The 115,343-nt window shown below is 35.7% G+C and carries 110 protein-coding genes and 1 tRNA gene (2 of these 111 running past the window's edge); 52 read left to right on the plus strand and 59 right to left on the minus strand.

From position 1 onward, the window contains the following. The 3 genes from DDD_RS06040 to DDD_RS06050 all read left to right on the plus strand — a co-directional run. Window positions 1-204, plus strand: partial view of an NAD-dependent epimerase/dehydratase family protein gene (locus DDD_RS06040; protein ID WP_015361903.1) — the 3' end only. The gene continues 471 nt to the left of window position 1, outside the view; 204 of the gene's 675 nt are visible here — the last part of the coding sequence; its start codon lies beyond the left edge, outside the window; its stop codon occupies window positions 202-204. 476 nt (window positions 205-680) lie between these two features. Further along, window positions 681-1,142, plus strand: a complete 462-nt coding sequence (locus DDD_RS06045; RefSeq protein ID WP_041566980.1) for a CYTH domain-containing protein — start codon at window positions 681-683, stop codon at window positions 1,140-1,142. Then, window positions 1,139-1,621 carry a YciI family protein gene (locus DDD_RS06050; protein WP_015361905.1) on the plus strand — a complete coding sequence of 161 codons (483 nt, stop codon included), beginning with the start codon at window positions 1,139-1,141 and terminating at the stop codon, window positions 1,619-1,621. The genes DDD_RS06045 and DDD_RS06050 overlap by 4 nt, the downstream gene beginning before the upstream one ends. Before the next feature lie 118 nt (window positions 1,622-1,739). Here DDD_RS06050 and DDD_RS17255 read toward each other — a convergent pair whose 3' ends face one another. The 5 genes from DDD_RS17255 to DDD_RS06075 form a co-directional block, all read right to left on the minus strand. Further along, on the minus strand, window positions 1,740-2,303 hold the full coding sequence (locus DDD_RS17255) for a porin family protein (protein ID WP_015361906.1): 564 nt from the start codon (window positions 2,301-2,303) through the stop codon (window positions 1,740-1,742). Between the two features lie 15 nt (window positions 2,304-2,318). Beyond that, the gene (locus DDD_RS06060) at window positions 2,319-3,020 is read right to left on the minus strand and encodes a hypothetical protein (RefSeq protein ID WP_015361907.1); all 702 of its coding nucleotides are present in this window, start codon (window positions 3,018-3,020) and stop codon (window positions 2,319-2,321) included. A 133-nt stretch (window positions 3,021-3,153) separates the two neighbouring features. Next, complete coding sequence (gene pbpC, locus DDD_RS06065) at window positions 3,154-5,523, minus strand: penicillin-binding protein 1C (protein WP_015361908.1); 2,370 nt, start codon at window positions 5,521-5,523, stop codon at window positions 3,154-3,156. A gap of 658 nt (window positions 5,524-6,181) precedes the next feature. Then, window positions 6,182-6,964: an NAD(P)H-binding protein gene (locus tag DDD_RS06070; RefSeq protein WP_015361909.1), complete on the minus strand. Its 783-nt coding sequence runs from the start codon at window positions 6,962-6,964 to the stop codon at window positions 6,182-6,184. After that, window positions 6,954-9,371 (minus strand): M28 family peptidase, encoded by a 2,418-nt coding sequence (locus tag DDD_RS06075; RefSeq protein WP_015361910.1) that lies wholly within the window; start codon window positions 9,369-9,371, stop codon window positions 6,954-6,956. Before DDD_RS06075 ends, DDD_RS06070 begins: the two co-directional genes overlap by 11 nt. A 318-nt stretch (window positions 9,372-9,689) precedes the next feature. On the opposite strand from DDD_RS06075, the gene DDD_RS06080 reads away from it, so the two are divergent. The 5 genes from DDD_RS06080 to aat all read left to right on the plus strand — a co-directional run bounded on the left by DDD_RS06080 (window position 9,690) and on the right by aat (window position 13,200). Next, on the plus strand, window positions 9,690-10,541 hold the full coding sequence (locus DDD_RS06080; protein WP_015361911.1) for a flavin reductase family protein: 852 nt from the start codon (window positions 9,690-9,692) through the stop codon (window positions 10,539-10,541). 3 nt (window positions 10,542-10,544) lie between these two features. Then, the gene (locus DDD_RS06085) at window positions 10,545-10,919 is read left to right on the plus strand and encodes a DUF3127 domain-containing protein (RefSeq protein WP_015361912.1); all 375 of its coding nucleotides are present in this window, start codon (window positions 10,545-10,547) and stop codon (window positions 10,917-10,919) included. 427 nt (window positions 10,920-11,346) lie between these two features. Then, window positions 11,347-11,889: a hypothetical protein gene (locus DDD_RS06090; protein WP_015361913.1), complete on the plus strand. Its 543-nt coding sequence runs from the start codon at window positions 11,347-11,349 to the stop codon at window positions 11,887-11,889. After that, window positions 11,886-12,335, plus strand: coding sequence for a GNAT family N-acetyltransferase (locus DDD_RS06095; protein WP_015361914.1), 450 nt, complete (start codon window positions 11,886-11,888; stop codon window positions 12,333-12,335). The genes DDD_RS06090 and DDD_RS06095 overlap by 4 nt, the downstream gene beginning before the upstream one ends. Before the next feature lie 217 nt (window positions 12,336-12,552). Beyond that, complete coding sequence (gene aat, locus DDD_RS06100; RefSeq protein ID WP_015361915.1) at window positions 12,553-13,200, plus strand: leucyl/phenylalanyl-tRNA--protein transferase; 648 nt, start codon at window positions 12,553-12,555, stop codon at window positions 13,198-13,200. Window positions 13,201-13,261: 61 nt separating this feature from the next. On the opposite strand, the gene DDD_RS06105 is transcribed toward aat, so the two are convergent. The 3 genes from DDD_RS06105 to DDD_RS06115 all read right to left on the minus strand — a co-directional run bounded on the left by DDD_RS06105 (window position 13,262) and on the right by DDD_RS06115 (window position 16,871). Beyond that, window positions 13,262-13,335, minus strand: a tRNA-Asn gene (locus DDD_RS06105). 107 nt (window positions 13,336-13,442) lie between these two features. Next, window positions 13,443-14,783 carry an RIP metalloprotease RseP gene (rseP, locus tag DDD_RS06110; RefSeq protein ID WP_015361916.1) on the minus strand — a complete coding sequence of 447 codons (1,341 nt, stop codon included), beginning with the start codon at window positions 14,781-14,783 and terminating at the stop codon, window positions 13,443-13,445. 102 nt (window positions 14,784-14,885) lie between these two features. Further along, a complete protein-coding gene (locus tag DDD_RS06115) occupies window positions 14,886-16,871 on the minus strand; it encodes a M1 family aminopeptidase (protein WP_015361917.1) in 1,986 nt (661 codons plus the stop codon). Between the two features lie 94 nt (window positions 16,872-16,965). On the opposite strand from DDD_RS06115, the gene DDD_RS06120 reads away from it, so the two are divergent. The 3 genes from DDD_RS06120 (at window position 16,966) to DDD_RS06130 (ending at window position 19,030) form a co-directional block, all read left to right on the plus strand. Further along, the gene (locus tag DDD_RS06120; RefSeq protein WP_015361918.1) at window positions 16,966-17,652 is read left to right on the plus strand and encodes an SCO family protein; all 687 of its coding nucleotides are present in this window, start codon (window positions 16,966-16,968) and stop codon (window positions 17,650-17,652) included. Between the two features lie 100 nt (window positions 17,653-17,752). Continuing rightward, window positions 17,753-18,685 carry a DUF3078 domain-containing protein gene (locus DDD_RS06125; protein ID WP_015361919.1) on the plus strand — a complete coding sequence of 311 codons (933 nt, stop codon included), beginning with the start codon at window positions 17,753-17,755 and terminating at the stop codon, window positions 18,683-18,685. Between the two features lie 132 nt (window positions 18,686-18,817). Beyond that, window positions 18,818-19,030 (plus strand): hypothetical protein, encoded by a 213-nt coding sequence (locus DDD_RS06130; protein ID WP_015361920.1) that lies wholly within the window; start codon window positions 18,818-18,820, stop codon window positions 19,028-19,030. A 333-nt stretch (window positions 19,031-19,363) separates the two neighbouring features. On the opposite strand, the gene DDD_RS06135 is transcribed toward DDD_RS06130, so the two are convergent. Continuing rightward, a complete protein-coding gene (locus DDD_RS06135; protein ID WP_015361921.1) occupies window positions 19,364-21,775 on the minus strand; it encodes an outer membrane beta-barrel family protein in 2,412 nt (803 codons plus the stop codon). Between the two features lie 91 nt (window positions 21,776-21,866). Between DDD_RS06135 and lepA the strand changes: the two genes are divergently transcribed. Further along, on the plus strand, window positions 21,867-23,666 hold the full coding sequence (gene lepA / locus DDD_RS06140; protein WP_015361922.1) for a translation elongation factor 4: 1,800 nt from the start codon (window positions 21,867-21,869) through the stop codon (window positions 23,664-23,666). Here lepA and DDD_RS06145 read toward each other — a convergent pair whose 3' ends face one another. The 8 genes from DDD_RS06145 to DDD_RS06180 form a co-directional block, all read right to left on the minus strand. Next, complete coding sequence (locus tag DDD_RS06145; RefSeq protein ID WP_015361923.1) at window positions 23,667-24,500, minus strand: alpha/beta hydrolase family protein; 834 nt, start codon at window positions 24,498-24,500, stop codon at window positions 23,667-23,669. Next, window positions 24,497-27,223, minus strand: coding sequence for a PD-(D/E)XK nuclease family protein (locus DDD_RS06150; protein ID WP_015361924.1), 2,727 nt, complete (start codon window positions 27,221-27,223; stop codon window positions 24,497-24,499). The genes DDD_RS06145 and DDD_RS06150 overlap by 4 nt, the downstream gene beginning before the upstream one ends. Window positions 27,224-27,344: 121 nt before the next feature. Continuing rightward, window positions 27,345-29,213 (minus strand): OmpA family protein, encoded by a 1,869-nt coding sequence (locus tag DDD_RS06155; RefSeq protein ID WP_041566982.1) that lies wholly within the window; start codon window positions 29,211-29,213, stop codon window positions 27,345-27,347. Window positions 29,214-29,239: 26 nt separating this feature from the next. Then, the gene (locus tag DDD_RS06160) at window positions 29,240-30,154 is read right to left on the minus strand and encodes a PorP/SprF family type IX secretion system membrane protein (protein WP_041566983.1); all 915 of its coding nucleotides are present in this window, start codon (window positions 30,152-30,154) and stop codon (window positions 29,240-29,242) included. A 244-nt stretch (window positions 30,155-30,398) separates the two neighbouring features. Beyond that, a complete protein-coding gene (locus tag DDD_RS06165) occupies window positions 30,399-31,391 on the minus strand; it encodes an endonuclease/exonuclease/phosphatase family protein (RefSeq protein WP_015361928.1) in 993 nt (330 codons plus the stop codon). 85 nt (window positions 31,392-31,476) lie between these two features. Beyond that, window positions 31,477-32,301 carry an alpha/beta fold hydrolase gene (locus tag DDD_RS06170; RefSeq protein WP_015361929.1) on the minus strand — a complete coding sequence of 275 codons (825 nt, stop codon included), beginning with the start codon at window positions 32,299-32,301 and terminating at the stop codon, window positions 31,477-31,479. A 42-nt stretch (window positions 32,302-32,343) separates the two neighbouring features. Next, window positions 32,344-32,934: a TetR/AcrR family transcriptional regulator gene (locus tag DDD_RS06175; RefSeq protein ID WP_015361930.1), complete on the minus strand. Its 591-nt coding sequence runs from the start codon at window positions 32,932-32,934 to the stop codon at window positions 32,344-32,346. Between the two features lie 61 nt (window positions 32,935-32,995). Then, on the minus strand, window positions 32,996-34,348 hold the full coding sequence (locus DDD_RS06180) for a cytochrome-c peroxidase (RefSeq protein ID WP_041566984.1): 1,353 nt from the start codon (window positions 34,346-34,348) through the stop codon (window positions 32,996-32,998). A gap of 84 nt (window positions 34,349-34,432) precedes the next feature. Here DDD_RS06180 and DDD_RS06185 point away from each other — a divergent pair, with 84 nt between their 5' ends. Both DDD_RS06185 and DDD_RS17840 read left to right on the plus strand, forming a co-directional pair. Continuing rightward, window positions 34,433-35,188: an alpha/beta fold hydrolase gene (locus tag DDD_RS06185; protein ID WP_041566985.1), complete on the plus strand. Its 756-nt coding sequence runs from the start codon at window positions 34,433-34,435 to the stop codon at window positions 35,186-35,188. A gap of 89 nt (window positions 35,189-35,277) precedes the next feature. Continuing rightward, complete coding sequence (locus DDD_RS17840; protein WP_111474644.1) at window positions 35,278-35,517, plus strand: hypothetical protein; 240 nt, start codon at window positions 35,278-35,280, stop codon at window positions 35,515-35,517. Window positions 35,518-35,527: 10 nt separating this feature from the next. Here DDD_RS17840 and thiL read toward each other — a convergent pair whose 3' ends face one another. Beyond that, window positions 35,528-36,574: a thiamine-phosphate kinase gene (gene thiL, locus DDD_RS06190; RefSeq protein WP_015361934.1), complete on the minus strand. Its 1,047-nt coding sequence runs from the start codon at window positions 36,572-36,574 to the stop codon at window positions 35,528-35,530. A 185-nt stretch (window positions 36,575-36,759) separates the two neighbouring features. On the opposite strand from thiL, the gene DDD_RS06195 reads away from it, so the two are divergent. From DDD_RS06195 to sufD, 5 genes are all read left to right on the plus strand, one after another. Next, on the plus strand, window positions 36,760-37,089 hold the full coding sequence (locus DDD_RS06195; RefSeq protein ID WP_015361935.1) for a HesB/IscA family protein: 330 nt from the start codon (window positions 36,760-36,762) through the stop codon (window positions 37,087-37,089). Between the two features lie 48 nt (window positions 37,090-37,137). Continuing rightward, on the plus strand, window positions 37,138-38,586 hold the full coding sequence (gene sufB / locus DDD_RS06200; protein ID WP_015361936.1) for a Fe-S cluster assembly protein SufB: 1,449 nt from the start codon (window positions 37,138-37,140) through the stop codon (window positions 38,584-38,586). A 30-nt stretch (window positions 38,587-38,616) separates the two neighbouring features. Then, on the plus strand, window positions 38,617-39,057 hold the full coding sequence (locus DDD_RS06205; RefSeq protein WP_015361937.1) for a hypothetical protein: 441 nt from the start codon (window positions 38,617-38,619) through the stop codon (window positions 39,055-39,057). 5 nt (window positions 39,058-39,062) lie between these two features. Next, a complete protein-coding gene (gene sufC / locus DDD_RS06210) occupies window positions 39,063-39,815 on the plus strand; it encodes a Fe-S cluster assembly ATPase SufC (RefSeq protein WP_015361938.1) in 753 nt (250 codons plus the stop codon). 89 nt (window positions 39,816-39,904) lie between these two features. After that, entirely contained in the window at window positions 39,905-41,218 is a 1,314-nt protein-coding gene (gene sufD, locus DDD_RS06215; protein ID WP_015361939.1) for a Fe-S cluster assembly protein SufD, read from the plus strand. Between the two features lie 154 nt (window positions 41,219-41,372). Here sufD and DDD_RS06220 read toward each other — a convergent pair whose 3' ends face one another. Then, a complete protein-coding gene (locus tag DDD_RS06220) occupies window positions 41,373-43,832 on the minus strand; it encodes an O-antigen ligase family protein (protein WP_158441678.1) in 2,460 nt (819 codons plus the stop codon). Window positions 43,833-44,040: 208 nt separating this feature from the next. Between DDD_RS06220 and DDD_RS06225 the strand changes: the two genes are divergently transcribed. The 9 genes from DDD_RS06225 to truB all read left to right on the plus strand — a co-directional run bounded on the left by DDD_RS06225 (window position 44,041) and on the right by truB (window position 49,191). Continuing rightward, on the plus strand, window positions 44,041-45,255 hold the full coding sequence (locus DDD_RS06225) for an aminotransferase class V-fold PLP-dependent enzyme (protein ID WP_041567355.1): 1,215 nt from the start codon (window positions 44,041-44,043) through the stop codon (window positions 45,253-45,255). A 25-nt stretch (window positions 45,256-45,280) separates the two neighbouring features. Further along, a complete protein-coding gene (locus tag DDD_RS06230; RefSeq protein WP_015361942.1) occupies window positions 45,281-45,721 on the plus strand; it encodes an META domain-containing protein in 441 nt (146 codons plus the stop codon). A 2-nt stretch (window positions 45,722-45,723) separates the two neighbouring features. Next, complete coding sequence (locus DDD_RS06235) at window positions 45,724-46,149, plus strand: SufE family protein (protein ID WP_015361943.1); 426 nt, start codon at window positions 45,724-45,726, stop codon at window positions 46,147-46,149. 1 nt (window position 46,150) lies between these two features. Next, window positions 46,151-46,471 carry an iron-sulfur cluster assembly protein gene (locus DDD_RS06240; protein WP_015361944.1) on the plus strand — a complete coding sequence of 107 codons (321 nt, stop codon included), beginning with the start codon at window positions 46,151-46,153 and terminating at the stop codon, window positions 46,469-46,471. A 2-nt stretch (window positions 46,472-46,473) separates the two neighbouring features. Next, complete coding sequence (locus tag DDD_RS06245; RefSeq protein ID WP_015361945.1) at window positions 46,474-46,992, plus strand: DUF2480 family protein; 519 nt, start codon at window positions 46,474-46,476, stop codon at window positions 46,990-46,992. Window positions 46,993-47,093: 101 nt separating this feature from the next. Beyond that, a complete protein-coding gene (locus tag DDD_RS06250; RefSeq protein ID WP_015361946.1) occupies window positions 47,094-47,810 on the plus strand; it encodes a molecular chaperone DjiA in 717 nt (238 codons plus the stop codon). A 50-nt stretch (window positions 47,811-47,860) separates the two neighbouring features. Further along, window positions 47,861-48,148, plus strand: a complete 288-nt coding sequence (locus DDD_RS06255; protein WP_015361947.1) for a nucleotidyltransferase family protein — start codon at window positions 47,861-47,863, stop codon at window positions 48,146-48,148. Beyond that, entirely contained in the window at window positions 48,141-48,488 is a 348-nt protein-coding gene (locus DDD_RS06260; RefSeq protein WP_015361948.1) for a HepT-like ribonuclease domain-containing protein, read from the plus strand. The genes DDD_RS06255 and DDD_RS06260 overlap by 8 nt, the downstream gene beginning before the upstream one ends. After that, entirely contained in the window at window positions 48,475-49,191 is a 717-nt protein-coding gene (gene truB, locus DDD_RS06265) for a tRNA pseudouridine(55) synthase TruB (RefSeq protein ID WP_015361949.1), read from the plus strand. Before DDD_RS06260 ends, truB begins: the two co-directional genes overlap by 14 nt. Window positions 49,192-49,196: 5 nt before the next feature. Here truB and DDD_RS06270 read toward each other — a convergent pair whose 3' ends face one another. The 8 genes from DDD_RS06270 to DDD_RS06305 all read right to left on the minus strand — a co-directional run bounded on the left by DDD_RS06270 (window position 49,197) and on the right by DDD_RS06305 (window position 57,728). Further along, complete coding sequence (locus DDD_RS06270) at window positions 49,197-49,670, minus strand: LEA type 2 family protein (RefSeq protein WP_015361950.1); 474 nt, start codon at window positions 49,668-49,670, stop codon at window positions 49,197-49,199. 34 nt (window positions 49,671-49,704) lie between these two features. Beyond that, a complete protein-coding gene (locus DDD_RS06275; RefSeq protein ID WP_015361951.1) occupies window positions 49,705-50,634 on the minus strand; it encodes an ABC transporter ATP-binding protein in 930 nt (309 codons plus the stop codon). A 111-nt stretch (window positions 50,635-50,745) separates the two neighbouring features. Next, the gene (locus tag DDD_RS06280; protein ID WP_015361952.1) at window positions 50,746-52,908 is read right to left on the minus strand and encodes a prolyl oligopeptidase family serine peptidase; all 2,163 of its coding nucleotides are present in this window, start codon (window positions 52,906-52,908) and stop codon (window positions 50,746-50,748) included. A gap of 2 nt (window positions 52,909-52,910) precedes the next feature. Then, window positions 52,911-54,215 (minus strand): T9SS type A sorting domain-containing protein, encoded by a 1,305-nt coding sequence (locus DDD_RS06285; protein ID WP_015361953.1) that lies wholly within the window; start codon window positions 54,213-54,215, stop codon window positions 52,911-52,913. Window positions 54,216-54,277: 62 nt separating this feature from the next. After that, window positions 54,278-55,267 (minus strand): aspartate-semialdehyde dehydrogenase, encoded by a 990-nt coding sequence (locus tag DDD_RS06290; protein WP_015361954.1) that lies wholly within the window; start codon window positions 55,265-55,267, stop codon window positions 54,278-54,280. A gap of 182 nt (window positions 55,268-55,449) precedes the next feature. Beyond that, complete coding sequence (mscL, locus tag DDD_RS06295) at window positions 55,450-55,860, minus strand: large conductance mechanosensitive channel protein MscL (RefSeq protein ID WP_015361955.1); 411 nt, start codon at window positions 55,858-55,860, stop codon at window positions 55,450-55,452. Between the two features lie 112 nt (window positions 55,861-55,972). Next, window positions 55,973-57,091: an alanine racemase gene (gene alr / locus DDD_RS06300; protein ID WP_015361956.1), complete on the minus strand. Its 1,119-nt coding sequence runs from the start codon at window positions 57,089-57,091 to the stop codon at window positions 55,973-55,975. Window position 57,092: 1 nt separating this feature from the next. Continuing rightward, window positions 57,093-57,728 carry a thymidine kinase gene (locus DDD_RS06305; protein WP_015361957.1) on the minus strand — a complete coding sequence of 212 codons (636 nt, stop codon included), beginning with the start codon at window positions 57,726-57,728 and terminating at the stop codon, window positions 57,093-57,095. Between the two features lie 88 nt (window positions 57,729-57,816). Between DDD_RS06305 and DDD_RS06310 the strand changes: the two genes are divergently transcribed. Beyond that, window positions 57,817-58,713 carry a hypothetical protein gene (locus tag DDD_RS06310; RefSeq protein WP_015361958.1) on the plus strand — a complete coding sequence of 299 codons (897 nt, stop codon included), beginning with the start codon at window positions 57,817-57,819 and terminating at the stop codon, window positions 58,711-58,713. Between the two features lie 85 nt (window positions 58,714-58,798). Here the strand turns inward: DDD_RS06310 and DDD_RS06315 are convergent, their stop codons facing one another. From DDD_RS06315 to porW, 16 genes are all read right to left on the minus strand, one after another. Then, window positions 58,799-59,326: a hypothetical protein gene (locus DDD_RS06315; protein WP_015361959.1), complete on the minus strand. Its 528-nt coding sequence runs from the start codon at window positions 59,324-59,326 to the stop codon at window positions 58,799-58,801. Window positions 59,327-59,333: 7 nt separating this feature from the next. Continuing rightward, window positions 59,334-59,918 (minus strand): DUF6252 family protein, encoded by a 585-nt coding sequence (locus DDD_RS06320; protein ID WP_015361960.1) that lies wholly within the window; start codon window positions 59,916-59,918, stop codon window positions 59,334-59,336. 139 nt (window positions 59,919-60,057) lie between these two features. Continuing rightward, the gene (locus DDD_RS06325; protein ID WP_015361961.1) at window positions 60,058-60,621 is read right to left on the minus strand and encodes a hypothetical protein; all 564 of its coding nucleotides are present in this window, start codon (window positions 60,619-60,621) and stop codon (window positions 60,058-60,060) included. Beyond that, window positions 60,608-61,111 (minus strand): RNA polymerase sigma factor, encoded by a 504-nt coding sequence (locus tag DDD_RS06330; protein ID WP_015361962.1) that lies wholly within the window; start codon window positions 61,109-61,111, stop codon window positions 60,608-60,610. Before DDD_RS06330 ends, DDD_RS06325 begins: the two co-directional genes overlap by 14 nt. Continuing rightward, complete coding sequence (locus tag DDD_RS06335; RefSeq protein ID WP_041566987.1) at window positions 61,108-61,953, minus strand: alpha/beta fold hydrolase; 846 nt, start codon at window positions 61,951-61,953, stop codon at window positions 61,108-61,110. The genes DDD_RS06330 and DDD_RS06335 overlap by 4 nt, the downstream gene beginning before the upstream one ends. Before the next feature lie 124 nt (window positions 61,954-62,077). After that, complete coding sequence (locus DDD_RS06340; protein WP_083892381.1) at window positions 62,078-66,289, minus strand: T9SS type A sorting domain-containing protein; 4,212 nt, start codon at window positions 66,287-66,289, stop codon at window positions 62,078-62,080. A 570-nt stretch (window positions 66,290-66,859) separates the two neighbouring features. Then, window positions 66,860-67,735, minus strand: a complete 876-nt coding sequence (atpG, locus tag DDD_RS06345; RefSeq protein WP_041566988.1) for an ATP synthase F1 subunit gamma — start codon at window positions 67,733-67,735, stop codon at window positions 66,860-66,862. A gap of 45 nt (window positions 67,736-67,780) precedes the next feature. Then, window positions 67,781-68,116, minus strand: a complete 336-nt coding sequence (locus tag DDD_RS06350) for a four helix bundle protein (protein ID WP_015361967.1) — start codon at window positions 68,114-68,116, stop codon at window positions 67,781-67,783. 72 nt (window positions 68,117-68,188) lie between these two features. After that, the gene (gene atpA / locus DDD_RS06355; RefSeq protein WP_015361968.1) at window positions 68,189-69,763 is read right to left on the minus strand and encodes a F0F1 ATP synthase subunit alpha; all 1,575 of its coding nucleotides are present in this window, start codon (window positions 69,761-69,763) and stop codon (window positions 68,189-68,191) included. A 97-nt stretch (window positions 69,764-69,860) separates the two neighbouring features. Next, a complete protein-coding gene (gene atpH, locus DDD_RS06360; protein ID WP_015361970.1) occupies window positions 69,861-70,397 on the minus strand; it encodes an ATP synthase F1 subunit delta in 537 nt (178 codons plus the stop codon). 4 nt (window positions 70,398-70,401) lie between these two features. Continuing rightward, on the minus strand, window positions 70,402-70,899 hold the full coding sequence (locus DDD_RS06365) for a F0F1 ATP synthase subunit B (protein WP_015361971.1): 498 nt from the start codon (window positions 70,897-70,899) through the stop codon (window positions 70,402-70,404). A 100-nt stretch (window positions 70,900-70,999) separates the two neighbouring features. Continuing rightward, window positions 71,000-71,191 carry an ATP synthase F0 subunit C gene (atpE, locus tag DDD_RS06370; RefSeq protein ID WP_015361972.1) on the minus strand — a complete coding sequence of 64 codons (192 nt, stop codon included), beginning with the start codon at window positions 71,189-71,191 and terminating at the stop codon, window positions 71,000-71,002. A gap of 19 nt (window positions 71,192-71,210) precedes the next feature. Continuing rightward, window positions 71,211-72,413: a F0F1 ATP synthase subunit A gene (gene atpB / locus DDD_RS06375; protein ID WP_015361973.1), complete on the minus strand. Its 1,203-nt coding sequence runs from the start codon at window positions 72,411-72,413 to the stop codon at window positions 71,211-71,213. A gap of 103 nt (window positions 72,414-72,516) precedes the next feature. Next, window positions 72,517-72,903 carry a DUF6168 family protein gene (locus DDD_RS06380; RefSeq protein ID WP_015361974.1) on the minus strand — a complete coding sequence of 129 codons (387 nt, stop codon included), beginning with the start codon at window positions 72,901-72,903 and terminating at the stop codon, window positions 72,517-72,519. A 44-nt stretch (window positions 72,904-72,947) separates the two neighbouring features. Then, complete coding sequence (locus tag DDD_RS06385; protein ID WP_041566989.1) at window positions 72,948-73,349, minus strand: bactofilin family protein; 402 nt, start codon at window positions 73,347-73,349, stop codon at window positions 72,948-72,950. Window positions 73,350-73,358: 9 nt separating this feature from the next. After that, on the minus strand, window positions 73,359-75,977 hold the full coding sequence (porW, locus tag DDD_RS06390; protein WP_015361976.1) for a type IX secretion system periplasmic lipoprotein PorW/SprE: 2,619 nt from the start codon (window positions 75,975-75,977) through the stop codon (window positions 73,359-73,361). Between the two features lie 235 nt (window positions 75,978-76,212). Here porW and DDD_RS06395 point away from each other — a divergent pair, with 235 nt between their 5' ends. After that, window positions 76,213-79,671 (plus strand): TraB/GumN family protein, encoded by a 3,459-nt coding sequence (locus tag DDD_RS06395; RefSeq protein ID WP_015361977.1) that lies wholly within the window; start codon window positions 76,213-76,215, stop codon window positions 79,669-79,671. A 117-nt stretch (window positions 79,672-79,788) separates the two neighbouring features. Here the strand turns inward: DDD_RS06395 and DDD_RS06400 are convergent, their stop codons facing one another. The 4 genes from DDD_RS06400 to DDD_RS06415 form a co-directional block, all read right to left on the minus strand. After that, window positions 79,789-80,016: a hypothetical protein gene (locus DDD_RS06400; protein ID WP_015361978.1), complete on the minus strand. Its 228-nt coding sequence runs from the start codon at window positions 80,014-80,016 to the stop codon at window positions 79,789-79,791. Between the two features lie 22 nt (window positions 80,017-80,038). After that, window positions 80,039-80,197 (minus strand): hypothetical protein, encoded by a 159-nt coding sequence (locus DDD_RS17950; protein ID WP_015361979.1) that lies wholly within the window; start codon window positions 80,195-80,197, stop codon window positions 80,039-80,041. A gap of 76 nt (window positions 80,198-80,273) precedes the next feature. Continuing rightward, a complete protein-coding gene (locus tag DDD_RS06410) occupies window positions 80,274-81,011 on the minus strand; it encodes an ABC transporter ATP-binding protein (protein WP_015361981.1) in 738 nt (245 codons plus the stop codon). 137 nt (window positions 81,012-81,148) lie between these two features. After that, window positions 81,149-82,618, minus strand: a complete 1,470-nt coding sequence (locus tag DDD_RS06415) for a DUF5687 family protein (protein ID WP_041566991.1) — start codon at window positions 82,616-82,618, stop codon at window positions 81,149-81,151. Window positions 82,619-82,710: 92 nt separating this feature from the next. On the opposite strand from DDD_RS06415, the gene DDD_RS06420 reads away from it, so the two are divergent. Then, window positions 82,711-83,754 (plus strand): ferredoxin--NADP reductase, encoded by a 1,044-nt coding sequence (locus DDD_RS06420; RefSeq protein ID WP_015361983.1) that lies wholly within the window; start codon window positions 82,711-82,713, stop codon window positions 83,752-83,754. Between the two features lie 170 nt (window positions 83,755-83,924). Here DDD_RS06420 and DDD_RS06425 read toward each other — a convergent pair whose 3' ends face one another. From DDD_RS06425 to DDD_RS06445, 5 genes are all read right to left on the minus strand, one after another. Continuing rightward, complete coding sequence (locus DDD_RS06425) at window positions 83,925-84,287, minus strand: hypothetical protein (protein WP_015361984.1); 363 nt, start codon at window positions 84,285-84,287, stop codon at window positions 83,925-83,927. A 19-nt stretch (window positions 84,288-84,306) separates the two neighbouring features. After that, a complete protein-coding gene (locus DDD_RS06430) occupies window positions 84,307-84,684 on the minus strand; it encodes a hypothetical protein (RefSeq protein WP_041566993.1) in 378 nt (125 codons plus the stop codon). A 348-nt stretch (window positions 84,685-85,032) separates the two neighbouring features. Next, entirely contained in the window at window positions 85,033-85,686 is a 654-nt protein-coding gene (locus DDD_RS06435; RefSeq protein WP_015361986.1) for a CoA transferase subunit B, read from the minus strand. A gap of 45 nt (window positions 85,687-85,731) precedes the next feature. Continuing rightward, on the minus strand, window positions 85,732-86,079 hold the full coding sequence (locus DDD_RS06440) for a four helix bundle protein (protein WP_015361987.1): 348 nt from the start codon (window positions 86,077-86,079) through the stop codon (window positions 85,732-85,734). A gap of 50 nt (window positions 86,080-86,129) precedes the next feature. After that, the gene (locus DDD_RS06445; protein ID WP_015361988.1) at window positions 86,130-86,831 is read right to left on the minus strand and encodes a CoA transferase subunit A; all 702 of its coding nucleotides are present in this window, start codon (window positions 86,829-86,831) and stop codon (window positions 86,130-86,132) included. Between the two features lie 149 nt (window positions 86,832-86,980). Between DDD_RS06445 and DDD_RS06450 the strand changes: the two genes are divergently transcribed. From DDD_RS06450 to DDD_RS06465, 4 genes are all read left to right on the plus strand, one after another. Further along, window positions 86,981-87,616 (plus strand): peptidoglycan DD-metalloendopeptidase family protein, encoded by a 636-nt coding sequence (locus DDD_RS06450; protein WP_041567359.1) that lies wholly within the window; start codon window positions 86,981-86,983, stop codon window positions 87,614-87,616. Between the two features lie 103 nt (window positions 87,617-87,719). After that, window positions 87,720-88,709 carry a UDP-glucuronic acid decarboxylase family protein gene (locus DDD_RS06455; protein ID WP_015361990.1) on the plus strand — a complete coding sequence of 330 codons (990 nt, stop codon included), beginning with the start codon at window positions 87,720-87,722 and terminating at the stop codon, window positions 88,707-88,709. Continuing rightward, window positions 88,672-90,063 carry an exopolysaccharide biosynthesis polyprenyl glycosylphosphotransferase gene (locus DDD_RS06460; protein WP_015361991.1) on the plus strand — a complete coding sequence of 464 codons (1,392 nt, stop codon included), beginning with the start codon at window positions 88,672-88,674 and terminating at the stop codon, window positions 90,061-90,063. Before DDD_RS06455 ends, DDD_RS06460 begins: the two co-directional genes overlap by 38 nt. After that, window positions 90,063-90,836 (plus strand): glycosyltransferase family 2 protein, encoded by a 774-nt coding sequence (locus DDD_RS06465; RefSeq protein WP_015361992.1) that lies wholly within the window; start codon window positions 90,063-90,065, stop codon window positions 90,834-90,836. The genes DDD_RS06460 and DDD_RS06465 overlap by 1 nt, the downstream gene beginning before the upstream one ends. 21 nt (window positions 90,837-90,857) lie before the next feature. On the opposite strand, the gene DDD_RS06470 is transcribed toward DDD_RS06465, so the two are convergent. The 3 genes from DDD_RS06470 to DDD_RS06480 are packed head-to-tail and all read right to left on the minus strand — an operon-like array spanning window position 90,858 to window position 92,623. Beyond that, window positions 90,858-92,147 carry a phenylacetate--CoA ligase family protein gene (locus tag DDD_RS06470; RefSeq protein WP_015361993.1) on the minus strand — a complete coding sequence of 430 codons (1,290 nt, stop codon included), beginning with the start codon at window positions 92,145-92,147 and terminating at the stop codon, window positions 90,858-90,860. A gap of 3 nt (window positions 92,148-92,150) precedes the next feature. Then, window positions 92,151-92,453 carry a type II toxin-antitoxin system RelE/ParE family toxin gene (locus DDD_RS06475; RefSeq protein WP_041566994.1) on the minus strand — a complete coding sequence of 101 codons (303 nt, stop codon included), beginning with the start codon at window positions 92,451-92,453 and terminating at the stop codon, window positions 92,151-92,153. After that, window positions 92,441-92,623, minus strand: coding sequence for a hypothetical protein (locus DDD_RS06480; protein ID WP_041566995.1), 183 nt, complete (start codon window positions 92,621-92,623; stop codon window positions 92,441-92,443). Before DDD_RS06480 ends, DDD_RS06475 begins: the two co-directional genes overlap by 13 nt. 157 nt (window positions 92,624-92,780) lie before the next feature. On the opposite strand from DDD_RS06480, the gene purD reads away from it, so the two are divergent. Further along, window positions 92,781-94,049 (plus strand): phosphoribosylamine--glycine ligase, encoded by a 1,269-nt coding sequence (purD, locus tag DDD_RS06485; protein ID WP_015361996.1) that lies wholly within the window; start codon window positions 92,781-92,783, stop codon window positions 94,047-94,049. 13 nt (window positions 94,050-94,062) lie between these two features. On the opposite strand, the gene DDD_RS06490 is transcribed toward purD, so the two are convergent. Continuing rightward, a complete protein-coding gene (locus DDD_RS06490; protein WP_015361997.1) occupies window positions 94,063-94,284 on the minus strand; it encodes a DUF6341 family protein in 222 nt (73 codons plus the stop codon). Between the two features lie 46 nt (window positions 94,285-94,330). Here DDD_RS06490 and DDD_RS06495 point away from each other — a divergent pair, with 46 nt between their 5' ends. From DDD_RS06495 to DDD_RS06510, 4 genes are all read left to right on the plus strand, one after another. Beyond that, window positions 94,331-95,227 (plus strand): DUF6427 family protein, encoded by an 897-nt coding sequence (locus DDD_RS06495; RefSeq protein WP_015361998.1) that lies wholly within the window; start codon window positions 94,331-94,333, stop codon window positions 95,225-95,227. A 42-nt stretch (window positions 95,228-95,269) separates the two neighbouring features. Beyond that, window positions 95,270-95,878, plus strand: coding sequence for a DUF4254 domain-containing protein (locus DDD_RS06500; protein WP_015361999.1), 609 nt, complete (start codon window positions 95,270-95,272; stop codon window positions 95,876-95,878). Between the two features lie 3 nt (window positions 95,879-95,881). Then, window positions 95,882-96,913, plus strand: coding sequence for a glycosyltransferase family 9 protein (locus tag DDD_RS06505; RefSeq protein WP_015362000.1), 1,032 nt, complete (start codon window positions 95,882-95,884; stop codon window positions 96,911-96,913). Window positions 96,914-97,163: 250 nt separating this feature from the next. Beyond that, window positions 97,164-97,460, plus strand: a complete 297-nt coding sequence (locus DDD_RS06510) for a GIY-YIG nuclease family protein (RefSeq protein ID WP_015362001.1) — start codon at window positions 97,164-97,166, stop codon at window positions 97,458-97,460. A gap of 146 nt (window positions 97,461-97,606) precedes the next feature. Here the strand turns inward: DDD_RS06510 and DDD_RS06515 are convergent, their stop codons facing one another. Further along, window positions 97,607-103,129, minus strand: a complete 5,523-nt coding sequence (locus DDD_RS06515) for an alpha-2-macroglobulin family protein (RefSeq protein ID WP_041566996.1) — start codon at window positions 103,127-103,129, stop codon at window positions 97,607-97,609. A 235-nt stretch (window positions 103,130-103,364) separates the two neighbouring features. Here DDD_RS06515 and DDD_RS06520 point away from each other — a divergent pair, with 235 nt between their 5' ends. Both DDD_RS06520 and DDD_RS06525 read left to right on the plus strand, forming a co-directional pair. Next, the gene (locus DDD_RS06520) at window positions 103,365-104,039 is read left to right on the plus strand and encodes a hypothetical protein (RefSeq protein ID WP_015362004.1); all 675 of its coding nucleotides are present in this window, start codon (window positions 103,365-103,367) and stop codon (window positions 104,037-104,039) included. Window positions 104,040-104,048: 9 nt separating this feature from the next. Continuing rightward, window positions 104,049-104,252 carry a hypothetical protein gene (locus tag DDD_RS06525; protein WP_015362005.1) on the plus strand — a complete coding sequence of 68 codons (204 nt, stop codon included), beginning with the start codon at window positions 104,049-104,051 and terminating at the stop codon, window positions 104,250-104,252. Between the two features lie 288 nt (window positions 104,253-104,540). Here DDD_RS06525 and DDD_RS06530 read toward each other — a convergent pair whose 3' ends face one another. Further along, window positions 104,541-105,158 carry a hypothetical protein gene (locus DDD_RS06530; RefSeq protein ID WP_015362007.1) on the minus strand — a complete coding sequence of 206 codons (618 nt, stop codon included), beginning with the start codon at window positions 105,156-105,158 and terminating at the stop codon, window positions 104,541-104,543. Window positions 105,159-105,260: 102 nt separating this feature from the next. Beyond that, the gene (locus DDD_RS06535) at window positions 105,261-107,405 is read right to left on the minus strand and encodes a TonB-dependent receptor (protein WP_015362008.1); all 2,145 of its coding nucleotides are present in this window, start codon (window positions 107,403-107,405) and stop codon (window positions 105,261-105,263) included. Window positions 107,406-107,578: 173 nt separating this feature from the next. Between DDD_RS06535 and DDD_RS06540 the strand changes: the two genes are divergently transcribed. The 10 genes from DDD_RS06540 to DDD_RS06585 form a co-directional block, all read left to right on the plus strand. After that, window positions 107,579-107,821, plus strand: a complete 243-nt coding sequence (locus DDD_RS06540) for a hypothetical protein (protein ID WP_015362009.1) — start codon at window positions 107,579-107,581, stop codon at window positions 107,819-107,821. Further along, entirely contained in the window at window positions 107,803-108,120 is a 318-nt protein-coding gene (locus tag DDD_RS06545; protein WP_015362010.1) for a type II toxin-antitoxin system RelE/ParE family toxin, read from the plus strand. Before DDD_RS06540 ends, DDD_RS06545 begins: the two co-directional genes overlap by 19 nt. 163 nt (window positions 108,121-108,283) lie before the next feature. Next, the gene (locus tag DDD_RS06550; RefSeq protein WP_015362011.1) at window positions 108,284-110,146 is read left to right on the plus strand and encodes a M1 family metallopeptidase; all 1,863 of its coding nucleotides are present in this window, start codon (window positions 108,284-108,286) and stop codon (window positions 110,144-110,146) included. A 220-nt stretch (window positions 110,147-110,366) separates the two neighbouring features. Further along, window positions 110,367-110,741, plus strand: coding sequence for a ribonuclease P protein component (gene rnpA / locus DDD_RS06555; protein WP_015362013.1), 375 nt, complete (start codon window positions 110,367-110,369; stop codon window positions 110,739-110,741). A 47-nt stretch (window positions 110,742-110,788) separates the two neighbouring features. Next, the gene (locus tag DDD_RS06560) at window positions 110,789-111,256 is read left to right on the plus strand and encodes a hypothetical protein (protein WP_041566997.1); all 468 of its coding nucleotides are present in this window, start codon (window positions 110,789-110,791) and stop codon (window positions 111,254-111,256) included. A 191-nt stretch (window positions 111,257-111,447) separates the two neighbouring features. Then, on the plus strand, window positions 111,448-113,091 hold the full coding sequence (locus DDD_RS06565; RefSeq protein WP_015362015.1) for a S41 family peptidase: 1,644 nt from the start codon (window positions 111,448-111,450) through the stop codon (window positions 113,089-113,091). Continuing rightward, entirely contained in the window at window positions 113,091-114,158 is a 1,068-nt protein-coding gene (locus tag DDD_RS06570) for an OmpA family protein (RefSeq protein ID WP_015362016.1), read from the plus strand. Before DDD_RS06565 ends, DDD_RS06570 begins: the two co-directional genes overlap by 1 nt. 57 nt (window positions 114,159-114,215) lie before the next feature. Next, window positions 114,216-114,548, plus strand: coding sequence for an ArsR/SmtB family transcription factor (locus tag DDD_RS06575; protein WP_015362017.1), 333 nt, complete (start codon window positions 114,216-114,218; stop codon window positions 114,546-114,548). Between the two features lie 49 nt (window positions 114,549-114,597). Beyond that, window positions 114,598-115,065, plus strand: coding sequence for a DUF6428 family protein (locus DDD_RS06580; protein ID WP_015362018.1), 468 nt, complete (start codon window positions 114,598-114,600; stop codon window positions 115,063-115,065). Window positions 115,066-115,076: 11 nt separating this feature from the next. Then, window positions 115,077-115,343: the start of an arsenate-mycothiol transferase ArsC gene (locus tag DDD_RS06585; RefSeq protein WP_015362019.1), read on the plus strand. The gene runs 348 nt beyond the window's last position; only the first 267 of its 615 coding nucleotides appear in the window; the start codon lies at window positions 115,077-115,079; the stop codon falls past the right edge of the window.

Consider the following 115,343-nt stretch of genomic DNA (forward strand, 5'->3'; position numbering starts at 1 on the left):
AAGAGAACCTTTGAAAGTGCTTGGAAAAAATTTCAAAAACTTATCGATCCATTACTAATAGGATTTCTGAAAAAATACCGTACTATAGAGCCAGAAACCATTGCACAAGCGATGATTTATATAGCTGTAAATGGATATGAGAAAGTAAGAATTGAAAGTGATGAGTTAAAAACAGTAGCCAGTCGCAGTTTTAAGTCTCAGTAGTCAGAATTCGTTTTTTGCTGACTCAAAACTTTAGTAGCTAGTTCTTTTAATAGTGCTATTAAAATTTAAAAACTCCTTTCCTTGGCAAAGGAAAGGTGGGCAAAGCGAACGGTAGAGAGCTTTGGTCGGAAAGGATCGGTGTGGTGCTTGAATAATATCAGAATCTTTTTTATAAATAACTTCCCGAACATATTTAAACAATGCCAACACAAATAGTTGGCATGTCAAATCTCAAAAACTTTATCAAATGAAACACTCATAAACTCCTTTCCTTGGCAAAGGAAAGGTGGGCAAAGCGAACGGTAGAGAGCTTTGGTCGGAAAGGATCGATACGATGTTAAAAACAAATCTAATTGACTCAAACATTCGACCAACAGATCCCAGATAAATTTGGAATAAACCGCTTGTACTTATTAAAATTATGAAACGCTAAATTTTCTGAGATGACAATCCATTCAAAATCTTACCTTGCAACCATGACAGAAATAGAACGTAAATTCCTTCTCAAAACAACCGATTTCCTAAAAGACAAAACAGGAAAACGCATCACGCAAGGTTATCTATCTACTGATCCTGAAAGAACCGTTCGCGTACGAGTAAAAGGTGATCAAGGTTTCTTAACCATAAAAGGAAAATCAAACGACAGCGGCCTGTCTCGTTATGAATGGGAAAAAGAAATTACTACTCAAGAAGCTGAGAAACTTCTACAACTCTGTTTACCAGGTGTGATCGATAAAACCAGATATGAAATTCAAATAGGACAACATACTTGGGAAATAGATATTTTTCACGGAGAAAACAACGGCCTTAACCTGGCCGAAATTGAACTACAATCAGAAACAGAAACCTTCTCAAAACCAGATTGGATCGGTCAAGAAGTAACAGGAGATAAACGTTATTATAATTCTTACTTAAGCAAAAACCCTTACGCCTTATGAAACAACTATCTTTAATCTTGCTTTCTTTTTTATTTATTTCTTGTAACAATGAATTAAATAAACCTGTAAAAGATGATACAATTATTACTGAAAAAATAGATATAACAGCACAGGCAGACTCATTGAAACAATTAGGTTATAACGTTTTTGTTTATAGTGAAGACGACACTGAATTTCTAATGCAAGAATATTTTATGGTGCAGCTTTTATCTGGTGATAATGACTCTATTCCTAAAGTAGAACGTGATCGTTTACAAAAGGAACATTTAAAACACCTGTCTAGAATGTATGATGAAGGCTACGCTAGTTTAATTGGCCCCATGAATAATGGCAATGAATGGCGCGGAATAGTAGTCTACAATACTAAAAATATTGCTATTGCAGATAGTCTCGCTAGGTTAGATCCATTTGTAAAAAGTGGTGCTTTGAAAGTAAAAACGACAGGTTGGTGGACACAAAAAGGAGGACAATTGCGATAGATATTTTAATAAAATAAAAAACTGAAATTCTTTTTCCTTTTATTATTTACTTTGATAAGCATTATAATTTCTAATTAGGTTTGTTTATTCCTGAACTGGAACTCAAAACAAAATAAATTTAAAACTTTATTCCTACACCGATTCTCAGTACGTTGCGTTTTGCATTTTCTAGCCCAAAGAAGTTTTCATTGAAATGTTCCGTAAAACCTACACCGTATCTCGCTTCTATAAAAAAGTCTTTTGGTAAATCATATTGTAAACCGAAGTCCAATCCGATTCCAAAGTTCTTGTCAACGGAATCAGCATAATCAAAAACGTACATCAAGTTGGGTCCAGCAAAAGCAGACCATTTTTCACTAAAACGTCTTTTTAAAAGCACTGGTGATTCAACATAAGTATACACATCTGTAAAAGAAAAAGTCAATTCATTTTGAATACTCCATTTACTAGCGATTTTAGTGTCTATAAAAAAGCTACCATAAGGGGCAGTACCAGCATATCCAGAATCTTCTTGTGTTTCGATATCTGTTGCTGGAACATCAGAGAAATTAACTCCAGCTTTAAAACCAAAACGGCTAGAACCAACTTCATTGTTTCTTTCCTTTTTAATTCTCGTTTCGTTGATCTTTTGTTCTTTTTTATTTGGATCTCCATTGTTAAAAGGGAAGAAAGCTACTGACAATCCTGCTCGATGACCTTACATTTCAAAATCACCTCGTTGTGATTCTCCGTTAAAAACATTTTCATATTGATACGTACCACTGTATTGATTTGTTAAACTATAAGAGAAAAAAGCTTGTGCCCTTACTGGTAAATTACCAAACCTAGTTTTATAACTTACAGCGAGTAATGCTGATGGTCTAAAAACTGTATTGTCAAATTCTACCTCGTCGTACCTCAAAACAGAATCTCCTAGTCCAAAACCACCACCTTCAAATACTTTTTGAAAATTAAAATTCAACTCGGGACCAAATGCGACTCCTAACTGACTATTATTTTTATTGACAAGATGATAATTAAATGGCAACGAAATTGTGTACTGTAAATCACTGTTAGAACTAAATTGAGAACCAACACCTACTGTTCTATCAAATCCTGTTGCTGATGGTTCTGCTCTATATTCATTAACACTTCTGATCCAATCCAATTCTAGAGCTGCTTGTAAGGTCCATTTTTCAGAAAACTCAAAGTCCTTTCCTAAACCTACTCTAAAGGTTCCGTTTGTAGGTGTGAAATATTCAAAGCCTGTAACATTTAAATCTGTTTTGTAGCCAAAATTGTTTCCATAACCTACTTTGATGTTTAGATCACTAGTCCAGTGCTTTTCTTCTTGAGAAAAAATAGAAATAGGAGAAATTAAAAAAACAATAAGAGTGAGAAATAATAGGTTCTTTTTCATTTTATAATGAGTTGGTTAGCTATTATAAACATACGATAACTAACCAATAAGAAAATGCATCATTCTATAACTTTAACTATAATTAGTACTAAAAAAAGTTATGTTAACACAATCTGAAAATGGATAAAACAATTCACTCAAAAATCACATAAATCCGCACATCATTACCATCTTCATCAACTGCAGTAATTAATCGTTTTCCTTTTTTACCAGAAATGGCTAGTTCATGAAAATTCTTGGTAGCTCCTAAAAACTCATCATCCATATACCAATAAACTTCTGTATCACTTTTTTTATGAGCGATTTCAAAAATGGCGCTGTTCAACTCGCCTTCCACATTTTTAGTTAAAGTAATTGTAGTATTGTGTTTTGGTTTTATAAAACGCATTACATCATCTGTGTAAGGCACACAATCTGCTCTGTAATCTGGTAATGGTTGGTAACTAGGGTTGGCTCTTGAATAATAGTAGGACATCACTGGCGGCAAAGTAAACCACGACTGTGTAATTATTTGTGATGCTGGCTCGCAGTCGGCATTTACTTGATAGGTTTTTGTAGCGTCTAGATTAATGGCTTTATGGTACGGACACGACGCATATTTCTCACCTACGACAGGAATATATTGGTTGATAGCTTCACATAATGGCGTGGCGAGATAACCAGACTGCTTACAAGTTTGTACTTCTAGCATATCGTCATAAGGTGGCGCAAACCATTGTTGTGCGGGCAATCGATTGAATAAATCAAAAAGTACCGGTGCTGCGCTGTCTATTCCAGTCATTTCTGCACGTCCTTCTCCGTCGGCATTTCCTGTCCAGACGCCTATGATGTATTTTGGTGTAACGCCTATCGCCCATGCATCTCGATTTCCAAAACTCGTTCCTGTTTTCCAGGCGATTTCTCTATCAGGATTAAAGAAGTGCCAGATTTCCTCGCCTTCTGGTCGGTTTACCTTTTTCATCGCTTCAAATGTGTGGTAAATGCTTCCTGCACCATAGATGGATGGTTCTAAAGACCAGCTTATTTCTTTATTGTTTGATGGTTGTTCCGCTTTCGCGAAAGCGAGATCCACACTATTATCGAGATAACTCAACCTATTCATAATCTCCGGATCGTACTGACTGCTGTTGTCTGTGTAAAGTTCTAAGGTTTTAGCCATTCCTAAATAGGCGCGGCTCATGTCCCAAAGGCTGCTCTCGCCACCGCCAATTATCAAACTCAATCCGTAAGTTCCTGCGCCGCGATTAAGATGAGAAAGTTTTAGATCTTGTAACTTATTATAAAATCGTGGTACCGTATGTTCTCGTAGCAGTCGCACCGCAGGAACATTTAAAGACCTGGATAAAGCTTGCGATGCAGGAATTGCTCCTGTGTATTTCTTATCATAATTTTCTGTAGAAAATCCGTCAATTATGGTAGGCGTATCTTTTACAAGACTGTGCGGCAACAATTCTCCATCTTCCAGCATCGCAGCATATAAGAAAGGCTTTAGAACACTGCCTGTAGACCGCGGTGCAGTGATAATATCTACATCTTTACTATGTTCTCTAGTAGTAGGTGCGTTTCCTACGTAAGCGGCAACGGTTTGGGATTCTACGTCCAGAACCAGCATGGCAAGGTTGTTCACACCGTTTTGCTGCAAGATTCTATGATGATTTTTTACAATACGATTCACCGTTTCTTGCATCTCATAATCAATACTGGTGCGTAGTTTTTTGGTACCGTATTCCTTGTTAGCTCTTTGTAATAAATGTGGCGCCAGTTGCGGTACTCTAAAATCTTGAGTCGGCACGTTTTCAGAAATAGCGAGTTCGTAATCCATTTCTGTAATAATGTTTTCTTCTTTTAATTTGAGTAAGACTTGATCACGTTTTTCTTTAAGTAGACTTTCTCGTTTTCCAGGATAGACCAATCCTGGCGCATTAGGTAAAACGGCAAGCGTAGCACTTTCTGCCCAACTTAATTCGTGAGGTTTTCTACCAAAATAACGCCACGCCGCCATATCCAGACCAATAACATTACCACCATAAGGAGCATGACTGGCATAGAGTTCAAGAATCTCTTCTTTAGAAAGCCGAAACTCCAATCGTGTCGCCCAAATCAGCTCTATAAATTTCTCGTAGTATTTACGTTCTTTCTTACGCGCTAGCCGGATCACTTGTTGTGTAATCGTACTTCCACCACGTACTACTTTCCCAGCCGAAATATTATCTGCCAGGGCTTTCCCTATAGAAACTGGATTGAATCCTGGATGACTGTAAAAATGTGCATCTTCATATTGCAACAGACTTTGTTTGTACCGGTAAGGAACAGAGTCTACTGCAGGGAAACGCCACTGTTCATCTCTAGCAATATGTGCATCGAGCAGCCTGCCATCCTTACTTTCTATTACTGTAGAATAAGGAACATCAAATAGTTTTTCTGGTAAACATACCACATACCAAACGAGTAGAACCGTTAAGACGCTGAGTTTGATCTTATGTTTAAAAAGAAATTTTTTCAAAGATTATTTTGAGAACATTGATAGTTTAAAGAACGTGAAAACCTCCAAATATTTCATCATAAGGGGCGGAATTAATTCCGCCACTTATGAAAGAATAGGGTTGATATAAATATCAAGAACAGATTTAGACAATGCCAACACAAATAAAAGAATTTCCCATCAGATGAAGGGAAAGAGATTTGGAAGCGACAGCGACAAACGAAAAGGGTTTTATGCGGTGCAGTTTTTTTATTTCAAGAATCTAGACCAGTTCAATCATCAAGAAAAGATTTAGACAATGCCGTCACAAATAGTTGGCATGTCAAATCTCTATAAAATCAAATAACCAAAGCTCCTTTCCTTACTTTCAAGGAAAGGTGGGCAAATTGGAGCTTGCGGAAGTTGGGTCGGAAAGGTTGCCGTGCTGGTTATTGCTTTGAATTTTTTGTTTTGATCCATTCAATCATCAAGAACAGATTTAGACAATGCCAACACAAATAGTTGGCATGTCAAATCTCTATAAAATCAAACAACTAGAACTCCTTTCCTTATTTTCAAGGAAAGGTCCCTATTTAAAAATAAATACCGTAAACACCCTTTGTCCTGCGGACGTTTCCCTCAAGGGAAAAACAATTTAAAAAGCTTCCTTTATTATAAGAGGCGGAATAAATTCCGCCTCTTATGATGATGAAATAGTTGAAACTATTCTCTTCCCAACACTACTTTCTTCTTTCTTAAAAACCGGCTTTTCTAGCCCAAATTCTTCTGCGGTTTTTTGATAATAAACTTCACGGCTAGCGTGAGGTTCACTGATGGCATGAATCACAGGAGCATCGAGCTCACCAACAATTACTTTAATGATTAAAGAATTCACATGATCTCGAGTAACTAGATTTACCGGAGCGTCTGAGTTTTTGATTCCGCTTTTACCAGCTAGCATTTTAATAGGATGACGATCTTCTCCTATCAAACCGCATGGTCTAACGATCGTGGATTTTTGTGCCATCTTTTGAATTCCTTCTTCGGCTGCGATGATTTTTTTACCACTATTGCTGGTAGCGTTAGGAATAGAATGTTCGTCATAAGATGGAATGTCTTCTCGATCTTCAAAAACAGAAGTGGAAGAAATAAAAATGACATGAGGTATTTCATAAACCTGTACAAATCGCATCAACATTCTCATGCGATAAGCAAAATCACTCTCTGGATTCTTGCGCAATCCTGGTGGGATATCAATAACGAGTTTATCCAGATGTTCTAGAAAACTTTGTAAATCGCCATAGATTTTATCTTCAGTAAGATCTATTTCAAAAGCTTGAATACCATTTTGCCTAAGCTGATCTAATTTTTCTTGGGATCGAGATGTGCCTCTTACCTGATAATTTTGCTCATGTAACTTTAACGCAAGGTCATAACCTAACCAGCCACAACCTAAGATACCGATTGTTTTCTTACTCTGCATTTGGCTCAACTAATTCGTAGGTTACGTCATCATTAGGTTGCTTGAAGTCTCTTGAAAGCTTTACAGTTCGTTTTCTCAATACTGCATCATTTAACACAAAAGGCATCGACATCTGGTCTAGCGGTCGTTGTGACACATTAAATTGTTCTTGTTCTAGTAAATCAAATGACGCTGCATAAATGATAATTTCAGGTTCCGTATCTGCGTTAAAGGTCAGTTCTAGTTCTAATGGTGCATTTTCCTTTACATAATAACTCAAAAATCGGTTGCCCCATCGGTTTGCAAAGGGTTTTTTAGATTTACCGCTAGGCTCGATTTCTAATCCGTTTACCATTGCTTTTTCAAATTGATATTTAGAATCTGCAAAAACTTCGTATCTATGCACATCGCTCACACTGGAGATCTTAAACCTAACTGTACGTAAATCATTTACTGTAGAATCTCCAACTAATTCCAGAGCTACTTCTGGTAAATCTTGATAGATGGTTTTTGCCGCGTAAGTGAATCCTGTTCCGTATTTTGAATCTATGGAGTTGGCATTTAATTCTTTGGCAAGTTGTGGTTTTTCGCCCAGTTTTTCCTTGGTCCAATCTGACAATGCACGATCGTAGGTTGCCCATTGTGCAGTCTGGTTGTCTTGATTTTGAACGTAGATCAAGCTGGTAGGTTTGGGTTGGGTTTGTGAGAATTCCGCTTTCGCGAAAGCGAAACACAAACAAACTATGGTAACCAATAAAGAACCAAAAGCCAGCAATCCTTTCTTGCGGTAATGTCCTAAAATTGGAATCAGTAATCCAAATAAAAGCGTACTTAAAACAGCAGCAACGAAAAGAATACTCATTCCCAAAGCCACTGGAAAAGCTTTAATAAATGGAGCGAAAACAAAAATCGCAGGAACAGCAAGGAGTAATAACAGAATATAACTAGGTCGTTTTTGATAAATATTGAGCCACAACATAATTAATCCAGCAAATAACGGAATCAAAAAGAAACCTGCGCCGCCTAAATAAACATCGGGAATTAAACCGCCATCGCCTACTGGAAAGGCTATCGCCACACTAATGACCCATAACAAGATCAAAGGCGCAACACTCAAACTAGCAATGCGATCGCGATGGTAATATTTATGATATAAGAAAAAACAAATGGTGACAGCTGCAAATGCAGATGCTGCAAGAAGCCAGTAACCGTTATAAGGAAAACCGTGCAGCTGATCTATGTAAAAGCTACCAGACCGGATGCCTTCCCAACCATATTTGCTCAATAAAAAACCGATAACTAAACTACCAAGGAATGGAATAAAACCACCGAATAAATGTTTTGCAGTAATACGTCTTTTACGGATTCCTAAAATGATCAAAAACAAAAGAAATATACCACTAACTATGATCATGGCTGCTAGCCAACTGAATGGAAAACTAACCATTTTTACAATAGGTAACGGAAAGTAAACCAGGTCATCACCTTGAGCTACCATCACACGATCTGTCATGTCAAGATCGCTAAAATGATTCAATAACGGCATTAAATAAGAACCTTGATGTGCAAGCGTATTACGGTCAAGTCTTTCATAAGAATCCAGCTCTGTATGGTAATCAAAATGATCTCCTATAAAAGCAAAGTTGAGACCGTTGATATCACCATCTTCTCTAAAAATAGTTAGGTCGGTATCATTTGGGATCATTTGGTAGATGCTATAAGCGAGCGAATTTGCCACAGGATAATCTGTTCCAGCCGCCATAAACTCTTCCATGATTTTGCGATTACCACCATTAGTTTCTACCAGAACATAACTAGGACCACCGCTACCACGAGCTTCAAAATTGAGTACAAAACCTATGTTTTTTGCCCAAGGGTGTTTATTTACAAAAAGGCTGGCGCCATTTAATCCTAATTCCTCACCATCTGTAATGCAAATAATTATATCGTTTTTTGGAGTTTTGTTTGCAGCAAGAAAAGCTCTTACTCCTTCTAGAATAGTTGCTACACCACTACCTGCATCGCTGGCTCCTTTACTAGAATGTGGATCGCTATCGTAATGAGTCAACAAAATCAATGCTTTATTTCCTGGTTCAGAACCTTTAATGCGAGCGAGAATATTTTCTGGTTGTGACATGTTTGCATTCCAGCTGATGTCGTAGCCTTTTTGAGTGGTGACACTCAATCCCATTTTTTTGAGCTCATCTATGACATAATCTCTTACTTCGTTATGCGCATTGCTTCCTACATAATGAGGTTTTAAAGACATGGCTTTTACATGTTCTAATGCACGAGCAGTAGACCATTCTGTTTCTGGTAAATTATCTTTCACATCAGAAGAAGGTGTCTGACTATGGAATGCGTACCAAATCATTGCTATTAAAACTAGAAAAGAGGCTGCAGAAGAAATGTGAGATTTAGGTCTCATGTTTGGAGGTTTTATGGGAGATGGGAAAGTTAAGGAAAAAAGGAGAAAGTGCTATTTTAATTACATTTAGATTGAACTGGCAAGCCCCATTGTCCTGCGGACATTTCCCCAAAGGGGAAAATTGTCGTGATTCGATTCGCTCTTGATCTGATTGACCATTGTCCAACGGACATATTCTTAAAAGGGAAAACAAGCCTTTTTTAAAAAGTTATAACAGATTCCGCATCGAGTGCGGAATAATCATTCCTTATTTAACAATACCACCATTCTCAACTTCTCAATTAAAATCTTACCTTTGTAACTTACAAAAAAAACGATTTGAAACTCAATCCAAAAGACATAGAAACGGCTCAACTTCATAGTATTATGCTAGGAGCAGTACAGCCGCGTCCTATTGCTTTTGCAAGTACAGTGGACGAGAATGGAAAGGTAAATTTATCGCCATACTCGTTTTTTAATGTGTTTAGTGCAAATCCTCCAGTGATGATATTTTCTCCTGCGCGACGTGTGAGAAACAATACCGTAAAACATACTTTGCTCAATGCAAAAGCTACTGGAGAAGTGGTGATCAATATTGTAAATTACGATATCGTTCAACAAATGTCGTTGTCTAGTACAGAGTATGCTGAAGGTGTGAATGAGTTTGAAAAAGCTGGTCTTACCGCGGTAAAAAGTGATATCGTCGTACCGCCGCGAGTAGGTGAAAGTCCGGTGCAGTTTGAGTGTAAAGTAAAAGAAATTGTAGAACTAGGCCAGGAAGGTGGCGCTGGTAACCTCATCATTTGTGAAGTGGTTATGGTGCATGTAAATGACGACGTTCTTGATGCCGATCATAAGATTGATCCTTTTAAGATCGATACGGTAGCAAGAATGGGTGGCAACTGGTATTGTCGTTCTAAAGATGCAATGTTTGAGGTAGCAAAACCGCTATCTACTTTAGGTGTAGGCGTTGATGCCTTACCAGAACATGCTAGAAATAGCGATATACTTACAGGAAATGATCTTGGTAAACTAGGAAATATTGAAAAGATCCCGGAGAAGGAAGAAGTGTTAGCTTTCGCGAAAGCGGAACAATTATTCAACCTCTCTACAACAGATAAACATAACGGAGCCAAAGAGCTCATCGCAAAGGGAGAAATCCTTAATGCGTGGAATTATTTATTATTATAGACTATGGAAGTACAAGGAAAAATTAAAGTAATCGGTGAAACAAAGTCCTTTGGGGCAAGCGGTTTTCAAAAAAGAGATTTAGTTGTAACGACTGAAGAACAATATCCACAACATTTAAACTTAGAGTTTTTACAAGACAAGGCTAGTTTATTAGATGCTTTTCAAGTAGGTGATTCGGTGAAAGTAGGAATCAACTTAAGAGGTAGAGAATGGACCAGCCCACAAAATGAGGTAAAATATTTCAACTCTATCGTAGGATGGAGAATTGAAAAAGTAGGTGCAATCGCACCAGCTGGTGCTCCAGAAGTACCACCATTTGATGAGTACGAACCAGTTCAAAACTCAAAGAATGAAGATCATGATGATTTGCCTTTTTAGAAGGAGTTGATATTTGAAATCTGAATGTCAGTCTGAGCACTTCGATAAACTCAGCACAAGCCAGTCGAAGACCGTATTTAGAACCTAAATAGCTTGATTCAAGTCGCACTTCGATACTTCGATACTTCGATAAACTTAGTACAAGCAAAGCTCAGTATGACACAAGCAATTGATAAAAGCAGCAGGTTTACTTGCTGCTTTTTATATTTACATCATTCATAGGTACGGACTTAAGTCCGCACCTATGAATGATTAAAAGCATTTTGATATTTTTTTTTAGTAAGCGATTGCGACTTTTGATGGTCACATTGATACTGTAAATTATTTTAAAAAAGCTTATAGATTTGACATGCCAACTATTTTTGTTGGCATTGTCAAAATCTTATCGAAAACTTAATTTTGAAGTTAAAAGTAGTTTTTAAAACCTATGCCTAAAATAATTAAAAGAGCTTTCATCATTATTATTTTTACGCTATTAGCTATAATGACGGCTGCTTTATATGGTGCACTACATGATCAAATTTCATATTCTATCTCTCCTGAGTATTTTACGAAATTAAAATTCCAGCAATTTGGATTAAATGAGTATGGTTTAGGTTCTGATAGGATGAATGCAGCTGTTGTTGGAATTTTATCGACATGGTGGACTGGTTTATTTGGCGGACTTATTCAAGGTTTAGTTGGTCTCATTCAACCTAAAGAGATGTTCTGGAAAAGTGTTTTTGGAGCAATCATTCGAACTTTTATTTTTGCAATTTGTTTAGGTCTTCTAGGTATTGTTTTAGGATGGTTTGTAATATCAGAGTTCAACACTCAATGGCTCATTCCTGAATCAGTAATAGATAGAAAAGCGTTTTTAACGGTAGGCACTATGCATACTTCTAGTTATGCTGGTGGGCTGATAGGTTTAATGATAGGAATAATATATCAAGTAAAACTAAAGATAAAATATAAATCAAACTCTTTGTGATAATTCTCAAACGCACCACATCAAAAAATAATGATTTCCAGCAACTGGTAAAAGATCTCGATGCCTTTCTAGCTGTGACGGATGGTGATGAGCATGATTTCTATAACCAGTTTAATAAAATTGAAGGATTACAGCACGTAATAGTTGCCTATCTAAATGATGTTGCTGTAGGTTGTGGCGCACTACGACCATTTGATAAAGAAACTATGGAAGTGAAACGCATGTTTACTTTAGTTGATTATCGAGGTAAAGGAATAGCATCACAAATTCTTACAGAACTAGAAAGCTGGTCTCAAGAGTTGGGTTATAAAAAGTGTGTTTTAGAAACTGGAATACGCCAAACTGAAGCGATTGCTCTTTACGAGAAAAATAGCTACAAATTGATTCCTTGTTATGGACAGTATTTGAATGTGGAGAATAGCAGGTGTTATGCTAAGGAGTTATAACGTACTTAAAGATGTGGACTTAAGTCCGCACCCTTAAATTACTAAAAATTTGAATCATAAAAAATCCCGACTTTCTCAAGATCGGGATTTTCGTTTTCAATAGGTTGGTCCTCAAACAAACTCAAAAAAAAAGCAATGATGAAATAAATTTAAATTTGAAGACCATTCAAATATTGTTAATTTTGAGGGCTTTTCCAAACATAATTCACTATTTCTCTTGTATTTACTTGACGAGTCTTTATTTTTTCCTGATCCTATTGTTGCTCCAGATCATGGACTTGCTGCAATAGGTGGTGATTTAAGCATAGAACGACTGTTACTTGCTTATCATTCAGGCTATTTCCCTTGGTATAATGATGGCGAGCCTATTTGCTGGTGGAGCCCAGATCCTCGAATGGTTTTTGACTTAAAATCTGAGAGACCTATGCGTATTACGAAGTCTATGAGACAAAGTAAACGCAATCGCGGCTACGAAATAAGAGAAAATACTTGTTTTACTGATGTTATGAAACATTGCGGCACGGTAAAACGCAACGATCAAGATGGTACCTGGATCAATGAAGACATGCTTGATGCCTATTCAAAGCTTCATGAATTAGGTCATGCAAAAAGTGTAGAAGTTTTTAAAGACAATCAATTGGTCGGAGGATTATACGGTATTGATGTTCCTGATAAAAAAATATTTTGCGGAGAAAGCATGTTTTCACTAGCTACAGATGCTAGTAAAATAGCCTTTATGCATCTGGTAGAAAAGCTGCAACAACTCGATTACCATCTTATAGACGCACAAGTTTATAACGATCATCTAGCAAGCTTAGGTGGCGTAGAGATGGATCGAGAGGTGTTTTTGAGTTATTTGAGGTAATGGTTCAATTTAAAACATTATCGAGCATAAAAAATCCCAACCATTACTGATTGGGATTATGCTCCTCTTCTTGGGCTCGAACCAAGGACCCTCTGATTAACAGTCAGATGCTCTAACCAACTGAGCTAAAGAGGACTGTGATATACACAAACTCAAGCTATTTGCTTAAGCGATGGCAAATTTAATACGTTTTTTATTTATGGCAAACTTTTAAGAGAGAAATATTACTTAAAAGCGTGAAATTATCCGAATAGGGCTTTAAATAAGTCGTTACCATTAGCATACAGCATCAGTGATAACAATATTACTATTCCTATAATTTGTGCTCGTTCTAAGAATTTATCTCCTGGTTTACGACCAGTGATTATTTCATATAACAAAAACATAACGTGTCCACCGTCCAAAGCAGGAATAGGCAGGATATTCATAATCGCTAGAATAAAAGAAATAAAAGCCGTCGTTGCCCAGAATGCTGTCCAGTCAAAAGTATCAGGATATAGCTTTGCAATAGTTCCAAAACCACCTAACTGGCTCGCACCTTTTGCTGTAAACACATACTTAAACTGCACAATATAATCGTGCATAGTCCAGTAGCCTCTTGAAATACCTGCAGAAATGCTTTCAGAAAAAGAGTATTGTTTACGAGTAACCTTAGCATATCCTTTTTCAGTAGGTTTTTTGATTATTCCTAAAACCTTAGGCTCGTCCACTTCTTTGGTAAAGAAAAAGAATGTCTTCTTTTCAATAGTAGTAAAAGTAACTTCTTTATTGTAACGCTCGCCGTTGTATTCCCATACCACTTCAAACGGTTCTTCATGCTTCACCTTATGATTCATCGCATAACTGTAGTCTGTATTGAATTCAATAGGATATCCAGCTACAGAGATAATTTTAGAACCATCTTTTATTCCTATTTTATATGCTTTGGAATCTACAACGACAGAATCTACAGTAAATGGTACTCGAGCTTCTAATGAAGTGGAAACTCCAGCCTCAAACATTCTACTACCTATATCTTCTGGAATCGCTACTTCTACTTTCTCACCGTTTCTTAAAACAGTCACAGTTTCAATGTCTCTAAAGATGAGTTTTTGATTTAATGTTGGCGCAAAGTCTATAGTATCTTGATCGATAAGCAATATTTGATCTCCTTTTCTAAAACCTACTTCCTCTAAAGTTTCTGGAAAACCAAAACCGTATTTAAAGTCGGCGCCGCTGGCTTCATTAGTCCCGTTATAGGCAATTAATCCTATGTAAATTACAAAACCTAGAACTACGTTCACAATTACACCACCTAACATAATAATCAAGCGTTGCCATGCTGGCTTAGATCTAAATTCCCATTCTTTAGGCTCTTGAGCCATTTGCTCTTTGTCCATGCTTTCATCGATCATTCCAGAGATCTTTACGTATCCTCCTAACGGTAACCATCCTATACCGTAAACGGTTTCTCCTATTTTCTTTTTGAAAAGAGAGTACTTAATATCAAAGAATAAATAAAACTTTTCTACTCGAGTTTTAAAAAGTCTAGCAGGAATAAAATGGCCCAGCTCATGAAGAACAATAAGCAAGGAAAGACTCATTAAGAAATTTATAATTAGAACAACCGTAGGGTGCATATATTTTTATTTTAAGAGCCGCAAAAATAGGTCATTCACGACAGTTTGCATAATAGGTTTTGAGATTTACAACACGATAAGCTTCTCCGTAAAAATCCCCATGTTAGTACTAAGTTGAATGAGGTATATACCACCCATTTCTGGAGTCGGCAAAATGTGGTCTGGATTATTTTGTAATTCGCTTTTGTAATTCTTAATTATCCTTCCATTTAAATCAAATATTTTGACTTGATTCACCTCTATATTTGAAGTGGTTATTTGAAAATAGTCTCGTGCAGGATTAGGAGCTATTTGAAATTCCGCTTTCGCGAAAGCGTCACTAGTACCCAAAGTAGTATTGTTATTCTTACTTATCGTCTCCACATCTGGATCGATCTCAATGGTTGCAGCAATAAACGGAATGCTCACATTAAAGTTCTCGTTATTATTATCAATAGCCAACATAAAGCGTTGCTCCTGACCGTTAATGCCAGTTATTTTTATGGGAAGTTGGACTTCAAATAAATTCACCGAAGGATGGCTGGTGAACTGCTGGTAAATAATATTCACGCCGTTAGGTTCTTGCCTCCATTCTATTTGATGTTCTGGATATCCTTCTCCATAGATCCAATCGTTAAAAAATTCGGTTAAATTCTCGCCACTTGTACTTTCGGCAATTGCTTTAAAATCGGTAGTTACAGCGTAATCAAATGCCAGTTGCGGATCATCAAGATAGTTTCTTAGTGTTTGATTGAAATTAGTCTCACCTATTTTCTTGCGCAACATATGCAATACCATCGCTCCTTTGTTATAGGAAAGATTGCCGTTAAAAACGCGTCCCACATTCAATGTGTCTTGAGCGGCTACATAAACACTACCGCTAGTAGGAGTTGTTGCCCGATTATTTGCATTTACGCGCCAGTTTTTAAAAGTAGCAGCACCGTCCAAATGTTCTACTGTCATTCCTGTCAGGTAGGTGGCAAAACTCTCATTGAGCCATATGTCTTGCCAGCTACCGCAAGTTACTTTATTTCCAAACCACTGGTGTCCTAACTCGTGAGCGATCAGCCCACGACTAAAACCTCCCATAAAGCTAATAGTCGTATGTTCCATGCCGCCGCCCCAACCGAATTGCGCATGACCATATTTCTCATTTCTAAACGGATAGGGTCCAAAGCTACTTTCAAAGAAATTCATGATAGGAACGGTAACGGCAGTACTTGCCTGCGCGGTAACAAGATCTTCTGGATATACATAATTATCTATAGGCAAGGCCGTTGCGCCACTACCTACGGTGTCTGTATATTTCACATAGTTAGTAACCGCGATAGCGATGAGGTATGCTGGAATAGGGTAATTGTGCATCCATCGGTAACGTTTTCCTGTCGTCGTTGAGGTCTCAGATATTAAAAGACCGTTAGAAACTCCAGTGTTTCCCGCTGGTGTGTTTAAAATGACCTCAGTCACATCAATTTTATCGTTGAGGTCTTGTTTACATGGCCACCAGGCTTTGGCACCATAAGGTTCAGAAAGAGTCCAGATAATTCCTGCATTGTTGTGTGTGGTTTGTGCAAAACTTCCAAAACCGCTCGCTATAGGATTACCACTATATGTAACACTAAGGCTATCTAAGACTCCGCTATTTTGTATTGAGGGAAGATCTATAACCAGCTCGTCATTTCCGTTATTCATGAAATTAAGAGCAACACCTCTTTGTGTTACCTGGCTGACTGTCATATTAGAAGCAAGTTCAAAAATCACCTCATCGATATCGCCTACTGCTTCAAAATGAGAGGTTACTGTTCCTGAGATTTGCGCTACATCAGGATCTGTGTCTAATTCTAAGCGTACGTATTTTAAATCATAGTTTGCAGTAGATTGATTGATGACGCGCATTTCTGGTTGTAGGATACTTGATTTTAATAAACAGGCGTCTACTCCAGGTTGTGTAGGTGGAGACTGTTGTGATTCCGCTCTGGTACCGTGTCGTTGCACAGCATAGACTTCATTGCTAAAAGGGGCAATGAAAGCGAGAACAAAACCCACAAATAATACCCATTTATTATGCTTCATTTAGAACTGATTTTTAGTAAGGAAAGTTACGAAAGCTTCACCAATATAATGTCAACCGATTATTAGGTCGTAATTTTGTAAAAAAGTATCACAAATGCTGCAATTCTTAGATAAAAACAAATGGCGTATTCTGTTCATGGTTATTTTGTGTGGTGGTATTTTGGCATCATTTCAATATGCACTTACACCAGAAAAAACGTTGCCAATAAGACAACCAGATGAATTTGATCCATCGCTGGTAGATGACTCTATGCTTTTTGTAAAAAAGTACCATAAGATCGCTCCATTTGAACTAGTTAATCAAAATGGTGATACCATAACGCAAGATGATTACACAGGTAAAATTTATGTAGCAGATTTCTTTTTTACTACTTGTCCTACTATTTGTCCTGTCATGACAAAGAATATGATGCTGGTTCAAGAAGAGTTTAAAGATGATCCAGAGATCCTGATTCTTTCCCACAGTGTGACTCCAGAAATAGACTCTGTAGAGGTTTTAAAAAAATATGCAGTTAAAAAAGGTGTGCTGGATCACAAATGGAATCTTGTTACCGGCGATCGCAAGCAAATTTATGATCTTGCTCGCAAATCATACCTTGCTGCAAAAGAGAATAAATACGGTGGTGAATACGCTCTAGTGCATACAGAAAATTTTTTATTAGTAGACAAAGAAGGTAGATTGCGCAGCCGCTCCTACGATGGTACAGATGCAGAAGATGTTGAAAAACTGATAGAAGATATCTACATTTTGAAAGATATGTACAAGAGGCAGCGCGATTGATCTTAATAATGGGTTATTGATCGGTATTAGCGCTAACTTTTTATTTCTTTCTTAGATTATAATAGGGTTAATTACCTTTGCTGCATTAATCGATTCTATTATGAAAAAAATATTACTATCTCTTGTGATACTATTCACTGCTAGTATTGCAATGGCACAAACTGAGGCTGAGTTAAAGGCCTTAAAGAAAACTAAAACAGATTCTATTGCACAAATTCAAGCTCGTGCAAACGCTATTCAATCTAAAATTGATGCACTTCCGGGCTGGAAGAAAGGTGCTTTTGGAACTGTAGGTGTCAATTTATCTGAATTTAGTAACTGGTATTCTCAAGGAAGTGCAGATGTTTCTTCCGGTAACATAGCGCTTATTGCAAATGCTTATGCTAATTTAAAGCAACCAAAGTATTTCTGGAGAAACTCTTTAAACATCAATTTAGGATGGGTAAAATTTGACGATAAAAATGACCCAACTGATGATGACAGCTTTCAAGAGGCTACTGATGTTTTCAATATTTCTTCTCTTTATGGTTACCGCTTGAATGAGAAGTTAGCCGTATCAGCTTTAGGAGAATACCGTACAACTCTATTAAACAACTTTAACGATCCTGGTTATCTTGATATAGGAGTCGGTGGTACCTGGACGCCTGACGATTATCTGGTTGTTGTCGTGCATCCATTGAACTACAACTTTGTATTTGCTGAGGACGATACTGTTTTCAATTCTTCTCTAGGAGCAAAGGTAGTTGCAGATTATACACGCAGCATAGGTAAAATCAGTTTTAAGTCCAATCTCTCAATGTTTTACAGCTATGAAAGTAGTGACCTTTCTAACTATACGTGGATCAACTCTTTTGGTTATACGTTATGGAAAAATATCGGTATCGGTTTTGAATTTGGTTTAAGAGGTAACAAGCAAGAAGCGCTTAATTTTGCTAATAACAACCTAGCACCTATGGCAGACCCTTTTACCTTTGAGAATGTAGATAATGAATTGCAGTCCTATTATTTAATAGGTGTGAATTATAAGTTTTAAAAAATACTTTTAGATAAATTTAAAAAAGGCTTCTCTTTATTGGGAAGCCTTTTTTGTTGTTTAATTGAAAAATTTAATTATAGAAAATAAAGATATACATTCACCTAACATTATAATTTAAAATTTGAACATATGAACAATTTAAAAAAGTTTACACTTCCATTATTTTTTGTGTTTGGGATTGCGTTAGCAGCTACAGCAACTCAAACTACTTATGAAAATGCACCTGAATCGACTAGTATTGATAAACATTTAGTTACATGTCAAAATTCAAGTTGTAGTTATAAAGGGCATCCTAGGAATAAAATAAAAGAACTTAAGCCATTTCAGAACATCGTAGAGTAAAAATTAATCGATGTAGAGTTTTAGCAAATCAAGTACTTATTGATTATTAAATTCTTTTAATCTCTAGAATCAATGAGGTTAAAAGAATTTTTTGATTGGTCATTATTGAAGCATCTTTATCTTAATAATTTTATTCATCACAGTAACTTATTCCTATTATGGAAACTAGCTCTTTCTGACCCAACGTTCATTGGAACTTTGATAAGTAGTGAATAAAATAAGTATTCACTTAAAATGATCCGTATTCTTAATTTTTCAAAAAACAGTTTTTTACCTCAGAAATATATGTAGTTGTAAAATGTTGTTCTTTAATTAAATAATTATTTTAAAGTTCTAGAACCCTTTTGTTTTTTTACCAGTACGCTCTTGTTCTTCTGGAGTCTCAGTGCTGCGATTTTCAAGCCTAAAGTTTCCAAATTTATAAGTGAATCCTAAACTGAATAATTGAGTTTCAAGTAAGCTCAACTCTATATTATCTTGATTTTGATACCTAGAAACAAACGGTTGATTTGCAGAAAGGAAAATATCACTATAACTAGCAGTAAACACAGCTCTTTTGTCCCATAAAGTTTTAGAGAACCCTATACGGCTAGTGAATAAGTTCTCGTATTTATAAGTACCGAAAAGTATGCTGGAAAGATAAGTGGCGCTTATCGTCATGTCTAAACTACCATCTTCTGATAAATTAATAAGGTTATTAGTATCAACATAATATCCTGTGGTGTTGGTTTGTTGCACCCTGCTGGCAGACTGTAGTGCATCAACTTCATTCTCCATATAAAATGCTCCAAACGTTGTGCTGGTGAGCCAGCTCTCATTTAAGTAATTATAAAATGTTGCATCTACACTATATTGAAATTCATAATTTAAGTTTATAGACCTTAAAATCAGTGTGTTGGTATCATTATTCTGGAACGATATACTATTTATCATATCATTTGTGTTGATATAATATACATCAACAAATAGCTGGTTTTTATAATTCCAGCCTAAGTTAATTTTGTCAGTAAAAGCAGGAACTAAATCTGGTGCTCCAGTGCTTACAATATTATCGTTTGTAAAATTGTTAAATGGATTCAAATCTCCAGAACCAGGTCTGTCTATGGATCTTTTATAACTTAAGGTCAAATCATTACTATCATTTAAAATATGATTGATAGATAAATTAGGAAAAACACCTAGGTAGTTTTGATTATTTACTAGACCTAAAGACTGACTATCACCTTTAACATCTGTCTGTTCTAATCGCAATCCTGCAATGAATCCCCATTTAGTCCAATCTCTTGAAACCTGCGTATAAGCTGCATAAATACGCTCATCGTACAAATATGTATCAGATAATGATGGGTCTATGATAGCACCCATGTCTGTATCTAAAAAATCTTGATCGCTTTTATTTGATATACTAGTAAACTTTAATCCTGAAACAAAATTATAAGAACCAAACACATCCTCATAATCTATTTTCCCTGTAAAAATATCGGCTTCTTGAATCCCATTAGTTCTAAAGCTGTTTGTTCCAGTAGTCGTTTGAGTGTCATCAAAAAATACACTTGAAAAGTTTTGATTATTGTCGGTATCAGTAAATATATAAGTTCCTTCAACACTTAAAAAGCCACCATTATCATTAAGAATTCTCTGCCAACTTAGGTTCATATGTCCACTTGAGTAATCTTGTTCTGTTTTAGAGTTTGTATCAAAACCACTGAAAGTTGTTGCTCCTTGAGGTAAAATTAATGTATTTACATCGTTATCTATTTTTTTGCCATTGTTTATTCCTAAATACCCCATGAAGGACAAAGTGTTTTTTTCATCGAGTGTAATATCTATAATACTGTTAAAGGCATGAGCATCACTTCTAGACACGGACTCTACATCTGTAAACCAACGAGAGTTTCTAGAACCATCACTATTAAAAAAACCTACCTCGGACTCTTGCAGCGTTAAATCTTTACGTGGATTATAATTGTAATTCGCATAAACATTAATCCAGTCGTTCTTATAGGAATGTCCAGTCCCTAATTGATATTTTGCAAATGTATCTACTGACCAATTACTAGTTACTAAGCCTTTATAACCTAAAGAGATGCTTTTACTTGTTATAATATTAATTACTGCGCCGCCATCTGCATCGTAGCGAGCTGGTGGATTAAAAATTACTTCAACGCTTTTTACATTATCGCCACTATAACCTCTTAGTAATTGTTGCAACTCTTCGTCACTTAAAAAAACTCTCTTATTGTTAATGTAAACCTGAGCGACACTACCTTTTACCATATAAGAGCCATTCATTTCAAAAACTCCTGGGGTAGATTGTAAAATTTGAGACGTGTTCCCTGTACTTAGCGAGCTGTTTTCAACGTTAAAAATTAATCTATCAGCTTTTCGCTGTATAGTAGGTCGTGCCGCATTTACTACAACAGCATCTAGTTCTTCTTGATTTGCATTTAAAACAACAGCTCCTATGTCTGTAGATTTATTAAGTGTTAGCTTTCGCGAAAGCGGAACATAACCAACTGATGATACTTGCAATGTATAATCACCAGCAGCACAATTTGCTATCTTAAACTTCCCTTTTTCATCAGAATAAGATGCTTTATAGAACACACTATCGGGCATTTTAAATAACACAACATTACTGTAAGCTAGTGGCTCTTCACTATTATTAATAATAGTTCCTGTAAGATCGTTTTGTGCAGTCGTACTAAGAGCTAGGATAAAGATAAAAAACTGTAAATATTTCATTATAAGAATTTAATGAAAAGCTAAAATACCAAAGATCGGGAAAACTAAACGCGATGTTTTAGATTATATTTGCACACCTATGGAAAGGAATATGAAGAACATACGTAATTTTTGTATCATTGCTCACATTGACCACGGTAAAAGTACTCTGGCAGACAGGCTTTTAGATGCGACACACACGGTTACTAAAAGAGAATCACAAGCACAACTTTTAGATAATATGGACCTGGAGCGAGAGCGTGGTATAACGATAAAATCACACGCTATCCAGATGGATTATACGGCTCCAGATGGTGAGCAATATATTCTCAATCTAATTGACACTCCTGGTCACGTAGACTTCTCTTATGAGGTATCTCGTTCTATTGCTGCATGTGAAGGTGCATTGCTTATAGTAGATGCAGCTCAAAGTATTCAAGCGCAAACTATTTCAAATTTATACTTAGCGCTAGAAAATGATCTAGAGATCATTCCAGTTCTCAATAAAGTAGACTTGCCTAGTGCAAATCCTGAAGAGGTAACCGACGATATTGTAGACCTTTTAGGTTGTGATCCTAGTGAAGTAATTCCTGCTAGTGCAAAAACTGGTTTAGGAATACAAGATATTCTTGATGCGATTGTAGAAAGAGTTCCTGCTCCTAAAGGAGATCCAGATGAGCCTTTACAAGCACTAGTTTTTGACTCACAGTACAATCAGTTCCGTGGTGTGGAGACTATTTTTAGAGTCATCAATGGTTCTATTAAAAAAGGTCAGCATATTAAATTTGTTGCCACAGGAGAAAGCTATTATGCAGACGAGATAGGAACTCTGAAATTGAATCAAGTTCCTAAAAAAGAAATAAGTGCAGGTGACGTAGGTTACCTAATTACTGGAATTAAAGAAGCCAAAGAAGTTAAAGTAGGTGATACAATTACTGACCATGCTAATCCTACTACAAATCCCATCGGTGGTTTTGAAGACGTGAAACCTATGGTATTTGCTGGTATTTATCCTGTAGATACTGAAGATTACGAAGACTTGCGATCTAGTATGGAAAAGCTACAGCTTAACGATGCTTCATTAGTGTTTACAGCAGAAAGTAGTGCAGCACTTGGTTTTGGTTTCCGATGTGGATTCTTAGGAATGTTGCATTTAGAGATCATTCAAGAGCGACTAGAACGCGAGTTTGATATGACTGTGATCACTACCGTACCTAACGTATCTTACTATGCTTACACTAATAAAGAACCGGATGAGCGCATCATTGTAAATAATCCAAGTGATTTACCAGAACCATCGACTTTAAACAGAGTAGAAGAGCCTTACATCAAGGCAACTATCATTACAAAATCTGAATTTGTAGGTAATGTAATGTCGCTTTGTATAGAAAAACGTGGGATTGTAACTAATCAAACGTATTTAACTACCGAAAGAGTAGAACTTACCTTTGATATGCCACTTGCCGAGATTGTATTTGATTTCTACGACAGGTTGAAAACGGTCTCCAAAGGTTATGCTTCTTTTGACTATGCTCCTATAGGAATGCGAGTTTCCAAATTAGTACGATTAGATGTTCTTCTAAATGCGCAAACTGTAGATGCTTTGAGCGCGTTGATTCACTTTGACAATGCCTATACCATAGGAAAGAAGATGGTAGAAAAGTTACGTGAGTTAATCCCTAGACAGCAATTTGATATTCCTGTTCAAGCGGCGATAGGTGCAAAAATTATTGCTCGTGAAACGATTAAAGCATTGCGTAAAGACGTTACTGCAAAATGTTACGGTGGAGATATTTCTCGTAAACGTAAACTTCTTGAAAAGCAAAAGAAAGGTAAAAAACGTATGCGTCAGGTAGGAAACGTAGAGATCCCACAACAAGCATTTATGGCGGTTCTTAAATTGAACGATTAATTAGTACCTCAAAAAATTAATCATACACTGCACGGCTTGTCTTAAATCTTCTGGCAACCGATCTTGATGCCATGGATGTGATGCGCCCAAAACATGGTTTGCATCCCTGATCAATTTCAGTTGAGAGTTAGGACTTGCCTTATGCAGTTTATGCGCATCATTTACATGAACTGCTTCGTCGTTATCTCCATGAAGAATTAAGTGTGGTTGAGTGATTTTTTGAGCTTGTTTCAAGATGGTTAAATCTTCTTCATTATTTTTAAAGTCTTCAAAAAACTGATATAAATGCGGCATATCCTGTCCGGTACGACCATTTTTAACGTGCATGACTCCTTTTTCTTTCCACTCTTCAAGTGCTTTCCCTGACGGGAAACGCTCTGCATAGTCAGCTACTCCTGCTAGGGTGATTAACTTAGAAACTCTGCTATCATTTGCAGTAACTATGGTGGTGATTCCGCCGGCTCTGGAATGGCCTATTAAATTAATTTTTGTTTTATCGATAGGTAATTGTGAGCTCTCGATCCAATCCAAAACTAATTTTGTTTCTCGTACTTCCATGCTGTAATTATTCTTTGAGAAAGCATCTAGATCTGGAAAATCGATAGGCTCTTCTACCGTACCACCATTGTGTGAATAGTTAAACTTTATGAATAGAAATCCCGCTTTCGCGAAAGCGGAACCCATTAAACTCCACGCACCCCAATCTTTAAATCCTTTATAACCATGGCAAAAAACCACAACTGGTAATTGCTGGTCAGATTCTAGATATTGATAATCAAGTAAAATAGCTCGATTATTTTCTCCTTTCAAAACATTGTTGTTACTCGTAATCATACTGGTTTTTCTATGAGGTCAATTTCTTTATTATATAATTCTTGAATCAAAGCAAAAAGCTCTTGTTCAAACTTTTCTAATACCGCTGCATCGATCATTTTTTCATTGTATCGATGCTTGCCGTAAGAAAACGGAATATAGCCTTGATCAAAGTTCTTAAAACTAATGATTCCTGCGCTAGCTTCTGTGAACGGATCGTTAAGACTGTGCAAATAAGTGTACATGAGCACTTGAAATGCTTTGGCCTTTTTGTAGTCTTCTCTAAGAATAGTAAAGTCATCTGGATCGATACCTACGTTACCTTTATCAGTCGCGCCTGATTTGTAATCAATGATACGCAATTTACCGTCCAGCTGGTCGATGCGATCTACCATACCGTGGATTTTCACCTTCCCTATTTGCGATACATCGATAACAGCCTCCAGCTTGCGCTCGACACTTTTGATGATTAATTCTTGATCGTTTTTAACGAGTTCTAAATCACTTTCTACCATTTTCTTTATGTAGTGTAAAGAAACTTCGTAAATGATCTTATTCTTACCTAATGGAGCAGAATCTGAGGTATAACATTCTTTATAAGCGATGTCTAATTCTGTCTTAATTTGCTTCTTTATCGTGTCAAAATCTTCTTTGATCAAAATCTTACCTACAAAAGGCTGATACAATTTATCAAGCGCCTCATGAATGATGGAACCCATAGTATTTGCAGCGATGTTTTCTTCTACATCTTCCATGTCTGAAATACGTAATATCTTGCTCGCGTAAAAATCGATTGGGTTGCGCACATAACTGGTCAATGCCGATGGACTAAAACCGCTTGCTGCTATTTGATCCAGTCGTTCAAAATAAGATGGTTCTTTTTTAATGATCATCAACTCGTCTTTAATGGCACTATTTTTAAAAATATAGTGTTTGTGAGTGACGATGTGATTACAATTTTGATCTGTTTCTAGTTGAGTCAAGAATCGGCTTTTCTCGCCGCCGCCTAATGTATCACCTTCTGTATTGTAAATAAAAGCAGCCTTCTCTACTCGATGCAACAATCTATAAAAGTGATAGGCATAAACGCTGTCTTTCTCTGAATAAGTAGGAAGCTCAAACTGATATTTCATATCATTTGAAATATAGGAAGCCGTAGATTTACCAGCAGGCAAAATACCTTCATTTACTGAAAGCATGATGGTATTTTTATAATCTAAAGCCCGCGTTTCTAGCAATCCCATAATTTGAAGACCGCGCACTGGTTCACCTATAAAATCAAGATTCTTAAGAGGCACAAGTTGTTTATATAAATAAGCTACAGTTTTTAAATCTTTAATTTCTTGATTATTATCAATAATGGTTGCTAGGTTTTGAACAACTTCAGTGATGCCTAGCAATTGCTCGATTTCTAATCGTCTATTTTCCTCATTAAAAAGAGCTTTTTTTAACTCATTAAGTAAATACTGAACTAACTCGATAAGCGCTCCTACCGTTTCCACTGGTTTTAAAATAGTGTTTAATAAATCGATTTCAGTCACTTCTTCAAAACTAGAAGGCGTGATATATATCAGGTTGTTTTCTCTTATAAACTTTATTAATTGACGTGATTTCTCTGCGATTAACAAGTGTGCAAAACTAGATTCTAAAATATTTACAACTCCTTTGTAATAATACTCTCTATCAATAGCGTCTGTATGCATTTTAATAACATCATAGATAAAAGCAGATAGCGGCAATTGATCGAGTGCCAGTCCCATGGTTACATTAAAATGCTGGATGTTTTGTGGAATAGCGTCTAGTAATGGTAATAGCAATCGCTCATCTGCAAGAATGACTGCGGTATCTTCTAATTCTTCTTGAGGTATTTGCGCCATTAATTGTGCAGCCACCTGTATCATACTCAAGTTACCTGCTGCACCGTGTATGTCTATTTTTTTCGCTGATTGATAGAAATTACTGTAAATATCTAATTCCCTATTGTTATAATATTTCCATTCTTTTTTAAACCTGCGTATAAACTTTCCAGATTCATGATAAGGTAATTCCATCAAATAGGAATCCATATCCCAGTAAACATGTCCTTTTTCTTCTTCAAGTAGCTTCTGTATGATCTTAGACTCCGCCGTATTGAGTGCATTTAGTCCCAAAAATATGGTGGTTTCCACTTGATTTGAAGTGAAGGATCGTTGTTCCGCTTTCGCGAAAGCGAGCCTATAAGCCATCCCTTGATACACCATTTTATTCTCCAAACATAATTTTTGAAAAGCGTCGTAATACAGATGGAGTTTCTTCCAAAACCTTAAGTATTTTGATACCATCAAGGTAGGATTTTGACTCAACGCCCAGTGATCCATTTCTTTGATACTTCCCAAATAATTGAAAAACTGTTCTGGATCTACTAAATAGCGATCCATTTCATTAAAGTCTTTAAGGATAGTAGTCGCCCAGCCTATAAACTCATCAAAGCTATCTAGATTTTCTCCATTTTCAACACTTTTATAGGCTTGATAAAATAAAGGCAAAAGGTCTAGATCGTTTACAATCTCTACTTGGGACAGATGTTCTATATATTCTTCTACACTATAAATTTTAGGTAAGAAAATAGGTTGATCAATACGTTGTGCAACATATCTACTTAGGAAAATTCCAACACGTCGCGATGGAACTACGTAGTTTACTTTAGTAATATCTATTTGCTTCTTCTCGAGATCAATTAGGATGTTTTCTAAAAATGAATTCATCTGGTTAAGATAATTAATAGTATGATTTTAAAACGTCTAATTAGGTCAGTTTTACCAATAAAAAAAGTCCATTTGCTAGTGCAAATGGACTTTATAAGCATTGGTTAGTTAATAATCTTGCTTATCTTTTTGTAATTGTAAACTCAGATCTACGAGATAATTCATATTCTGCAGGTGTACATTTTTTAGCCTTACAATCTACAACAGGATTTGCTTCTCCGCGTCCTGCAGCTGAAAGCCTAGAACCGTCAATTCCCTGAGATTTTACATACTCAATAATGCTATTAGCACGTCTTTCTGTAAGCGCTAAGTTGTAAGAATCAGAACCTCTAATATCAGCATAAGTTTCTGCCATTACTTCTAGAGTTGGATACTTTTTCATTAAACCTACTAAGCGATCTAATTCAAGTGCAGCATCTGGACGTATGTTAGACTTATCTAAATCAAAATAAATTTTATTAAGAATAATCTTGTCTTCTACGATTTCTGGTTCTGGTGTCATCATAACTTCTACCATGGCAGTTTCTTCTTCAGCAACAGATAATGTTGCTTCACCGCTTTCGTATTTGTCTTTTGCTCCTCTTGCAGTAAGCTCAAGGTTACAGTCAGTTTTGAAAACTGCCATACCATTTGCATCAGTAGTTTGTCCTGGCATGCTGTTTCCAGCATCGTCTTGCAAAGAAACTATTGCACCTGATATAGGCATTCCTGTTTCAGAATCAACTGCCTTAACCGTAACCGCAACTTCACAAACCTCAATTTTTTCTACTTGGTAAATATCGTCACCACCTTGTCCACCTTTACGGTTAGAAGACAGATAACCTTTTCCTGTAGCTTCAGAATAACTAAAACCGAAATCGTCTAAAGGGCTATTAATCGGAGAGCCCATATTAGTCACCTTTCCGTCTTTATATTTAAATACATCAAGACCTCCAAGACCTAAGTGGCCGTTACTTGAAAAGTAAAGTGTCCCATCGTCTGCAATATACGGGAAAGAATCATCTCCTGATGTATTTACAGTAGGTCCTAAATTTACTGGATTAGAGATTTTACCATCTTTGAGTGTAGCTTTATAAATATCAGTCCCACCTTGTCCACCTGGTGCTTCACTGGCAAAAAAGATTGCTTTTCCATCTTTAGTAATAGAAGGATGACCTACACCATATTCTTTAGATTCTAAAGAAGTAGTTGCGACATCTCTCCATTCTCCACCAGCATTTAAGGCTCTATAAATATTTAATTTACTTTCTCCATCAGATGCTTTTTCATAATCTCCTTTAAAATAATCTACTCGTGTAAAGAACATGTATTTATTATCTGGTGTAATATCTAAGGTACCTTCATGGTATTTAGTATTTACCTCTCCTTCTAAAAGTTCAGGCTTACTAACTACACCAGCTTCATCAATAGTTGCTACATAAATATCAAGGTATGGCTGCTTATTCCAACTGTAATTACCTCTGTTTTCATTACGTGCACTAGAAAAATAAAGTTTATTACCCACTTTAACAGCAGAGAAATCACTAGCCTCGGTATTGAATTTATCTGCCTTTGTAGTAAAGGCATCCTTCATTTCTTGAATTTTCATCAAGTAATTAGGGTTTGCTTTGAATTGCTTTGCACGGTCATCTCCCGGCTTTAAGCTAGCAAACTGCTTCATAATTGTATTAGAAAGATCATATTTTTCCGAAGCCTTTAAAGATTGTGCATAACGATAAAGAGTCTCTGGTTGAGGATCACGTTTCACCGCTCTTGCATAATTTCTTTCGGCGTTTTTAAACTCACTGTTATAGAAGTAAGAATCTCCTAGCCTTGTATAAACATGCTGAGTTCTCACACCATTATTTAATAGCTTCTCATAAGCTTTAGCCGCATCTACGTAACGTAGCTGTTCAAATAATTTATCTGCTTTTGCAGTTTTATCGCTTTGTGCTTGCGCGGACATTGCAACACCAACGAATAATATAAAAAGTATATATAGTTTTTTCATGGTTTGTATTCTTTGCTGTTTTTGAATTAGAAGAAACGTGGTGACTGCATCACTTTACGTGGGAAGTTAAGACCGAAAGATAAAAATACCTCGTGAGAGCTATTAGAAACTACCGAAATGTCAGATACTACTCGGTCATAGGCATAACCTACCTTGATATTATCTGTTACATTCATTCCTATTAAACCACTAAAAGAGTCTTCATAACGGTAAGAAACTCCTACTTCAAATTTATTATTGAATAGTACGTTTGTATTCAAATCAAAACTTACTGGAGAATCAAAAGCTCCTTTTACCAATACGTGTGGCTTTAATTTAATATTATCTGCAACGTCAAATACGTAACCACCAGCAAGAAAGTAATGTTGTGTCTCACTACCGAATTCTAAACCATTTTCATCAAGGTGAGTGCTGTTCAACATATTAGGAACGGAGAAACCAGCATACCAGTTTGTACCGTATAAAAATGCTCCAGCACCTAGATTAAGATAGGTCTCATTAAGTTCTTGTGAAAAAAGTGGATCTCCTGGGACTGTGGTTTGAACAGTATTAAGGTTTACGTCAAAAAACGTTAGACCAGCTTTAAGCCCTAATGCAAGGGTGGTTTTTTCACCTACTTGTAATCGATAAGAAAAGTCTCCGTAAGTATTTGTTTCACCTACTGGACCTATATTATCTGCGATTACAGATAGTCCTACACCTAACCTGTCGCCTATTGATGTACTACCAGAAAGAGTAATAGTTTCAGGAGCTCCGTTTATTCCAGACCATTGTTGTCTGTAGAGAGCAGTGATGTTAAAACCATCTTGGGTACCTGCGTAGGCTGGGTTAATAATATTTTGATTGTACATGTACTGTGTGTACTGAGGATCTTGTTGTGCATGTACTACGCTTGTAGCTGCAAAGGTAATGAAGAGCCCCATTGCAAGTAATTTTCTCATTCTCACAAGGTTAATTTTTAGGTTGTGTTAATAATTTTAGATGGCTAAATATAGCACGAATCTATTTATGATTAATCAATTATTTATGGTTATTCCGCTTTCGCGAAAGCGAAACTACCAAAAATCTAGAAAACTTAATTATTTTAAAAGGATTCTAGAACGGTGAATATATAAAAAATTTAAGCCACATTTGTTTAACATATCCTTAATAGACGAATCGATACGTTTAACGGACAAAAGACGATTAATTTCTACGAAAAACTGCAAATACTGGAAAATGGTCGCTATATCCTCCTTTATAATTTTTACCAACAAAGGTGCGAGCTGGTTGCCCTCGATATTTTCCTTTCCACTGTCGCAACATGATATCGTCAAAGATATCTGCCTTATGAAAATATAAGGAATCTGGGACATCATTATGCAAGCTTTTACTGATTAAAATCTGGTCAAATAAATTCCACTTAAACTGATGATTTAATGAACCACGGTGAAAGTTTTTTAAACCTGCGGTAGGGTTATCAAACCCATTAGGTAAAATTCCTTCTTTTATGCTGTCGTTTTCTGGATCATCATTAAAATCTCCCATGATTATAACATGATGAGAATCGTGAATAGGTAAATTATTTAAGATACGTTTACGCTCTCGATCTACTTTTTCTATATGCTCCATGAGTTGTCTCGCAACCTCAACTCTCTTATTATTTGTAGCTTCTACTCCGTCGCGCCTTGATGGCCAGTGGTTCACATAGATATGAACTGGTGTTCCTGCCAAAATTCCATTTACATATAAAATATCTCTCGTGGTGTCGCGCTCGCCTTGCTCATTTTCTAAAAGAATTTGCAAAGGTTCTGAATGTGATGGCTCAAAAACTCTAGTGTCATAAAGAAAAGCAACATCAATCCCTCTTTCATCTGGACTATTGTAGTGTATAAAGTCGTAATGTCCCTTTTCTAGTTTAGGCTGTTGAATAAGGTCGTTTAAAACTTTTTTGTTTTCAATTTCGGCTAGACCTACGATTGCTGGTAATTTTCCTGTAGACTCAAAACCTATTTTACTTATCGCCTCACTGATTTTTAAAAGCTTTTTTTCATACCTATTTCTCGTCCAGTTTTGACGACCAAACTCTGTAAAATCCTCATCTAAAAAAACATGAGGATCATCAACAACGTCAAACAAGTTTTCTACGTTATAAAAAGCAATGGTGTGTTGTTCAAAAGCGTGAGAAGGTATAGACAATGGTGTGTGTTTTAATCTCCAAAAATAAGTGATAAGTTTCCATGATTGTCCAATTTTGGAATTACCAATTCAAAATCCTAATGTTTTACGCGTGGTCTAAAAAGCCGATAGTTCGATCTATTACTTTTTTATCCAGTAAGTTGTGACCTAATCCTGATGTAAAAAATGTTATAACATCTTCATTATAAGCCACTGCTGTTTCTATATATGTGATAGGACAAACTTTATCATCATGATCATGAATAACTAAAACTGGTTGCTTCACCTCTTTTAAAAAATTTGAGATATTTATTTCGTTTGCATTAACCAAAGTAATATTTCTATTAATATAACTATCCATATTAGCAATCACCTTATCATTTAAGTGCATTATTCTTTTAAAAAATACATAAATAGAATTCATTCCAGCTGGAGCTCCTGTTATGACGTATCGATCAATTGGCAATCTAGGATCTTCTAAGTAAGTATAAGCAGTAACCAATGATCCTAAAGAATGACCTATTACTGCATGCGCTGTTCCTAAAGACTTTAAAAGGTCAGTCAAAAATATTCTATATATCTCAAGATTAAGATTATTTCCTTTACTACGACCATGTCCAGGAGCATCAACTAAATAACAAGAATAGACCTCAAGATCTATTGCTTGTATTGTTTCTCTCCAGCGTTCTGAATTACTTAACCAACCGTGTAAAAAGATTAAATTTTTAGAACCATTTCCATATCGGTAGACAGTAGCCTCATATTTATCATGGTTCAATTTAGTTTCTGTTGCCGCATCGAGAAATTCATTTCCTTTATGTGAAATCTCAATTCTTTGTACTTTACATAATAAGCTAAAGGCTAGCTTTCCATTCCAAGATGGTGCTAAATTTGCTGTTTTATTGAGTACAAACGTTAGTAGCTTTTTCATATTTACAAATACCGATCGGTATCTTTTTGATTAAAAAAATAGTTATATTATTATTTCCTTGTTTATTTTCTTTAAAAAATCGATACACATGGCAATAGCGTCATTATTACGTTCTAGTTTGCTCATCATAATGCCACCTTCTAATGTTGCAATAAATACATGAACCATTTGTTCTACATCTGTATCAGGTTTAATTTGTTTGCGTTTTTTAGCATTTTCCAAAACTCGGCGTAAAGAGGATTTCAAATTCACTAACATTCCAAATGACTGCTGTCTCAACCCAGGATTTGCATCATCACTCTCTACAGCACTATTAAGTAAAGGACAACCTCCTTGATAGGGTGGATTTAATAAATAGTTTTCAAAAAAACTAAAAACGACTTCCATTTTAGCTTCATAGTCTTTAGCTACTTTAATCTCCTTACCTAAAATATCAAACATCGTACGACCCAAACTGCGCAAAGCTTGCTGTTCAAGATCTTCTTTATTATTAAAATGTTTATAGATTGCTCCTTTTGTAAATCCAGTTGCAGTAGTAATATCACTTAAGGATGTCGCCTTATAACCCTTTGTATTGAACAAGTTTGCGCTTTCTTTAAGTATTGTGGCTTTAGTTTGTTCTGGATTTCTCATACAGTAAAGATACCACTTGGTATTTAATCCTCAAAATTAATTATAATAATGTAGTCTACCGTTAATTACAACCTAGGTCAATTATACTTTGATCATCTGCATTAGGAAAGCAATTACCAGATTTTACAGCGTCAGGAACGTAACGTAATAACTCTGCATCATAGAGGCTATTTTCCAAGAAGTAAGTTAGGTCGGCTATTTCTTCTTCTGTAAGCTGGATAGCACCCATCTCTTGTGCAATGTTTGTAGTTGCGTTTTGGTCTTGCAATGTTGACCCATTTTTGTAACGTATCACTTCTTCAATACTTGTAAAAGTAGAACCATGTCCATAAAAAGCAGCGTCACGTAAATTATATAAAGTAGGTGTTTTAAACTTGTAATCATCTGCAGTAGATCCTGTAAAACCACCACGACCTTTTTTCACAGTTTCAAACCCAGTATCATCCAGCACCACAGCATCATTTGAATCGTCAAAGTGTCCAAAACCAAATGCGTGAAACTCTTGATCTTTTAATGCTGGACCGGTATGGCAGTTCATACATTGACCTTTACCAGCAAATAATATAGCACCTCTTTTTTCTTTTTCTGAAAGCGCATCATAGTCTCCTTTAAGATAGTATTGCCATGGAGAACGATTTGCCAATAAAGTTCTATTAAAAGCTGCAATTGCTAAAGCTGCATTTTGCGGCGTGTACCGTTGTGATTCACTTACATTTTCAAAGGCTTTATTAAATAGCCAGCGATAGCCGTTTTCATTTATGAATTCTTCATCAATCTTTAACCTATGCATTTTTTGACCCACGATTCCTTGCGTTTCTAATCCTTGGAAGCCTAAATTGTTCTCTGAAACACCAGCTGTTGCCCATTGTGATTCTGTTCCTGAATTAGGACCAGTTGCACCTAACATACCATTCCATAAAGCTGTTTCTTGATAAGCAACATTTAATAAAGTAGGTGGCCTCACTGGCTGAAGATCTACGGAGTCTAACGGCATACTTAAATCGATTTGTCTTCCTTCTCCCGCAAACCCAAAACCTGTCCCACCTTCTCCTATACCTTGTCTGCGTCCTGCATAAAAACTTGATGCCACTGGATGACAAGTCGCACAAGAATAAGTGGACTCCATTTGACTCATTTTTGGAATACCACCAGTAGCCGTTTCATGAAGTAATAATTGACCCAACGCTACTTTATATGTATTTATAGGGTTTAATGGGTCTTGAGGAATTGCTGCAAAATCATCGCTATCTGGCAGAATAAAGAACGATTTGCCTTGACCATCAGAATTTTGTTCCAGTAATTCTTCTATACGTATATCTAATTCTGATTTTGCCAGTTCATAAGTATCATTATCCTCACAAGAGGTTAAAAACAACAATGATATAAAGCTGATATATAGTAGTTTTCTAATCATATCCAAATGCTAAATTAACAAAAAATTCACAGTCGTGATAGATTTGTGATAATTAATAGATTTACTAGTTCTTACCTTTGTTGAATGATGCACATCCATTATAATCTTAGTGATAATAAAAAACCTGTCCTTCTATTAATTCATGGTTTTTTAGGGAGTATGCAACAATGGGAGCATATAGAGCATCAACTGCTTGTGCACTACTCTATTTTAAAGATTGATTTACCAGGTCATGGATCAAGCCATGAATCTAAGACACCATTTACCGCAGCAGATTTTATCGAAGCCTTAAACTTTATATTAAAGCAGGAACATATAGATAGACTTACTATACTAGGTCATAGTATGGGTGGATATTTAGGTGCCGCTTTCGCGAAAGCGAATCCTAAAAAAATTATATCGCTTATTATGTTGAATAGTATTGCTGGAAAAGATCCTAAAGAAAAAAGACTTCTTAGAGACAGAGCCATACAACTCATTCAAAAGCATAAGGAAGCTTACGTGAGCATGGCGGTAAATAACTTGTTTACTAAAGTTGAATTAGAAGAGTTTAAGGAGCGAATTCATAAAATGAAGATGAAAGCACAAACTATCTCGATAGAAAGTATTGTTCATTCCTTACTATACATGCGAGATAGAGAAAGTTCATTACAAGAATTGAAAAATCTAGATATCAGGGTTATTTACATCTTCAGTTTACAAGATGATATTATAGAACCAGCGCTCATCAAAACGGAATGCGATTATTTAAATATTCAAGGAAAAACAATTGATTGCGGACACATGTCATTGTTAACAAACCCTGCTAATATTCTAGAAAAAATGTATTTCATCGAATAATTATGCGTTTTAGCATTATTTATTAACATTTTGTGTACATTTAGAATCCTAATAATTTAGTAGTATAAATTTCCCCTAAATAGATTTAAATGTCAAATAATTTTTCTCCCTTAAAAGCTGTAGGCTGCTCACTTACAAGACATCATTTTAAAACATCGCGTGTTGTAAATGAACGAATAGAAGAACTATGCTGTTCAAAATGTGGAAAACAAATGACCAAAACTATTTATGGTGATTTCGTTCCTCTTAACGATCGTTATGCACAAATTAATCGTGCGCTAAATGATGTTGCTCAAAAAAGAAAAAGGGCTGGACTTGTACCTGCATAATTAGGACTACCTAATCTTCTTTAAGACTATTCCATCCCATTGCTTTAATGGGGATTTGTTCTCCGCCTCTAGTAACTAAATTCATACCGTAAGAAGCGTCAACTACGTGACCTATTACCGATAGACTAGGGTTTGCTTTAATCTTAGGAAAATCTTCTTGCTTTACTGTAAATAACAGCTCATAATCTTCGCCGCCGCTCAGTGCGATAGTTGTACTGTCAAGATTGAACTCTTCACAGGCGGTAATCACTGTAGGATCTAAAGGTATTTTATCTTCATAAATGGTCATTCCTACCTCACTATGTTTACATAAATGCACAATTTCAGAACTCAAACCATCTGACAAATCAATCATACTCGTAGGTTGTACTTCAAGATCCTCTAGCAATTTTACAATGTCCTTTCTTGCCTCTGGCTTTAATTGTCTTTCTAATAAATAGCTATACGTTTCTATATCTGGCTGATTTTGTGGATTTGCTTTAAAAACCGCTTTCTCTCTTTCCAGTATTTGAAGCCCCATATAGGCGGCTCCTATATCGCCAGAAACTACTAATAGATCTCCATCTCCTGCGCCTTTTCTATAAACTATCTTTTCTTCATTTTGCTCACCTATCGCGGTCACAGAAATAATAAGACCGCTTCTTGAAGCAGTAGTATCACCACCTATTAGATCTACGCCGTATGTTTTACATGCTAGTCGTATTCCATCATACAATTCTTCTACAGCCTCAACAGGAAAACGATTTGAAATAGCAATAGAAACAGTTACCTGAGTCGCCCTGGCATTCATCGCATATACATCTGATAAATTTACCATAACAGACTTATAGCCTAAATGCTTTAATGGAACGTAGCTCAAATCAAAATGAACACCTTCCACAAGCATATCGGTAGTTACTACCGTAAATTGGTCGTGCTTTAAAACAGCAGCATCATCTCCTATTCCTTTGATGGTGGAATCATGAGAAATATCAAAGTTTTTGGTTATAAAATCTATTAAACCAAATTCTCCTAAGTTTTCTATAGGAGTGCGTGCAGGGTTTTTATCTTCTATCATTTTGCAAAACTACAATGATTTCAACTTTTTGAACCGTCTTATTTGTTTACATTATTACATCAACCTATAAAGAATTGTTAAACTATAGGCAATCGATATAGAATAATATGTTTTATAAATAGAATCATTCAAGGTTGACAAATCGCTGTCGTATATTTGTAACCATTTTAAATAAGCTATTTTATATGATAAGTGTATCAGAAACTGCAAAGGTTAAACTCGCTCAACTCATGAGCGAGGAAGGCTATACCATAGGTAAAGACTTTGTACGCGTAGGTGTAAAAAGCGGCGGCTGTAGTGGCCTTTCTTACGATCTCAAATTTGATAATCAATCTGTTGAAACTGATAAGGTTTTTGAAGCAAATAATGTGAAAATTGCTGTGGATAAAAAGAGTTTTCTCTACTTAGTAGGAACTACCTTAGAATTCAGTGGTGGATTAAATGGTAAAGGCTTTGTTTTTAATAATCCTAATGCACAAAGAACTTGCGGTTGTGGAGAATCTTTCAGTTTATAGGGAGATTTTATAAATAACGCTTTCGCGAAAGCGTAATTAAAAAAAATTATGTCAAAATATACAGAAGAACAATTAGAAAAAGAACTCAAAGGAAAAGAGTACGAGTACGGCTTCTATACAGATATTAAATCTGATAAAATACCGATAGGTCTAAGTGAAGAGGTGATTCGCATTATTTCTGCAAAGAAAAATGAACCACAATGGATGCTGGACTGGAGACTGGAATCATACCGTATTTTCATGCAAATGGAAGAGCCAGACTGGTCAAATGTGAGATATGATAAACCAGACCTACAAGCTATTTCTTACTACTCGGCACCTAATTCTAAGCCTAAATATGATAGCCTAGACGAGGTAGACCCTGAATTGTTAGAGACTTTTAAGAAATTAGGTATTTCTCTAGATGAGCAAAAAAAACTAGCTGGTGTTGCAATGGATATCGTGGTAGATTCTGTTTCTGTAGCGACTACTTTTAAGAAAAACCTCGCTGAAAAGGGAATTATTTTCTGTCCTATCTCTGAGGCTATTCAAGAACATCCAGAATTAGTTAAAAAATATTTAGGAACGGTTATCCCACAAAAAGACAATTACTATGCGGCACTAAACAGCGCGGTATTCTCTGATGGCTCTTTTTGCTACATTCCTAAAGGAGTGAAGTGTCCTATGGAACTTTCTACCTACTTCCGTATTAATGAAGGTGGCACAGGGCAATTTGAAAGAACTCTTGTAATTGCAGATGAAGGTAGTTACGTTTCTTATCTAGAAGGATGTACTGCTCCTAGTCGTGATGAAAATCAGTTGCACGCAGCATGTGTGGAGTTAATTGCACTTGACGATGCAGAGATCAAGTATTCTACTGTACAAAACTGGTATCCAGGAAACAGTGAAGGAAAAGGTGGCGTATTTAATTTTGTAACTAAAAGAGGTCTTTGCGAGAAGAATTCAAAGATTTCATGGACTCAAGTAGAAACTGGTAGTGCTGTTACCTGGAAGTACCCTAGCTGTATTCTCAAAGGAGACAATTCTGTAGGAGAATTTTATTCTATAGCGGTAACTAACAACTACCAGCAAGCAGATACAGGAACTAAAATGATACACTTAGGTAAAAACACTAAGTCTACTATCATTTCTAAAGGAATAAGCGCTGGTAAATCTCAAAATTCTTATCGTGGACTGGTTAAGGTAGGACCTCGCGCAACTAATGCCCGCAACTTCTCACAATGTGATAGTTTACTTATGGGTAACGAGTGTGGTGCGCATACTTTTCCATACATAGAAAATAGCAACAGCAGTTCTAAGATTGAACATGAAGCTACAACAAGTAAGATAGGTGAAGATCAAATATTTTACTGTAATCAACGTGGTATAGACACAGAAAAAGCAATCGCACTAATTGTTAATGGTTTTTCTAAAGAGGTGTTAAACAAGCTGCCTATGGAATTTGCTGTAGAAGCACAAAAACTTCTAGAGATAAGCTTAGAAGGTTCCGTAGGATAATATCAAATTTTATCAAACAACATTTTGATTATGAAGCAATTAATTATTTTGAGCTTTTTAGTTTTAAGTCTTATTTCATGTAAAAACGATCAAAACTCTTCGCAAGAAGAAGAGGTAGTGATCAAAGAAATAGAACAAGAACCTCTTGCAGATGGTGAAGAAATCTTCAGAGGTGAGTTTATCTACTATGATGATACTGCTGTTTTAAATACAAGTAGGGAGCTTTACGCGGTAAAAGTAGATGACAAAATGAGGGAACTTGTTGATGTTGCTAAAGCCATAAAAAAATCAGAATACGACATGGCAAATGTTGTGATTCATGGAACATTAGGACCTAATCCACGTCACCTAGAAACTGGTGACGCCTGGGAAGAAATGATTACCATTACTAAAATTATAGAAGTATCTCCAGCAAAAAGCGCTAACGTAATAACGACTGGAAAAACATTAGATATTAAAGAAGTTAAATAACAGATATGTTAAAAATTAAAGATCTTCAAGCAAATATAGAAGGGAAAGAAATCTTAAGAGGTATTAATCTAGAAGTTAATGCTGGCGAGGTGCACGCAATAATGGGACCTAACGGTTCTGGTAAATCTACTCTAGCAAATGTTATCGCTGGACGAGAAGAATATGAAATTACCGGTGGAGAAATTTCATTAGAAGGTGAGGACATAGAAGATTTAGATCCAGAGGAAAGAGCTCATAGAGGTGTTTTTCTCTCTTTTCAATATCCTGTAGAAATTCCTGGAGTATCAGTTACAAACTTCATGAAAACTGCCATTAATGAAACGCGCAAAGCTCAAGGTAAAGATGACATGGCCGCAAAGGACATGCTTAAAATGATACGTGAGAAATCTGAGCTACTAGAAATAGATCGCAAATTCCTTTCTAGATCACTTAATGAAGGGTTTTCTGGTGGAGAGAAAAAACGTAACGAGATTTTTCAAATGGCCATGTTAGAGCCTAAACTTGCTATACTAGATGAAACTGACTCTGGTCTAGACATTGATGCATTGCGCATCGTTGCAAATGGCGTAAATAAACTTAAGACTAAGGATAACGCAACTATAGTAATCACTCACTACCAGCGCCTTCTCGATTATATTGTTCCAGATTACGTACACGTACTATATAATGGTCGTATCGTTAAATCTGGTGGCAAAGAACTGGCACAAGAGTTAGAGAAACGTGGTTATGACTGGATCAAAGAAGAAGTAGAGGCTTAAGAACACTATAATTTTCTAGCTATACTGCTGTCCCTTATTATAAATGAACTTTTTAGTTCGCTTTCGCGAAAGCGAGAAAAAAAATAATTATGAGTTTTAAAGATCATATCCTATCTTCATTCATTGCCCTAGAAAACGAAGTCGATACTAACAGCTACGTGCACAATTTACGTAGTGAGGCGATTAATGAATTTGAAAAATTAGGAATACCTCAACGTAAAGAAGAGACCTATAAGTACACCTCATTAAAATCGGTTTTCAATAAAGAATACAGTCTTTTCCCTAAAAAAGAATCGGCTATTTCTTATAGTGACATCAAGAAATATCTGGTACACCAGATAGATTCTTATCGAGTGATTTTTATTGATGGTATTTACAGCTCGCATTTATCACAAACTACTCACGATAAATTTGATGTTTGTTTGATGTCTAGCGCATTAAATAACCCAAAATATAGTGATGTAATTAAGGAATACTATAATCGTCTTGCTGTTAAAGATGGATTAGTATCATTAAATACCGCATTTGCAAAAGAAGGAGCTTACATCAACATAGGTAAGAATATAGTAGTCGAGAAGCCTATTGAAATTGTTTATTTCTCTACAGGAAATGAAGATCAATTAATGACACAACCACGTAATCTTGTTGTGGCAGGAGAGAATTCTCAAGTTCAAATCATTGAAAGACATCAAAGTTTAAGCGATAATGCAGTTTTAACTAATAGCGTTACTGAAATATTCAGTGCAAAACGTGCTTTAGTTGATTGGTACAAAATCCAAAATGACCATTTAAGCGCTTCACTTATCGACCATACTTTTGTTGAGCAAAAAGATAATTCTGAGGTACGAATTCATACTTTTTCTTTTGGAGGAAAATTAACTCGTAATAACTTGAATTTCTACCAGAGAGGCGAGCACTGTAATTCTGTTCTTAATGGCGTTACTATTATAGAGGGAAAACAGCACGTAGATCATTCTACATTAGTACATCATACTGCTCCTAACTGTGAAAGCTTCCAAGAGTATAAACAGATTTTTGATGAGCGTGCCGTAGGTGTTTTTAACGGTAAAGTTCTTGTAGATAAAATTGCTCAAAAAATTAACGCTTACCAGCAAAACAATAACATTCTTGTAAGTGATACGGCGACTATTAACGCAAAACCTCAACTAGAAATTTTTGCAGATGATGTGAGATGTTCTCATGGTTGTACCATAGGTCAACTAGATGATGAAGCTTTATTTTACATGCAATCTCGTGGAATTCCTAAAAAAGAGGCACGTGCATTATTGATGTTTGCCTTTGCAAATAGTGTATTAGAATCGGTTAAAATTCCAGAAATAAAATCTCGAATAACTAAATTGATAGCTAAAAAATTAGGAGTTGAGATTGGGTTTGACTTGTAAAATGAACTAAAACCACATTTCGAAGTCCTCAATTCTTGTTCTAGTTTCATAAGCGAGGACTGAGGTTCTCGAAGTCCGATTTTTAATATTTGAAAATGCCTTTTCTTGTAGATAGGGCATTTTTTATTTCTCTACAATTATAAGCTTCAAATAGCTACTCGTACTTAGAAGCAGGAAGCGCCATTGCTTGGGAATAATTCTTAAGACGACTCTTTTTATAATCTGCTTTTGCCTTTTCTAGTTGACCTAATTGTTCATAACAGTAACCGCGACTGTACTCTGCTTTACCATCAGTAAAAGCGTTTGCTTTTATGACTTTAGTGAGACTCTTGATTGCTTCTTCATAATTCTTTTGAACAAGATCAATAATTCCTATATTTTGGATGGAAAGATAATCTTTAGGATTAGTTATAAGAATTTCCTCAAATACATCTTTTGCCTTATCATAATCCTGAGTAGCAAAATAATCAAATGCCTCTTGATGTTTTGCCTTCACTTCTTTATCGGTCAAATAGGATTTAAACTTTAGTTTATCTAGAACTTCTTTCTTTGCTTCTAGAAGTTTTATACTTGAAGGGTTATAGGCAATTCCTGTATCTAATACTTTTAATAAAAGTTCACTGTTGCCAGTGTAATCATAAACAGTATTTGCTTTTGATTGCCATTCATTAACATCTGCAAAATTATATTTTGTATAAATGTTCATAATGCGCATGATACTGGCAGTATCCTTTTCTTTTCTATAGATTTTTTTTAGAAGATTATAGTTGGTTTTAAAAGAAGGATAAATATCAAAAACATCTTCTGAATAGTGCTTAGCACTATCAATTTTATCATAAATATTTAAATATATCTCTGATTTGAAGGATTTTACCAGTAAAGCATCTTTGTTAACAGTATTAGACCTGTTTAGAATCTCTAAAGCTTCCTCGTATTTCTTTTCCTTAATCGCATAATTAGCTAAATATACATTGTTAGCTGTCCCTACATAGCTTAATTCTGGATAGTTTATCCATTGTTCTTTAATACTTTGATAAGTATTATTCAATTTTTGATCTGTAAATAATCTTTTCCCTTTTAAATCTTCCATCATTGAGCGTTGTAATTGATAGGAATTTAATACCGCATAATTTGATGCTATAGATGAAAAAGTACACAAAAAAAGTATCAAAATTAATGGTACATGATATACAGACTTTGTTTTTGACACAACCTCATCATTCTTTTTGAAATTAATCAGAATGAATATAACAATTATCGAAAAAAGTAACTGTATTGGGGCTCTTTCCAGAGGGAAATTAAAAAAAGCATCAACCAAATATGCAGAAGTAGCTAAAAAAATTGAAATATATAAAAAACGTCTTTCAAATTGTTTCTCTTTTATTAAAATACGGATTATTAAAATTAAAGGGTACAGTAAAAGTATCGCATATAATAAAAACCCAATGACACCTGTCTCTGCAAGTTTTTCGAAGAGATCGTTATGAGCTCTTCTTGGGTTTTTGAAAACACCAACTCTAGCGCTTCTATAGTATTCTTTTTTAGCGGTAGCTTTATAATTTCCGTAACCTATTCCTAATAACGGATTGTGTTTAAAATTTCTATAAGCTAAGTTCCATAGTGAAATTCTTGCTTCAGCGAAATTATTTGGTCGGCCTACACCTTCTAAATCGGCTACTAAATGACTAAGATTTTCATCATCTTCCTGAAGTTTAATTGAATCTTCATAATTTTCCTTTGATATTAAAATAAAAATATCAGTGAAACTATTAGAGCTATTGTTGTCAAGTCTATTGACATTTAAAACCATTATTAGTGATAAAATCGGTAAAAGCAATAATAACAAAGCTTCTTTTTTTATACCTATTTTTAATTTTATTAAACCATGTAACGTAGTTATTATAAGAAATATGTATATGATAAATAATGATAAAAGAGCGGCTCTTGATCCAACAAAAATCAAAGCATATGTGGTTAAAAATAAGGAAACTATAGCCGCATATTTCCAAATTTTCTTAAAAAAGTATGAACCATATATTGCGAATGGTAATTGAATAACAATAAAAGCGGTGTATATATTACCGTTAGAAAAAGAATGAGGTAAAGCATTGATAAAATTTTGCGTTCTGGGGCTTTCATAATTGCCAAGACTATAAGAAAAAGCTTTCCAACTATAGAACAGCAACAATAAAACAGTTATTTTACAAAAAAAATCAAAAAAGCCTTTAGGGTTCAGTCTTATAAAAACATAAAGGCAGTACATAGCCACGATCATACTTACTAATCGAGCAAGTTGGACTAAACTTTCACTCACATTTATTGCAGTAATAATTGATAAGCAACTAATAAAGAAAAAACCTAGATAAACTAAAAAAAATATTTTTATATGCTTAGGAATAATAAATACTTTAAAGTCCTCCTTGTTTTTGAAAATAAAAACTAGCGATACTGCATTTAATAACGATACGTACAACCATTCTGGCGCATCATAATCTACTGCTCCGAATAAGGGTACAAAACTTACCAATAAATAAAGTAAAACTAAAACATATGAAATAGTATGTGCAGAAGTCGTTGGTACTTTCAACTGAGAAGGCTTTTTATTCTTTTGCATCATTAAGTAATTTGGAGATGTTGTATTTTATATGAAGCAAATTAAGTGAAAATCTTGGAATCAGTAATTTAGTTTGAAAAAATAGTTTTTATCATTTTAAAGACAGCATATATTGAATTAGCTAGTTGATTTTTTGAATTATAATTCTATAAGAATATCTAGCAACACTTTAACAATGTCTTCACGCCTAGATCGTACCTTTGCAAGTATGCTAGACATCAAGAAAATAAGAGCAGATTTCCCGATTCTCAATAGAGAGGTAAATGGTCGTCCATTGATCTATTTTGATAATGCAGCCACTTCTCAAAAGCCTATTCAGGTAATTGATAAGATCGTGGAGTATTACACTATGTACAATGCAAATATTCATCGTGGAGTACATGCTTTAAGTCAGGAGGCAACAGATCTTTTTGAACAATCTCGTGGAAAAATTAGAGCCTTTTTTAATATTCCATTAGCAAAACAAGTCATCTTCACTTCTGGAAACACTCACTCTATAAATGCCGTCGCAAGTGGCGCACATGTTTTTGTAAAAAAAGGTGATGAAGTAATAGTGAGCGCTGTAGAACATCATTCTAATATCGTTCCATGGCAAATGCTTTGCGAGCGAGTAGGTGCCACACTTAAAGTCATTCCTGTTCTAGATAACGGTCAATTGGATATGGAGGCATATCATAAATTGCTTAATGATAAAACAGCTTTTGTAGTAGTAAATCATGTTTCTAACGCACTAGGAGTTACTAATCCTGTTAAAGAAATAATTGACGCTGCTCATGAGTTTGATGCCATGACACTTATAGATGGTGCACAATCTTGTGGACACATGAAGTTAGATCTTCAAGCACTCAATGCCGATTTCTACACCATGTCTGGACATAAAATGTGCGGTCCTACAGGTATAGGAGTATTATATGGGAAAGAAGAAGCCTTGAACGCTTTGCCTCCATATCAAGGTGGTGGCGAGATGATAGATCAAGTGACTTTTGAAAAAACAACTTACGCAGGTTTACCACATAAATTTGAAGCGGGAACACCTAACATTGCTGGTGGGATCGCTCTAGGTGCTGCCGTAGATTACCTTAATCACGTCGGTATGGATAACATCGCAGCTTATGAACATGAGTTGCTGGTTTATGGAACAGAGCAAATAAAAACTATTCCCGGCGCAACTATTTATGGAGATGTAACTGACAAAGCTGCGGTAATTAGTTTTAATGTAGCAAGCTTACATCCTTATGATATAGGAACTATTGTAGATAAGCTAGGAGTTGCAGTAAGAACTGGACACCACTGTGCGCAACCAGTTATGGAGCGGTTTGAAATCCCTGGAACGATAAGAGCTAGTTTTGCATTTTACAATACAAAAGAAGAAATTGATGTTATGGTACAAGCTTTGCAACGTGCTGTAAATATGTTATCTTAACATATAAATCCTTAAACCGACTATTATGAAATTAGTTACTATATTTTTCAGCTTATTACTACTTACTGCCACTAAAGAATGTGGTTCTGATAAAACAGCTGATGCAAGCGAAATGAAAAAAGAAATTACCGAAAACATGAATGGAAGCTATGATGTTACAATGGTAGGTGATAATGACTACTCTGAATACGATATTACTATGAACATAGACATGGGTAAAGAGAATAAAATTTCTGGGAAGTCTGCTTGTAACAACTACTCTGGAAGTTTTAAAAATCCAAAAGAGAATCAAGTAGAAATGGGTATGATGATGAGTACAAAAATGTACTGTAAAGAAACCTCTCAAATAGAAAGCGACTACTTAGGCCATCTTTCAAAAGTTGCTTCTGTAAATCCTACTAAGAATGGAATGGAACTTATGAATAAAGAAGGTGAAGTAATCATAGTCGCTATAAAACAAAAATAACAATGGCAAGTATTCAAGAAATACAAGAAGAAATAGTGGAAGAGTTTTCCATGTTTGACGACTGGATGCAACGTTATGAATACATGATCGATTTAGGTAAAAGTTTACCTCTTATTGATGAAGAATTAAAGACAGAAGATCGCATCATTAAAGGTTGCCAGTCTAAAGTATGGGTAAACGCAGCGCTAGAAAGTGATAAAATTGCTTTCACTGCAGACAGTGATGCTATCATTACAAAAGGAATTATCGCAATTCTAATTAGAGCATGGTCTGGACAGAAACCAGCAGATATTATCGCTGCAAATACTGATTTTATAGACGAGATAGGACTTAAAGAGCATCTTTCCCCTACTCGTGCAAATGGACTCGTTTCCATGATCAAACAATTAAAAATGTATGCAGTGGCATATCAAACTCAATTAAACTAAGATGGACGAAATCAACGGTCAAGAAATAGGAGAAAAAGTAGTAAGAGTTCTTAAAACCATCTACGATCCAGAAATTCCAGTAGATATCTACGAGCTAGGACTTATTTATGATGTAATGGTAAGCAGCGATGCAGATGTGAAAATTCTCATGACACTTACCTCGCCTAATTGCCCTGTTGCCGAAACGTTACCTGTGGAAGTAGAGGAAAAAGTAAAGACACTCAAAGAAGTAAATGATGCAGAGGTTGAGATAACTTTTGATCCACCATGGAATAAAGATTTGATGAGTGAAGAGGCAAAACTAGAACTAGGAATGCTATAAAAATGGCTGAAGAAATTATCAATCGAGTTGCAAACTCTAAGTTAAAAACTTTTGACTTAGAAGATTTTTACGTGCCAGGACCACGCACCTCGATAGACATATCTAAGTGGTTGCTAGAAGGTATTGTGCTGGTAGAATCCCGCTTTCGCGAAAGCTTAAAAACAACAGACTTCTCGATTTATAAAGATCATTATGTAGTTATAAATTGTAGCACAGACGCTATCATACCGCAATGGGCGTGGATGCTTGTGCAAAGTCAGCTTCATGGAATTGCTAAAAAAGTTGTGGTAGGCACTCAAGAGCAACTAGAAACAGAATTGTACAGAGAAGTTATTTCTAACTTAGATGTAAGTGAATTCAAAGACATTCCGATGATTGTAAAAGGTTGTTCTAATAAACCAGTTCCTGTCGCTGCATATGCGATGATAACAGATAAGCTTCAAAGCGTTGCAAAGTCTATTATGTATGGTGAAGCATGCTCTGCCGTTCCTGTATTTAAGAAGAAAAAGCAACTTTCTTAGTCATTATGTCAGCTCAAATTACTGAAATTGCTGTGGCACATTCCTTGAAAACAATATTTTATATTTCGAGAATGATCTCGTAATTACAAGCAACTCTATTTATGTCATTTTTCGGCTATATCGCTATATTTTTTGTTCTTAGATGGATTTATAGCGCCTTCTTTAATGATAGCAATTCACAACAAAGAAGAACTTATTCTGGTGGAAGTCCTTATCAGCGCAGTACCAGCGTTAGTCCAGAAGACTTTGAACTACACCTATTATCTCTGACCTCTTTAATTATAAAGGCAGATGGTAAAGTCACCCAAAGAGAACTAGACTATGTACGACAATATTTCGTTAGCTCTTATGGAAAAGAAAGAGCAAACGCCATATTTAAAGTTTTTAATGAAGTTGTTAAAAAGCGAGAAGTAAGTGCAGCACGTATCTGTAACTATCTTAACGCACGAACTCGTTACGAGTCTCGATTGCAAATTCTTCATTTTCTATTTGGCATCGCTCAAGCAGATGGTCATGTTAGTGATCCTGAAGTTAGAATAATTCAGCAAATTGCAGGTTATTTGAGGCTTACAGAGCGAGATTTTATCTCTATAAAAGCAATGTTTGTAAAGGATCAAGATAATGCCTACAAGATCCTTGAAATTGATAAGTCTGTACCAGATCATGAAGTAAAAAAGGCCTATCGAACTATGGCCAAAAAATACCATCCTGATAAACTTATGGACATGGATGAGGCGTACAGAAAAGGTGCTGAAGAGAAGTTTACAAAAGTCCAAGAAGCTTATGAAACAGTGCGCAAAGAGCGCGGAATGAGTTAGATGATCTCACTTGAACGCTATTAGGTTTTTATAAATTGTATCTTTGATATATGAAGTCTTCCATCAATAAAATTATCATAAAGGCATTGCAACCCTTTCACCCTAAAGAAATAGCAGTTTTTGGCTCCTATTCTCGTGGAACAAATTCTGCAACTAGCGATATAGATATTGTAGTGTCTTTTATGAACCGAATATCATTATTTGATATAGGTAAGATTTACGATGTTTTTGAAACTAAGTATAATTTGAAAATTGATCTCGTTCAAAAAGAAGCCATGAGTCCAGAGTTTGAAAAATCAATTTCTCAAGATCTAAAGTATATTTATAAAAGTGTCTAGCGATTTTCACAAATTACAAAGTGCTCTCAAATCAATTCTCAAAATTGAATACTATACTAAAGATGTCACTTTTGAAGAATTCATTGATAATGAAGAAAAAGCAGACGCTACCTTAATTCATTTTGTAAATTTAGGCGAGCGTCTTTCTAGTCTATCAGAAGGTTTTCAAAAGCAACATGAGCAATTACCCTATTCAGAGTCTAGACAAATGAGAAATTTCATCGCTCATCAATACGATGCCATCCATAAAGTAACTATTTGGGAAACCATACAGAATGAACTACCGAAACTTAAAAATGAAATTCAAAAACTTCTTCAAGAAATAAATGAATCAAAGTAGCCTAGAAAACCCATACCTAAAAGGACAAGTACTTCTCATAGATAAACCACTGGAATGGTCTTCCTTCCAAGTCGTAAATAAACTGCGCTGGTTGATTAGAAAAGAATATAAAATAAAAAAGATTAAGGTAGGGCATGCAGGCACTTTAGATCCTTTGGCAAGCGGTTTATTAATTATTTGTACCGGTAAGGAAACAAAAAATATTACCACCTATCAAGCTCAAGAAAAAGAATATACCGGAACTATAACTCTAGGAGCAACAACACCTAGTTATGATCTAGAAACAGAGGTAGATCGTACTTTCCCGCTAGATGACTTAACGGAAGATTTGATACGTAAAACAACTACACAGTTTACTGGAGAAATACAGCAAAAGCCACCTATTTTCTCAGCAATTAAAAAAGATGGTAAAAGACTCTATGAGCTAGCAAGAGCCGGAGAAACTACTGAAATAAAATCTCGCACAGTCACTATTCATGATTTTGAAATTACAAGGATAGAACTTCCAGAAGTAGATTTTAAGATCTCGTGTAGCAAAGGAACTTACATAAGATCCATTGCGCATGATTTTGGTGCTGCATTGAACAACGGAGGTCATTTAACCGCTTTGAGAAGAACTGCAATCGGTAATTATCGAGTAGAAAATGCAATGAGTATTAAAAGCTTTGAAGAGTTAGTAAAATCAGACTCTAAAAAAGTATAGTTTAATTAGAAATTAAATTTTACAGGGATACTTAAACTATCTACCACAGGAACGGTAAAGTTAATCGCTCCTTTACCTACATTTATAGAACCATCATATTTTACATCTACTTTCTGACTGGCTAGAATTTGTAAAGCGGCTCCTAAAACACCTTTTCCCTTCTCACCATAAATGTCCTTAGGATTTACAGAAGCTCTGATAGGAAAATCAAATTCAGAATTTGCAGGCATTTCCACATTTTCATTTTGATCAATAATAGCCGATTTCTTCCCATTCAGATAAACGTCAAAGTCTGCTTCTTTTAAATTAAGACCAACACTATTTGGGTTATAAAGTACACAAGTAGCTGCTATTTCTAGCTTTGTGGCCGAAACTTTCTCCAGATTTGCATCCTTGATTTCTACAAAAACAATATCATCATAAGGATTTTCACATGCTGAGAAACCGATTAAAACAAGCAGTAGAAGAAGCTTTTTCATGAAAAATGGTTTCAGCAAATATAAAATCTTCTGCTTAAGAAACTAGGTTTAGTGTAACTGTAGTTCCCACTTCAACAGCTTTATTTGATTTAAAAAACACCTCTTTTCCATCCTTTAATCCTAAAATTAAAAAATCCTTTCCTTGATAAAAGGACTGCTTTACCTCAACATCAAATCCAGATGTAGCTCGCTCTAACTGATGCGGATAAAGAATCAAATCATGTTCTTTCCCCAGCCACTCTTTTGGAATGTCATTTACCTCATCAAACAGCGATGCTGTGTATAAACTCTTAGGCTTAGAATAAACTTTATTTGTAGCTCTATAATCAACTATTTCACCCTTTCTCATGATGATCGTGTTATGACAAAATGATAATACATCATCACGATCATGTGTAGCAACTAGACAGCTTATATTATTCTTAGTGAGATAATCAAAAAGTCTTCTACGTAAAGCGTTTTTTCTAAAATTATCAATATGGGAAAAAGGCTCATCAAGAAGTAATAGTTTTGGTTCCTGTGCCAGCGCTTTTGCGATAGCTACACGTTGTTTTTGACCACCAGAAAGCGTTTTTACTTTTCTTTCCTTAAAATCACTCATGTCCACTACATCTAGCAACTCTTCAATACGCTTTGTACGATCGTCTATTTGAATAGAAAGATGTTCTCCCACGTTTTCAAAAACTGTGGTAAAAGGCATTAAATCAAATTCCTGCGGCACGTATTTCATCATGGGGTGCCCAGGCACTAAATGATGATCAGCTCCTAGCAATTCTTCATCTTCCCATTTTACACTGCCCTTTTGTGATTGTAATAAACCATAAATAACGTCTAGCAATGTGCTTTTCCCGCAGCCGCTTTCTCCTATCACAGCAGCGTGTGTGCCCTGCTCTAGTTTTAAAGAAATATTTTTTAAGGTTTCCGCTTTCGCGAAAGCGAAACTAATATCAAGCAACTCTAACATAATACAAAGGTAGCGAGTGAAAGACTTGTGTATCCTTAAAATGTTACGAAATTATGTCTACTAAAAAACCCATGCCGTAAGACATGGGTTTTAATAAGCTATGGAGGTATTTTACATCTTTACTTTAGCACTTGCTTCTGGAAGTTGCTCGTAGCCCATATTATATAGGCCAAATCCATAAATGTCTGTCCATTCCTGGATCTGTTGCTCTGTAGATTTACCAGCGCCGTGACCAGCGTCGGTTTCTATTCTGATTAAAGTAGGAGCGTCACCAGCTTGTTTTTCTTGCAACTCTGCAGCAAACTTGAAAGAATGAGCAGGAACAACTCTGTCATCATGATCTCCAGTAGTTACCATCGTTGCTGGATAAGAAACACCTTCTTCAATGTTGTGTAGCGGAGAATACCCTTTAAGGTATTCAAACATTTCTGGACTATCCTCTGCAGTTCCGTAATCGTAAGACCATCCTGCACCTGAGGTAAATTTGTTATAACGCAGCATGTCTAAAACACCTACCGCTGGAAACGCCACTCCTGCAAGATCAGGACGTTGTGTCATTGTTGCTCCCACGAGTAGTCCACCATTTGAGCCTCCTTGAATGGCAAGGTGCTTTGTATCTGTATACTTATTTTCTTTAAGCCATTCTCCTGCTGCAATAAAGTCATCAAATACGTTTTGTTTTTGCATTTTAGTACCTGCATCATGCCATTTTTTACCATATTCACCACCACCGCGTAGGTTTGCAACAGCATAAACGCCGCCCATTTCCATCCATGCAGCTCTTGTAACAGAAAAACCTGGATTTAATGAGATGTTAAAACCTCCGTAACCATAAAGTATGGTTGGGTTTTTACCATTAAGAGCAATTCCTTTTTTATAAGAAATGATCATTGGGATTTGAGTACCATCTTTTGAAGTATAAAAAACTTGTTTGCTTTCATAGTCTTCACTATTGAACTTGATATTAGGCTTGCGGTACAGCTCTGAAGTTCCTTCTTTGATATTATATAAATAAGTACTTCCTGGAGTCGTATAGTTTGTAAAGCTGTAGTATAAAGTTTCATCTTCTTCTTTTGCTCCAAAACCTCCTACATTACCTATTCCTGGTAGTTTTACTTCTCTTACTAATTCACCATTATAATCATATTGTTTCACTTGAGAAACGGCATCTACCATGTACTCCGTAAAAATGTATCCGCCACCAGTGGAAGGCGAAAGAACGTGCTCGGTCTCTGGAATAACATCTTTCCAAGTGTCTTGGGCTGGGTTAGAGAAGTCAGTTGTTATAATGCGTCTATTAGGTGCGTTATAATCTGTAACTAACCACAATTTACTGCCTTCATTGTGAATAAGATAGGTATTGGTATCAAAGTTATCTACTACCGCTACTAATGGTGCGTTTTTGACATTTAATTCTTTCATCCACAATTTACCGCCATTTGTAGCTGTACTACCAGAAATAACAAGGTACTTTTGATCATCTGTTACTCCACCGCCTACATATCTATATTTCTCATTTGGGTTATCACCAAAAATAACTTCATCCTCACTTTGCGGTGTTCCTAATTTATGATAGTATAATTTGTGCCTGTCAGTCATTGCGCTTAACTCGCTTCCATCAGGTTTATCATAGCTAGAATAATAAAACCCTTCATTTCCTTTCCATGACATTCCTGAGAATTTTACATCTACAATAGTATCGCCTACCTGCTTCATAGAGTTGACATCTAGAACAATGATCTTGCGCCAGTCGCTTCCTCCTTCACTTATAGAATAAGCAAATAGAGAACCATCTTTAGTAAAACTAGTTCCTCCTAAAGAAGTTGTACCTTCTTTACTAAAAGTATTCGGATCAAGAAAAACTTCAGCTGTTTCTGGATCGCTATCTTTCAAATATCTATAAATGACATATTGATTTTGCAGCCCGTTATTTTTATAAAAATAGGCGTAATCTCCTTCAATAAAAGGTGCACCTACTTTCTCATAATTCCATAAATTAGTAAGTCTATCTTTGATCTCGTCCCTGTATGAAATTTGAGAAAGGAATTCTTGCGTTGTTTTATTTTGACTTTTAACCCATTCACCAGTTTCCTCGCTACGATCATCTTCTAGCCATCGATAAGGATCTGCTACTTCTACTCCATGATACACATCTACGGTATCCACTTTTTTAGTTTGCGGATAAGTCATCGCCATATTAACTTGTTTTTTTTCATCTTCTTTACAAGAAATCAATACTAATAGAGCTGCTGCTCCGTAAAATAATTTTTTCATAATTATCGTTTTAGAAATTTGGAGTTTACCTGACCTTTATCGGTTTTAATCTGAGCAATATAAATTCCCGACTTGAACTTATAAGTAGAGATATTAGATTCTTTGCTATTTAACACCATACGTCCTTGAAGATCATAAATTGTTACAGATTCCAGCAATAAGTCTGTTTGAACTTCTAATACTTCAGTGAGATTGTTATGAAATAATTGAACCTGTAGTTGCTCTTCGATTGTTATTTCACTTAAAACGGTATCTGTATATCTAAATACACCAAGATTATTAAACGAATCACTAAAACTACCGCTATAACCTACCCTATCATTAAAAAAAGCACAATCTACATGTTGATCAGTATCTATATTTATCCAGGTCACTCCATCATCTAAGGAATATGAACTTCCTGCAAGATTGACGTCACCACCAGTACTTACCATGTGAAACGTATTAGGTATGTAAGAAATAGCACCTCCATAAGGTGTTCCTGTTCCTGAAAACACCACTCCATTCCAAGTTTGACCACTGTCAGTAGATTTGTAAATATTTCCTGCGTTATCTTGTATTACTCCACGATCTGACGTTGCAAAAGAAATATCACCAAAAATAGTTGTGCCTCCAAAATCGCTTAAAGGTGACTGGTATGCATTCCAGGTCATACCTCTATTTGCTGAATGTATGATACGTCCAGCACTTGTAGTAAACCAAATATTATCACCTAAATGAGCAAATTGAGCTAGGTAACCAAATTCATTTGCTAGCGGTGCTGGCAAGCTTGCTGATGGAATTCTTGTGTAAGTTGCGCCGCCATCATTGGAGCTATAAATCTCCCAATATCCATTGGCTGGATCTCCTATAGCTAGACCGTTGTTAGCGTCAAAATAATGAACAATATTTGGGAAGCTTGTTGCATTATTAAATGAAGCACCGGTTTGCTGGGTCCAGGTCATACCAGCATCTGTTGTTTTCCAGATCCCACCTTGTTGTCCAGCAAGTCTAGGGTAAGCAGCTACAAATGCTGTATTAGAATCAATTCCACTGACATCTGCAATTCCTAAGTCTGGATCTCCTAGAGCAAATGAGCCGGCAGTCCATGTCAATCCAGCGTCATCAGTTTTAGAAAAAATTTGTACATTATTTGCTGTATTGATACCATCATAACCTATAGCCCAAGCAACGTTTGCATCGACTACGTGAAACTTACTTAGACCAGTTTGTCCTGCAGTAAAGCCAGAATAAGTTTCTGTCCAAAACTGAGCATTACAAAAGACACTAAAGGATATAAATAAACTAATGAGTATATTTTTAATCATAACATAGCATTTGGCTTGTAAAGTTATGTAAAAATACACACTGGTATGTTAAGGAAAACTTTTTAAACGAGTTCCTTATCGATCAAATATTCAGCTATTTGAACCGCATTTGTAGCTGCTCCTTTTCTCAAGTTATCAGATACTATCCACATATTTAATGTGTTCTCTTGGGAATGATCTCTTCTTATGCGTCCTACAAAAACGTCGTCCCTTCCATGAGCAAGTAAGGGCATAGGATAGACATTTACATCAACGTTATCTTGAACTGTAATTCCAGACGTTTCAGATAACAACCTTCTTATGTCGGATACATCAAATTCATTTCTAAACTCCACATTTACACTTTCAGAATGTCCTCCTACCACTGGTATACGTACTGCTGTTGCGGTTACCGCGATGGTTCTATCATTCAAGATTTTTTGTGTCTCGCGTACTAGCTTCATTTCTTCCTTTGTGTAACCATTATCTTCAAAAACATCACAATGAGGAATAGCGTTTTTGTGTATCTGGTAAGGATATGCCATAGCTCCTTTCTTACCAGCATACTCATTTTCTAGCTGCTCAACGGCTTTTACACCTGTTCCTGTAATAGATTGATAAGTGGAGATTACTAATCGTTTAACAGCATACTTCTGGTGCAAAGGAGCAAGTGTAGCCACCATTTGAATAGTGGAACAATTAGGGTTTGCAATTATTTTATCCTCTTTTGTCAACTCTCCAGCATTAATTTCTGGAACGATAAGTTTCTTATCAGCATCCATTCTAAAGGCGCTGGAATTATCAATAACAGTAGTCCCAACGGCTGCAAACTGTGGAGCAAACTCTAGACTTACAGATCCACCGGCAGAGAATAATGCAATGTCTGGTTTCATTTCTATAGCTTGTTTCATGCTCACTACCTTAAAATGTTTCCCTTTAAAAGTCACCTCATTACCTACAGATTTTTCTGAGGCAACAGGAATTAATGTGGAAACATTAAGATTGCGTTCTTCTAAGACTTTCAGCATGACCTGTCCTACCATACCGGTAACACCTACAACAGCTATTTTCATGATTTAAATTTTTAAAACGTAAAAGTATTATCTACAACTTTCATAAAATGCTTTTTTAACAATATTTTCCCTAGAGTCTTATAGGATAAAAATAGCTTTTACAAAATACGTGTAAGTTGAAAACAAAAAAACCGCCTTGTTTAAAAACAAAGCGGTTGGAATCAGTTGGTTGAAACTGTTCTTTATTTTTGCGCTCTTAAAGCATCGCGTATTTCTGTAAGAAGAACTTCTTCTTTTGAAGGTCCTGCTGGTGCTGGAGCCTCTTTAGGTTTTCTAGCTTTGTTATAAGCTTTAACAATCATAAATAATACGAAACCGATAATTATTAAAGAGATTATTGTGTTCACCCATTCTCCGTACATGATCGCGTTTTCTGGTTTTGTAACAACACCATCTGCTCCTACCACGGCATCAGACAAAATAATTTTAAGGTCTTTAAAATCTACTCCACCTGCAAAGTGACCGATGATAGGCATCATGATCATACTCACAAATCCTTTCACCACAGCACTTACTGCTCCAGCAAGTATAACGGCTACTGCAAGGTCTATGACATTTCCTGTCATAATAAAATTCTTAAATTCTTTAAGCATAATAATATTTGTTAGGTTAATTGTGCTGCAAATTTAATCTAACTAATTTCATTAACATAAAATTAAGAGCGTTTTGCTCAAAAATTCAAAAAGCTATCGTTTAAAGGATTATTTACTTAGATAAAGTGTCAATATAAACACGTCTTACTCGTTTTTGGATTCCGGTAAGTAATTCATAAGAAATAGTTCCGGCATCTTCGGCCATTTGCCTAGAGGTGTGAACTGTCTGGTCAAAAATCACGACTTCATCACCTACTTTTGCCGCTATTCCTGTAATATTTACCATGAACATGTCCATACAAATAATTCCTAAAGTAGGAGCCGGTTTTCCATTTATAGAAACTTTGAGATTTCCATAACCATAAATACGATTAATTCCATCGCCATGACCTAAAGGTATAACCGCATAAGTCGTTGGATCTTTTGCCACAAATTTACGGTTGTAACTTACCGTTTCTCCTGGTTCAATACTGCGTATTTGTGAAATGTTAGACTTTAAAGAACTGATAGGCTTCAACTGCGCATCATGCTTTGCATCATTACCAAAACCGTACAACCCAATTCCAGAACGTACCATTGTGTAATGCGCATTATTGTAGTTAAGAATACCACTGGTATTAGCTTCATGAAGTAAAAATTCATAATCCAGCTCTTTCTTTAAAATAGCTGCTATCGTTTCAAATTTGGTAATCTGTTGTTGGGTAAACTCTTCTTCATTTAAATCTTCACTAGCTGCAAGATGCGACTGCAGCCCGCGCACTTTTACTTCTGGACTGGATTTTACTATTCTTATAACTTCTTGAATGTCTTCTGGATCGATACCTATACGGTTTAAACCTGTATTAAATTCTAAATGTATAGGATAGGATTGTTGTTGTTTCGCTTTCGCGAAAGCGATAAAAGCATCCAGCATTTCCATACTATATATCACTGGTTCTAGACAACGATCTATGCAAATATCTAGATTGTGCTGTTGCGCGTGTAAAATGAGAATAGGAGTAATTATACCGTTTTCTCTCAGTTCTTCACCTTCTTCTGTATATGCGGTGGCAAAATAATCGGTTCCTAAATCTTGTAATTTTTGTGCCACTTTAACTATTCCATGACCATAGGCATTTGCTTTAACTACAGCCATAAATTTTGTAGTGTCGCTTATCCTGCTTTTAAGATAATGATAGTTGTGTGCAAGAGCATCTAAATTTACTTCAAGTCTAGTGCCTTTATGTTGCATTTTACGATTCTTTTTTTTGTTCTATTTCTTCTGCCTCTACATCTATATCTTTCACTTTGTGAGAAAGCATGGCCTTATAATAAGCTGCACGACTCAATGGTTCATATTCTTGTTGTTCTCCTAGTAAAACAACGTCCTCATTTGCTGTCTTACGGTAAGAATACTGAGCAAGATTTCCTGTTCTAGTGCAAACTGCGTGAACTTTAGTCACATACTCTGCAGTAGCCATAAGTGCAGGCATCGGGCCGAATGGGTTTCCTTTAAAATCCATATCTAATCCTGCGACGATCACTCTTATACCACGATTTGCAAGTGCATTGCACACGGCAACAATTTCGTCATCAAAGAATTGAGCCTCGTCTATTCCTACTACTTGACAGTCGCTTGCTAGCAAAGGAATGTTTGCTGCAGCAGGAACTGGTGTGCTAGGAATTTCATTTGCATCGTGCGAGACCACCATTTCTTCATCATAACGTGTATCGATGGCAGGTTTGAAAATTTCTACTTTTTGCTGTGCAAATTGCGCTCGTTTTAAGCGTCTTATCAACTCTTCTGTCTTACCAGAAAACATAGAACCACAAATTACCTCGATCCAGCCGAATTGCTCTTTGTGATTAACGGTATTTTCTAGAAACATTTTGTAATTTACAGGCGTTAATAAATGAGGGCTTTTTCCTCATTCTAGAATTCAAAAATACAAATAAACGAGCGGCAATAATCCCATTATGAAAAAGAAAATAGCAGCAGATCTTACCAGCCTAGCACACCGCATCCTACAACTTAAAAATAAAGAAGATGTTAACGAGTTACAGGTCATCGCAAAAGAACTGTATGAGAAACTAACTGTTCTTTCCTTTACTGAAAAACATTTTGCTGATATTAAACCTACCGCTGGAGATGCCGAGGTAGAGCGTAGACTTTCTCAAGCTTTTACTGAAGCTCAGGAAGATGTTAACAGCATTACTGGTGAAGTAGATCAAGCAATGGAACAAACCCAAGAGGATGTTGCTGAAGCTTTTGCAAATAATGACTTGAGTGATCTTTTTATGCCTGCCGATGAGGATACAAGAGAAGAAATGGAGCTACCAGGAATTTCTACCATCAGTAAAATGGTAGAAGAAATGCCAGATGAAGTTCCAGAAACCAGTGCAAAAATTGATATGAGTGATGAGGAAACTCCAAATCCTATTCCTACTGAGATAAAAATGCCAGAGTTTGAAAAAAAGGAAACAGTGGAAGAAAAATTGCCTCCTATAGAAATTCCCGACCATAAAAAATACACTAAAAACGATCTAGAAGACATCACTGCAGACTTTCAAACTATGCCTGTTTTTGAACGTAAAATTAACGATGCAAAAGCAGACGAGAAACCGCTTTCCCTTAACGACCGATTGAACAAAGGATTAAAGTTTGGTATGAATGATCGCTTAGGCTTTATCAAACACCTTTTTAACGGTAGCGATCAAGATTTTAATCGCGTGATCTCACAGCTCAATACGAGAAATACCTATGAAGATGCTCAGAGTTTCATAAATAACATGGTAAAACCAGATTACAACAATTGGGAAGGAAAAGAAACCTATGCTAACCGTTTTATGGAACTAGTGGAAAGGAATTACTAAAACTTCTATTTAATTTTAGTTTGATGAAGAGCCTTGTTGTGCTTACAGAGTGTAATCGAGGTACGCAATGTTAACGCTTTTGTTTTTATTGAGTAAAAATGGCATCAAAGCGACCGTTAGTAATATTGTAGAGAGTTCCAGTATTAGGATCTATTACGGAAAATTCGAATGTTGCTGATACAACATTTGAGTTTGCGATAAATTCAGTAATGGTGATTGCACCTGTGGTGCTTGAACTTGAATCAAAAAAACGCAAACCATCATCATCAACAGCTATACTTGCAAAAAAATTTCCTACGTCGTTTGACTCGATATCAAGATATTGATTAATCCCTATTTCTTTTTGGTTAGTACGCAAGCATATATCGGATACGATACCGGTTTCATCCAGCCCACATATGTTAAAAAAATACTCTCCATCCACCAACTGATAAAAACAGTTAAAACTACCACTATTATCTACAAAAGGCTCTCCATTAACTAGGCAGCCAAAAGTACCGGCGCCTGTTTGTGTTATAGGTGGTAGGCAGTCTATTCCTTGACAATCGTTATCGTCGCTATCGCAGGAATTTAAAAAAACGATAATTGAAATCAGTAGGATTATATTTTTCATAATTTTCTTATTGAGTAAACCGCATATCAAAGCGACCGTTGCGTATTTCTCTTAGATTGCCCTCAAAGTCAATAATATCAAATGAAAACGTTCCTGAGACGATTTGAGCATTCAAATCAAGCTTAGTAATTCTAAGCACTCCTGAACTGGATTGATTTGTAAAGGTCGCATTTGTACTAAAACTATATCTAGCAAAGGCATTACCTACTGAATTATCGATAAGTTGATAAGCCTCGCCTTCTTCTAATTCTTTAGCGTTTGTAGAGAGTGAGAGCCTTATCAAATTAAAATTTTCATTTCTCTTGTTTCCTTGCAAATTAAAGAACCGTTCTCCATTAATCAGCTGATAGACACAGTCCAGTGGATTAGTACCACCACTAGGAATAAAAGGCTCACCATCCAGCAGTGCGCCAAAGGTGTTTGCGCCAGTCATAGTCTCAGGTGGTAATTGAGAAACTGGGTCTTGTGGATTGTCGTCGTCGCTATCGCAGGAAGATATACTAAACAAGATTGCGATTAAGATCAAGGAGATTCCGTATCTCGCTCGTGCCTCACTTGCACGGAATGACAGGTAATCAAATAAGTATTTCATAATCATTGCTTTGATTCTCTAAATCTAGTGAGATGATTTTCTTTTACTATTTCTTTAATGACAATTAACAAAGGTTTATAAAGTTCTACTCTTTCCCGAAAGCGAGATCAAAACAAATACTTTTATTAGTAATAAACTTTTAGTTGCTGATTTCTTCCTGCAGTTGTTCTAGCGTTTTACGTTCTTTTTTAATATGGTACGCTATAAAAAGCACCATTACAATTGCAATAGGAATACTTGAGATCCAAACATAATTGAACCAAAATATGCTTAAATTCTCCCTTAATGCAGGTAATAACATTACAAAACCTATCCAGTAAGCTATGAGTATAATTGGTGTGATCCACTGATGTAACACCAACCTAGATGTATAATAAGACTTCAAGCGGTCTTGATGTGTATAAAAAGAATGATCCTTGGGAATCTTTGATAATTTATGAATCGATAGCTGCTCTAAAACGATTCTAATGAATAATGAAGTGATCATTATTCCTAGACCTGCAATAAAGAGCAATGGCGCATCCTTTCCTATCCAAAATAGATAAATGAGCAGAATGATAGCTGTGATTCCTAAAACTAGCATGGTAATGCGCTTTTTAGCATTTATTTTCTTTATAGTGCCTGAAAGTTGATTCAAGAAGCTTTCGTCTATTTCTAGATCATTGCTATTCCATGCATTTTGTAATTCTTCAAATGTTTTCATTATTAACACATTTAGTTAATGTTGATTTGATACGATTGAGCCTTGTCCTTAGGGCATTGTGTTTAATGCCTATGATTTGGGCGATTTCTTCTTGTGGGATTTGCTCTAATTCTAACAAAAGAATCGTTTGGTTTTCTTTATTGAGCTTACTCATACAAGCGTAAAGTTGAGAAAACTGCTTTTCTTTTTTTACGCTGGTTTCTTCTCTAGCCTCATAATTTTTCAAGGTTTCCTCAGGCGCTTTTTTATATTTTTTATGCATTCTTAATTCTTGTAAACAAGTATTTACAGTAATGCGATACAACCATGTGGATCTATTAGATGTTCCTCTAAAGCTATCCCAATGTTCCCAGACTTTGAGAAACGATTCTTGCAATAAGTCTTGAGCGAGATCTTTATCTCCTGATACGTAACCTAAGCACAATCGCAGTACCTTTTGATAATGTTGCCGGTAAAGGATTTCAAATTCCTTACTTATACCTTTTTTCATTTGACTAAAATAGGAATAAGCTGTTGCTCTAACCATGATGGAGCGTCCATCATAATAAAATGTTTTGAGTTTTCATTAATCAATAACTTATAGTCTGGGAGCTGAGCGTATTGTTTTTCATAGGTTTGCTGTGCCATTTCTTTTCCATAAGGTTTCCCTGCGCCTAGAATAATTACTGGTACTTTTATTTGAGATAAAAATGGTCTCACGTCTAATTTCAAATAATCCGTATAACCGTAGACGTAGGTTTTACGATCTGTTTTGAGAATATGATCTTTAATTTGTTTTTGATGATCAGTATTAGTTGCCATCCCTGAAGCCATTCCAGCTGCCATTTGTTCAAAAGCTTTATCGTCCATTTTTAATAATTGATTATTATAAGGACTTTCATAGGCGAGATTATCTGGTGAAAAATCGGGCATCATGAGCGCTCCAGTACATGGTAATCCATCTATTACCACTATCTCTTTTATCTTAAGATCTGGTTGCGCTGCGAGCCATGTAGCTATTGTGCCGCCCATGCTGTGACCTACAATAACAAGATTGGGATTATCTAAGGTTTTTATATACGTCTTAAGGTCCTCTAGAATAGTTGGCAACCAAGGGAATTCTATAGGAGCTACTTTTCCAAATCCAGCATAATCAATTGTGTGGCATTGATTTGTAGAGGAGAATTTTTCAATAGTCGTTTCCCATACAGATGCATCGCTGGCAAATCCAGGAAGAAATAATACAGGATCACCATATCCCATTACTGAAGTGCTTATACTTTTACTCTGTGCATGCAATTGTAACTGAACAAATAAGAAGAGAAACAATGTAAATTGAAGGGTAGTTTTCATGTTTTTTATTTTAATGATTTATCCTTTAGATACAAAAGCATTAAAATGTTACATGAGAAATCGCAATAAATATAAAACCCAACTATTTCTAGCTGGGCTTTTCAATAAAGGTTGTTCTTATTTTTTAATTTACTAGAAGTTTCAAAGTTGTTTCTTCGCCATCATGAAGAACGGTAATAAGATATAAAGCCTTTGACAAGTCGCTCATATCAAGTTCTAACTCTCCAGACTCCAAGGTAGTAAATTGATTTATTTTTTGACCTTGTAGATTTGATAATACAATTGTTTTTTCACCTATTCTACCACCTAGATCGATATAAATTTTATCTCCTATAACTGGATTAGGGTAAAGCTGTATCGCTTTCGCGAAAGCGAGATCATCACCTACACTCAAAGTACTGTTTCTAAACACAAGTTTGAAACGGTCGCTGGCCGTACTAGTCGAGTTGCTATCTACAGAAAATTGATAAGTGGTTGATTGATTGCTATCTAAAGCAGTAAGTGTATTAGTATAATTATCTTGCAAATAGGCCATTACACCGTTTAAATCTGTTGGCCTTACCACAATGGTATAGTTGCTATGCCTGAAGTTATTAATAAAGAGTTCAAGCTCCTCATTATTAGTTGGTAATGCACGTTGTTCTACGATAAATCTTTCTCCTGCTTTATTTCTCGCTATATTTTCATCTAAGTTGTATAGCTTTTTTGCATCTGCTGTTGTTGTGGAATTATCACCGTTTTGATCAAAACTTACTAAAAGTCCGTCGAGAGATTCCTGCCCATGGTTGTATGCATTCTGTTCGTATAATTGTAGGTCGATATTTCCTAAACTGGAATTACTGACTATTGAAGGGCCAGAAGGTCGTAGAGCTGTGTTAGAATCCCTTCTTAAGATAGCGTTACCATTTGTAACTCCAGATGCAACTAAGAATACTGCTTGACCTGGCTTTATAATTCCTGGAACATAATCGCTTCCAGCAACACTAGCACCAATAAGAGTATTGAGCGACCTACTATAAGTTCTGTATGAGCCACGGCTGTTTCCCATAGGGTCCCATATATAATAAAAGTCAGGATTTAAAGCCGTTAAATCAGTACTGGTTGCGTTGAACAAAGCATTAAGTTCACTTGCTATATCGAGATTACTCTGGTAGGGATTTGTCACAATAGTGTACTCACCACTATTAGCAGCTACAGTAGGTAAAGTGAAATCAGAATTGAGCAAGGCTCCTTTCATGCGCAAAGTTGTAGAAGATGAGCTGGCATTACTACTAAGATCTATTGTTCTATCACCTCTTATCATTAACCTAAAATAATCTCCTGCAGTCAATACATCTGCAGATAAGTTAGTAGAGGATTGGGAAGTCCACATTTGATTTAGATTTGACCAACTAAACATAGAAAGGTTGTTAGTGGCAGTTGGATCAAAACCATTTGCTGGCGCACTTGGTCCAGTTATATGAGTACCATAACCACTTTCAAAGCCTGCATCACCTGGATTCAATCCACCTTGTTGTAGATTGTCGAATATGGTCGTAGAAGTGGTTACTGGAATACTTAGGAATCTATAAGCCCTGCGGTTTTGATAATATCGCTCTACGGTTACATCGCCCTGAATGACAATCTGCCCACCTTCTATAACTGCGGTACCACTAACATCACTTTTAAAGGTCAGGTCAGCATTGGTAAGGTCGAGCGTGGAGCTGCTCACATTATCGTCATTAGTGATGGCCTTGGTAATGTTAAGTGTACCGTTTAAATTAATCCCGGCATTTTCAGGTTGAAATGTACCTAATGTACCATCAAGGTTCCAGCTATTTGCAGGGATTTGTCCGATCGCTATAATCTTTGCATCACTTGCGTCTAAATCAAGGTCACAGTTATTATATATCTCAATTTGGCTACCAGCGGTCAAGCTCAATGTCGCATTATTTTCAACGGTCAGATCATATGCGCTAAAACTTCCATTCACCGCCACATTTTCTCTTATGATGACCGTATCACCTGATCCAGATGGATTAACAGAGTCAGTAGGATCATTAGGTGTCCACGTACTGTTCTCATAAACAAAATTTTGTGGTATAGTGACTTGTACTGCCACTCTATTGCTCGTTGAGCCCAGGTTTAATTTTTTCAATTGAGAATCATTAACAAAGTATATCTCACCATTGTCGGTTACTGTAATGTCCCTTGCAACTTCATTAATGAGCGTTCTATTATTGGTCCCATCTGGGTTCATAATACCAATTGAGGCTCCAGCGCTATATAGCAACTGGCCTGAGTTATCAAATTCAATATTTCGTGCAGGGATCAAGGCAATGTCCACAAGGTTGTTGCCCTGAGGATCCATTTTTTGAAGGATATTCATGTCTTGCGAGGTAATAAAAATATCACCATCGGGAGCGACAGCAACTCTTCGTGGATTGTAGGGAAGCGTGGCTAACGTAGCTGTTACTGTGCCGTTTGGAGCCATCTTTATTATTGAAGAATTGAATGTGTCAGCAATTATAAAGTCTCCATTACCATCAATTGCAATTCCTAAACCAAAGAAATTTTGGGAACCAAGGACTATTTCGTTCATTCCGTTAGAATCAATCCTTAAAACTCCGGATTCTCTAGTTGGCATATAGATAAAACCAGCAGCATCAACAGCTGCGTCATTAAAACCTACATAATCTACGTCGTCATCAATAAATAACAATGTTGTATTCCCAAGTGCATCTACACGATATACTTCAGCCCCTAAATCCCAACAAGGCACTATAAAGTTACCTTGATTGTCTTCAGCAAGACCTTGAATGTTTTGAGGAACGGCAGCAATAACCGAAGAAGTAGTTGTGGTACCTTGCTGCACATAGTAAGTTCCAGAAGTTAAAAGATCTGTATCAGGTAATGCTGTACCACCAGATGTCATATCGTACCAAGTTGCAGTTGCACCTGCTGTAGGTGTAGCTATTAAATCAACCACCGTATCTCCGTGCGCAGCGATTTGGTTTGCATTTGCTATTTCATTTACTGGTATTGCTAAGCGGTCTGTACTTTCAACACCATTAGAGACCTGAGCCGCAAAAACAGTAGTGCCTGTGGTAAATGTGGTGGTGATTTCGTTACCTCCGGTAGCATTGTCATAAAATTTAAAAGTTGCGCCAGGCTCACCACTAAGTAAATTAATGAGTCCTGATATCTGGTTATTTCCAGATGTAAATATGTAATTGTCAAACTCATAAGTAGGTGCTGCAACCTCAGCAGTGACATTTACCAATGCTCGATTGCTCGTTTCAGTTCCCATGGTTCCTGTAAACTCTTGTTCTACAAAATAGGAGCCTGTGGACAACACATCGGTTAACATCAGCGAGGTGCCACCTGAAGCTACATTGTACCAGTTGACTTGATGACCTGAAGTGGGCGTGGTAAGAAGATTTGCAACAGTTGACAATGCTGGCAATGTTTGTATAGCTTCTGATATTTGCTGGACTGAAATAGCAAGCCGATTTGTGCTTGCCACTGACTGAATGGTTTGTGAGGCATAAACAGTTGTTCCACTCACTAAACTAGCAGATATTACATTACCTCCGGTGAGAGCATCGTATAATGTAATGGTACCACTAGGTTCTGTATTGATCAAACCGATTAATGTAGCCACTTGCCCGTTGCCAGTAGTGAACACATAATTATCAAATGCATAAGTAGGTGTCGGTACCTGATTAATTGTAAGGTCTTTATTTGCCCCTAAACTTGCAAGAGCACCTGGCGCAGGTAACGTTAAATTTGCTGGGTTCCCACCACCATCATTAATAAAAGCACTATTTATGACTAAAGCGCCGGTCGAAGTATAATCCAAGTCTGAGCTCCTGTGACTAGGTTGTATAAGATAATTGAAATTTAAAGTGCTAGTTCCAGAACCACTGCTATATTCAACAAAGGTATCTACAGTACCAGTTTCTATATGTAACAATGGTGCTTCTTGCAAAACTGGGTGAATAAAAACATTTACAGGAGCAGTAAACTCGACAACCAAAGTAATTATCTGTCCTTGAAAATAATCCCCATCCGTTGCTGTAGATGTGACATTAATTACAGAAGCAGGCATTACAACTGCATTAGGATTTGTTTCTGGACAATCTATGGCAAGTTTTGAATGACTTGTTTTACTATTGCTGGAGAATAAAACTTCGCTCACAATTTCCTCTATTAAGTGGTCTTTATCTTCATGAAAATTCGAGATCTCTAGCTCCCCTAAATTATTTGAAAACGCCTCCATTTGTTGAATTGGAAATATAAAAAAGCTGAAAGCCATTACTAGTGTGGCGTTCATAAATAGTAAACATCGTTTCATATTTAAGTATTTAGTGAGGTTTGTAAAATTATAAAGACAATAGTTCCATCTAAATTTACAAATTAATTTGAAATTAATAAATATTTGCTAGTGCAATTAATTACGACAATTCTGCTCAAAAGTTATTGTTGCAACAATGACTTCCAAATAGATAATAATCAGATCTTAAAAAGATATCCTATCCTATCTGACAAACAGTATATATGTTGGTAATATTAAAGGATAAGATTAGAACTAACTTTTTTAATAAATAGCATTGATTGATTTAAAGAATACTACCAAATCATTACGAGAATGAATAAAACAGTTTAAACAATGAATCTATTATGTTTATTAACGCATTGCTTTTAAAAGTTTCATTAATCTTGTTGCAATCAAATCGAATTTTTCAAATTTCTCTATTATGCATAAGTAGTAATAATTATTCAGCTATATAATTTGTAGAGCAACATGAATACTTGATCAAGATCATTACTATGCAAAACAAAAATCCCTTCCAGTATTACTGAAAGGGATTTATATGTAATGCGATAATTTCAAAAAGATTTCCGCCTGCGCGGAAATGGTCGGTTAGTTATTCAAAGCTTCTGCTCCACCTACGATCTCAAGAATCTCGTTTGTAATGGCAGCTTGACGTGCTTTGTTATAAGTAAGTTTCAATTGATCTCTTAATTCAGTAGCGTTGTCAGTTGCTTTATGCATAGCAGTCATACGTGCACCGTGCTCACTAGCCCATGAATCGCGCACGCCTTTGTACAATTGCATTTTTAATGACTTAGGAATAAGCTGCTCGATGATTTCTTCTTTAGAAGGCTCAAATATGTAATCCAGTTCCTTTTGCTCTTGTAATGCATTTTCATCTTTAGCAACTGCCTTCAGAGGTAAAAAGTCTTCAGTCATCACAATTTGTGTAGCAGCGTTCTTAAAGCTATTGTACACAATTACTATCTTATCAAATTGCTCTGTAATAAACAATTCCATCAACTCCTCAGCAATAACTGCAACATTGTCGTAGGAAATGTTCTCAAAAAGATCGCTTTTATTAGACTGGACCTCGGAGTCTTTACTCACAAAATCATTTGCTTTTTTACCTATAGTCATATAAGAAACAGCAACTCCTTTAAGCTCTTCTTGATTCAAACGAACCAATTCTTTGATAATATTTGAATTAAATGCTCCTGCAAGACCTCTATTTGAGGTAATTGCCACAACGAGTGCTTTATTCACCTCACGCTGTTCAGCAAATTTACTACCTGCATCACCTTCCATTGTTGCACTAAGACTTTGAAGAATCTCAGTTAATTTATCAGAATAAGGTCGCATAGCTGTAATAGCATCTTGTGCTTTTTTCAACTTTGCCGCGCTCACCATTTTCATTGCAGAAGTAATCTGCATTGTAGATGATACTGACGATATTCTGTTTCTTATTTCCTTTAAATTGGCCATTCTATTTACTTATGACTTATGACTTATGACTTCAGAAGTTTTAAGTTATGAGTTTTTGATTATGGTAACCAGCATTCTCATTATTTCATCTACTTCCTTTAAGAGTTCTTCTGGAACTTTTTTAATCTCTAAGTCTATTATTTGTAACCAATACTCGGTTTCATCAGCTTCTTTAAGCGAGATTCCAAGTTTATTTTTAAAATCCTTTGTACTTACTCCACGTTGTGCTTCTCTTACATTAGCACCTATAGATGTACCACTTTTAAGTAGTTGTCTAGCGATTTCATAATGTCTTTCTCCTTTTAAAACTGTTGTAAACCTAACTATGGCACGAGCAAATTCAAAAGTCCTTTTTCTTATTATGCTATCATCTAGTCCCATCTAACGAACAATTCATAAGTCTGAAGTCATAAGTCTTAACTAGAAACTCATAACTCTGAACTCATAACTTTATTAGTAACGGCTAGAAAGATCCTTTGCCACTGCAGTAAGAGTATCTATTACTTCATCAGTAAGCTTTCCAGCTTTAAGAGTATCCATGATACCTCTATGCTTTGCATTAAGAAGCTCAATGTAATCTCTTTCAAATTCTTTTACTTTCTCTATAGGCACATTTCTCAACAAGTTTTTAGAACCTGCGTAGATAATTGCAATTTGATTTTCTACTGGATAAGGGTTGTTTTGTCCTTGTTTAAGGATTTCAACGTTTCTTTTTCCTTTCTCAATAACGCTTAAAGTAGCTGCATCTAGGTCAGAACCAAATTTTGCAAATGCTTCTAATTCACGATAAGCCGCTTGATCTAATTTTAAAGTACCAGATACCTTTTTCATAGACTTAATCTGCGCATTACCACCTACACGAGATACTGAGATACCTACGTTAATTGCTGGACGTACACCAGAGTTAAATAAATCTCCATCAAGGAAGATCTGTCCATCTGTAATCGAGATCACGTTTGTAGGGATATATGCAGATACATCACCAGCTTGTGTCTCAATAATAGGAAGAGCAGTTAAAGAACCACCACCTTTAACGATAGGCTTTAAACTATCTGGTAAATCGTTCATTGTTGCAGCGATCTCGTCATTATTAATAACTTTTGCTGCACGCTCTAGTAATCTTGAGTGTAAGAAGAATACATCTCCAGGATACGCCTCACGTCCTGGTGGACGACGTAATAAAAGAGATACTTCACGATAAGCAACTGCTTGCTTAGATAAATCATCATAAATAATAAGTGCCGGACGACCAGTATCACGGAAGTACTCACCTATCGCTGCACCAGCAAATGGTGCATATACTTGCATAGGAGCAGGATCTGATGCGTTTGCCGCTACAATCGTAGTATAAGCAAGTGCTCCAGCTTCTTCAAGTACTTTAGATATTAAAGCTACGTTTGAGGCCTTTTGCCCTATCGCAACATATATACAATAAACTGGCTCACCAGCATCGTAGAATTCTTTTTGATTGATAATAGTATCAATACAAACGGTAGATTTACCAGTCTGACGGTCACCGATTACAAGCTCACGCTGTCCACGACCTACAGGAATCATCGCGTCAATGGACTTGATACCAGTTTGCATAGGCTCAGTTACCGGCTCACGATAGATTACTCCAGGAGCTTTACGCTCTAATGGCATCTCGTAAAGATCACCTTCAATAGCGCCTTTACCATCTATAGGCTCACCAAGTGTGTTAACTACACGACCTACAATTCCTTCTCCTACTTTAAGGGAAGCAATACGCTCAGTACGCTTTACAGTATCACCTTCTTTGATCTGAGTAGATTTACCTAGAAGTACAACACCTACGTTATCTTCTTCAAGGTTAAGAACGATTCCTTCTAGACCGCTTTCAAAAGAAACTAGTTCTCCATATTGTGCGTTAGAAAGACCGTAAACACGTGCGATACCATCACCTACGGTAAGTACGGTTCCCACTTCATCAAGAGATGCGGTTGCATCAAAACCTGATAATTGTTGCTTAAGTATTGCAGATACTTCTGCTGGATTTACTTCTGCCATGTTCTTATTTTTATACTTGTTTCAATGATCTTTTTATAGATCGTATTGTTTATAATTACACCGCTTTCGCGAAAGCGGAACACTTAAAAATTAATTACTAATTACTAGCAAATGTTCTTTTAAGCTCACCTAATTTATTGTTTACACTAGCGTTTATCTCTTTGTCACCTACTCTAAGAACAAAACCTCCTAAAATACTTGGGTCAACGATTTTCTCTAATGTTACTTCTTTACCTGCTAGCTCCTTTGCTCTAGCTAAGACTTTCATCTCAAGATCTGCCGAGATGGCAACCGCAGTAGTTACTGTCGCAATCTCGCGTTTATTCATATCTTCAAAAAGAACGATATAGCTCGTTGCAACATCTAATAGGATATCAGTACGCTTATTATCTACTAACAAATCAAATGTTTTCATCGTTACATCACCTGCATCTTTGAAAATTTGACGCAAACCACCTCTTTTTTGCTCCTCCTTAACAAGTGGGCTTGAAAGAAAATTACGCAATTCTTTATTATTAGAAATCGTCACAAGGATGTTTTTCATATCCTCATTAACCGCAAGCGCTTTATTCTCATCTATTGCTAGAGAAAGAATAGCTTTTGCATAACGAGAAGAGGCTCTTGATAATTTCATAATATTAAATATTTGCTTCGGCTAGTAATTGCTCAATAAGTTTGTGCTGAGCATCTTTTTCTGAAAGCTCTTTGCGAGTTACTTTCTCTGCAATATCAACGGAAAGGTTTGCTACTTGTGATTTAATATCAGCAAGAGCTGCTTTCTTTTCAGAAGCGATTGCATCCTGTGCTTGAGCAATAATTTTGTCTGCTTTTTCTTGTGCTTGACCAGCAGCATCTGCGATCATTTTTTCTTTGATCTCACGTGCTTCTTTAATCATCTCGTCTCTTTGAGCGCGAGCCTCTTGAGCAGCAGCTTGATTAGACGCTTCAAGTTTAGCCATTTCTACTTTTGCATTCTCTGCAGAAGCAAGAGCATCAGCAATTCCTTGTTCACGATTATCTAAACTACTTAAGATAGGTTTCCAAGCAAACTTTGCCATAAGGAAAATCAATCCTACAAAAATAACAAGTTGCCAAAAGAAAAGGCCTAGCGAAAAATCATTAATTAATTGATCCATGATCTATATGTAATGTAAATGTTTTAATCTTTAATTTTATAAATCACTACCTATAACCAACCGTTATAGGTAAGTGATTTATGTGGTTGTTTTACTGTGCTTATCCTAAAAGAAGCGCAGCAAAAGCAAAACCTTCAAGAAGTGCTGCGATGATAATCATCGCTGTTTGGATTTTACCAGCAGCCTCTGGCTGTCTAGCGATTGCTTCCATTGCTTTACCACCGATCTGTCCTAGACCGATACCAGCTCCGATTGCAATAAGTCCTGCACCTACAATAGTTGGGATTTCCATAAAAAAACTAATTTAAAAATTAAACAAAACGTTCTCTAACATCTTCTACATCTGCCTCTACATCTTCCGGCTCCTCTTCATGATGGTGATCATGATCTGCAACAGCCATTCCTATGAATAGTGCTGATAGAAGGGTAAATATATATGCTTGTAGAAATGCTACTAATAATTCAATCAATGTGATGAAACATGCTAAAATAAAATAGAATATTCCATAACCTATACTTGCACCTGTCGCAACATCCATATCGGTTTTTGCTACAGTAATGGCTCCTAATAAAGTAAATAATACCACGTGACCAGCTGTAATGTTTGCGTATAAACGAACTAACAATGCAAATGGCTTAGTTAATGTTCCTAATAATTCAATAGGGATAAAGAAAATCTTCATTATTGGGTGCACACCTGGCATCCAGAATATGTGTTTCCAGTAATCTTTATTAGCACTAAATGTTGTGATCAAATAAGTAAGTAAAGCAAGACCTACCGTAACTGCAATGTTACCTGTAAGGTTAGTACCTAGTGGTGTTAATCCTAAAAGGTTTGCAATCCAGATAAAAAAGAATACAGTTAAAAGGAAGCCCATGAATTTGCGGTACTTCTTTTCACCTACATTAGGCTTTGCAATCTCATCTCTTACGTAAATTACTAATGGCTCAAGGACACGACCTATACCTTTAGGAATAGAACGAGTTTTATATTGTTTAGCTAGACTTCTAAATAACAAAAACATTATAAGTCCAACTAGTAATGCTACTACCACGTTTTTAGTAATAGAAAAATCAAAAGGCTTTGTTTGTGTAGGGTGATCATGGTCATCTAATGTGATAGTACCAGCGGCATCTGTCTTATAGATTTTACCATGATACATTTTATAATAATTACCATTATGCTCAGCAATAGTTTCATCATGATGAAACTTTGAAGCCATAAACATTTGCACACCGTCATCCCAAAGTAAAACTGGTAACGGCAAACTAACAAAAAAGTGATCTTCTGCCTTTTCAAAAAGCGTGAAATAATGTGAATCTTGTAAGTGATGGTCTATAAAAGCAGCAACCTCATCTTTTGTATTAACAGCATCTCCTTCTCCATAATGAGCATCATCTACACCTGTTGTACTATGATTTGAATGATCGTTTGCTTGTTCTTGAGCAGTTGCTGTTGCAAATGCTGTAAAAACCAAAGCAAAAAACGCTGTCTTTAAATAAGCTTTAAACATGTAATACACCTTAAAAAGTTAGGTTCTTTAATTCGCGTGCAAATGTACGACAAAAAAGAATCTAAAAAACAGCCTTTTTCTTGTATTTTTTTTTGAGGTAATTTTAATCCTTTGGAGCTTCTAAAGGAGTATCATTGAGCCACTTGATAACCATAAATGCCTCAACCGCTAAAAAGATAAAATACGGAATAAGAAAAGAAAGGATTTGTGTTTTACTCAAGGAAGGCTCATCACTCAATAATTGTGGAAATAAAATGAGCGCTACACCAAATTTAACAAACACCGTTACAAGAAAGGCGTATCCCAATTGATTAGGTACTAAGTCATACAAATAGTACATCGCGCAAACTGATAATAACGTGGCTACTCCTAGAAAGCTGTATAGTTTTATTAAATTAAAAGCAGGCGATTGCTCAGCAAAAGTGTGAATTCCAAAACTTAGAAGTGACATGGCCAGAATAAGTACAAAAGCTTTAAGGTAAAAGTTCATATAATAAGTAAAGGTGAATATTTAAAAAGACCTAAATCTAGCTATTAAGCCGTTTTACCTTTTTTACCTGTGCTTAAGGATTTCACACCAGATTCCATTTTACAAGTAGCATTAAATGTTGCACCAGGATCAACTGCTAGTTTTTGTGTAATGACCTCGCCATTAATTTTTGCAGTAGATTTAAGAGTCAATAAACCTTCCACAATTAATTTACCTGAAACTTCACCTTCAACATCGGCATTATTGCATTCTAAAGTACCTTCTAGTGTGCCTTCTTTACCTATAACAACTTTTGCGGCTGTTTTAAGTGTTCCATTTATGGTACCGTCTATTCTAAAACCTCCATTACTTTCTATATCACCAGTAATAACGGTTCCATGGCTTATCCTATTTTGTGATTTACCTGATTCCATAATTGACTTACTTTTCTTTTTATCGTTAAACATAGGAGCGCTTTAAAGCATTTCTTTCTCGTACTTATCTAGGTTCTTATGTACTTGTATAATTTTATAATTCTCTGCAGCAATTGCTATAAAAGGTCTTGAAACCTTGAAATTGTGCTCTGGTGCTGCCATCAAATCACCTAGACCTTGAGCACCTAACTTAGAGCTTAGTCCATGAACCACTACGAGCCTTTCATTTTTATTGTAAACATCGTTTGAGACATTAAAAGAAAAGTTCTCTTTTTTAATAGCCTCATTTAGGTTACCTACTAAATCATCCATCGCAGCCGTCTCAGAATTATTGAACCTGTAAACCAATTTATAATCTGTAAGGCCGTTTTCTGGCAAGAACACTTCTGGAATCTTAAGTGCTTCAGCATCCGTTACTAATTTTTGAGCGCTTTTACCTACTTCTGTATTTGGAAAGTTTAAAGCGACGTAATCGATGCCTTTCTTATATTCTTTAAAACCATACAATCTTCCTGCAGCAAAGGCTTTCAATAATTCTAATCTAGGTACAATAGCATCACCGCTAAACTGATTTGAATATTTTTCGGCACTCGTAATTACGAGGTCGTAATTTTCTTTCTCATACTCTTTGTAAAGTCTGTTATAAACAGCCAGCGGACTTGCGCTATCGTCTAATTTTGAATTAGGATTTCTCAAGATTTGCGCATAACGCGTGTCCGGATATTCACTAATGATTCTGTTTTTTAATTGTTCCGCTTTCGCGAAAGCGTCACTATCACTATTCTCTTTATAAATTAGATACAAGTTATATAAAGCTGGCAACAAAAGTTTTTCGGCTGGGTTGTGAGTCAATAACGTATCAAATCGATTAATTGCCAGATCGTTGCGTTTAAACTTTTCTTTATAAATAACACCAAGTTGATAGTAAGCAAAATTTCTAGACTTAGCGATACTGTCTAATACGAACTTACCTTCTGGTAATGTGCTAGTATAAAACTCTGTAGTAAATTCTGGACGTACCTCTACCTCTTCCACCACATCTTCAGTGACAGTTGCCGTTTCTAGTTCTTCCTTTTTATCCTTGCGCCTCCAGTTGTCTTTAAGATCTCTTTTACCCCATTTTTTTCTAAAATCTATCTTGCCACGAGCAACTGTTTGCTGATTAAAAAAGTAGAAGGTACTTGCGCTGGTAGAGCCACCAGTACGCACATTTGATCCTGGCGCGCCAAAAGAAGGTCCCGTTTTACCACGTCTAGTAACTTTATTGTTATTGATTTTTGAAAACGCCGTTTGATCTTGAGCGGCTTTTGCTGCTTCAATCTCTGCTTCTTCTGCGATGCGCTCCTCTTCGGCCTTAAGGCTATCTATATAATCTTGATAGTATTGCTCTTGTTGTTTAGGAGACATGGCAAGAACTTTAAAAATACTATCGGCGCTACGGCGATGCCCTTCATAAAAAATCACATCTTCAAGATTATTTCTCTTTTTACTCACCAGACGGTGTTCTTTTGTGCGTGGTGTATAATTTGCAATAGCACTATCATAATACTTACCTGCATTGACAAACTTAGACTGGTCAAAACTAATTTTTCCTAAAGCAGAATAATTATTACCCCTTAAATACAAGTCCTTTCCGCCCTTTGCTCTCAAAGATTTATTGTAATAATCCTTTGCCAGCTCAACACTATCTTCTTTTTCATAATAGATCGCTTTACGAGAATAAATAGCATCTAGCCATGGTCTGTTTTCACGATTTTCTTCTAACTCAATAATTGTAGCAAGCAGCTCTTCTTTACTATCTAGTGCAGGATCAAAGTTTTTAATCTTTTCTATAAAAGCATTTAAATAATAACGTCTCGGTATTTTACGATGCATTTCAATAATCTCATCGTAATGTGCAAAAGCGCTATCTCTTTGTCCAGTTTTGGCAAAAAGCTGTGCCGTTATAAATTTGTATCTGGCTTGAGTTTCACGATTTTCAGTCTGATTTTCTGCACGATTCATGTAAATTAAAGCACTGTCTACCTCTTCTAGATTAAGAAATGCTTGAGATAAAGTTGCATTTGCAATAGATAAATCTTCTGTTTCTATGGACTCTACCTCTTCTTTGAGGAGTTTTGTTAAGTTTCTAATCGCAGTCTCATTATTATCCAGTCTCATATTAGTGCGCTCACGCCATACTTTTGCCTGATTGATCTGGTCGCTTTCAGGCATGAATTGAAGGATGTAATTAAATGCCTCTAAAGCAGGGATGAAACGCTGGTCGTAATATCTGGCCTTACCTAATAACATGTAAGCCTCATCAATTTGCGGATTATACTCCGTTTCATTGATGAGCATAGAATGTTTTTGAACCGCTTTTACAGCTTTTTCCTCTGCACGTTCAAAATTAGGATCTGGAGCTTTCTCGCCTGGAAGAAACACTTCTTTTTTAATTTGCATGCGCTCCACTGGTAGAATATCCCAGTAGTTATCTAGATAAGTTTGCTCCAGACCGTCAAGTCCAGCTTGTAATGCAAGGTTACCGTTGTAAAGGACATTGTACTCTGTACCTACGGCATGCAGATTGCGACTTATAAAAGAGTTTTTTTTCCTACTACAACCAGTTAGGATTGCTATAAGTAAAAAGGTGATAGAAATATTATAAAAAAACTGTTTCAAAAAGTAGGGTTTAGACTAAAGTGTATAACTCTTAATACCGCATTAATATTGTAAAAGTTGGTAAAAATAAGAATTTTTTATTTTCAAGACTGTCTTATAAGTAACTCATGACTTATTTAGCTAGCAATATAGAATAATAACAGACCGTTAAACATTTGAATAGGAATAATCTTTGAACTATTTTACACAACTGTTACACATCGTTTTTGATGTATTTTCTATCTTAATTTCATATATGAAGTACTTTTTTACAATACTAACTGGTCTATTTTTTTTACAACTTACTAATTCACAAACAGATAACAGTCTCCTGTGGGAAATTACTGGAAACGGCTTAGAAGAACCTTCCTATTTATATGGTACTATGCATGTAAGCAGCAAAGTTGCCTTTAGGTTAGATGATGTGTTCTTTGAATCGTTAAAAAAAGTAGATGCAGTAGCATTAGAAAGTGATCCTACACAATGGATGGACGAATATTATAGCGAGCAAATCTTATCTGTTCAGAATATGTCTGGATCCTACCGTTCTTCTTTTTATGAAGATTTATTCAAGTTAGAACATCCGCCACTTCAAATGGTACGTTCAAGCATAAGAATGAATGATATGGCATTAAACGGTTATTTATATCGTAAAAATGGCGCCTCTGATAATTTTGAAGAAGAGACCTATCTAGACATGTTTATTTTTCAAGCCGGAAAAAAAGCTGGTAAACCCATCATAAGTCTAGAAGACTTTAATGAATCTCAATACCTTACATCAAAAGCAGCTACAAACCCATCTAAAAAAGAGATTGATCAATGGCTGGAAGAGCGGCTAGAAAAAGAAAATAGGTACACGATTCAAGAAAATGTCTATAGAGATCGCAATATTTCTTTGCTAGACTCTATAGGAGCTGCAACAAATACGGAGTACTTTAGAAAAAACATGTTGTACGATCGCAATGAGAATATGGTGGTTGTAATGGACTCTGTTATGAAAACTCAGACCATATTTGCTGGAGTAGGCGCTGCACACTTACCTGGCGAGCAAGGAATGATACAAATGCTGCAAGACAAAGGTTACACCGTAAAAGCGCTAACATCTGAGCAAACAGAGCTTGCTAAAAAAGAAAAAAAGAATTTAGACGAGAGTTTTGTGGCTCCTACGCTTTCGCGAAAGCGTACACCTGATCAATTTCTTTCCCTTAAAACTTTTGACAACCTAAGAGAATTTAGCATGGGGAATCAGTCTTTCTATATGATTCCCGAAATGACTAATGGTGCTTATTTAACCATTTCTAGAATTAACACGCTAGATTACCTTCCTACCGAAAAGAAAAAAATAGATCTGGATTTTGTCGATAATATTTTATTTGAAGATATTCCTGGAGAAATTATAGAAAAAATAGAATTGACCGCACCATATCCTGGCTATTCTATTTTGAACAAAACAAAAAAGAGAGATTATCAAAAATATCATATTTATAAAACACCTCTTGAGTTAGTGATCATCAAATTTGGAGGAAAGTTAGATTTTGTAAAGCAATACGAGCAAGAGATTTTTAGCTCCATAGAGTTTTTACCTAACAGTGAAAAGTTGAGCACCTTTAAAGCGCCTTATAATAAATACAGCATGTTATTTCCAGAACATGCAGTAGCAAATAACCTTGAAAATCCTGGTAAAACTCTACTACAAGGAACTGATGGTACTTCTTTTTACTTTTTCCAAGAAGCTCCCATTTTTGACACAGAGTATGTAGAGGAAGATAAATTTGAAGCTCAGTTTATAGTGGAAGAGTTTGTAAATGAACTGGAATATGAGATAGAAAAAGGAGCTGTAAAAAAACAACCTTATTACAGTTACCGAGCTACTGTAATCATGGATAGTGTGCTTAAAACTCAGTTAGAACTCAAGTCTATAGTAAAGGATGGTAGTTATTATTTAATGGGTTACACTGGTGACAATCAAGAAAAAGCTGACGCCTATTTTAATTCTATAAAGTTCAATACCATTGCATACGATGATTTTAAAACGGTGCAGGATACTGCGATGTTTTTTAATGTTAAAAGTCCAGTAAAGGCTCCTATGTCTAGAAGGAGATTTTCACGAGATGATCAGAAGGATTATGAAGAGAAAGAAAAGTATTCTTTCTATACCACTCCATCAAACGAGCAAATTGAAGTAAAAATGACCAAGTTTCATGACCTTCAAATGTTTCACAAACCAGAAGATTTATGGGAACATGTGGATGATAATGACTGGTCTGACATGAAATTGTACCGTAGCAACCTAAGAGCAAAAGACAAAGAAAAAGAGCAAAAAGGAGCGATTTATACCTATAATAGAACATTTAAAGATAGCCTTAGTTCCAAGCATATTCTTGCAAAAGATGTGTACTATAAAGGCAGGTTGTACCATCTCAAAACGGTTATTGATAGCACAAAACAACCGTCTAAATTTGTTGAAGAATTTTATGCTAGTTTTTCTCCTCAGGATACTATGGTAGGTAAAGATGTATTTGAAGATAAAACAGCTCTTTTCTTTGAAGGAGTAAAAGAAAAAGATACACTAGTCTTTGAAGCAAATGATAAGGTGAAGTTTAAAACTAAGGATATATCTCAAATGATAGACCTTATAAACACTGTAGATTCAGATGATGCCTCTCTCAAAGATGTGAGAGAATATACTTTAGAAGAGTTGATAGATTTAAAGGATAACCGAGTGCTTCCTTTTATAACAAGCCTTTATGAATCGTCCTATAACGATCCAGATGTGCAGCTGGTCATACTGAGAAAGTTGCTTCGTAAAAAAACTACAAGTACTCATGAAAAAGTATTGGATCTGTTAGAAAAAGATTTGCCTTTAAAAAAGTCTGGAATTTCTAATGCACTTAATAGTTATGGTGATTCTTTACGATTATCTGCAAAATTATTTCCTGACTTGCTTACTTATGCTTCCATAAGCGAATACAAATCTCCTGTTTATGAACTACTTGCAAAAGTTAAAGATTCTGGATTTGTAAAGAAAAAAGTGTACAAAAAGTACCGTAAGCAAATCATCACCGACGGAAAGATCGAAATTAAAAGAACGCTAAGTGCGAGAAAAACAAGTTATAACAATAATAGTAATGATCTTTTAAGTGATTATGTAAAACTCATATTTCCATTCCGTAAGGATAGAAGCGCTCAAGACTTCTTTGAAAAACTTTTAGATAGTGGTAAAAATGATGCTATTGCCGTATACTTTACTTTACTCATGAAAAATAAAGAGTCTATCCCTGATATACTGCTGGAAGAAATGGAAGAAGACATCGTTCTAAAATCAGAAATCGTTATCCATACGGCAAAAAATGATTTAAAACTATCTCCAGAAATTACTCAAAAAGAACTGGCTAAAAGTATCGTGCTGACCTCTAGATCATTTGATAAAAATGAAGATGAGATCACCTTTATAGAAGAGAAACTTATCACGACAGATAAAGATGAAAAAGTAGCTCTTTACCTTTATCACTATAAGAATAAAGATAGCTACAAAGATCAAGATTACATACGTTATGCTGCTTTTGAAATAAAAGATGATAAAACACTACAATCAAAGCCTTACTCGAAGTCCTACGGAAACGGCAAACGTTATGACACCGATAAAGAAAAAGAAGATGCTATTGAAGAAATAATTAAAAACATTAAACACAAAAACCGCTGGAGAGTGAAATAGTTTTTGAAACAAATAGTAAAGAAGTTCAACGATAAAGACCTAAGAAAAATAATTCTTAGGTCTTTGTTTTTAATGAAATCCTTAATCAAATTCTCTTCAAATGGATCGTGGTATCATTTAAAACTTAAAAGGCTTACTAGAAAAGATAGATTTAAGACTGTATTCACGACCGTTTTCGGTTTCCTCGATGTGAGGTTTAGGAGAAAATATCATAGCTATACCTATAGGTACAAACGTAGTCCAGACTCCTTGCTCAATGAACTGTAATAAAACAAATCTCGTTATCAAAAATAGCGCTGTAAAGCAAACACCGTAAATAAGGAAAACTCTAATTTTAGGACTCATTATAGATTTTTTTCAAAGGTAATTACATCTTATAAACCTTCTTACTAAAAAGAAACTTTAAACCATATTCCTTACCTGATTGCATTTGTACCACATGCGGTCTTGGAGATATAACCCATGCAAGAACCGCAGGTACCAGAGTAAGCCATGTGTTACTAGGTGTAACCATAAATTGCATCATAAGATATCTTGTTAGTAAAAAGACTCCCAAAAAGATCACTACATGAATGCCTAACATTTTATATCTAGGGTGCATATTATTCCTCTTCTAAAACAGGAACAGGAGCATAGCTCTCAGAAATTCCTTTAAAATAGTTCTCTAACTCTGCAAAAGTGCCTGCTGTTTTTTCCTTGTCCATGACCACTTTCCCTTTTTCTAATAACACAACACGCTGCGTTACTTCAGTAACATGTTGTAAATCGTGTGATGAAACTAGAACAGTAGTATTAGGATCATCAGCCAGTTCTTTGATTATTTTCTTAAGCCTGATTTGAGTTGAAGGGTCTAGATTTGCAAAAGGCTCATCTAGAATTACGACTTCTGGATTGCCTATTAATGCGGCAACTATTCCTACCTTTTTTTGATTTCCTTTAGATAAATCACGCAAGTATTTTTTCTGACCTATGGCTTCACCATTGAAAAAATCAGAATAAGAAGCCATGAGCGCGTCTATATCTGCTTTATTCTGACCTCTTAATTCACCTATGAAATAAAAATATTCTTCTGGTGTTAAATAACCTATTAAGAAACTCTCATCTACAAAAGCGCTGGTAAAAGGTTTCCAGTCTTCGCTCTCGCTTACTTTAATATCATTACTCAAAATATAACCACTCGTAGGCTGTATCAAGTCCAGCAATAGAGAAAATAAGGTTGTTTTTCCAGCACCGTTATTTCCTACAAGACCTATGGCTTGCCCTTTATGAATCTTTAATTCGTCTATATCTAGTACAGAAACGCCGTTGTATACTTTTGAAAGGTTTGTTATTGAAATCATAATTATAAATGTCTTATTAGTTAGTTGTTGTTCCGCTTTGGTACCGCATCAAGTGCGGCATGAACTTCTTTTTGATTCCGCTTTCGCGAAAGCGAAACTAAAAAGAAAGCGAGATCATTAAAATCTTTATTTAACTGTTAATCCTTTTGAGCATAGGCAGCAATCGTATCGTACTTCTCCTTTTTATAAACACGCTCGATAAGGTCAAATATCTTATTCCTGAATAAAAGCCCTAAAACTCCTGTAACTGCAATGGCGATAAATCCAGCCGACTCATTTATAGTCAATGCAAAAGCATAATAAATAAGTACCGGTAAGAATAGTTTAGGAATTACTAGAAGTAAGGTTTTGGCATTAAAAGCTTTAGAATCTCCAAAAGCTTTCTTAGAACTCATCAAGTCTATAGGTGTTTTTACATAAGCACCGCCTAAAAGTACTACCGAACTATTAAAACCTATGTTGTAAATAGCACCTGCAATCATAGCAAACCACCAGTCCCAACCAAAGTAAAGGTACAAAGTACATAGCAACGTGCTCACTACGGTAGAAACGATCATTAACCACCATTTGCTCAATAAAAAGTCACGGTAAGGAATGTTTTGCGACATCATGAGTTTGTAATAACTACTGTCCCAAGATGGCACCAGTCCACCGAACATAAATAAGAATCCACCAGTACAAAACAGTCCGGCAAAAACTTTCATTCCATTAATACTATCATAGATTTCATTCATGAAAAAGAAACCATAAAACACAAATAAGAAACCTACTAGAAATGTGGTACGCGCTCTTTTATTACGTTTTATAAGTTTAATATCGTTCTTTAAATAAGTAGATACTTTACCGAATCGGTCTAAGAAACTTAAGTCTTCTGTACTCGCCTCTTTCACCTCAGTCTTTAAACCAGCGTCTAGATACAATTGGTTTTTGAAGTAGTTAAAAGCAAAGTAAGCACTAGAAATTGCCAGAGCAAGCGGAATGATAAAACCAAAAGCGTTATCATAAAAGAAATCAAATACTGGTGCTGAATAGTTTGTTATATCAAAAATGCCGTAATACTGTAAGATCCCACTCGCCGCAATTAAGCCTATTACTGGATAGAAAACGCTATCCATATTATTCATGAATACATTTAGATAATTAATCGTGTAAGTAATACAAATCATAGCAAGATGCCAGCCTAATACATTTATAAAAGCGGCATCTCCTTTTACTAATAATACAATACTAAAAGGAATAAAAAAGAAGGCATGCGCTATATTAAAGAATGAAATGCTGGTTTTACCCAATGCATATTTTACAATATTAGATCGCGTAATAGGAAGATAAAGCAACGGTTTGATATTAGTCACCGGCATTTTTTGAAGCATGTAGCGCATCGCTAGATCAAAAAAGAAATAGTAAATCAAATATTGGTTCACTACGCGAATGGGTTCACCTAGCTCTAATTCTTCAATAATAAAGTAGGACCCAAATCCTAAACCTCCCAAAACCGCTAACATATATATAGCTCCAAAAATCATCAGGATTTTAAAAGCTAAGTTTTGTTTAAACGCAGCGCTTCTTATGAAGCTCTTCCATTCCAGATTAATAAATTTTTTGATCATTTTCGGTTTGATTTGCTTAGTTAGTTACAAAAACTATAAAAATGTTACAGCTTGGATTTCAATTATTACTTTTGCAGCTTTAAAAATACGACATGATTTTTCATCATCTTACTATAAAACAAGTTACTAAAGTTACTTCTCAAGCGGTAGAAGTGGTTTTTGAGATTCCAGAAAACCTATCTGCAGAGTTTACTTATCAAGCTGGACAGTACTTAACTCTTAAAGCCACTATTAATGAAGAAGAGGTGCGTCGCGCCTATTCTCTTTCTAGTGCACCGCATGAAACCGATTTAAAAGTAGTTATTAAAGCGGTGGAAAAAGGTGTTTTTTCTAATTATGCGATGACCTTACGAGCTGGAGATCAATTAGAAGTTGCTGCTCCAGACGGGCTTTTTATCCATGAGAAAAGCGATACTGCTCAAAATTATTTAATGGTTGCAGCAGGAAGTGGTATCACTCCTATTACTTCTATCATAAAAGACGTGCTTACTAATGAGTCCGACAGTAAAGTGGCTTTGATCTATGGAAATCAATCGGTAGCACAAACCATTTACCACGAGCAGTTTAATGATCTAAAAGATCAATATGGTGACCGTTTTATACTGCAATATTGTTTCTCCCGTGAAGAGCGCGATGAGGCACTTTTTGGTCGTGTGAGTAAGTCCAACCTCAACTATTTCTTGAAACAGAAAGTTAGTGATCTCGCTTTCGCGAAAGCGTACTTATGTGGACCTGAAGAAATGATTACGATGGCAACAGACAATCTTGTTGAAAAGGAAGTTCTTGCTAAAGAAGACGTAAAATTTGAGCTTTTCACAGCCAAAGAAAATGAGATCGAGATCACTGAAGACAGTCACCTTACCGAGCTTACTGTCATTCTTGATGACGAAAAACACACACTTACAGTAAAGCGTACCGATAATTTACTAGACGTGATGCTTAAAAATGACATCGACGCACCGTACAGTTGTCAAGGCGGTATTTGTAGTTCTTGTATTTGCCAGATAGAAGAAGGAACGGCACAAATGGCAAAAAACGCCATCTTAACCGATAGTGAAATCGCTGACGGACTTTCTCTTGCCTGTCAAGCTTATGCCACCAGTGCAAAAGTTGTGGTGAATTTTGATGAGGTGTAGAAGAATTCGAACTTGAAATTGAAATTGAATTTTGAAAAGGACAACAAACAGATCTTTTCAAATCCAACATCTTAACTATATTAATGCTTTCCAAAGGATAGAATTAATTCTGCCCTTTGGGAAATCTTGTAGGTCAACTTAAAAAGTTGTAGACAATTGCGCAACATGATCTATTTTTCACTATTGATCTTAGCCTCTTTATGCATGATAAGCATTTCATATAAAGATATATGTTCCACTAAAGCATATTCAGATAACTTTGCTACAGCGCCTCTCAACTGATCTGTATTAATTGGCTTAATATAAATAAAATCACTTTTTCCATAAAGACCGTATCTTCCTCTTTTTTTTACTTCTAATGCGCGATCTAGATTTGAAATAAGTAGAAGTTCTTTATCTACATCATAGTATACTTTCAAACTTTGATCGTAATCTTTTTCAAAATCTATTTCTACGTTTGGGTTTGAAATTACAATGCGTTCAACCTCTATTTGTCGTCTTTGATTTACAATGGCAATAAAAGTCAAAGACATCAGAACACTACTAAAAATTTTAATCATTTAAATAATCTGTTAAAAAGGATTCATTTGCAGCGTAAAATATATCTATATTACTTTTTCTAGCAAGAGCAATAATTTCATTCACTTCTTCAAAACTTACTTTCCATTTGATTAAATTAAAACTATTATCTTCTAAATTCTTGTTGTCAATTAGCAAGTAATTCTCTGAAAAAAACAATAATTCCGTTGACATATAATCATATGTAATAAGTACATGTGGCTCTTCACATACCTTTTGTGTACATCTCAAATCAAATGCATAATCTTTATATTCAAATGATTGTTCTGAATTAAGATCCTTTTTTACGTCAGATTTACACGATATTCCTAAGAATAAAATAATTAAACTTATAACATGTATTGGTTTCATTTGAATTAAATTTAATCAGGTTAAAACTAAGAGTGGTGAAATTAAAAAAACTTGTTAAAACTTATTTTATAACTCTGAAATAACTTCAACTATTCTTGAAACATGCCAAGACAAATACTTGGCATGTTGGCTTCTAAAAAGCTATTTCCCTAAGGGCAGAATTAATTATACTATTTGGAAATGGAAAAAAGTTATTTTAATGTTATCGATTTGTCAGTCTGAGCTACAGTCGAATACGTTTTTCTATACGTAGAGATTGTGCTAAGCAAATAGGTTTCGACTATCGCTCAACCAAACATTGTAGATTCTTTTTCTCGGTCGTCAATCGTCAGTAAGTCGGTTGTCTTGTTAAATACTCATCTCAGGAATCTCTCCATCTATAATCAAAGTTCCGTCTGTAGCGTTTTGAATTTCTTCTACACTTACTCCAGGTGCACGTTCTAAAAGTTTAAAACCTTTATCCGTAACTTCAAGCACGGCTAGGTTTGTTACTATTTTATTGATACAATTCACTCCAGTAAGTGGTAGTGAGCATTTTTTAAGCAGTTTTGATGCTCCAGCTCGATTGGTATGCATCATCGCTACGATTATATTCTCTGCACTGGCAACGAGATCCATGGCGCCACCCATTCCTTTTACCATTTTACCTGGTATTTTCCAGTTGGCGATATCGCCGTTTTCAGCAACTTCCATTGCTCCTAGAATAGTCAGATCTACGTGCTGCCCACGTATCATCCCAAAACTAGTGGCGCTATCAAAAAAACTGGCGCCAGGCATGGTCGTAATGGTTTGTTTACCAGCATTTATAACGTCGGCATCTTCTTCTCCTTCAAATGGAAAAGGTCCCATACCTAAAACTCCATTCTCTGACTGGAATTCTACATCTATTCCTTCAGGAACATAGTTAGCCACTAAGGTTGGTATTCCTATTCCTAGATTCACGTAGTAACCGTTTTTTACTTCTTGTGCAATTCTTTTTGCAATTCCTATTTTGTCTAACATATTTATCTAATGTGCTAATTAATTGATGTGCTAATGTGCTAATTTTCACATTCTGCTTTTTGTGGTAGAGATTATTTTTGATAATAATTTCTCTATACTTTCTAGTTGATTGAACAATTCTTGTTTTGGAGAAGGCAAGCTGTCTGATTTTGTGCATAAGAACAGCCAGTATCTCGTTTCAGAAGCTTCCTTCGCCGCAATCTTTAATTTGTGTATAAAATCTTTCCTGCTTTCAGCGTGTTGAGATTCATTAATATTTGCTCCTATACTAGTTCCGCTCCTAAACAATTGGCTGGAAATTTCGTAGTGCTTTTCTTTTTTCAAAAAGGAAGTGAAATCAATAATTTCAAGAGCAAATTCAGTTGATTTCTCAACTATAATATTTTTCTGCATATCAAATTATTTTATTCATCAGCACACTAGCACATCAGCAAATTAATTAATCAATCACGAGTCCTTACAGTCCTCTGCTCAATTCTCTTCTCATACTTAGCTCCTTGAAAAATGCGTTTTACAAAGATGCCTGGGATATGGATCTCATTAGGATCTAGTTGTCCTGCTGGAACAAGTTCCTCAACCTCAGCGACAGTAATTGTTGCAGCGCCAGCCATAACTGGATTAAAGTTTCTAGCGGTTCCTTTGAATATTAAATTCCCTGCTTCATCACCTTTCCATGCTTTTACAAAAGCAAAATCTGCTTTAAAGGCGCGTTCTAGAATATGAGGTTTTCCATTAAAATCGCGTACTTCTTTACCTTCGGCCACTTCAGTACCATAGCCTGCTGGTGTGAAAAATGCTGGTATTCCTGCTTGAGCGGCACGACATCTTTCGGCAAGAGTTCCTTGTGGTATCAGATCTACTTCTAATTCACCACTCAACATTTGTCTTTCAAACTCATCATTTTCTCCTACATAAGAAGAAATCATTTTCTTGATTTGTTTGCCTTGTAATAACAAACCTAATCCAAAATCGTCTACCCCTGCATTATTAGAAATACAAGTAAGATTTTTAGCTCCAGTTTTTACAAGTTGCGCGATACTATTTTCAGGAATTCCAGAAAGGCCAAAACCACCTACCATAAAAGTCATATCGCTTGTAACGCCTTCCAGCGCTTCTTCTACGCCTTTTACCGTTCTATTGATCATAATTACATTTATTTGGTTTAAAAATACGGAATTTACCGAGTATTTTAAAGGCTTATCGATAACTAAAAGCTAGTTATTTTACTAAATTGCTATTTCATATAGATTCAAGACCGTCGCACTGAATGATTCAAGAATCAAGATTACTTATCATGGCTTTTAAACACCTTATTGATCCCAAATTCAGTAAAAACAATTACTTCCCTATTGACTTATCAATTAAGAACCCTTTTTGGGATGATAATGACGTGAGTGATATCGACATTTTTGAAAAATATTTAGATAACCAGCGGTCCAAAACCGGCAAATATATCGCTCATGGCGGTTATTTAGAACAGCGTGCTTTGTATAGAAAATCGGCTAGGTTCCAGGCTGGACTGGTGCGCGATGTTCATATGGGAATAGATCTTTGGGCGCCAGCTGGTACAAGCGTTCATGCATTTATGGATGGTGTAGTACATAGTTTTGCAAACAACGATGACGATGGGAATTATGGACCTACCTTGATCTTAGAACATGATTTCAACGGTAAACAACTCTATACACTTTACGGTCATCTCGCAATTAGTGATATGGAAAACTGGTCTGTTGGTTCTCGCTTTCGCGAAAGCGACATCATAGCAACCTTAGGAAAACCAGAAGAAAACGGAGGATACAGCCCACATCTTCATTTTCAAATAATGACTAATATTGGGGAATATAAAGGCGATTATCCAGGTGTTGCTGCACAAGAAGAGTTGCAGGATTATGAAGGATTGATTTTGAATCCCAATTCTTTAATTTTTTAGAATAAGCTGTTTTTAGAAAACCATTTTAAGGTTTCGCAAGAAATCCTCCAGAGTACGCTTTCAATTTTCCTATATTTACCGCCCGATTCAACCCATAATCTATATGAAAAAAAGAGTTCTTATTACCGGTGCCGCTGGATTTTTAGGTTCACATCTCTGTGACCGTTTTATCAAAGAAGGTTATTGTGTAGTAGCGATGGATAACCTTATCACCGGTGATCTTAAAAATATAGAGCATCTTTTCCCTCTTGAAGATTTTGAGTTTTATCATCAAGATGTATCAAATTATGTGCATGTTGCTGGAGAATTAGATTATGTTTTACATTTTGCTAGTCCTGCCAGTCCTATAGATTATCTCAAAATCCCTATTCAGACGTTGAAAGTAGGTTCTTTAGGAACGCATAATTTACTCGGCCTTGCGATGGCAAAAAAAGCAAGATTACTTATTGCATCTACCAGTGAGATTTATGGAGACCCATTAGTACATCCTCAAGACGAGTCTTACTACGGAAATGTGAATACTATAGGACCTCGTGGAGTTTATGATGAGGCAAAACGTTTTCAAGAATCCATGACGATGGCTTACCATAGGTTTCATGGTCTAGAAACTAGAATTGTACGTATTTTTAATACTTATGGCCCTAGAATGCGATTGAATGACGGTCGTGTGATTCCTGCCTTTATGGGACAAGCTTTGAGAGGTGAAGATATTACCGTCTTCGGTGATGGAACACAAACGCGATCATTTTGCTATGTAGATGATCAAGTAGAAGGAATTTACAGGTTGCTGTTGAGCGATTACTCAGATCCCGTGAACATCGGTAATCCTAATGAAATCACGATAGGTGATTTTGCTGAAGAAATCATAGCACTTACAGGAACAGATCAAAAAGTAGTTTATAAAGATTTACCACAGGATGACCCCTTAAAAAGACGTCCCGATATAAGCCTAGCAAAAGAAGTCCTAGATTGGGAACCTAAAGTAGGCCGTGAAGAAGGAATGAGAATAACTTTTGAGTATTTCAAATCATTGTCAAAAGAAGAATTAAACAAACGTGACCACAAAGACTTTACCAAACATATCCGCAGATAGTATTGCCTATCGCAACGGCCGTTTTTCTGGTTTTATTACACCTATTTCCTATATTCTGGATTTGGGAATAATTATTCTTGCTGCGTCTTATTTTTTTGTGGAAAGCTTTGATTTACTTACCTATAGTATTTTTATAGGTATTTGTTGGGTTATCATTTCCATGCAATTAGACTTTTACAAAATCCGTAGGAATACAAAGTTTACTACTTTATTGATGCGACTTGCAAGGCAATCTGTATTTTTTGCTTTTGTAGTATTTGCGTTTTTTGGTTACTACTACGAGCTGAGTAGAGAGTCCACCTATATTTTTAATTACTTAGCAACTACTATAGGAGGAATATCATTAGTAAAAATTGGTTTATTCTTTATTCTAAAGAATTATAGAAGCACACTAGGCGGAAACTTTAGAAACGTGGCTATTCTAGGTGTTAATGAAGAAACAGAGCAACTTTATCAATTTTTTGAAACACATACAGACTATGGCTATCGATCTAAAAAAGTGATCGATGTCCATACCGCAAGTTTCACTCTAGCCGATTTTCAAAAATGGGTAATCGATAATAAAATTGATGAGATTTTTTGCTCTGTAAAAGAACTGGACAATGATCAATTAGTAGAACTAACTGATTTTGCAGATAACAATTTGAGAACGCTCAAATTCATACCAGATACAGAGGCTGTACTTTCACAGCAGGTGCATTGTGATTATTACGGCCTTACTCCTGTATTATCATTGAGAGAAATACCTCTTGATGATCTTGCAAATAAAATTACCAAAAGAGCTTTTGACATCGTATTTTCCTTATTTGTAATTATAGGTGTTATGTCATGGCTCACACCTTTAGTGGCCATAATAATTAAACTGGAGTCTAAAGGACCTGTTTTCTTTAAACAAGCTCGCAACGGTTTAGATTACAAAGAATTTACTTGTTTTAAATTCCGTTCAATGGTGCCTAATAAAACTGCCCATTTACATCAAGTAAAACGTGGTGACCATAGAATTACTAAAATAGGTAAGTTTTTACGCAAGACCAGTATCGACGAGTTACCACAATTCTTCAATGTACTTTTAGGAGATATGAGTGTTGTAGGTCCACGACCTCACATGGTAAGTCACACACATATGTATGCAGAACGTATTGATAAATTCATGGTGCGCCATTTTGTAAAACCTGGTATTACAGGACTAGCTCAAGTAAGCGGTTATCGAGGCGAGGTAGAAACTGAAGAGGACATCAAAGGACGTGTGCGCAATGATATTTATTACATAGAAAACTGGAATATCGCTCAAGACATTGTCATCATTTTTAAAACGATTGCCAACGTATTTCAAGGTGAAGAAAAAGCATACTAATGGAGCTTGTTTCTATCATAATGCCTACTTACAACAGCGTTGCAACGGTTAAGGAGTCACTTGATAGTATTTTATCTCAAACTTATAGACCTCTAGAAATTATAATTATTGACGATTGTAGTGAAGATGAAAGTCTCGCTTTCGCGAAAGCGTACGCATCAAATAACGCTTCTAGTGAAGTAAGTTTTATCACTTTAAAAAACTCCTCAAACGCCGGTGCAGGAATTACTCGCAACAAAGGAGTAGAAGCCGCAACAGGAACCTACATAGCCTTCCTAGATGCAGATGATCTATGGAAGCCTAAAAAGCTAGAAATACAAATTGAGGCTATGAAATCACAAAATGCAGTGGCTTGTTATGGAGCTTATGAGATATTTTCAACATCGCCAGAACATCCAGAACAGATCCATCATGTTTTTGAAAAGCTTACTTTCAAAAGACTTTTAAAGGCTAATTACCTAGGCAACCTTACGGGAATTTATAACGCTCAAAAATTAGGCAAATTTTACATGCCTGCTTTGCGTAAAAGGCAAGACTGGGCAATGTGGCTAGATGTTTTAAAAAAAGCAGATTATGCCATAGGTATTCAAGAGCCGATCGCAAGTTACCGTTTAAGTGAAGGACTTTCTGCAAACAAGTTTGATTTGATTAAGTATAATTATGCTGTTTATAGAACTCATTTAGGATATTCTGCAATAAAAAGTACGGTTTTGATGGTGCGCTTTTTTTATGAGCAGTTTTTAGTAAAAAATAGATTGAAAGTAAATGTTTAATTAATGAGATTAATAGCAAGTTTATTTCACCTCACTCATAAACTGTTTTAACTTCCCGCGTTTACTTCTATCGAGAACTGCTAACCTTGTAAATTTTACTTTAAGTCCAGGTTCTAGATATTCGTCCATTGCCTTTTGAATATCAATTTTTAGGCGTTCATCCATATCGGTACTACTCACATACTGAATCTCAAAAAGAGAAGGTTTTTTCTGGATCACTACAAATTCTAAAATCTCTATTTCGTCTTTTATAATCTTTTTGGTTACGTAGTAAAAAGTTAATCCAGGAATTACCTTACCACTAGGTAAACGAGCAATATCACTGGTGCGGCCTTGAAGTTCTTTTAGAATTCTAGTGCCGTTTTCTAAGGTTTCTAGACTTCCTAAATCACCTATTTCATAACGTATCATAGGATGCGCTTTATTAAATAAATCGGTAATTAGAATGCGACCTACTACTCCATCTTGAAGCGGTTGATTATTCTCGTCTACAATCTCAACGAAAAGGTTTTGCTGATTCACTTCAAAATCACCTTTACTATTTTGCATGGCAATCAGTCCTATCTCACTAGCTCCATATTCATTTACAACAGGAATTCCTAGCCATTCTTCAAGTAGTAATCTATCGTCTGGAAAAAGCATCTCACTAGTTACGATACAAATTTTAAGGGATGGACAAACACCCTTTAAAATCAAATTTTTACGTTTACAATAGTTGGCCAGCAAGACTATGCTGCTGGTGTAACCATTGATATAATCAAATTTGGTTTTTGTAAATTGGTTGACAAAGCGCTCTAAAACTTCATCATTCATATTAAAAATAGGAAAACGCTTGCGGTAACTGATAAAATCCTTTATCAATTCCAGATACCTTCCTTTACCACTTAAGGGTATTCCATAAAATCGCGCTTGCAATGAAGTATTTAGATTAATGCCATGTTGCATATAAGCCTCATGAAAAGCTGCCCAAGTCATGGCGTGAGCATATTTATCTTTTGCAAACATAAATGGATGCCCACTAGAACCGCTGGTTTTGCCTTTAAAAACATTTTTTAAAGTAAATCCTTTGCTTAATCGTTTGTACAAAGGTTGTTGGAAATCCTTCTTTGACAAAACTGGTAATTCATTCCAGTTTGCCTTTTTGTTTGTTACTAATGAATTATAAAAATGGTTGCTGGTAAAATGGTGTTTTAAAATTTTCTGTTTACGTTTCTCTATATCATGAATAGAAATAGCGGTAAACTCATTACGAGCTTGGTCGATCTTAAAACCCTGTAGTTTTAATGTTTTATGGAAGAGTTGGAGTGGCACTGATTATAGTTTTCTAAGTCGTTTACCTAAATCTCTTGCACCATGGTGGATGAAAAGAATATCGATGCGCTCTTCATTTATAATTTCATAAATAATTCTGTAATTGCCAGCAACAAGTTCTCTTAGACTAAAACTTTCTTTAGTAAAAACAACTTTCCCTAATACAGGTTGCAATTGGAGTGAACTTGCCGCAACATAAATTTTATTAATTTCCCGGTGTGCATAATAAGTCGAATTTTTTGCTATAAAATTAAAGATGGAATTCAAATCTTCGTCTGCTGTATGTGTCCAATTTAATGAGACCAAGACTTTATACGTTTTTGCATCTCTGCATGAGTGTATACCTGGCCATTTTTAGATTGTTCGCGCGCTTTTTCTATCTTTTCTATTAAGTATAACTCTTCAAGAAAATCATCTAGTTCAAATTTATCTGGCAAATTTTCCAAACTTTCTAGTATTTTTTCCTTTGTCAACATCGTTTTTATTTGAATACAAGTTACAAAATAAAATAATATAGAAACTCGAGTTTATTAAACTATCAACAATTGTATTGAATATCTTAACTAAACTAATTCTAATCACTTTCTCTCAATCTTAGCAAAAACTTATTTTTGCATTCCATAAACACAACGCATGAATGTTCTTATTTTAGGAAGCGGTGGCCGTGAGCACGCTTTTGCACACTCAATTATTAAAAGTTCCCTACTGTCTAAGTTATTTGTTGCTCCAGGAAATGCTGGGACTGATCAAATAGCTACTAATGTAAATCTAGGAATAACTGATTTTGCTGCCATAAAAACATTTGTATTAGAGAATGATATTGAAATGCTTATCGTAGGTCCAGAAGCGCCGCTTGTGGATGGTATTTATGACTTTTTTCAAAGCGATGACTTAAAACATGTTAATGTCATAGGCCCGTCAAAAGAAGGTGCTGTTCTTGAAGGTTCTAAAGAGTTTGCTAAAGAGTTTATGCAACGCAATAACGTGCCTACTGCGGCTTACAAAAGCTTCACAAAAGAAACCCTTAAGGAAGGAATGGCCTTTATAGATACCTTAAAACCGCCGTTTGTACTCAAAGCAGATGGACTTGCAGGAGGAAAAGGAGTTCTTATCATTCCAGATGCCAAAGAAGCTAAGGAGTCTCTTGAAGAAATGTTAGTAGGTGGCAAATTTGGTGCAGCATCAAATAAGGTAGTGATAGAAGAGTTTTTATCTGGAATAGAGATGAGCGTTTTTGTGATGACAGACGGTAATTCTTATAAAGTGATGCCTACCGCAAAAGATTACAAACGCATAGGAGAAGGCGATACTGGATTAAACACTGGCGGAATGGGCGCCGTGTCACCGGTTCCGTTTGCAGATGATCTTCTAATGCAAAAAATTGAAGATCGAGTTATAAAACCTACCATTGAAGGTTTCAAAAAGGAGAACATCGTCTATAAGGGCTTTGTATTCATAGGCCTCATGATTGTGGATGGTGAGCCAGAAGTGATCGAGTATAACGTAAGAATGGGCGATCCAGAGACTGAAGTTGTATTGCCTCGTATTTCTAGCGATTTGTTGAGTCATTTGCACGCTTTCGCGAAAGCGGAACTACACAAAGAACATCTCAACATAGATTCTAGATACGCCACAACTGTAATGTGTGTTGCAGGCGGTTATCCAGAAGCTTATGAAAAAGGTATGGAAATTATAGGTTTAGAAAATGTAGTAGACAGCATTGTTTTTCATGCTGGTACTGCAATAAAAGAAGGGAAGATTGTGACTAATGGAGGACGTGTTATGGCTGTAACCAGTTATGGAACTGATTTCAAACAGGCACTAAAAAAATCTTATCAAAATGTAGAAAAACTACAATTTGATAAGATGTATTATAGAACTGATATAGGTTTTGACCTATAAAAAGCTAAAATTTTTAACCTAAGAAAGAATGACCAGTTTGAGTTTTATCCTCTTCCTTGTCATATTCTTTTAATTGCTTCATCCAGTAAACAAATGCTACTACTAAAATAAGAATACATAGCCATGAGATGGCATTTGCTGCAAACCAGCTTGTATCTTCTAACTCTCTTAAGGCATCAAAAGGAGCTAAAATAATTTCAAATAAACCTACTATTGCGTCTAATAAACTTTCCATTTCTGTAAATTGCTTGTTACTGCTGCAAAAATAGTTAAAAAATCGTATGCTTTCTAGTTTTTTTAGAACGAGTAAACCTATTCATTTTATCATCACTTTTTTGATGGTACTATTTGCAACTGGTTATTATATTATTACTCATCCTTATTTAGGTTGGGGTTATGTTTGGATACCGATTACCGCAGGATTATCAATTGGGCTTTTTCATTTTATTGCAATTAAAAATGAATTTATTTCTAATAACTCTTATGGAATCTGGTTGTACAGCTGCCTATTAATTCTCGTTATACTGTACTCTACAAGTGAATATTCTTTTCTTGCCTACCTCTTCTTGCTACTTGCATTGCGCAGAATACTAAGTATGCGTACAGGAAAACAAATGACAAGAAAAATATTTGACGCTTCCTTGTGGATTGCGGTTGCTTGTATTTTTTATTCTTGGAGCACTATTTTCTTTACAATTGTCTTTTTAAGTATCACGATTCACGCTTTTAAAAATTTAAAATATTGGGCAGTTCCGTTTGTTGCAATCAGTACCATCTTGATACTAACCTTTACTATAGATCAATACTTTACAACTAATTTGTGGAGAGATTTCTTCAGTGAGTTGAATGACAACCTTGATTATACAAACATAAAGTTTTCAAGTGATCTAGTTTTTTATAGTTCCTTAGCATTTTTATGTTTGATAGCTTCCGTTGCTATGCTTTTAAGTTTTCCTAATATTTCTTTAAGTGCTAGATCTCGATTTTCAGTTTTAGGGTTTACTGGTTTATGTGTCGTAGCAGAATTTATCTTGACTGGCACAGCTCTATTAACAATTCCAATTATTAGTATTTTCCTGACTCGTTTATTACAAGAACAGGAGCATAAAGTATTCAGGGAATCTGTTTTGTGGATTCCTTTAATAATTATAGTAGCTACGATTTTCTTTAGAATATAGAGCACTGATAAATCTTTATATTTGCATTTCTAAATCAAGTTTATGTTCTCAGATAAAGCCAATAAAATTTTTCAAACAGTAATTGATCAATACCATGTCATCAACACGGTAGATCAGGAATTTGAAAATCCGTACGATCGCAATTCACACCTTATTGAGCATTTATTATATCGCAAGTGCTGGATTGATACGGTACAATGGCATTATGAAGACATTATTAGAGACCCACAAATTGATCCTATTGCAGCACTTACTCTAAAGCGTAAAATCGATGCTAGCAATCAAGATCGTACCGATATGGTAGAATTTGTGGACAGCTATTTTCTTGACAAATACAGCGATGTATCTATTAAAAATGGCGCAAGAATTAATACAGAAAGTCCTGCATGGGCAATCGACCGCTTGTCTATTCTTGCATTGAAAATTTACCATATGAATGAAGAAGCAACTCGTACAGACGCTTCTCAAGATCATATCAACGCCTGCCAAAAGAAACTTGATATTCTTTTAGAGCAGCGTGTGGATTTATCAACTGCTTTAGATCAATTATTAGAAGATATTTCTAATGGAGATAAGTACATGAAAGTATATAAGCAAATGAAAATGTACAATGACGACGAGCTTAATCCTGTGCTAAGAGCACTTAAATAATACATGCCACTTCCTAAACGCATTCTCGTCATTAGACTAAGCGCTATGGGCGATGTTACCATGTGCGTGCCCGTTTTACTGGCTTTAAAAAGAGACTATCCTGAGGTGGAAATAGTTGCGCTTTCGCGAAAGCGATTCCAATCCATTCTAGAATACATTCCTGACATTAGGTTTATAGAAGCAGATGTAGATGCAAAACACAAAGGAATCTCTGGTCTCTACCGACTTTCAAAAGAGATAAAGGCTCAAGAAATTGATGCAGTAGCTGACTTTCACAATGTCTTACGCAGTAAGATTCTAAGAACATTTTTAACAGGAATTCCTAAAGCTAAAATAGATAAAGGAAGATCAGACAAAAAGCGCCTCGTAAATGATCCAAACTTTTTTCAACCCTTAAAACATAGTACAGAACGCTATGCAGATGTTTTGCGAGAATTAGGTTTTAAGATCGAATTAAAAGGAAATGAATTTTTATCAAAAGAGGCTGTTTTACCTCAAATTCATGATAAAATAGGCCGAAAAACATCAAAATGGGTAGGTTTTGCTCCATTTGCTGCTCATAAGACAAAAGCGCTCACAGTTAAAAAAGCTAAGAAAATAGTACAAGCCATTGCAAAAAATGAGCAGGTAACTATTATCCTTTTTGGTGGTGGGAAAAAAGAAGAAAAACAATTGCAAATAGTTGCTGGTACTACAACAAATGTGATCAATCTAGCTGGACTAACCAGTTTTGAAAATGAGCTGACGATTATGTCTCAATTAGATGCAATGATAGCAATGGATAGCGGTAATGGCCATCTTGCGGCATTGTATGGTGTTCCAGTAATTACATTATGGGGAAATACGCATCCTTACGCTGGTTTTGCTCCTTACGGTCAACCAAAGGAAAATCAATTGACCGTAGATAGGAAGAAATATCCATTAGTTCCTACTTCTATTTTTGGGAATAAAGTAGTGAAAGGTTACAAGAAAGCGACGAGTTCTATCAAAGTGAAAGCTGTTGTTGATAGGTTAAATGAGGTGTTGAAGTCTTAGCTCTTAATCGCTTCAAAAATGTTTCTTAGGGATTCCGCTCTTCAGAGGTATGCTGCGCGCTGATTATCTTTCTGGAGAAGCGCTCGCAAAGACTGTTGTGATAAGTCATTGCGAGGAGTGCAACGACGAAGTAATCCGCTGGAAATGGAAATAAATTACGATCTTCAACAGTTGAATAAGCTGTGATTACAATTTCCAAAGTTCTAAACTGCAAATAATTACGATTCAAAATTAGGTTACATTTGTTTATATGATACCTGGATATGTTTATATCATAACTAATAAAAATAACACCACTTTATATGTAGGTGTTACTTCTAATCTTGAGCAACGCATCAAGCGACATAAGACTAAGTTTTATCCTAAATCATTTTCTGCTCGGTACAATCTCCACAAACTGGTTTATCATGAATCGTTTCAACTGATAGGCGATGCTATAGCACGAGAAAAACAATTAAAAGCTGGTAATCGTAAAAGAAAAGTTGCACTGATCGAATCAATGAATCCAGATTGGAAGGATTTATTTGAAAAGCTACTAGATGAGTGAATAGTACGAGCATCTTTGCAAATTTCCAGCAGATTGCGTCGCGCTGACCATCACTTTGGAAAAGCGCTCGCAATGACTGTTTTAAGGAGTCATTGCGAGGGGTGCAGCAACGAAGCAATCCGCTGGATATGAAACTGATACTTGTTTTACCTCACCACCTCAATCCACTGTCCTTTATTACGCACAATATAATCTGCGTCATACATGGCTTCACATTGTATGCCCGGTAGGTAATACCTTCCTAGATAACTGGCATTGATCGTTGTTTTAAAAGTGAGTGTTTCTCTAGCTTTTAAATCAAAATAGTAGTTGACACGATCATCTTTTATATCGGTGTATTCGATGCTGGTATTTGCTTCTTCAGCGCCGTAATCTGTGAATCTAGTATTGACTATTTCCCAACCAGAAGGCAAGATTTGAGTCAGTGCGACATCTTCTATTCTAGAACCAGTGGTATTTGTAATCGTAGTGATCGCAGTAAGTTCTGTTCCTTGATTTACTTTACTCACGTTGACTGTTTTTCCTTCTTTGTCTACATAAGTGATCGTGGCATTCAATTTACTCTGAGCTGTTTTTTCATTTCCAACAGGCAATTTACCAGTCATTGCATTGGTTATAAAAATCATGTTATCACCTGTGTTCGTTACCGTAAAAGAAGTAGCTTTTTCATCAATATCCAGATCGCGGTTTGCCAAACTTTTAGCACTGGAAACAGTAGTTGTTTTACCATTAAAAGTATAGCTCACGTTGACTCCTTTTCCTCCTACATGATTTGCATATTTGCTGATGGCAATAAAACTATAAGCCAGTGCTTGCGTATTGTAATAACGATCAGAATCTAGGTTTTTTGCTAATTCTTCCATGATTTGTCTCGCACGCTCATCCTTTTTCATGATCGTGTAGGTTTCTAATGCCATCGCACGATTACGTTGTGGAGAACCATAAGTTCTATAGTCATAACGATTAGGTTGGAAATCTATATTACTCTTTGATAGAAGTTCTTCTGCCGCCTTGTTCTGTCCTACTAATGCATAGGCCGCAGCTAGTCTTAACTTACTATCGTTAGATAGGTTTGCGTTTTCGCGTAAACGGTTCATAGAAGATAAATCTGGAGCTCCTGCCACTGCTAGAGAATACAATCTGTAGGCTTGATATAAATCATTGCGATCATTATAACGCCATTGTTTTGCCACTCTTTTTTGATAAGCGATCCAGTTAGACTTGAATGAAATAGGAACGGTATAACCTGCAGTTTCTGCCTCGATCATAAAGTGACCAGCATAAGTTGTTCCCCAATCGTTCACACTACCGCTGCCCGGCCAGTAAGAGAAACCACCATTTGCTTTCTGATAATAACCCAACTTATTGATCGCCGCTTTAATATTGTGACTAATTTGCTTTTGCTGATTGCTATTTAAATCTACCACGCTAGCAAGATGCAGTTGTGGAAAAGCCGCACTAGCCGTTTGCTCTACACAACCATGCGGATAACGAATCAAATAGTTCAATCTACGCCCTAAATCCATAGGTGGCAAACTAGAAAAAGTCACGGTAGATGAATTAGTTCCTTTAGTTCCAAAAGGATTGATTGAAATAGTCGCTGTCTCGCCAGGTTTTACGATAGCTTTTTCAGAAATCGTACTATACGGATTAGGATTTACTAAATCAATTTCTGTCTCATAAGCAGCTGCTTCTCCGTTTCCTTTTGCAGAAAGTTTCAGTTGTGCAATTCCAGTTGCTTCCTTGACTTTTACATCAAAGTAGGCAATCTGATCGCCAGTTTCTGTGAACTTTAAATCTTGAGTATTACCATTCAATAATTCAAAGAACGGTGAGTTTTCCAGAGTCACTTTTACGTCCTTTACCTTATCATCCATTGCAAAAACAGTTACCGGTAATTTTACTGTTTCTCCAGGAGACAGCTTTCGCGGAAGCGAGGCAAGCATCATGAGCGGCTTTTTTACTGGAGTCGCAATTTCGGCACTACCGTAAGCTTCAGAGCGATCATTACCAGCTACTACCATCGTACGTACAGAACCAACATATTGCGGAATGTCTATCGTATGTGTTTTGCTCTCACCTGCTTTTAAAGTAAATGGACCTAAATGAATGACCATAGGTTTGAAACGGTTGGCTTTTTTGGCTTTAGAAGCTGCTGCGCTTCCATCACCACCTATCGCAAAAGCGGCGTCAATTCGACCACCATATGCACCGATCACATCATCAAAAATATCCCAAGTTTTTACTCCTAAAGCTTCACGAGCAAAGAACGTATCCCAGGCATCAGGCGTTTTGAAATTAGTGAGGTCCAGCAAACCTTCATCTACAACAGCTAGTGTGTAGGTCATGGCTTTGTTGTTTTTCTCACTTACTGTAATCTTTGCACTGGTTTTAGGTGCGAGTTCTTTAGGCATCTTAATTTCTGGCTCAAGATGTGTTGCCTCATTCTCTACTAATAATGGTATCACACCATACATTCTCAACGGTAAATCGTTTGCTGTTTGTGCATGTTTTTGTAGATAGGTAATATGTACATAAACATTAGGAACGTAGAGGTTATTGAGCGGTATGGTTACTTGAGTTTGCTTATCTGTAGTTTCTGCCCATTGTGCATCAAGAACTTCAGTACCATTTTCTACAGTAATCAACGCACGTCCACCAGCACTAGATGGGAATGTAATTTTTGCGTTTTCTCCTACCTTGTAGGTTTTCTTATCAGCATTGAAAATGAGCATAGAAGCCATTTCTGGATCTACTTTACGGCTTTTTCCTGCCCATCCTGGCCAGTCTACATAAATAATTTTCCCAGTAGAATGTCCTGATTCAGGATCATAAACGCGTACCAGATATCTTCCCCATTCTGGATATTTAAGTGAGAATTTAAAATTCCCTTTTCCGTTAGAATTGGTATTTATAGTATTGCTATACACTTGCTGACGGTATTCTCTGGCTTCATATCTAGAAAGGCTTCCAGACTGTGATTGCCACCACCATCTCCAGTTCACCTTATAGACTTTTACTTCTAGCTCTTTAGTTGCTTTAGGATTACCATTTTGATCTAAAGTTACCACGTCAAAATTATGGTCCGTGTCTGTTAATAACATGCCACGTTGCTTATCTCCTGGTGGCACGTCTATACCTACATAAGTATCATATGGAGAATAGGTCTTAGTTGTTACATTAGTACTGAAATCGCCTCCGTTTTCATACACTTTAGTTAGGAAACTGGCTTTTAACATTCCAGGAGCTTCAGAATCCATATTGGGTTCAAAATTGAATGTAGCGTCGCCACTTTGATCTAGGTTTCCATCAAAAACTTCGGATTCTTGAAGATCAAAAAATCTAGAAGGATCGTCAAAAACATAGCTGTCGTATTTCTTGAATTTAGTGGTCGTTGCATAATACTTTGCAGTAACGTTTGCTTTAAGACCTTTGGCAGTTGCGCCGTGCAACCACATCGCATTTAAAGAACCTTTTACGTTCTGTCCAGATTTGATAATCTCTTCATCAAAATCTAGTTTTACTTTTAAGCGATTAGGTTTAATAGTTTCAATCTTCAATGTTTTATTAAAAGTAACGCCACCTACTTCTACTTTAGCGTTCCAATTTCCTGTAGGTGCATTATCATCTGTTTTCAGATCAAATTGATAGAAATTATTCAACCCATTTTTTTGAACTTCTTTATGAGTAATTTTTCCATTAGCGTTTCTTAATTCTAACTTGATAGGATGACCGTTAGGTAATTTATTATCGGCATCGTTGAGCATGAAAGTTAGATAAATATGATCTCCAGGACGCCACACGCCACGCTCGCCATAGATATAGCCTTTGATTCCTTTCTTCAGTCGTTTTCCAGAAGTATCGAACTTACTTACTGAAAGTGCATTACCATCATCTAATCGTACATATCCATGCTGATTGTTATAAGTAACCTTTGCAAAAAATGCTGGATTATCTAATTTGATATCTAATAGACCTTGATTATTAGTACGCGAACTAGCTATTTCTTGTTGTTGAAAATTGAATAGTGTTGCTTGAGCGCCACCTAAAGGTTTTGTCGTAATGATATTATTAACCGCAATTAAATAACCGTTTCCTTCACCTCTTTTTACTGTTATTCCTAAATCACTAGCAAGCACATTTGTACTTACTTTTTTATTTCTATAAAAAGAATGAGTACATGGATCTTCGCGATCTCTCCAGTTGTAATCATAATAACCGTACTCATCATCATAATAGTAATTTTGAGCGCCATCCCAATTACTAGCTTCAAAAGAATCGTCAAAATCTACTTCTTCAATCTCTGGTTGATTTTCTGGAGTGTACTCACATTTGTAAGCACTGTAAGCTAATTTGTACTTGAATTCTACTCTATAAATAGCACCAGGATCTGTGGCGATGACTTCATTTAAATCAACAGAATAGGTATTCCATCTGTTGACATCATTTCCTGTAGCTTTAAGATCCACCACTTTACGAGCAACTGGTCTTCCTACGTTTCTCATGCGTCCAGAAGAATCTAAATTATTGTTCTGCAAAAACTGTAAGACATTATTGCTATAAATTTTATAAACCCAAACATCAACAGCATTAAGATTAACCGCTTTAAAATTGATTTTAGAATTTTGAGAAGATGGTAATATAGTACCAGATCTCACTAGTTTCACTTCTGGATTAACTTGCTCAAAAGCTATATAACTAGAGAATCCATTTTTTAACTTATAGCCATCTATACTGGTGATTCCCGTAAATACCTCCACTTTTTTAGATCCAGTGACCGTTTTTGATGGATATACTTTTAACTCATTTCCTTTACTTTCAAATTTCATTTTATCAACACCTTCTATCTGGATCATTCCATCCAGGTTTTGAGACGTTTTTAATGGATCTGAAAAGTTGATCAAGATATATTGTGCATCTCCATTTACTAATTCAATGTCCGTAACTGAAAAACTATTTTTACCTGGAAGTGTAATTGTATTATTTCCTTTGCTATCTACTCCTATGCTTTTACCGTTCCATGAAATCTCTACTTTTTCATCTTCTATAGGACGCTGGATACTATCGATTTTAAATTCAAAATACTTACCTAAAGCAATTGAGCTTTCAAATTTTAGTGGCAGCTCTTTACCCTTTAATTTTGCTGTTACAATTTGCTTTGCATTTTCCAGCTCCATGATATCACTGGATTTAATGGCTCCAGTAACGTATTGATAATCTCCTTCATAAGAACCTACAGGCTGCGTGCTCACAATATAATCTTGAGCAATCGTTTTGAATCTAAAAGTAAACTCCTCTAAATCCTTTTCTACCTTCTTAACTTTTGAAAGATTAAAACTTACCGAGTATTCAGCGTCTTGTTTCAGTGGTTTCTCAGGTAAAAAGGAAACCGTTTGCGCATCTAAAGCAGTCAATTTTCCTGAAACATCAGGGCTCAGGCTTATTAAACTATTATCCAACTCTTTTCCTGTAGTCCAACCTTCAACAGGTTCTGTCAATTTGATAGTGATAGGTTCTCTAGTCGAGATCACATCATCAGAAACCTGACTAATATGTTCCCTAAATTTGAAAAATTCATTTTGGTGTTCTTGAAGTTTTTCTTCATTAGTTTTTGTGTTGCAGGAAGCTAGAACAACTAGCGAAAACATAAATAAAAGTGCTTTTTTCATCAAAATAGAGCAGGAATTAATGGTTAATAGGTAATTTCCTTAAAGTTATAGAAACTTGTTGAAGAACAATCTTATAACGTTAAATAATTTTAAAATATTTTGGAAAGAAAGTTTATGTTTGGTTTTTCCGCTTTCGCGAAAGCGGAAAAGAATAAGTTTGATTACGAATTAAGTAATCTTTAATTGTTAAGATTATGAAACAATTATCTTTGAAAGAAGTAAAAAGGCATTCTAAATGTATCAAGAAAAAAACGACCGCCAATTATTAGATTTAGTTTCAATTCACAAAAAGCTAACCTATCGGGCTCAACTTAATTTAAAAGACGAAATAAGTAAGCGCAATTTAAATTACGATTTAAGTGAACTTAATGAATCTTTAAATAGCAAAAAGTCTAAAATCAATAACCTAGATTATCTCAAAAATATGGGTTTTGAGTTACATGATAATGGCGATTCAGTTGAAGTTAAAAGAACTTCAAACGCAGTGTGGATGGATATAGTTGCTATTGTTGTTGGTTTGTTGTTTATTATAATCAGTATAAATGGTATCGTAACTTTATTTGGTTCCCTGTACAGCGATCAGTCCTTTAGTATTTTTACTATTTTGTGGTGTATCGCCCAAGCATCATTAGGTATACTAGGTTTTCAATTCTTGAGCGGAATCAATAGATTAATTGATCATTCTGGCTTTCAATTATTGGGACTTGACCAAATGATTACCTTAAGGAAGCGACTTGACTTGAAAAAAATAGAAATTCAAAAAGAACCTTCCTCCATACACATTTCAAACTCAGAAAAAAAAGTAACATTACAAATGGAAGAAGTAGATATAATCTCTACTTACAGTGATAATTATATTCATAAAATGACTCTTAAGAAATTGAAAGAGAAGTTGCATGAGGTTTCTTAAATACAATCTATGAATATTGAAGAAGTTTATAGAAAAGCTAATCAAATTGATTTGAAGAATAATGCCTTTACTGTAAATGAACATCTTTATCATTCTGGATTGATGCAAACTTTTGAAAAGGCCTTAGTTAAAAATAAGCCGCTAGCATTTGAAATTTTGATAGCCTTGAAAGTTGATTCAAAATCGATAGAACGGATAGTTTTTTCTAAATAAACATGTTGTTTGTTGCTCTAAAACTAAATATAAAGTCCGCCATCAGCTTCAAAGAAAGTCAAGAAAAACACCTCACATATCAAGGCTTAGCATTTTCTCTTCCTTAAAACTTGCATCACATCCACCACTCCTGAATTTATCCCAGCTATCGCTGCAAGAGCTAAATATATAAATACCGTCTTCGACAAGCTCAGACTGACATTTCTTTTTCAATTAAAAATTAAAAATTTCCAAAAGGTAGAATTAATTCTACCCTTCGGAAATCAAAATAAACATTTGAGAATCAGATTATTCTCCACATTCCTTTTTGGCATCGAGAGCTCCTTTTTTGCCCCAGCGAGGTTGAAAACCTTCTACGGTTTCTTTTTCAAATAATGCGATGGCTTTATCAATCTCACCGCAATATGGAGCGATATCTTTCCCAAAGAATTTTGCACTACCCATTAACCATCTTGCTCTGTTTGCTATGACTCTTGGGTTTTCTGGTGCGATTTGTATCGCTTTTTCATATAGTGCGGTAGTCGGACCAGATAATTTCATTCCGTAAACGCGGCTGTCATAAGTGATCCAGCAAGTATTTAACATGCCTTGCAATACCATTATTTCTGGATTGTTTTCTGATATTAACTCTGCATCATTAATAAATTCTTGAGCTTTGTTCATGTGTTGCAAGGTTTTTTCTTTAGGCAATTGTCCCCAGGAACTGTTCACGTTGCACAAGGCTGCATAATACGCTGGTAGCCAGTTTTCTTTTTCGGCTTTTGCAACACGTTCAAATTGTTGTGATGCGGCTTGTAAGTCAGTTTTCATTAGTTCTAGTCCTTTTTTCATGGCTTTTTCATAGCCCGATTGTGCCGTAAGACTTAGTGATAAAAGGAGTACAAAAGTGGTGATTATAGTTTTCATGAGTAAGCGTTTAATTGATTTATGATACAATGATAGTGGCGATCTCGCTTTCGCGAAAGCGGAACCAACCCAACTGTAAAAACCAGTGACTGAGTTGTAGATTTATAAATTATCCAACTGGTTATCGCTGCCGCCGATGGTCCAAAAGAAGCCCACGAAGAAAAAACGATCTGCCGCCTGACCTATCTCGCGACGGTTGAACTGCCCTTGAACATCTGCTGTGTTGCTATATTGATAACCGAAAACATTATCTCTACCCAATACATTTGAAACCGAGAAGTACAAGATCTTTTGCTGGTCGATCAGGTAAGCCCAATTGAAATCCAGGCTTTGAAAAGAACTTGTTCTATCGTTTAAAAAACCGGTCTCATTTGCATTGGTAAAAGGACGACCGCTAGAGTAATTGAAAGTAGCGCCTATTTGTGACTGCCAGTCTTCTATCCAATATTTAGTAACGAGGCTAAAATTATGGTCGGTAGCAAAATTAGGAGTCGCCTCCACAGGAAAATTACGAAACTGTCTTTTGGTATCCAGATAAGAATAACTCACCCAATAATCAAGGTTCTTAATCGAGGTCTCATCTCTCCAGAACAAATCCAGTCCAGCTGCATAACCGCTACCATCATTACCGAGGTCACTATCAAATTGAACACGTTGCGTGTCATAAGTAAGTAACTGATCGTACTTTTTATAATACGCCTCTGCTCGCAACATGCGATTGTTCTTTTTAAATAAGAAGTTGGCGATGTAATGTTGGGCGTTTTCAGGTTTTAGGTTTTCGTCGTATTGCTGTACGTTGTTTTGTGCACTTTGATAAAAATTACCATAAGCCAGAGAAAATTGAGATGCTGGATTGATACTTATAGCAGCACTTAATCGTGGTGATACTCTAAATTGATCGCTGGCTCCATAATAATCACCACGTATTCCAGCTTTAAATGCGAGATCTTTAGATGCAAAAACCTCAGCCTCTGTAAATGTTCCTGTGATACCGTGATTGATTCCTGTTTCAAAAGCTTCTGTTTCTAGCTGGATGTCTTCATTATAATTGATTACAAATTGCTCCACGCCCATGTTGAGTTTAAAGTAATTGTTATAACGTTTTTGAAGTTTAAGTTTTGCATGTAATGCGTTTTCTACCGCTTTAATTTTTGTGGTTGCCACGTTAACGTCGTTATTATCGTGAGCGAGACTTACACCAGTTTCTATTTTCCAGCTGTCAGATAAATAACCATTATAATTTAAATTACCGTAATAATTTCTATTTCTTAAACCAAAATAGAATCCTTCTTCTACATCAATATCTTCTTGAATGATCGCAAAATCACTATAAGAATAGGCGCTATAAGCTTTAAATAGTCCTTTATCAAACTCGCGTCTGTAAACTGCTTCTCCATTAATGCTTTGGAAAGGTTTTTCAAAACGATTGTTTTGTGGGATCAACTCATTGTATGGCGCTAGATTGATGTATTGTGCATTCACACTCAAGCTATTTTTACCCCAAATTTGGGTGTTACCGATGTTGCCACCTACGCTCATGATTCCTATATCCGTTTTTTCTTCTTTAGGAAAATCGGTAGTATTGAGAAGTAACACACTAGAAAGCGCATCGCCGTACTCGGCACTATAACCACCAGTAGAAAAGGTGATACCATCAAAAAGAAATGGAGAAAACCGACCTCGTGTAGGGATATTTCCTGTGGTAGGAGAAAATGGTCTGAAAACTCGGCTACCATCAATGAATATTTGAGTTTCATCTGCACTACCACCGCGTACAAAAAGGCGGCCATCGTCTGCATTATTAGAAGTTCCTGGAAGTGTTTGTAGCGCACCAACAAAATCGCCTACTGCTCCTGCTGTCGTTACAATATCAAGTGGTTTTAATACACTAGCTTTAGAACTATCTCCTGCACTAAAACTTCCCGCACTTAAGACAACAGTGTTTAATGCGTTCATGCTTTCGCGAAAGCGTAACTTCAATCCAACCATTTCATTAATAGGTGCTTCTAGCTTATAATCTTCATAACCTATATAACTTGCGATTAATTTACCGTTTGCCGTTTCTTCTGTAGTGAAGGAGAATTTTCCATCTATATCTGTAGTAGTACCATCATAAGTTCCTTCTAGATAAACATTCACGCCCATAACTGGCTCGTTTTGTTCATCATAAATTACTCCTGAGATAGTGGTTTGCGCAAAAGTGATGTAACTGAAGAAAAATGTAAGAAATGTAATAAGCGTTTTCATGTTGGTAGTTTTGATGGTACAAACATGCCACCATGTAAGGCTTTTAAAAATTAAGAACTACTGAGTTGTAGGATTTCTGGGATGGGTTGTAATAAGAAAGAGAACTTATTAGCAAATAGATACTAGGTTATGTTAATACTTTTTAAGATATTTATAGAATTAAAGACAATGATATGGCAACGGTTGAAAACATAAGAAAAGGATTGATCAATAAGATTCTTACCATTAATAATAAAGATTTTTTACAAGCGCTAGATCAACTCATAACTAGTAGTGAACCCATAAGTGAATCTATTTCTCTGACAAATGAACAAATTGAGATGTTAGAAATGAGCGAGCGAGACATAAAAGATGGAAAAATTATATCTCAAGAAGCGATGCATAAAAGAAATCTTGAATGGCTCAACGCAATGTAATCTGGACTAAAACAGCAGACCTGCAGTTTGTTGGAGTTCTTGAATATTGGGTGAATAGGAATAAATCTAATACTTATTCATTGAAGTTGTTGGAGCTAGTCAAGGATAGAACATCTCAAATTGCATTAACACCTTACATTTATAAATCGACTGATTTTAAAGATTATAGAGTTTCTATTTTAGGAAATTATAGCATTTATTATAAAATAACAGATTCTCAAATTACAATCACTGCTTTTTGGGATAATAGACAAGATCCTAAAAAACTTCTTCAAATACTTAAAAGAAATAATTTATAATAGCTAATGACTGACATCCTTATAGTCCTGAAGCAAATAAATGCAGTTTTTAGCCAGAGTTAACAAATACAGAATCTTAAGTCGGTTTTGAACCTCTTCAAATTCGAGTTCCATTTCAAGTTCAGTTTCGTAATCCTTATCTTAGCGGTAATAAATTAATCTCATGAAAAAAATCGCTTTGTTATTTACAGCTGCTATTTTATTAGTCAGTTGTAATTCTTCTAAAAATGTAGTCGCTACACAAAATGCTAGTTCAAGTAATTACTGGCAACAACATGTCAACTATGACATGGATGTAGATATGGACGTAGATCGTTATCAGTACACCGGTAAACAAACCTTAGTGTACACTAACAATTCTCCAGAAACGCTAGATCGTGTTTATTATCATTTGTTTTTTAATGCCTTCCAGCCAGGAAGTGAAATGGACGTGCGTTCTCGCACTATTGCAGATCCTGATAGACGTGTAGGTTCTCGTATTGCTGGCTTAGAACCAAATGAGATAGGTTACTTGCACGTGAGCAATATGACACAAGATGGAAAATCTGTTGTTACAAATGAAGAAGGAACTATTCTAGTTGTAAAACTGAATAAAGCTCTAGCGCCAGGTGAGTCTACTACTTTAGAACTAGATTTTAATGGTCAGGTTCCTAAACAAATAAGAAGAAGTGGACGTAATAACAGTGAAGGCGTTGCTCTTTCTATGACACAATGGTTTCCTAAAATGGCCGAGTTTGATAAATACGGTTGGAATACATCGCCTTATATAGCACGTGAGTTTCATGGTGTTTGGGGAGATTTTGATGTGAAGCTTACCATAGATAGAGAATACACCGTAGGTGGAACTGGTTACCTTCAAAATCCTAAAGAAATAGGTCATGGTTATGATAAGGCAAACTCAGGTCCTGCAAAAGGAGAAGATGGTAAGTTAACCTGGCATTTTAAAGCACCTCAAGTACATGATTTTGCATGGGGCGCAGACAAAGATTTTATACACGATATCTATAAAGGAGCAAATGGTGTTGATCTTCACTTTTTCTATAAAGACAATGACGCTATAAAAAAGAACTGGAAAGAATTACAACCAGTAACAAATGAGTTTTTAAAATTCTTTAATAAAAATGTAGGGGAATATCCATACAAACAATACTCTGTGATCCAAGGTGGTGATGGTGGTATGGAGTATGCGATGTGTACGTTAATAACTGGAGAACGTTCTTTTGGAAGTCTTGCTGGAGTTACAGCTCATGAATTTGCGCACACTTGGTTCAATCATGTACTTGCTACAAATGAATCAAAAGATGAATGGATGGACGAAGGTTTTACCACTTACATCTCTAATCTAGCAATGAACGAAGTTTTTAAACAAGGAAATGATAATCCTAATGGAAGGTCTTATCAAGGCTACATAGGTCTTGCAAAATCTGGTAAAGAGCAACCACAAACTACTCATGCAGATCGTTATGAATACAATGGAGCTTATGGAACCAGTGCCTATTCTAAAGGAGCTGTTTTTATGGCACAATTAGGTTATGTAGTAGGTGAAGAAGTACGTGATGATATCATCAAGGAATATTATAACACTTGGAAATTCAAACATCCAGATCCTAACGATTTTAAAAGAGTTGCAGAGCGTGTAAGTGGATTTGATCTAGAATGGTATTTAAGAGACTGGACCATGACTACAAACACTATTGATTATTCCATTGAAGATATGAGTAATGTAGACGGTAAAAACATCATTTCTCTCAAAAGAATAGGATTGATGCCTATGCCACTAGATGTAGAAGTTACCATGAACGATGGAAGTACAAAGATGTATTACATTCCCCTAGAAGAAATGAGAGGAGAAAAAGCAGTAGGAAGCAGTGTTACAACGCTTGATGATTGGGCTTGGGCATATCCTACATATGAACTAGTTCTAGACGGTATCAATATGGAAAATATTAAAAGCGTTACCATAGATCCTAATGAAATGATGGCCGATATCAATAAAGAAAACAACACCTGGCAATTGGAAGAGTAATTTTCAGTTTGCTGTTGCAATTATCAGTAGGCAGTAATTCTAATACTAGAGTTGCTGCCTATTTTTTTGTTGTTTTATCGCTTTCTCGAAAGCGGATAATTAAATCTGACTTCTCTCATTAAGAATTCATGATCGTTTTAAACTTCAACCTAAAACTGAATTTACCTGGTTACTCCAAGACTCACTGACTAATAAACTCAAAGACTATCTTTGCACCACAATGAAGCTCACTCTAGGAAGAAATAAAAAATTAAAAAGCAAAAAAGCTACCGATCTACTTTTCTCTGATGGAAAATCCATAAGAAAAGGACCTTTGCGCGTGGTTTATTTTGTAGAAGCATCTGGTGGCGACCATCAAATAGGAGTAAGCGTAGGAAAACGATTTTTTAAAAGTGCCGTAGATCGCAATAGAGTAAAAAGATTGATGCGTGAATCTTATAGACTGCATCAAGAACTACTTCCTATTTCTGAGGACAAGCATCTCAAAGCCATGTTCATTTATCAATCAGGGAAAATGCCAGACTATAACTACATCGAGCAGCTTACTAAGAAGTTATTGAAGGAGTTAGGTAAGAAGATAGATAATCTGGTTTAGTACATTGTCCTTCAACTTAAAAAACAATAAGTCTAGTTATATAATTGATGAGTTCAGAAGTCCCTATCATAATATTAGTAATTTCTATACCAGTATTTTTCATAATTAGAAGAATTCTCAAAAAGTATATAAATAATAATAGTAGAAGAACTTTAGTTTCTATGGTTGTAACCTTAATTACTGCACCATTAATTTATAGTGTTCTGATAATAGTTTTCTTTAGTATTTTATTTTACGAGCCACAACTTGATTTTAATAAAGAAAGGTGGATGAAAATTGAACAAGGAAGATATAAAATGCGAGATGACCTAGTAGATAGTAAAATTTTGAATGGGAAGACAAAAAAAGAAGTGATTGATTTAATTGGTAGATCTAGGAGTGCAGATTCTACCAATGTGTGGACTTATGATTTAGGAACTTCAGGAGCTGGTCTAGGATGGCAGTTTAATTATCTAGAAATAAAATTCGCAAATGATAAAGTAAATACGGTGAAAAAAATAGAAATTGTTGACTAGTAAATTGTAAATAAATTGGTTTTTAAATTAAAAGTCTAACAACATACCTCATACCCAAAACCTCATACCTAATATTCTGGCATCAAACTTGAAAGCAATGCATAATAAATACAAGCGTTATACTTCATATGGTGCTTACTAGTATTTATCCTATATTTAATGCATTCTATACCTAAGTAGTAAAAAAGAATATGAGCAAAAAGATCAATATAAAAAGACAAATCCTATTACCTATTGCGGCAGCTGGATTGCTTCTATCCACAGCTAGTTTTCAAAACGATTTCTTTGAGATCGCAAAACAGATTGAGATTTTTACAGAAATGTATAAACAGCTCAACATGAACTATGTAGACGACACTAACCCAGCAGACCTTATGGACAATGCTATAGAAGGAATGATGGAAGGTCTCGATCCTTATACGGTTTACTGGACAGAGCAAGAGGTAGAAAAATCAAAGATCAATAGACGTGGATCTTATACCGGTATAGGAGCAAATGTGCGCACTTTTGATAATAAAATTACCATTATCGAACCGTGGAAAGACTATCCAGCAGACAAAGCTGGACTAAAAGCTGGCGATGAAATCATAGAAATAGACGGTGTTAAAATAGCCGATTACAAAGAAAATGCCGGTGATCTACTACAAGGATCTGAAGGAACAGAGCTTACTTTAAAATATACACGTCAGGGAAAAACTAGCACTGCAACTCTCAAAAGAGAAGGTGTAGAAGTAAAAGCGGTACCTTTTTATGAAATGGCAACTCCAGATATAGGTTATCTAGTGCTTTCTAAGTTTAATGAAAAAGCATCACGAGAAACTAAAGCTGCCATCAAAGAACTTCAAGAAAAAGGCGCCAAAAAAGTGATTCTTGATCTAAGAGGTAATCCTGGTGGCCTCTTAAGTGAAGCCGTAAATGTTTCTAACTTGTTTATTCCTAAAGGCAAGCTTATTACCAGTACACAGTCTGTCGTAGCAAAATACAATAAAACCTATCTCACAAAACGTAGTGAAGAATTTGAAGGAATGCCAGTCGCAGTTTTAATTAACGGTCGTAGCGCAAGTGCGAGCGAGATTGTAAGTGGTAGTATTCAGGATTACGATCGTGGTGTTATTATAGGTGCGAGAAGTTTTGGAAAAGGGCTTGTACAACGTCCTAAACCACTTTCTTATGGGACACAAGTAAAGATCACTATCTCCAGATATTATACACCTAGTGGCCGCTGTATTCAGGCATTAGATTACTGGAATCGAGATGAAAATGGCGATGCTGTACGTACTAAAAAAGAAGATTATAAAGCTTTTAAAACCGTAAATAGCGGTCGTACCGTTTATGACGGTGGTGGCGTTGAGCCAGACATTTCTCTTGAAACTGCTGCTTACTCTCCTATTACTACGGCTCTTTTAAAGGAGAATTCCATCTTTGATTATGCGACAGATTACTATTATAAGCATCAATACAATTCTATAGATGAGATTCAATTTACCGATGCCGATTTTCAAGACTTTGTTTCATGGATAGAAAAACGTGGTTTTGAATTTGAGACAGTTACAGAGTCCGCTTTCGCGAAAGCGTACCAATCAGCCACCAACGAAGAATTAGATGATGATATTAAAACATCATACGACACTATGCTAGAAGCTATTAAGAAAGCAAAAAAGAAAGAAGTCATCGATAAAAAAGCCGAATTAAAAAGCCTGCTTACCGACGAAATTGTGAAAAGATACTTTTACAAAGAAGGTCTTTACAACTACCAGATCAAATACAATCCAGAAATAAGAACAGCCATAGAAGTCCTTAATGATGAGGGAAAATACAATCGCATTCTTAAATAATGAAGTTTAAAATTTACATAGTATCCATTTTTCTATTTCTAACGATAGTAAGCACCGCTCAGCTTACAGAAACACATTCAGTTTATTTTGACTTAGATAAAGACGGTTTTTCCTTCAGTGAAGGAAAGCAACTTAATTCCTTTTTTGATGACTTGTTATACAAACCCTTGCTAGATGTAAAAATATTGGGCTATTGTGATGATCGCGGTTCTTATGAATACAATTTAGACCTTTCTAATAGACGAGTAGAAACCGTTTCAGAGTGGCTTCAAAATCATAAAATAACAATTGAAAATATTTCAAAAACCATAGAAGGTCGCGGTGAAGTAGCTCTTGAAGATGGATCTGAAGAATTGAGCATTGATGATGAACGCGCTCAAAACCGTCGTGTAGATGTTGTTTTCTCCTTGAAAGAAAGCATCGCAAACCGTATTGAAATAAAAAAATTAAATAAAAACGACCTTACTGAAGCCGAAGCAAAAGAAATTAAAACCTACGAAAAGAAAGTAGTAGAAACAGTACTCAAAAAAGAAGAAAGCAATGACGCTATTCCTACTTCTAAAAAAATAGAAAATACTGTAGAAGAACTAAAAGTTAAAGTTGAAGAAGAAGAAGAATACCTAGACATACCTACAAAACTAGATCCACCAGTAGATAATACGCAAGAGCCTTTCAAATCACTTTTGAGTAAGAACCTCAAAAAAGGCCAAATCATTAGACTAGAAAACATTTTATTCTATAAAGGTAGATCTACCGTACTAGAAGAATCACAACCACTACTAGATCGTGTTGCAGAGATTCTTGTGGCTCGAGACGATATACATTTTGAAATTCACGGTCATGTATGCTGTATCAATCCTGTATATAAAGATGCCTATAATAGAGATACCAAAAAGTCAAATTTATCAGTTGATCGAGCTAAAGCCATTTTCCAAATTTTGAGAAAACGCGGCGTAAATTATAGCCGAATGAAATACAAAGGTTTTGGTCGTAAAAAACCACTCGGTGGTATTGATAAACTAGACCGTCGTGTAGAATTGTACATCACCAAAATTGATTCCAAATAATCTACTATTCCGCGCATAATAAAAACTATTTTTTATTGTAATTTTGCGATAGATATTATGGGAGTTACTAAATCAGAAAAATTTACCGATGCTCAAAATCAAGTAGCACGCATGGCAAAAGCCCTAGCGCATCCTGCTAGAATAGCTATTATTGAGTATTTATTTTCTATAGATTCTTGTGTGTGCGGCGATATTGTAAATGAAATAGGTCTCGCACAACCCACAATTTCCCAACATTTAAAAGAATTAAAAACAGTAGGACTTATTAAAGGCAGTGTCGAGGGCACAAGTGTTTGTTATTGTATCGATCATCAAAATTGGTTATTAATGAAGAACTTGCTTTCCCCTATATTAAACCTCGATGCTGCTACTTTAAATAAGTGCTGTTAAAAAAATTTACAAATATTAATCGTAATATTGCAATTAAATAAAAGAGATTATGAAACTATCGCAATTCACACAACTTCTTTCCACTCAAAAAGAAATCAGTTTTAAACTGCCATCAGGTGATCTTGTTCCAAGTCATTTTCACGTTACTGAAGTAGGAAAAGTGATCAAGCATTTTATCGATTGTGGTGGTAAAGAACGACTGGAAACAGTTATTAATTTCCAACTTTGGGAAGCAAACGACTACGATCACCGCTTACATCCAGAAAAATTAGTCCAGATTATCGAGTTGTCTAAAAATAAATTAGGACTTCCAGATGCAGAAATAGAAGTAGAATATCAAGCCGGTACGATAGGTAAATACGGTATCGATTTTAACGGTACTTCTTTTACACTCACAAATAAAATGACCGACTGTCTCGCACAAGACGCGTGCGGTATTCCGCAAGAAAAACCTAAATTGAAAATATCAGAAATCCCAGCTCAAAATTCTTGTGCTCCTGGCTCTGGTTGTTGTTAATAGACTGACTTATGTTTTTACCGATCAAAAATTTTCTAGATGGATTAGATGTAGATTCTATTCCGCTTTCGCGAAAGCGAGAACTAGACCAGCTCACTAATTATGTAAATGAAAGTCTCAACAAGCATCAAAAAGCTCAGTTGACTTTTATTTGTACGCACAACTCGAGACGCAGTCATTTATGCCAGATATGGGCGCAAATCGCTGCTCGATTTTATGAAATAACAGACATACATTGTTATTCTGGTGGTACTGAAACTACAGCGCTGTTTCCCAGA

The sequence above is a fragment of the Nonlabens dokdonensis DSW-6 genome, from assembly GCF_000332115.1.
GTDB lineage: Bacteria > Bacteroidota > Bacteroidia > Flavobacteriales > Flavobacteriaceae > Nonlabens > Nonlabens dokdonensis.

Bases quoted from the DNA above. Each gene is read 5' to 3' on its own strand.
- DDD_RS06085 (WP_015361912.1), top strand. From the start codon at position 10,545: ATGGAAGTACAAGGAAAAATTAAAGTAATCGGTGAAACAAAGTCCTTT.
- DDD_RS06340 (WP_083892381.1), bottom strand. From the start codon at position 66,289: ATGAAACGATGTTTACTATTTATGAACGCCACACTAGTAATGGCTTTC.
- DDD_RS06090 (WP_015361913.1), top strand. From the start codon at position 11,347: ATGCCTAAAATAATTAAAAGAGCTTTCATCATTATTATTTTTACGCTA.
- DDD_RS06060 (WP_015361907.1), bottom strand. From the start codon at position 3,020: ATGAAAAAGAACCTATTATTTCTCACTCTTATTGTTTTTTTAATTTCT.
- DDD_RS06045 (WP_041566980.1), top strand. From the start codon at position 681: ATGACAGAAATAGAACGTAAATTCCTTCTCAAAACAACCGATTTCCTA.
- DDD_RS06455 (WP_015361990.1), top strand. From the start codon at position 87,720: ATGAAAAAAAGAGTTCTTATTACCGGTGCCGCTGGATTTTTAGGTTCA.
- DDD_RS06150 (WP_015361924.1), bottom strand. From the start codon at position 27,223: ATGAATTCATTTTTAGAAAACATCCTAATTGATCTCGAGAAGAAGCAA.
- DDD_RS06125 (WP_015361919.1), top strand. From the start codon at position 17,753: ATGAAAAAAATATTACTATCTCTTGTGATACTATTCACTGCTAGTATT.
- DDD_RS06240 (WP_015361944.1), top strand. From the start codon at position 46,151: ATGGACGAAATCAACGGTCAAGAAATAGGAGAAAAAGTAGTAAGAGTT.
- DDD_RS06175 (WP_015361930.1), bottom strand. From the start codon at position 32,934: ATGAGAAATCCAGAACAAACTAAAGCCACAATACTTAAAGAAAGCGCA.
- DDD_RS06325 (WP_015361961.1), bottom strand. From the start codon at position 60,621: ATGAAAACATTTGAAGAATTACAAAATGCATGGAATAGCAATGATCTA.
- atpA (WP_015361968.1), bottom strand. From the start codon at position 69,763: ATGGCAGAAGTAAATCCAGCAGAAGTATCTGCAATACTTAAGCAACAA.
- DDD_RS06495 (WP_015361998.1), top strand. From the start codon at position 94,331: ATGCTTTCTAGTTTTTTTAGAACGAGTAAACCTATTCATTTTATCATC.
- DDD_RS06550 (WP_015362011.1), top strand. From the start codon at position 108,284: ATGAAAAAAATCGCTTTGTTATTTACAGCTGCTATTTTATTAGTCAGT.
- atpE (WP_015361972.1), bottom strand. From the start codon at position 71,191: ATGGAAATCCCAACTATTGTAGGTGCAGGACTTATTGCAATCGGAGCT.
- DDD_RS06235 (WP_015361943.1), top strand. From the start codon at position 45,724: ATGGCAAGTATTCAAGAAATACAAGAAGAAATAGTGGAAGAGTTTTCC.
- truB (WP_015361949.1), top strand. From the start codon at position 48,475: ATGAATCAAAGTAGCCTAGAAAACCCATACCTAAAAGGACAAGTACTT.
- DDD_RS06130 (WP_015361920.1), top strand. From the start codon at position 18,818: ATGAACAATTTAAAAAAGTTTACACTTCCATTATTTTTTGTGTTTGGG.
- DDD_RS06530 (WP_015362007.1), bottom strand. From the start codon at position 105,158: ATGAAAACTATAATCACCACTTTTGTACTCCTTTTATCACTAAGTCTT.
- DDD_RS06120 (WP_015361918.1), top strand. From the start codon at position 16,966: ATGCTGCAATTCTTAGATAAAAACAAATGGCGTATTCTGTTCATGGTT.
- DDD_RS06445 (WP_015361988.1), bottom strand. From the start codon at position 86,831: ATGATCAATAGAACGGTAAAAGGCGTAGAAGAAGCGCTGGAAGGCGTT.
- DDD_RS06430 (WP_041566993.1), bottom strand. From the start codon at position 84,684: ATGAAACCAATACATGTTATAAGTTTAATTATTTTATTCTTAGGAATA.
- purD (WP_015361996.1), top strand. From the start codon at position 92,781: ATGAATGTTCTTATTTTAGGAAGCGGTGGCCGTGAGCACGCTTTTGCA.
- DDD_RS06500 (WP_015361999.1), top strand. From the start codon at position 95,270: ATGTTCTCAGATAAAGCCAATAAAATTTTTCAAACAGTAATTGATCAA.
- atpB (WP_015361973.1), bottom strand. From the start codon at position 72,413: ATGTTTAAAGCTTATTTAAAGACAGCGTTTTTTGCTTTGGTTTTTACA.
- DDD_RS06425 (WP_015361984.1), bottom strand. From the start codon at position 84,287: ATGTCTTTGACTTTTATTGCCATTGTAAATCAAAGACGACAAATAGAG.
- DDD_RS06575 (WP_015362017.1), top strand. From the start codon at position 114,216: ATGGGAGTTACTAAATCAGAAAAATTTACCGATGCTCAAAATCAAGTA.
- rnpA (WP_015362013.1), top strand. From the start codon at position 110,367: ATGAAGCTCACTCTAGGAAGAAATAAAAAATTAAAAAGCAAAAAAGCT.
- alr (WP_015361956.1), bottom strand. From the start codon at position 57,091: ATGCAACATAAAGGCACTAGACTTGAAGTAAATTTAGATGCTCTTGCA.
- DDD_RS06545 (WP_015362010.1), top strand. From the start codon at position 107,803: ATGGCTCAACGCAATGTAATCTGGACTAAAACAGCAGACCTGCAGTTT.
- DDD_RS06335 (WP_041566987.1), bottom strand. From the start codon at position 61,953: ATGAAAACTACCCTTCAATTTACATTGTTTCTCTTCTTATTTGTTCAG.
- DDD_RS17840 (WP_111474644.1), top strand. From the start codon at position 35,278: ATGTCAAATAATTTTTCTCCCTTAAAAGCTGTAGGCTGCTCACTTACA.
- DDD_RS06515 (WP_041566996.1), bottom strand. From the start codon at position 103,129: ATGAAAAAAGCACTTTTATTTATGTTTTCGCTAGTTGTTCTAGCTTCC.
- DDD_RS06465 (WP_015361992.1), top strand. From the start codon at position 90,063: ATGGAGCTTGTTTCTATCATAATGCCTACTTACAACAGCGTTGCAACG.
- DDD_RS06410 (WP_015361981.1), bottom strand. From the start codon at position 81,011: ATGATTTCAATAACAAACCTTTCAAAAGTATACAACGGCGTTTCTGTA.
- DDD_RS06115 (WP_015361917.1), bottom strand. From the start codon at position 16,871: ATGAAGCATAATAAATGGGTATTATTTGTGGGTTTTGTTCTCGCTTTC.
- DDD_RS06155 (WP_041566982.1), bottom strand. From the start codon at position 29,213: ATGAAAAAACTATATATACTTTTTATATTATTCGTTGGTGTTGCAATG.
- DDD_RS06420 (WP_015361983.1), top strand. From the start codon at position 82,711: ATGATTTTTCATCATCTTACTATAAAACAAGTTACTAAAGTTACTTCT.
- DDD_RS06310 (WP_015361958.1), top strand. From the start codon at position 57,817: ATGAAAAAGAAAATAGCAGCAGATCTTACCAGCCTAGCACACCGCATC.
- sufD (WP_015361939.1), top strand. From the start codon at position 39,905: ATGAGTTTTAAAGATCATATCCTATCTTCATTCATTGCCCTAGAAAAC.
- DDD_RS06570 (WP_015362016.1), top strand. From the start codon at position 113,091: ATGAAGTTTAAAATTTACATAGTATCCATTTTTCTATTTCTAACGATA.
- DDD_RS06350 (WP_015361967.1), bottom strand. From the start codon at position 68,116: ATGGGACTAGATGATAGCATAATAAGAAAAAGGACTTTTGAATTTGCT.
- DDD_RS06510 (WP_015362001.1), top strand. From the start codon at position 97,164: ATGATACCTGGATATGTTTATATCATAACTAATAAAAATAACACCACT.
- sufC (WP_015361938.1), top strand. From the start codon at position 39,063: ATGTTAAAAATTAAAGATCTTCAAGCAAATATAGAAGGGAAAGAAATC.
- DDD_RS06280 (WP_015361952.1), bottom strand. From the start codon at position 52,908: ATGAAAAAATTATTTTACGGAGCAGCAGCTCTATTAGTATTGATTTCT.
- DDD_RS06185 (WP_041566985.1), top strand. From the start codon at position 34,433: ATGATGCACATCCATTATAATCTTAGTGATAATAAAAAACCTGTCCTT.
- DDD_RS06075 (WP_015361910.1), bottom strand. From the start codon at position 9,371: ATGAGACCTAAATCTCACATTTCTTCTGCAGCCTCTTTTCTAGTTTTA.
- DDD_RS06180 (WP_041566984.1), bottom strand. From the start codon at position 34,348: ATGATTAGAAAACTACTATATATCAGCTTTATATCATTGTTGTTTTTA.
- DDD_RS06415 (WP_041566991.1), bottom strand. From the start codon at position 82,618: ATGATCAAAAAATTTATTAATCTGGAATGGAAGAGCTTCATAAGAAGC.
- DDD_RS06395 (WP_015361977.1), top strand. From the start codon at position 76,213: ATGAAGTACTTTTTTACAATACTAACTGGTCTATTTTTTTTACAACTT.
- DDD_RS06255 (WP_015361947.1), top strand. From the start codon at position 47,861: ATGAAGTCTTCCATCAATAAAATTATCATAAAGGCATTGCAACCCTTT.
- rseP (WP_015361916.1), bottom strand. From the start codon at position 14,783: ATGAGTCTTTCCTTGCTTATTGTTCTTCATGAGCTGGGCCATTTTATT.
- DDD_RS06450 (WP_041567359.1), top strand. From the start codon at position 86,981: ATGGCTTTTAAACACCTTATTGATCCCAAATTCAGTAAAAACAATTAC.
- DDD_RS06535 (WP_015362008.1), bottom strand. From the start codon at position 107,405: ATGAAAACGCTTATTACATTTCTTACATTTTTCTTCAGTTACATCACT.
- DDD_RS06050 (WP_015361905.1), top strand. From the start codon at position 1,139: ATGAAACAACTATCTTTAATCTTGCTTTCTTTTTTATTTATTTCTTGT.
- DDD_RS06565 (WP_015362015.1), top strand. From the start codon at position 111,448: ATGAGCAAAAAGATCAATATAAAAAGACAAATCCTATTACCTATTGCG.
- DDD_RS06305 (WP_015361957.1), bottom strand. From the start codon at position 57,728: ATGTTTCTAGAAAATACCGTTAATCACAAAGAGCAATTCGGCTGGATC.
- DDD_RS06320 (WP_015361960.1), bottom strand. From the start codon at position 59,918: ATGAAATACTTATTTGATTACCTGTCATTCCGTGCAAGTGAGGCACGA.
- DDD_RS06220 (WP_158441678.1), bottom strand. From the start codon at position 43,832: ATGCAAAAGAATAAAAAGCCTTCTCAGTTGAAAGTACCAACGACTTCT.
- DDD_RS06270 (WP_015361950.1), bottom strand. From the start codon at position 49,670: ATGAAAAAGCTTCTTCTACTGCTTGTTTTAATCGGTTTCTCAGCATGT.
- DDD_RS06160 (WP_041566983.1), bottom strand. From the start codon at position 30,154: ATGAGAAAATTACTTGCAATGGGGCTCTTCATTACCTTTGCAGCTACA.
- lepA (WP_015361922.1), top strand. From the start codon at position 21,867: ATGAAGAACATACGTAATTTTTGTATCATTGCTCACATTGACCACGGT.
- DDD_RS06285 (WP_015361953.1), bottom strand. From the start codon at position 54,215: ATGATTAAAAATATACTCATTAGTTTATTTATATCCTTTAGTGTCTTT.
- DDD_RS06205 (WP_015361937.1), top strand. From the start codon at position 38,617: ATGAAGCAATTAATTATTTTGAGCTTTTTAGTTTTAAGTCTTATTTCA.
- DDD_RS06540 (WP_015362009.1), top strand. From the start codon at position 107,579: ATGGCAACGGTTGAAAACATAAGAAAAGGATTGATCAATAAGATTCTT.
- DDD_RS06490 (WP_015361997.1), bottom strand. From the start codon at position 94,284: ATGGAAAGTTTATTAGACGCAATAGTAGGTTTATTTGAAATTATTTTA.
- DDD_RS06135 (WP_015361921.1), bottom strand. From the start codon at position 21,775: ATGAAATATTTACAGTTTTTTATCTTTATCCTAGCTCTTAGTACGACT.
- DDD_RS06505 (WP_015362000.1), top strand. From the start codon at position 95,882: ATGCCACTTCCTAAACGCATTCTCGTCATTAGACTAAGCGCTATGGGC.
- DDD_RS06275 (WP_015361951.1), bottom strand. From the start codon at position 50,634: ATGTTAGAGTTGCTTGATATTAGTTTCGCTTTCGCGAAAGCGGAAACC.
- DDD_RS06315 (WP_015361959.1), bottom strand. From the start codon at position 59,326: ATGAAAAATATAATCCTACTGATTTCAATTATCGTTTTTTTAAATTCC.
- DDD_RS06145 (WP_015361923.1), bottom strand. From the start codon at position 24,500: ATGATTACGAGTAACAACAATGTTTTGAAAGGAGAAAATAATCGAGCT.
- DDD_RS06525 (WP_015362005.1), top strand. From the start codon at position 104,049: ATGAATATTGAAGAAGTTTATAGAAAAGCTAATCAAATTGATTTGAAG.
- DDD_RS06480 (WP_041566995.1), bottom strand. From the start codon at position 92,623: ATGTTGACAAAGGAAAAAATACTAGAAAGTTTGGAAAATTTGCCAGAT.
- DDD_RS06580 (WP_015362018.1), top strand. From the start codon at position 114,598: ATGAAACTATCGCAATTCACACAACTTCTTTCCACTCAAAAAGAAATC.
- atpH (WP_015361970.1), bottom strand. From the start codon at position 70,397: ATGAAATTATCAAGAGCCTCTTCTCGTTATGCAAAAGCTATTCTTTCT.
- DDD_RS06520 (WP_015362004.1), top strand. From the start codon at position 103,365: ATGTATCAAGAAAAAAACGACCGCCAATTATTAGATTTAGTTTCAATT.
- DDD_RS17950 (WP_015361979.1), bottom strand. From the start codon at position 80,197: ATGATGCAATTTATGGTTACACCTAGTAACACATGGCTTACTCTGGTA.
- DDD_RS06435 (WP_015361986.1), bottom strand. From the start codon at position 85,686: ATGTTAGACAAAATAGGAATTGCAAAAAGAATTGCACAAGAAGTAAAA.
- DDD_RS06365 (WP_015361971.1), bottom strand. From the start codon at position 70,899: ATGGATCAATTAATTAATGATTTTTCGCTAGGCCTTTTCTTTTGGCAA.
- DDD_RS06245 (WP_015361945.1), top strand. From the start codon at position 46,474: ATGGCTGAAGAAATTATCAATCGAGTTGCAAACTCTAAGTTAAAAACT.
- DDD_RS06400 (WP_015361978.1), bottom strand. From the start codon at position 80,016: ATGAGTCCTAAAATTAGAGTTTTCCTTATTTACGGTGTTTGCTTTACA.
- DDD_RS06225 (WP_041567355.1), top strand. From the start codon at position 44,041: ATGCTAGACATCAAGAAAATAAGAGCAGATTTCCCGATTCTCAATAGA.
- DDD_RS06380 (WP_015361974.1), bottom strand. From the start codon at position 72,903: ATGAACTTTTACCTTAAAGCTTTTGTACTTATTCTGGCCATGTCACTT.
- DDD_RS06560 (WP_041566997.1), top strand. From the start codon at position 110,789: ATGAGTTCAGAAGTCCCTATCATAATATTAGTAATTTCTATACCAGTA.
- sufB (WP_015361936.1), top strand. From the start codon at position 37,138: ATGTCAAAATATACAGAAGAACAATTAGAAAAAGAACTCAAAGGAAAA.
- DDD_RS06440 (WP_015361987.1), bottom strand. From the start codon at position 86,079: ATGCAGAAAAATATTATAGTTGAGAAATCAACTGAATTTGCTCTTGAA.
- atpG (WP_041566988.1), bottom strand. From the start codon at position 67,735: ATGGCCAATTTAAAGGAAATAAGAAACAGAATATCGTCAGTATCATCT.
- DDD_RS06330 (WP_015361962.1), bottom strand. From the start codon at position 61,111: ATGAAAAAAGGTATAAGTAAGGAATTTGAAATCCTTTACCGGCAACAT.
- DDD_RS06250 (WP_015361946.1), top strand. From the start codon at position 47,094: ATGTCATTTTTCGGCTATATCGCTATATTTTTTGTTCTTAGATGGATT.
- DDD_RS06385 (WP_041566989.1), bottom strand. From the start codon at position 73,349: ATGTTTAACGATAAAAAGAAAAGTAAGTCAATTATGGAATCAGGTAAA.
- DDD_RS06170 (WP_015361929.1), bottom strand. From the start codon at position 32,301: ATGAAAAAGCTACTAACGTTTGTACTCAATAAAACAGCAAATTTAGCA.
- DDD_RS06070 (WP_015361909.1), bottom strand. From the start codon at position 6,964: ATGCAGAGTAAGAAAACAATCGGTATCTTAGGTTGTGGCTGGTTAGGT.
- DDD_RS06195 (WP_015361935.1), top strand. From the start codon at position 36,760: ATGATAAGTGTATCAGAAACTGCAAAGGTTAAACTCGCTCAACTCATG.
- thiL (WP_015361934.1), bottom strand. From the start codon at position 36,574: ATGATAGAAGATAAAAACCCTGCACGCACTCCTATAGAAAACTTAGGA.
- mscL (WP_015361955.1), bottom strand. From the start codon at position 55,860: ATGCTTAAAGAATTTAAGAATTTTATTATGACAGGAAATGTCATAGAC.
- DDD_RS06230 (WP_015361942.1), top strand. From the start codon at position 45,281: ATGAAATTAGTTACTATATTTTTCAGCTTATTACTACTTACTGCCACT.
- DDD_RS06290 (WP_015361954.1), bottom strand. From the start codon at position 55,267: ATGAAAATAGCTGTTGTAGGTGTTACCGGTATGGTAGGACAGGTCATG.